This window comes from Streptomyces sp. NPDC093598 (assembly GCF_044764825.1).
Lineage (GTDB): Bacteria > Actinomycetota > Actinomycetes > Streptomycetales > Streptomycetaceae > Streptomyces.
The window spans coordinates 115,344-230,266 of the sequence record NZ_JBIWIV010000011.1 but is presented as its reverse complement, the minus strand read 5'-3'; the positions used below and the strand labels follow the sequence as shown (position 1 = coordinate 230,266).

97 protein-coding genes, 2 pseudogenes and 1 riboswitch (2 of these 100 cut by a window edge) are annotated in these 114,923 nt (G+C 71.4%); of the genes and pseudogenes, 62 read left to right on the top strand and 37 right to left on the bottom strand.

What is annotated here, in order from left to right; genetic code table 11:
* The 6 genes from rimO to ACIRDU_RS28095 all read left to right on the top strand — a co-directional run.
* Nucleotides 1-1,404, top strand: the 3' portion of a protein-coding gene (gene rimO / locus ACIRDU_RS28120) for a 30S ribosomal protein S12 methylthiotransferase RimO (protein WP_403584218.1). Its footprint begins 96 nt before the window's first position; the window shows 1,404 of its 1,500 coding nt (coding positions 97-1,500); the start codon falls outside the window, past its left edge; its stop codon occupies nt 1,402-1,404.
* A complete protein-coding gene (pgsA, locus tag ACIRDU_RS28115; RefSeq protein ID WP_403584215.1) occupies nt 1,401-2,342 on the top strand; it encodes a CDP-diacylglycerol--glycerol-3-phosphate 3-phosphatidyltransferase in 942 nt (313 codons plus the stop codon). Before rimO ends, pgsA begins: the two co-directional genes overlap by 4 nt.
* A complete protein-coding gene (locus tag ACIRDU_RS28110; RefSeq protein ID WP_403584213.1) occupies nt 2,339-2,884 on the top strand; it encodes a CinA family protein in 546 nt (181 codons plus the stop codon). The genes pgsA and ACIRDU_RS28110 overlap by 4 nt, the downstream gene beginning before the upstream one ends.
* A 109-nt stretch (nt 2,885-2,993) precedes the next feature.
* A complete protein-coding gene (locus tag ACIRDU_RS28105) occupies nt 2,994-3,374 on the top strand; it encodes a helix-turn-helix domain-containing protein (protein WP_003993396.1) in 381 nt (126 codons plus the stop codon).
* A gap of 207 nt (nt 3,375-3,581) precedes the next feature.
* Nucleotides 3,582-4,052: a Dps family protein gene (locus tag ACIRDU_RS28100; RefSeq protein WP_403584210.1), complete on the top strand. Its 471-nt coding sequence runs from the start codon at nt 3,582-3,584 to the stop codon at nt 4,050-4,052.
* Nucleotides 4,053-4,238: 186 nt separating this feature from the next.
* Nucleotides 4,239-4,511 carry a hypothetical protein gene (locus ACIRDU_RS28095; RefSeq protein WP_403584208.1) on the top strand — a complete coding sequence of 91 codons (273 nt, stop codon included), beginning with the start codon at nt 4,239-4,241 and terminating at the stop codon, nt 4,509-4,511.
* Nucleotides 4,512-4,641: 130 nt separating this feature from the next.
* Here ACIRDU_RS28095 and ACIRDU_RS28090 read toward each other — a convergent pair whose 3' ends face one another.
* Genes ACIRDU_RS28090 through ACIRDU_RS28080 form a run of 3 tightly spaced genes read right to left on the bottom strand, consistent with a single transcriptional unit; the run spans nt 4,642 to nt 11,243 of the window.
* Complete coding sequence (locus tag ACIRDU_RS28090) at nt 4,642-5,406, bottom strand: SDR family NAD(P)-dependent oxidoreductase (protein ID WP_403584206.1); 765 nt, start codon at nt 5,404-5,406, stop codon at nt 4,642-4,644.
* Between the two features lie 32 nt (nt 5,407-5,438).
* Nucleotides 5,439-6,269 carry an Fpg/Nei family DNA glycosylase gene (locus tag ACIRDU_RS28085; protein ID WP_403584203.1) on the bottom strand — a complete coding sequence of 277 codons (831 nt, stop codon included), beginning with the start codon at nt 6,267-6,269 and terminating at the stop codon, nt 5,439-5,441.
* Between the two features lie 57 nt (nt 6,270-6,326).
* Nucleotides 6,327-11,243, bottom strand: coding sequence for an ATP-dependent helicase (locus tag ACIRDU_RS28080; protein ID WP_403584201.1), 4,917 nt, complete (start codon nt 11,241-11,243; stop codon nt 6,327-6,329).
* A 144-nt stretch (nt 11,244-11,387) separates the two neighbouring features.
* Here ACIRDU_RS28080 and ACIRDU_RS28075 point away from each other — a divergent pair, with 144 nt between their 5' ends.
* The 3 genes from ACIRDU_RS28075 to ACIRDU_RS28065 are packed head-to-tail and all read left to right on the top strand — an operon-like array spanning nt 11,388 to nt 13,272.
* Nucleotides 11,388-12,218, top strand: coding sequence for an AraC family transcriptional regulator (locus ACIRDU_RS28075; RefSeq protein WP_403584198.1), 831 nt, complete (start codon nt 11,388-11,390; stop codon nt 12,216-12,218).
* 23 nt (nt 12,219-12,241) lie between these two features.
* The gene (locus tag ACIRDU_RS28070) at nt 12,242-12,964 is read left to right on the top strand and encodes an AzlC family ABC transporter permease (protein ID WP_403584195.1); all 723 of its coding nucleotides are present in this window, start codon (nt 12,242-12,244) and stop codon (nt 12,962-12,964) included.
* Entirely contained in the window at nt 12,961-13,272 is a 312-nt protein-coding gene (locus tag ACIRDU_RS28065; RefSeq protein ID WP_403584193.1) for an AzlD domain-containing protein, read from the top strand. The genes ACIRDU_RS28070 and ACIRDU_RS28065 overlap by 4 nt, the downstream gene beginning before the upstream one ends.
* Here the strand turns inward: ACIRDU_RS28065 and ACIRDU_RS28060 are convergent, their stop codons facing one another.
* A complete protein-coding gene (locus ACIRDU_RS28060) occupies nt 13,273-14,217 on the bottom strand; it encodes a hypothetical protein (protein ID WP_403584190.1) in 945 nt (314 codons plus the stop codon).
* Between the two features lie 79 nt (nt 14,218-14,296).
* On the opposite strand from ACIRDU_RS28060, the gene ACIRDU_RS28055 reads away from it, so the two are divergent.
* Together ACIRDU_RS28055 and ACIRDU_RS28050 are read left to right on the top strand one after the other, a co-directional pair.
* Nucleotides 14,297-14,491 carry a DUF3046 domain-containing protein gene (locus ACIRDU_RS28055; RefSeq protein ID WP_403584188.1) on the top strand — a complete coding sequence of 65 codons (195 nt, stop codon included), beginning with the start codon at nt 14,297-14,299 and terminating at the stop codon, nt 14,489-14,491.
* Nucleotides 14,492-14,570: 79 nt separating this feature from the next.
* Complete coding sequence (locus tag ACIRDU_RS28050; protein WP_403584185.1) at nt 14,571-15,836, top strand: AI-2E family transporter; 1,266 nt, start codon at nt 14,571-14,573, stop codon at nt 15,834-15,836.
* A 19-nt stretch (nt 15,837-15,855) separates the two neighbouring features.
* On the opposite strand, the gene ACIRDU_RS28045 is transcribed toward ACIRDU_RS28050, so the two are convergent.
* The gene (locus ACIRDU_RS28045; protein WP_403584183.1) at nt 15,856-16,410 is read right to left on the bottom strand and encodes a hypothetical protein; all 555 of its coding nucleotides are present in this window, start codon (nt 16,408-16,410) and stop codon (nt 15,856-15,858) included.
* 293 nt (nt 16,411-16,703) lie between these two features.
* On the opposite strand from ACIRDU_RS28045, the gene recA reads away from it, so the two are divergent.
* Genes recA through ACIRDU_RS28030 form a run of 3 tightly spaced genes read left to right on the top strand, consistent with a single transcriptional unit; the run spans nt 16,704 to nt 19,144 of the window.
* Nucleotides 16,704-17,828, top strand: coding sequence for a recombinase RecA (recA, locus tag ACIRDU_RS28040; RefSeq protein ID WP_403584181.1), 1,125 nt, complete (start codon nt 16,704-16,706; stop codon nt 17,826-17,828).
* Nucleotides 17,829-17,831: 3 nt separating this feature from the next.
* Nucleotides 17,832-18,644 (top strand): recombination regulator RecX, encoded by an 813-nt coding sequence (gene recX / locus ACIRDU_RS28035; protein ID WP_403584179.1) that lies wholly within the window; start codon nt 17,832-17,834, stop codon nt 18,642-18,644.
* Nucleotides 18,645-18,703: 59 nt separating this feature from the next.
* The gene (locus ACIRDU_RS28030; protein ID WP_403584176.1) at nt 18,704-19,144 is read left to right on the top strand and encodes a GNAT family N-acetyltransferase; all 441 of its coding nucleotides are present in this window, start codon (nt 18,704-18,706) and stop codon (nt 19,142-19,144) included.
* Between the two features lie 14 nt (nt 19,145-19,158).
* Here ACIRDU_RS28030 and ACIRDU_RS28025 read toward each other — a convergent pair whose 3' ends face one another.
* The 8 genes from ACIRDU_RS28025 to ACIRDU_RS27990 form a co-directional block, all read right to left on the bottom strand.
* Complete coding sequence (locus ACIRDU_RS28025) at nt 19,159-19,578, bottom strand: rhodanese-like domain-containing protein (protein WP_403584174.1); 420 nt, start codon at nt 19,576-19,578, stop codon at nt 19,159-19,161.
* Nucleotides 19,575-20,111 (bottom strand): cysteine dioxygenase, encoded by a 537-nt coding sequence (locus ACIRDU_RS28020; protein ID WP_403584171.1) that lies wholly within the window; start codon nt 20,109-20,111, stop codon nt 19,575-19,577. The genes ACIRDU_RS28025 and ACIRDU_RS28020 overlap by 4 nt, the downstream gene beginning before the upstream one ends.
* A 98-nt stretch (nt 20,112-20,209) precedes the next feature.
* Nucleotides 20,210-20,281 carry a putative leader peptide gene (locus ACIRDU_RS28015; protein ID WP_310851512.1) on the bottom strand — a complete coding sequence of 24 codons (72 nt, stop codon included), beginning with the start codon at nt 20,279-20,281 and terminating at the stop codon, nt 20,210-20,212.
* A 109-nt stretch (nt 20,282-20,390) separates the two neighbouring features.
* Nucleotides 20,391-21,998, bottom strand: a complete 1,608-nt coding sequence (locus ACIRDU_RS28010) for an FAD-dependent monooxygenase (protein ID WP_403584169.1) — start codon at nt 21,996-21,998, stop codon at nt 20,391-20,393.
* A gap of 282 nt (nt 21,999-22,280) precedes the next feature.
* On the bottom strand, nt 22,281-23,189 hold the full coding sequence (locus ACIRDU_RS28005) for an amino acid ABC transporter permease (RefSeq protein ID WP_403584167.1): 909 nt from the start codon (nt 23,187-23,189) through the stop codon (nt 22,281-22,283).
* Nucleotides 23,186-23,863: an amino acid ABC transporter permease gene (locus ACIRDU_RS28000; RefSeq protein WP_403584165.1), complete on the bottom strand. Its 678-nt coding sequence runs from the start codon at nt 23,861-23,863 to the stop codon at nt 23,186-23,188. The genes ACIRDU_RS28005 and ACIRDU_RS28000 overlap by 4 nt, the downstream gene beginning before the upstream one ends.
* A gap of 132 nt (nt 23,864-23,995) precedes the next feature.
* Entirely contained in the window at nt 23,996-24,841 is an 846-nt protein-coding gene (locus tag ACIRDU_RS27995) for a glutamate ABC transporter substrate-binding protein (RefSeq protein ID WP_403584163.1), read from the bottom strand.
* A gap of 75 nt (nt 24,842-24,916) precedes the next feature.
* Nucleotides 24,917-25,693, bottom strand: coding sequence for an amino acid ABC transporter ATP-binding protein (locus ACIRDU_RS27990; protein ID WP_403584160.1), 777 nt, complete (start codon nt 25,691-25,693; stop codon nt 24,917-24,919).
* Between the two features lie 290 nt (nt 25,694-25,983).
* Between ACIRDU_RS27990 and ACIRDU_RS27985 the strand changes: the two genes are divergently transcribed.
* On the top strand, nt 25,984-26,670 hold the full coding sequence (locus ACIRDU_RS27985) for a response regulator transcription factor (protein WP_306930534.1): 687 nt from the start codon (nt 25,984-25,986) through the stop codon (nt 26,668-26,670).
* Between the two features lie 9 nt (nt 26,671-26,679).
* Nucleotides 26,680-28,086: an ATP-binding protein gene (locus tag ACIRDU_RS27980; RefSeq protein WP_403584157.1), complete on the top strand. Its 1,407-nt coding sequence runs from the start codon at nt 26,680-26,682 to the stop codon at nt 28,084-28,086.
* Nucleotides 28,087-28,115: 29 nt separating this feature from the next.
* On the opposite strand, the gene ACIRDU_RS27975 is transcribed toward ACIRDU_RS27980, so the two are convergent.
* Nucleotides 28,116-29,117 carry a TAXI family TRAP transporter solute-binding subunit gene (locus ACIRDU_RS27975; protein ID WP_403584154.1) on the bottom strand — a complete coding sequence of 334 codons (1,002 nt, stop codon included), beginning with the start codon at nt 29,115-29,117 and terminating at the stop codon, nt 28,116-28,118.
* A 96-nt stretch (nt 29,118-29,213) separates the two neighbouring features.
* On the opposite strand from ACIRDU_RS27975, the gene ACIRDU_RS27970 reads away from it, so the two are divergent.
* On the top strand, nt 29,214-29,621 hold the full coding sequence (locus tag ACIRDU_RS27970) for a MazG nucleotide pyrophosphohydrolase domain-containing protein (protein ID WP_104781302.1): 408 nt from the start codon (nt 29,214-29,216) through the stop codon (nt 29,619-29,621).
* A gap of 346 nt (nt 29,622-29,967) precedes the next feature.
* On the opposite strand, the gene ACIRDU_RS27965 is transcribed toward ACIRDU_RS27970, so the two are convergent.
* Together ACIRDU_RS27965 and ACIRDU_RS27960 are read right to left on the bottom strand one after the other, a co-directional pair.
* On the bottom strand, nt 29,968-31,185 hold the full coding sequence (locus ACIRDU_RS27965; RefSeq protein ID WP_403584150.1) for a cation:proton antiporter: 1,218 nt from the start codon (nt 31,183-31,185) through the stop codon (nt 29,968-29,970).
* A gap of 4 nt (nt 31,186-31,189) precedes the next feature.
* Nucleotides 31,190-31,675: a cation:proton antiporter regulatory subunit gene (locus ACIRDU_RS27960; protein WP_403584148.1), complete on the bottom strand. Its 486-nt coding sequence runs from the start codon at nt 31,673-31,675 to the stop codon at nt 31,190-31,192.
* 205 nt (nt 31,676-31,880) lie between these two features.
* Here ACIRDU_RS27960 and ACIRDU_RS27955 point away from each other — a divergent pair, with 205 nt between their 5' ends.
* The 4 genes from ACIRDU_RS27955 (at nt 31,881) to ACIRDU_RS27940 (ending at nt 35,846) form a co-directional block, all read left to right on the top strand.
* The gene (locus ACIRDU_RS27955; protein WP_403584147.1) at nt 31,881-32,846 is read left to right on the top strand and encodes a sensor histidine kinase; all 966 of its coding nucleotides are present in this window, start codon (nt 31,881-31,883) and stop codon (nt 32,844-32,846) included.
* Nucleotides 32,846-33,499, top strand: coding sequence for a response regulator (locus tag ACIRDU_RS27950; RefSeq protein WP_403584145.1), 654 nt, complete (start codon nt 32,846-32,848; stop codon nt 33,497-33,499). The genes ACIRDU_RS27955 and ACIRDU_RS27950 overlap by 1 nt, the downstream gene beginning before the upstream one ends.
* Nucleotides 33,500-33,563: 64 nt before the next feature.
* Nucleotides 33,564-35,078, top strand: coding sequence for a tRNA (N6-isopentenyl adenosine(37)-C2)-methylthiotransferase MiaB (gene miaB / locus ACIRDU_RS27945; protein WP_403584143.1), 1,515 nt, complete (start codon nt 33,564-33,566; stop codon nt 35,076-35,078).
* Between the two features lie 54 nt (nt 35,079-35,132).
* A complete protein-coding gene (locus tag ACIRDU_RS27940) occupies nt 35,133-35,846 on the top strand; it encodes a class III extradiol dioxygenase subunit B-like domain-containing protein (RefSeq protein WP_403584142.1) in 714 nt (237 codons plus the stop codon).
* A 176-nt stretch (nt 35,847-36,022) separates the two neighbouring features.
* On the opposite strand, the gene ACIRDU_RS27935 is transcribed toward ACIRDU_RS27940, so the two are convergent.
* Nucleotides 36,023-36,346 carry an antitoxin gene (locus tag ACIRDU_RS27935; protein ID WP_403584140.1) on the bottom strand — a complete coding sequence of 108 codons (324 nt, stop codon included), beginning with the start codon at nt 36,344-36,346 and terminating at the stop codon, nt 36,023-36,025.
* A gap of 26 nt (nt 36,347-36,372) precedes the next feature.
* Nucleotides 36,373-36,642 carry a hypothetical protein gene (locus ACIRDU_RS27930; protein ID WP_403584138.1) on the bottom strand — a complete coding sequence of 90 codons (270 nt, stop codon included), beginning with the start codon at nt 36,640-36,642 and terminating at the stop codon, nt 36,373-36,375.
* 182 nt (nt 36,643-36,824) lie between these two features.
* On the opposite strand from ACIRDU_RS27930, the gene miaA reads away from it, so the two are divergent.
* From miaA to hflX, 6 genes are all read left to right on the top strand, one after another.
* Complete coding sequence (miaA, locus tag ACIRDU_RS27925; RefSeq protein ID WP_403584135.1) at nt 36,825-37,763, top strand: tRNA (adenosine(37)-N6)-dimethylallyltransferase MiaA; 939 nt, start codon at nt 36,825-36,827, stop codon at nt 37,761-37,763.
* 108 nt (nt 37,764-37,871) lie between these two features.
* Complete coding sequence (locus ACIRDU_RS27920; protein WP_403584247.1) at nt 37,872-38,384, top strand: hypothetical protein; 513 nt, start codon at nt 37,872-37,874, stop codon at nt 38,382-38,384.
* Nucleotides 38,385-38,458: 74 nt separating this feature from the next.
* The gene (dapF, locus tag ACIRDU_RS27915; RefSeq protein ID WP_403584132.1) at nt 38,459-39,331 is read left to right on the top strand and encodes a diaminopimelate epimerase; all 873 of its coding nucleotides are present in this window, start codon (nt 38,459-38,461) and stop codon (nt 39,329-39,331) included.
* A gap of 322 nt (nt 39,332-39,653) precedes the next feature.
* Nucleotides 39,654-41,822, top strand: a complete 2,169-nt coding sequence (locus ACIRDU_RS27910; protein ID WP_403584130.1) for a RelA/SpoT family protein — start codon at nt 39,654-39,656, stop codon at nt 41,820-41,822.
* A gap of 117 nt (nt 41,823-41,939) precedes the next feature.
* Nucleotides 41,940-43,466, top strand: coding sequence for a M1 family metallopeptidase (locus ACIRDU_RS27905; RefSeq protein ID WP_403584128.1), 1,527 nt, complete (start codon nt 41,940-41,942; stop codon nt 43,464-43,466).
* Between the two features lie 126 nt (nt 43,467-43,592).
* On the top strand, nt 43,593-45,086 hold the full coding sequence (gene hflX / locus ACIRDU_RS27900; protein ID WP_403584126.1) for a GTPase HflX: 1,494 nt from the start codon (nt 43,593-43,595) through the stop codon (nt 45,084-45,086).
* A gap of 80 nt (nt 45,087-45,166) precedes the next feature.
* Here the strand turns inward: hflX and ACIRDU_RS27895 are convergent, their stop codons facing one another.
* Together ACIRDU_RS27895 and ACIRDU_RS27890 are read right to left on the bottom strand one after the other, a co-directional pair.
* Nucleotides 45,167-46,369, bottom strand: coding sequence for a trypsin-like serine peptidase (locus tag ACIRDU_RS27895; protein ID WP_403584124.1), 1,203 nt, complete (start codon nt 46,367-46,369; stop codon nt 45,167-45,169).
* Nucleotides 46,370-46,666: 297 nt separating this feature from the next.
* Entirely contained in the window at nt 46,667-47,890 is a 1,224-nt protein-coding gene (locus tag ACIRDU_RS27890) for a trypsin-like serine peptidase (RefSeq protein WP_403584121.1), read from the bottom strand.
* Nucleotides 47,891-48,220: 330 nt separating this feature from the next.
* On the opposite strand from ACIRDU_RS27890, the gene ACIRDU_RS27885 reads away from it, so the two are divergent.
* The 4 genes from ACIRDU_RS27885 to ACIRDU_RS27870 all read left to right on the top strand — a co-directional run bounded on the left by ACIRDU_RS27885 (nt 48,221) and on the right by ACIRDU_RS27870 (nt 55,290).
* Nucleotides 48,221-49,681 carry an aminotransferase class III-fold pyridoxal phosphate-dependent enzyme gene (locus ACIRDU_RS27885; protein WP_403584119.1) on the top strand — a complete coding sequence of 487 codons (1,461 nt, stop codon included), beginning with the start codon at nt 48,221-48,223 and terminating at the stop codon, nt 49,679-49,681.
* 220 nt (nt 49,682-49,901) lie between these two features.
* Nucleotides 49,902-51,920 (top strand): IucA/IucC family protein, encoded by a 2,019-nt coding sequence (locus tag ACIRDU_RS27880; RefSeq protein WP_403584116.1) that lies wholly within the window; start codon nt 49,902-49,904, stop codon nt 51,918-51,920.
* A 138-nt stretch (nt 51,921-52,058) separates the two neighbouring features.
* Complete coding sequence (locus ACIRDU_RS27875; RefSeq protein WP_403584245.1) at nt 52,059-53,093, top strand: GNAT family N-acetyltransferase; 1,035 nt, start codon at nt 52,059-52,061, stop codon at nt 53,091-53,093.
* Between the two features lie 220 nt (nt 53,094-53,313).
* Entirely contained in the window at nt 53,314-55,290 is a 1,977-nt protein-coding gene (locus ACIRDU_RS27870) for an ATP-dependent DNA helicase (protein WP_403584114.1), read from the top strand.
* A gap of 175 nt (nt 55,291-55,465) precedes the next feature.
* Here the strand turns inward: ACIRDU_RS27870 and lexA are convergent, their stop codons facing one another.
* Nucleotides 55,466-56,245, bottom strand: a complete 780-nt coding sequence (gene lexA / locus ACIRDU_RS27865) for a transcriptional repressor LexA (RefSeq protein ID WP_030845416.1) — start codon at nt 56,243-56,245, stop codon at nt 55,466-55,468.
* 619 nt (nt 56,246-56,864) lie between these two features.
* Between lexA and nrdR the strand changes: the two genes are divergently transcribed.
* Entirely contained in the window at nt 56,865-57,425 is a 561-nt protein-coding gene (gene nrdR / locus ACIRDU_RS27860; RefSeq protein WP_403584112.1) for a transcriptional regulator NrdR, read from the top strand.
* 163 nt (nt 57,426-57,588) lie between these two features.
* The gene (locus ACIRDU_RS27855) at nt 57,589-60,480 is read left to right on the top strand and encodes a vitamin B12-dependent ribonucleotide reductase (RefSeq protein ID WP_403584110.1); all 2,892 of its coding nucleotides are present in this window, start codon (nt 57,589-57,591) and stop codon (nt 60,478-60,480) included.
* Nucleotides 60,481-60,563: 83 nt separating this feature from the next.
* Here ACIRDU_RS27855 and ACIRDU_RS27850 read toward each other — a convergent pair whose 3' ends face one another.
* Nucleotides 60,564-61,097 carry a TerD family protein gene (locus ACIRDU_RS27850; RefSeq protein WP_403584243.1) on the bottom strand — a complete coding sequence of 178 codons (534 nt, stop codon included), beginning with the start codon at nt 61,095-61,097 and terminating at the stop codon, nt 60,564-60,566.
* Nucleotides 61,098-61,251: 154 nt separating this feature from the next.
* On the opposite strand from ACIRDU_RS27850, the gene ACIRDU_RS27845 reads away from it, so the two are divergent.
* The 3 genes from ACIRDU_RS27845 (at nt 61,252) to ACIRDU_RS27835 (ending at nt 63,642) form a co-directional block, all read left to right on the top strand.
* Nucleotides 61,252-61,857: a YdbC family protein gene (locus ACIRDU_RS27845; protein WP_184850723.1), complete on the top strand. Its 606-nt coding sequence runs from the start codon at nt 61,252-61,254 to the stop codon at nt 61,855-61,857.
* 207 nt (nt 61,858-62,064) lie between these two features.
* Complete coding sequence (locus ACIRDU_RS27840; RefSeq protein ID WP_403584107.1) at nt 62,065-62,724, top strand: histidine phosphatase family protein; 660 nt, start codon at nt 62,065-62,067, stop codon at nt 62,722-62,724.
* Between the two features lie 12 nt (nt 62,725-62,736).
* A complete protein-coding gene (locus ACIRDU_RS27835) occupies nt 62,737-63,642 on the top strand; it encodes an ADP-ribosylglycohydrolase family protein (protein ID WP_403584104.1) in 906 nt (301 codons plus the stop codon).
* Between the two features lie 345 nt (nt 63,643-63,987).
* On the opposite strand, the gene ACIRDU_RS27830 is transcribed toward ACIRDU_RS27835, so the two are convergent.
* A complete protein-coding gene (locus ACIRDU_RS27830; protein ID WP_403584101.1) occupies nt 63,988-65,535 on the bottom strand; it encodes an MFS transporter in 1,548 nt (515 codons plus the stop codon).
* Between the two features lie 188 nt (nt 65,536-65,723).
* Between ACIRDU_RS27830 and ACIRDU_RS27825 the strand changes: the two genes are divergently transcribed.
* The 3 genes from ACIRDU_RS27825 to ACIRDU_RS27815 all read left to right on the top strand — a co-directional run bounded on the left by ACIRDU_RS27825 (nt 65,724) and on the right by ACIRDU_RS27815 (nt 67,893).
* Nucleotides 65,724-66,344, top strand: a complete 621-nt coding sequence (locus tag ACIRDU_RS27825) for a TetR/AcrR family transcriptional regulator (protein ID WP_403584240.1) — start codon at nt 65,724-65,726, stop codon at nt 66,342-66,344.
* Between the two features lie 149 nt (nt 66,345-66,493).
* The gene (locus ACIRDU_RS27820; RefSeq protein WP_403584099.1) at nt 66,494-67,195 is read left to right on the top strand and encodes a ribonuclease HII; all 702 of its coding nucleotides are present in this window, start codon (nt 66,494-66,496) and stop codon (nt 67,193-67,195) included.
* Nucleotides 67,196-67,263: 68 nt separating this feature from the next.
* Nucleotides 67,264-67,893: a hypothetical protein gene (locus ACIRDU_RS27815; RefSeq protein ID WP_403584096.1), complete on the top strand. Its 630-nt coding sequence runs from the start codon at nt 67,264-67,266 to the stop codon at nt 67,891-67,893.
* A gap of 290 nt (nt 67,894-68,183) precedes the next feature.
* On the opposite strand, the gene ACIRDU_RS27810 is transcribed toward ACIRDU_RS27815, so the two are convergent.
* Entirely contained in the window at nt 68,184-68,795 is a 612-nt protein-coding gene (locus tag ACIRDU_RS27810) for a hypothetical protein (RefSeq protein ID WP_403584094.1), read from the bottom strand.
* A 313-nt stretch (nt 68,796-69,108) separates the two neighbouring features.
* Nucleotides 69,109-71,274, bottom strand: coding sequence for a RecQ family ATP-dependent DNA helicase (locus ACIRDU_RS27805; protein WP_403584092.1), 2,166 nt, complete (start codon nt 71,272-71,274; stop codon nt 69,109-69,111).
* 151 nt (nt 71,275-71,425) lie between these two features.
* On the opposite strand from ACIRDU_RS27805, the gene ACIRDU_RS27800 reads away from it, so the two are divergent.
* From ACIRDU_RS27800 to ACIRDU_RS27770, 7 genes are all read left to right on the top strand, one after another.
* A complete protein-coding gene (locus ACIRDU_RS27800) occupies nt 71,426-73,240 on the top strand; it encodes a DUF4192 family protein (protein WP_403584089.1) in 1,815 nt (604 codons plus the stop codon).
* Between the two features lie 668 nt (nt 73,241-73,908).
* Entirely contained in the window at nt 73,909-75,777 is a 1,869-nt protein-coding gene (locus ACIRDU_RS27795) for a glycogen debranching N-terminal domain-containing protein (RefSeq protein ID WP_403584087.1), read from the top strand.
* 130 nt (nt 75,778-75,907) lie between these two features.
* Nucleotides 75,908-76,666 carry an NUDIX domain-containing protein gene (locus tag ACIRDU_RS27790; RefSeq protein WP_031116901.1) on the top strand — a complete coding sequence of 253 codons (759 nt, stop codon included), beginning with the start codon at nt 75,908-75,910 and terminating at the stop codon, nt 76,664-76,666.
* A 128-nt stretch (nt 76,667-76,794) separates the two neighbouring features.
* A complete protein-coding gene (locus ACIRDU_RS27785) occupies nt 76,795-78,873 on the top strand; it encodes an ATP-binding cassette domain-containing protein (RefSeq protein WP_403584084.1) in 2,079 nt (692 codons plus the stop codon).
* 161 nt (nt 78,874-79,034) lie between these two features.
* The gene (locus ACIRDU_RS27780) at nt 79,035-79,922 is read left to right on the top strand and encodes a FadR/GntR family transcriptional regulator (protein ID WP_403584082.1); all 888 of its coding nucleotides are present in this window, start codon (nt 79,035-79,037) and stop codon (nt 79,920-79,922) included.
* A gap of 426 nt (nt 79,923-80,348) precedes the next feature.
* Nucleotides 80,349-81,890 (top strand): RNA polymerase sigma factor, encoded by a 1,542-nt coding sequence (locus ACIRDU_RS27775; RefSeq protein ID WP_403584079.1) that lies wholly within the window; start codon nt 80,349-80,351, stop codon nt 81,888-81,890.
* A gap of 136 nt (nt 81,891-82,026) precedes the next feature.
* The gene (locus ACIRDU_RS27770; protein WP_403584077.1) at nt 82,027-82,875 is read left to right on the top strand and encodes a serine protease; all 849 of its coding nucleotides are present in this window, start codon (nt 82,027-82,029) and stop codon (nt 82,873-82,875) included.
* 120 nt (nt 82,876-82,995) lie between these two features.
* Here the strand turns inward: ACIRDU_RS27770 and ACIRDU_RS27765 are convergent, their stop codons facing one another.
* Nucleotides 82,996-83,229: a hypothetical protein gene (locus ACIRDU_RS27765; protein ID WP_403584074.1), complete on the bottom strand. Its 234-nt coding sequence runs from the start codon at nt 83,227-83,229 to the stop codon at nt 82,996-82,998.
* A gap of 441 nt (nt 83,230-83,670) precedes the next feature.
* On the opposite strand from ACIRDU_RS27765, the gene ACIRDU_RS27760 reads away from it, so the two are divergent.
* The 4 genes and pseudogenes from ACIRDU_RS27760 (at nt 83,671) to ACIRDU_RS27745 (ending at nt 88,697) form a co-directional block, all read left to right on the top strand.
* Nucleotides 83,671-85,794 (top strand): type IIA DNA topoisomerase subunit B, encoded by a 2,124-nt coding sequence (locus ACIRDU_RS27760; protein WP_403584072.1) that lies wholly within the window; start codon nt 83,671-83,673, stop codon nt 85,792-85,794.
* 508 nt (nt 85,795-86,302) lie between these two features.
* Nucleotides 86,303-86,479 (top strand): annotated as a pseudogene (locus ACIRDU_RS27755) (response regulator transcription factor); the annotation flags it as partial.
* Between the two features lie 68 nt (nt 86,480-86,547).
* Nucleotides 86,548-87,108 carry a DUF485 domain-containing protein gene (locus tag ACIRDU_RS27750; protein ID WP_403584069.1) on the top strand — a complete coding sequence of 187 codons (561 nt, stop codon included), beginning with the start codon at nt 86,548-86,550 and terminating at the stop codon, nt 87,106-87,108.
* A complete protein-coding gene (locus ACIRDU_RS27745; protein ID WP_403584067.1) occupies nt 87,105-88,697 on the top strand; it encodes a cation acetate symporter in 1,593 nt (530 codons plus the stop codon). The genes ACIRDU_RS27750 and ACIRDU_RS27745 overlap by 4 nt, the downstream gene beginning before the upstream one ends.
* A 73-nt stretch (nt 88,698-88,770) precedes the next feature.
* Here ACIRDU_RS27745 and ACIRDU_RS27740 read toward each other — a convergent pair whose 3' ends face one another.
* The 3 genes from ACIRDU_RS27740 to ACIRDU_RS27730 form a co-directional block, all read right to left on the bottom strand.
* The gene (locus tag ACIRDU_RS27740; RefSeq protein ID WP_403584064.1) at nt 88,771-89,451 is read right to left on the bottom strand and encodes a response regulator; all 681 of its coding nucleotides are present in this window, start codon (nt 89,449-89,451) and stop codon (nt 88,771-88,773) included.
* Complete coding sequence (locus ACIRDU_RS27735) at nt 89,451-91,124, bottom strand: ATP-binding protein (RefSeq protein WP_403584062.1); 1,674 nt, start codon at nt 91,122-91,124, stop codon at nt 89,451-89,453. Before ACIRDU_RS27735 ends, ACIRDU_RS27740 begins: the two co-directional genes overlap by 1 nt.
* Before the next feature lie 146 nt (nt 91,125-91,270).
* Nucleotides 91,271-92,215 (bottom strand): sucrase ferredoxin, encoded by a 945-nt coding sequence (locus ACIRDU_RS27730; RefSeq protein WP_403584060.1) that lies wholly within the window; start codon nt 92,213-92,215, stop codon nt 91,271-91,273.
* A gap of 48 nt (nt 92,216-92,263) precedes the next feature.
* Here ACIRDU_RS27730 and ACIRDU_RS27725 point away from each other — a divergent pair.
* A pseudogene (locus ACIRDU_RS27725) lies at nt 92,264-92,406 on the top strand (citrate/2-methylcitrate synthase); the annotation flags it as partial.
* 240 nt (nt 92,407-92,646) lie between these two features.
* On the opposite strand, the gene ACIRDU_RS27720 reads toward ACIRDU_RS27725, so the two are convergent.
* A complete protein-coding gene (locus ACIRDU_RS27720) occupies nt 92,647-92,886 on the bottom strand; it encodes a hypothetical protein (RefSeq protein ID WP_403584058.1) in 240 nt (79 codons plus the stop codon).
* A 263-nt stretch (nt 92,887-93,149) separates the two neighbouring features.
* Nucleotides 93,150-93,707 carry a DUF6082 family protein gene (locus ACIRDU_RS27715; RefSeq protein WP_403584056.1) on the bottom strand — a complete coding sequence of 186 codons (558 nt, stop codon included), beginning with the start codon at nt 93,705-93,707 and terminating at the stop codon, nt 93,150-93,152.
* Between the two features lie 321 nt (nt 93,708-94,028).
* Here ACIRDU_RS27715 and ACIRDU_RS27710 point away from each other — a divergent pair, with 321 nt between their 5' ends.
* Nucleotides 94,029-95,162, top strand: coding sequence for a CobW family GTP-binding protein (locus tag ACIRDU_RS27710; RefSeq protein ID WP_403584053.1), 1,134 nt, complete (start codon nt 94,029-94,031; stop codon nt 95,160-95,162).
* Here the strand turns inward: ACIRDU_RS27710 and ACIRDU_RS27705 are convergent.
* Nucleotides 95,159-97,615, bottom strand: coding sequence for a DNA topoisomerase (ATP-hydrolyzing) subunit A (locus tag ACIRDU_RS27705; RefSeq protein WP_403584050.1), 2,457 nt, complete (start codon nt 97,613-97,615; stop codon nt 95,159-95,161). The two genes, ACIRDU_RS27710 and ACIRDU_RS27705, sit on opposite strands and share 4 nt — an antisense overlap.
* 340 nt (nt 97,616-97,955) lie before the next feature.
* On the opposite strand from ACIRDU_RS27705, the gene ACIRDU_RS27700 reads away from it, so the two are divergent.
* From ACIRDU_RS27700 to ACIRDU_RS27685, 4 genes are all read left to right on the top strand, one after another.
* Nucleotides 97,956-99,326 (top strand): M16 family metallopeptidase, encoded by a 1,371-nt coding sequence (locus ACIRDU_RS27700; protein ID WP_403584048.1) that lies wholly within the window; start codon nt 97,956-97,958, stop codon nt 99,324-99,326.
* Entirely contained in the window at nt 99,323-100,711 is a 1,389-nt protein-coding gene (locus ACIRDU_RS27695; RefSeq protein ID WP_403584046.1) for a M16 family metallopeptidase, read from the top strand. Before ACIRDU_RS27700 ends, ACIRDU_RS27695 begins: the two co-directional genes overlap by 4 nt.
* A gap of 190 nt (nt 100,712-100,901) precedes the next feature.
* Nucleotides 100,902-101,066: riboswitch (cyclic di-AMP (ydaO/yuaA leader) on the top strand.
* Between the two features lie 12 nt (nt 101,067-101,078).
* The gene (locus ACIRDU_RS27690; RefSeq protein ID WP_403584043.1) at nt 101,079-101,867 is read left to right on the top strand and encodes a M23 family metallopeptidase; all 789 of its coding nucleotides are present in this window, start codon (nt 101,079-101,081) and stop codon (nt 101,865-101,867) included.
* 186 nt (nt 101,868-102,053) lie between these two features.
* Complete coding sequence (locus tag ACIRDU_RS27685; RefSeq protein WP_403584041.1) at nt 102,054-102,749, top strand: GntR family transcriptional regulator; 696 nt, start codon at nt 102,054-102,056, stop codon at nt 102,747-102,749.
* 161 nt (nt 102,750-102,910) lie between these two features.
* On the opposite strand, the gene ACIRDU_RS27680 is transcribed toward ACIRDU_RS27685, so the two are convergent.
* Nucleotides 102,911-103,192: an HPr family phosphocarrier protein gene (locus ACIRDU_RS27680; RefSeq protein ID WP_003993478.1), complete on the bottom strand. Its 282-nt coding sequence runs from the start codon at nt 103,190-103,192 to the stop codon at nt 102,911-102,913.
* Between the two features lie 178 nt (nt 103,193-103,370).
* On the opposite strand from ACIRDU_RS27680, the gene ACIRDU_RS27675 reads away from it, so the two are divergent.
* Genes ACIRDU_RS27675 through ACIRDU_RS27660 form a run of 4 tightly spaced genes read left to right on the top strand, consistent with a single transcriptional unit; the run spans nt 103,371 to nt 108,743 of the window.
* Nucleotides 103,371-106,211: a GNAT family N-acetyltransferase gene (locus tag ACIRDU_RS27675; RefSeq protein ID WP_403584038.1), complete on the top strand. Its 2,841-nt coding sequence runs from the start codon at nt 103,371-103,373 to the stop codon at nt 106,209-106,211.
* A 51-nt stretch (nt 106,212-106,262) separates the two neighbouring features.
* Nucleotides 106,263-106,850, top strand: a complete 588-nt coding sequence (locus tag ACIRDU_RS27670) for a DUF5998 family protein (protein ID WP_283972847.1) — start codon at nt 106,263-106,265, stop codon at nt 106,848-106,850.
* The gene (locus ACIRDU_RS27665) at nt 106,850-108,046 is read left to right on the top strand and encodes an alkaline phosphatase family protein (RefSeq protein WP_403584034.1); all 1,197 of its coding nucleotides are present in this window, start codon (nt 106,850-106,852) and stop codon (nt 108,044-108,046) included. Before ACIRDU_RS27670 ends, ACIRDU_RS27665 begins: the two co-directional genes overlap by 1 nt.
* Before the next feature lie 46 nt (nt 108,047-108,092).
* Nucleotides 108,093-108,743, top strand: coding sequence for a thymidine kinase (locus ACIRDU_RS27660; RefSeq protein WP_403584032.1), 651 nt, complete (start codon nt 108,093-108,095; stop codon nt 108,741-108,743).
* A gap of 19 nt (nt 108,744-108,762) precedes the next feature.
* On the opposite strand, the gene ACIRDU_RS27655 is transcribed toward ACIRDU_RS27660, so the two are convergent.
* Nucleotides 108,763-109,566, bottom strand: a complete 804-nt coding sequence (locus tag ACIRDU_RS27655) for a VOC family protein (protein WP_403584029.1) — start codon at nt 109,564-109,566, stop codon at nt 108,763-108,765.
* A gap of 251 nt (nt 109,567-109,817) precedes the next feature.
* Here ACIRDU_RS27655 and ACIRDU_RS27650 point away from each other — a divergent pair, with 251 nt between their 5' ends.
* Complete coding sequence (locus tag ACIRDU_RS27650; protein ID WP_403584026.1) at nt 109,818-110,669, top strand: sulfurtransferase; 852 nt, start codon at nt 109,818-109,820, stop codon at nt 110,667-110,669.
* A 63-nt stretch (nt 110,670-110,732) separates the two neighbouring features.
* Here the strand turns inward: ACIRDU_RS27650 and sepH are convergent, their stop codons facing one another.
* Nucleotides 110,733-111,767 (bottom strand): septation protein SepH, encoded by a 1,035-nt coding sequence (gene sepH, locus ACIRDU_RS27645; RefSeq protein WP_403584024.1) that lies wholly within the window; start codon nt 111,765-111,767, stop codon nt 110,733-110,735.
* Between the two features lie 460 nt (nt 111,768-112,227).
* On the opposite strand from sepH, the gene ACIRDU_RS27640 reads away from it, so the two are divergent.
* Complete coding sequence (locus tag ACIRDU_RS27640; protein WP_403584021.1) at nt 112,228-112,590, top strand: hypothetical protein; 363 nt, start codon at nt 112,228-112,230, stop codon at nt 112,588-112,590.
* Nucleotides 112,591-112,622: 32 nt separating this feature from the next.
* On the opposite strand, the gene ACIRDU_RS27635 is transcribed toward ACIRDU_RS27640, so the two are convergent.
* Both ACIRDU_RS27635 and ACIRDU_RS27630 read right to left on the bottom strand, forming a co-directional pair.
* Nucleotides 112,623-113,942 (bottom strand): D-arabinono-1,4-lactone oxidase, encoded by a 1,320-nt coding sequence (locus ACIRDU_RS27635; protein WP_403584018.1) that lies wholly within the window; start codon nt 113,940-113,942, stop codon nt 112,623-112,625.
* On the bottom strand, nt 113,902-114,923 hold the 3' portion of the coding sequence (locus ACIRDU_RS27630) for an MFS transporter (RefSeq protein ID WP_403584016.1). 217 nt of this gene lie beyond the right edge of the window; only the last 1,022 of its 1,239 coding nucleotides appear in the window; its start codon lies beyond the right edge, outside the window; its stop codon occupies nt 113,902-113,904. The genes ACIRDU_RS27635 and ACIRDU_RS27630 overlap by 41 nt, the downstream gene beginning before the upstream one ends.

The following is a 114,923-nucleotide window of genomic DNA, read 5'->3' as shown; positions in this document are numbered from 1 at the left end:
TGGCAGCTCGTGGAGGACGCCGAGGACGCCGACGTCGCCGTCGTGAACACCTGCGGCTTCGTCGAGGCCGCCAAGAAGGACTCCGTCGACGCCCTCCTGGAGGCCAACGACCTCAAGGGGCACGGCAGAACCCAGGCCGTCGTGGCGGTGGGCTGCATGGCCGAGCGGTACGGCAAGGAACTCGCCGAGGCCCTCCCCGAAGCCGACGGCGTGCTCGGCTTCGACGACTACTCGGACATCTCGGACCGCCTCCAGACCATCCTCAACGGCGGCATCCACGCCTCGCACACCCCGCGCGACCGGCGCAAGCTGCTGCCGATCAGCCCGGCGGAGCGCCAGGAGTCGGCGGCCGAGGTCGCACTGCCCGGACACGGCCCGGCCGAGCCCACCGTCGCGCCGGCGGATCTTCCCGAGGGCCTCGCCCCGGCTTCCGGACCGCGCGCACCCCTGCGCCGCCGCCTGGACGGCTCCCCGGTCGCCTCCGTGAAGCTGGCCTCCGGCTGCGACCGGCGCTGCTCCTTCTGCGCCATCCCGTCCTTCCGCGGCTCCTTCATCTCCCGCCGCCCGAGCGACGTGCTGAACGAGACGCGCTGGCTGGCCGAGCAGGGCGTGAAGGAGATCATGCTGGTCTCCGAGAACAACACCTCCTACGGCAAGGACCTGGGCGACATCCGGCTGCTGGAGTCGCTGCTGCCCGAGCTCGCCGAGGTCGACGGCATCGAGCGCGTGCGCGTCAGCTACCTCCAGCCCGCCGAGATGCGGCCCGGCCTCATCGACGTGCTGACCTCGACCCCGAAGGTTGCGCCCTACTTCGACCTGTCCTTCCAGCACTCCGCGCCCGGTGTGCTGCGCGCGATGCGCCGTTTCGGCGACACCGACCGGTTCCTGGAGCTGCTCGACACCATCCGCAGCAAGGCGCCCGAGGCCGGTGTGCGCTCCAACTTCATCGTCGGCTTCCCCGGCGAGAGCGAGGCCGACCTCGCCGAGCTGGAGCGGTTCCTGAACGGCGCGCGGCTGGACGCCATCGGCGTCTTCGGCTACTCCGACGAGGAGGGCACCGAGGCGGCGACCTACGAGAACAAGCTCGACGAGGACGTCGTCGCCGAGCGGCTGGCCCACATCTCGCGCCTGGCCGAGGAACTCGTCTCGCAGCGCGCCGAGGAGCGCGTCGGCCAGACGGTCCACGTGCTCGTCGAGTCCGTCGACGACGAGGGCGTGTACGGCCGTGCGGAGCACCAGGCGCCCGAGACGGACGGCCAGGTGCTGCTCACGAGCGGCGCGGGGCTGAGCAGCGGCCGTATGGTCGAGGCGAAGGTGGTCGGTACGGAGGGTGTCGACCTGGTGGCCGAGCCGCTGCAGGGCTCGCTCGCGTCGCCTGCGTGGAGTGAGGAGGCGGGCAGATGACCGGTGTCCCGGCATCCGCGGCGGGAGGCCCCTCCGGCGCGAGGAGGGCAGCGGCCGGAGCGGGCGCTCCGGCTTCCGCGGCGGCTGCGGCCGCAGCGGCCCCGGGCATTCCGGGGGCTGTGGCCGGGCGTGCGGCCGCGCGGTCTGCCGATGGCGGGGCGCCCGGTGCGGGGCCCGGTTCGCCGTCCGACGTGGATCACGGCGGGGCTGCCGGGGCTGCCGGGGCGGTGCCCGGCGCAGGTGCCGGTGAGACGGTTCGTGGTGAGGACACCGGCGTCGACACCGGCGACGACGCTCCGGGCGAAGGGAAGACCCCGCGAGGCGGGAAGATCGCTGCCGCGGCCGTCAACCAGGCCAGCGTCTGGAACGTCGCCAACCTCCTGACCATGCTCCGGCTGGTCCTCGTACCGGCCTTCGTCGCGCTGATGCTCGCCGACGGCGGCTACGACCCGGCGTGGCGGTCCCTCGCCTGGGCGGCCTTCGCCATCGCCATGATCACCGACCTGTTCGACGGTCACCTGGCGCGCACCTACAACCTGGTCACGGACTTCGGGAAGATCGCCGACCCCATCGCCGACAAGGCGATCATGGGGGCGGCGCTGATCTGTCTGTCCGCGCTCGGCGACCTGCCGTGGTGGGTGACCGGCGTCATCCTCGGCCGGGAACTCGGCGTCACCCTGCTGCGTTTCCTGGTCATCCGGTACGGCGTCATCCCCGCCAGCCGCGGAGGCAAGCTGAAGACCCTCACCCAGGGCGTGGCCGTGGGCATGTACGTGCTGGCGCTGACGGGGTGGCTGGCCACCCTGAGGTGGTGGGTGATGGCCGCGGCGGTCGTGCTGACCGTGGTGACCGGGCTCGACTATGTGAAACAGGCCATTGTGCTGCGCAGGCAGGGAATCGCCGAGCGCAAGGCCGCGTTGGAGGAGAAGGAAGCGTGAGTTCCACGGCCACCGACGTGGTGCGACTACTCACGGTGAAGGGCGAGACGCTCGCCGTGGCGGAGTCGCTGACCGGTGGCCTCGTAGCGGCGGACCTCACATCGGTTCCCGGGGCCTCCAAGGTCTTCCGGGGCTCGGTCACCGCCTATGCCACCGAACTGAAGCAGGAACTGCTCGGTGTCGACGCCGCCCTGCTGGCGGCGCGCGGAGCGGTGGATCCGCAGGTCGCGGCCCAGATGGCGGTCGGCGTACGCAAGGCGCTCGGCACCGACTGGGGCATCGCGACCACCGGTGTCGCGGGACCCGATCCGCAGGACGGGCAGGTCGTCGGCACGGTCTTCGTCGCCGTGGACGGACCGGCCGGAGCCGATTCCGGTTCTGCCGGCGGCGGAAAAGTGGAGGCTCTGCGGTTGAACGGCGACCGCGAGGAAATTCGTAGAGAGAGTGTACGGAGCGTACTCGCACTGCTCCTGAAGGAGCTTGCGTGCGAACAGACTGGGAATGAGCGGGCACAGGATACGGAACGGAACGGGGGGTTTTGATGTTTGCAGCCCTGAGTGAACACGACATCGCTCCCCGCACGGCCGCGGCGCAAGGCGGTACGGTGGGGCGTAATGGATGCGGCTACGCGGTCCGAGGAGGGAGCCACCGATGATTCTGCTCCGTCGCCTGCTGGGTGACGTGCTGCGTCGGCAGCGCCAGCGCCAGGGCCGTACTCTGCGCGAAGTCTCCTCGTCCGCCCGAGTCTCACTCGGCTATCTCTCCGAGGTGGAGCGGGGGCAGAAGGAGGCTTCCTCCGAGCTGCTCTCCGCCATCTGCGACGCGCTGGACGTACGGATGTCCGAGCTCATGCGGGAAGTGAGCGACGAGCTCGCCCTCGCCGAGCTGGCCCAGTCTGCTGCGGCCACCCCCAGCGAGCCTGTTCCCACGCCGGTTCGCCCGATGCTGGGTTCCGTCTCGGTGACCGGTGTGCCACCGGAACGGGTGACCATCAAGGCGCCTGCCGAAGCGGTGGACGTCGTCGCCGCGTGAGGCTCTGCGCTCACACGGCATGACAGAGGCCCCGGCCGGGCCTCTCCGGCAGATCCGGAGGGGTGCCGCCCGGGGTTTTCGCTTGCCGGGGGCCGACTGACGCCGTGTGCTGCCCATCCATGCCGTGTCTGATGTGTGTGCGTTTGCCGGTGAGGCGTGCGGCGGTCATCGTTGAGGGGATGGCGGGGGCAGTCCTCGGAGGTGCGGATGTACGTCGTGAAGAGCCCGTTGTCGGACGCGAACCTGAAGACCGTGTCCGAGGCGCTGCAAGGAGCCCTCGTCGACCTGGTGGACCTCGCCCTGGTGGCGAAGCAGATCCACTGGAACGTGGTGGGGCCGCGCTTCCGTTCCGTGCATCTCCAGCTCGACGAGGTCGTCGACACCGCGCGGAAGTACTCCGACACCGTGGCCGAGCGTGCCGCGGCCCTCGGGATCTCACCCGACGGACGTGCCGCGACTGTGGCCGTCGGCAGCGGGATCGGGGTGACCCCCGAAGGGTGGGTCGACGACACGACCGCCGTGGGCACACTCGTCGAGGCGCTGGGTGCGGTGATCGCGCGGATGCGGGAGCGGGTCGAGACCACCGGTGAGCCGGATCCCGTGAGCCAGGACATTTTCATCGGGATCACGGCGGACCTGGAGAAGCATCACTGGATGTTCCAGGCCGAGAACGGGTGACGGAGAGCGCGGGAGCGGCTGACGGGCCGGGCTGGGGTACGCCACCGCTCGGCGCGGAGAGTCGCGTGACGTGGCTGGTGTGCGCGTGCGCGGCGTGAGTGGGGTGCGCGGTGCGCTCGTGTGCCCTCGGTGCGCCCTGTCCGCGGGCCCTGGCGGCTCCATAGCGTCGGGCTGGAGGGTGCGGCCATGGCGGGCATAGCGCGCCGGGGGAGCCGGCACTGGGGGGTCCGCGGAGCCGCGTTCGGGCTGGGGGCGCTGTGGTGGTGGGCCGTACTGCGGCTGGTTGCCGTGCCCGAGGCGGGGGCGCTGGAGGCGGCGGTGGCCGCCGGGGGGTGGGGGTTGAGCGTGTTGCCCGTGCATTGCGTGCCCAAGCGGCGGGCGCGTGGGGTGGTGGGGGCGGGTCGGTGGCGGAGGGCTTGGGAGGCGGGGAGTCGGGGGGTGGCGGGGCGGAGGCGGTGAGGGCTGGGGGCGGTGTCTTGTGCGGGGGCTGCGGCCTTCGGGCGGGCTTCTGGAGGGTGAGGAGGGGGCGCGGTCAGAAGGGCCAGAGGTCGAGGCCTTTCTTCCAGGTCGTCGACGGGCGGCGCCCGGGTCACCACGGCATCGCCACACCCCCGTTCGGGCGGAGGATCTGGCCCGTCGTGAAGGCCGAGGCGTCGGAGGCCAGGTGGAGGACCGCGTGGGCGATGTCCTCCGGCTCGCCGACCCGGCCCAGGGGTGACATGCGAGCCATGACGGACTCCGTGTGCGCCTGGCACCCACTGTCGTGGCGGTCGGTCATGGGCGTACGGATCCAGCCCGGGGCGACCGCGTTGACGCGGATGCCGTACCGGCCGACCTCCGTCGCGAGGGTCTTCGTCAGCTGGACCACCGCGGCCTTGGCCGCGCCGTAGCAGAGCAGCCCGGGGCCGCCCGTGTCGACGGCGCCCGAAGCCATGGTGACGATGCTGCCCCGGGTGCCGTGGGCGATCATCAGCTGGGCCGCCTCCTGGCAGGCGTACAGCGCCCCCTTGAAGTTGACGTTCAGCACCCGGTCGAGGTCCTCGTCCCGGGTCTCCAGCACGGGACTGCGGTGCATGATCCCCGCGATCGCGGCCAGGGCGTCCAGGCGTTCACAGGAGGTCAGGGCCTGCCTCAGCCGGGCCCGGTCGGTGACGTCGAGGGTGTGGGTGCGGGCCGTGCCGCCGCGGTCCTTGATCAGGGTCGCCGTCTCGTGCAGGCCCTCGGTGTCGCGGTCCGCGCAGTGCACGGTCGCGCCCGCCTCGGCGAGCAGAAGGGCCGAGGCGCGGCCGATGCCGCTCGCGGCGCCGGTGACGAACGCGGTGCGGCCGGTGAGGTCGTACGCCGTGACGGGCATACAGGGAACGTACGAGCGTTTCTGACGGGTCGTCAATTGGTGCGGCTGTGCCGCCGGGTGGGGGAAGCGGCCGGGGCGGGGCCCGGCTGGCAGTGGGGGCACCAGTAGGTGGGGCGTTCGCGGGAGCCGTCGCCCTGGTCGGCGACGCGGATCGAGGTGCGGCAGCGCAGGCAGGGGCGGGGCGCTCGGCCGTAGACGAAGAGGTCCTGGCCGCGGCGGCCCGTCGTGCTGCGGATCGGGCGGTCGCGGTTGGCCTCCAGCAGCTTCTTGGCGAGCCCGGGCAACTTGGCGGCGCGGTCGGCTGGCAGGTCGCCCGCGGGGAGCCAGGGCGTGACGCCGAGCAGGAAGCAGAGCTCGCTCTTGTACACATTGCCGATGCCGGCCAGGTTGCGCTGGTCGAGCAGGGCCTCGCCGAGTTCGCGGGCGGGATCCTGGAGAACGTTGGCGAGGGCCCGGCCGGGGTCCCAGTCCGGGCCGAGGAGGTCGGGGCCGAGGTGGCCGACCGCGCGGTGCTCGTCGCTGGTGCGCAGGAGTTCCAGGACGGGGAGGCGGTAGCCGACGGCCGTGCGGTCGGTGTTGCCGAGGATCGCGCGGATCTGGTGGCCGGGGCCGCCGGTCCAGCGCTGGCCGTTCCCGTACACCTTCCAGGAGCCGTCCATCCGCAGATGCGAGTGCAGGGTCAGGCCGCCTTCGATGCGGGTGAGGAGGTGCTTGCCGCGCGGGGTGACGTCCCAGACCGTGCGGCCCGTGAGGTCGGCCGTGGCGAAGCGCGGCACCCTGAGGTCGCTGCGGGTCAGCACCTTGCCCGCGAGGGCGGCATGCAGCCGCCTCGCGGTCTGCCAGACCGTGTCACCTTCGGGCATGGGTCAAGGGTGGCACGAAGGCCGCCTGCTCGGCCGGAGCGCCTGCATGGTCGGCGGTCATGCGCGCAGGCGCAGTCCTCGGGGCGTCGCGATGAAGCCCGCTCCTTCCAGGAGTGTGCCGATGGGGGAGGTCAGGGCCTGGGCGCCGTTGACGCGCTCCACCGTGACCGTGCCGAGCGAACCCGCGCGGGCAGCGGAGGCGAGGGCCTCCGCGGCGCTGCGCAGGCGGGGGTCGTCGGCGGGACCGCCGTCCGGGTCGGCGGTCCAGGCCAGCAATGTCTTGCCGCCGCGCTCCATGTAGAGCGTCAGTTCCCCGTCGACGAGCACCACCAGGGAGCCCGCCTTGCGGCCGGGCTTGTGCCCGGCGCCGGTCGGGGGTTCGGGCCAGGCCAGGGCGGCGCCGTACGCGTTCGCCGGATCGGCGGCGGCTAGGACGACGGCCCGGGAGGCGCCGTCGGGGCGGCCACGACGGCCCGGGAACCCCTGGTCGTACGCCGCGCGCCCGCCGTTATGCCAGGGCGGAGCGGCCTGCGGGGCGTAGTCGCGGGGCGAGACCCACTCGCCCGGGGACGGCTTGGGGACGTCGTAGGGAGAGCCCAGATCGGCGAAGCCGTCGGGGCCGGGGTCGTCGGTGTGGTCGTGGGAGGGGGCGGAGTCGTTGAATTCCGCGAAGTCGTGGGCGGGGAACGGGTCGGGTTCGGAGCCGGGCGGCGGGCCGGGCAGGTCCTCACCGCGGTCGCGGGCGTTGGACACCGCACGCAGACGGTCCACCGCGCCGTCCATCGCGAACTGTGCGGCGCCGAGACCCTCCACCACGTAGCCCCGGCGGGCCTGGCCGCTCTCCTCGAAGACGGACAGGACACGGTACGTCGCCGAGAAGCCGCCCTCGACGCCCTCCGCCGAGACCGCGCCCCGGGTGACCACGCCGTGCCGGTCGAGGAGGGTGCGGGCGAGGGCGTGGGCCCGCACCGTGGGGTCCGGCTCGTGGGCCGGGAGCAGGGACCAGCGGCCGGCGACCGTCGGCGGGCCGGAGCGGGAGGCGGTGCGGGCCGCTGCCGTCAGGGAGCCGTAGCGGCCGCGCGGGATGGCGCGCTTGGCGCGGTGGGCCGTGGAGCCGGCGGTACGGCCCGAGCCGAGCAGGGAGCGCAGGGGGGTGAGCGTGTCGTTCGTCAGGCGGCCGGACCAGGCCAGGTCCCACAGGGTGTCGGCCAGTTGGGGATCGGTGGCCTCGGGGTGGGTGGTGGCGCGGACCTGGTCGGCGATCTGGCGGAAGAACAGGCCGTAGCCGCCGGAGAGGGTGTCCAGGACGGACTGGTGCAGGGCGGTCAGCTCCAGGGGATGCGGAGGCGGCAGGAGCAGGGGGGCCGCGTCCGCCAGGTAGAGGGAGACCCAGCCGTCCTTGCCGGGGAGGGAGCCCGCCCCGGCCCAGACGACCTCTCCGGCGGCGGTCAGCTCGTCCAGCATCGCCGGGGTGTAGTTCACGACCCGGGAGGGCAGGACCAGCTTCTCCAGGGCGGAGGCGGGAACGGACGCGCCCTGGACCTGCTCGATGGCGCGGACCAGGCCGTCGACGCCGCGCAGGGAGTGCCCCTTGCCGATGTGCTGCCACTGTGGGAGGAACTGGGCGAGCGCGGCCGGGGGCACCGGCTCCAGTTCGTGCCGCAGCGCGGCCAGGGAGCGGCGGCGCAGCCGGCGCAGCACGGCCGCGTCGCACCACTCCTGGCCGATGCCGGCCGGGTGGAACTCGCCCTGGACGACCCGGCCCGCCGCGGCGAGCCGCTGGAGGGCGCCCTCGGTGACGGCGACGCCCAGGCCGAAGCGGGCGGCAGCCGTGGCCGAGGTGAAGGGGCCGTGGGTGCGGGCGTAGCGGGCGAGGAGATCGCCGAGCGGGTCCTTGACGGGCTCCGTGAAGGCTTCCGGGACGCCGACCGGGAGGGCGGTGCCCAGCGCGTCGCGCAGGCGGCCCGCGTCCTCGATCGCCGCCCAGTGGTCCTTGCCTGCGATCCGGACCCGGATGGCTCGGCGGGTGCCCGCCAGCTCTTGGGCCCATTGCGGTTCGGCGCCCCGCTCGGCCAGTTCCGCGTGCGTGACCGGGCCGAGGAGGCGGAGGAGGTCAGCGACGCCCTCGGCGTCCTTGACGCGCCGGTCCTCGGTGCGCCACTGCAGCTCCTGCTCCAGCGCGTCCAGCACCTCGGCGTCGAGCAGCTCACGCAGCTCCGCCTGACCCAGCAGCTCGGCCAGCAGCCGCGAGTCCAGCGACAGGGCGGCGGCGCGGTGCTCGGCCAGCGGGGAGTCGCCCTCGTACAGGAACTGGGCGACGTAGCCGAAGAGGAGGGAGCGAGCGAAGGGGGACGGCTCGGGAGTGGTGACCTCCACCAGGCGGACCTTGCGGGACTCCAGGTCGCCCATCAGCTCGACGAGCCCGGGCACGTCGAAGACGTCCTGGAGGCACTCGCGGACCGCCTCCAGGACGATCGGGAACGAGCCGAACTCGCTCGCCACCTGCAACAGCTGGGAGGCGCGCTGTCGCTGCTGCCACAGCGGCGTGCGCTTGCCCGGGTTGCGGCGGGGCAGCAGCAGCGCGCGGGCGGCGCACTCGCGGAATCGGGAGGCGAACAGCGCCGAGCTGCCCACCTGGTCGGTGACGACCTGGTCGACCTCGCCCTTGTCGAAGACGACGTCGGCGGCACCCACCGGAGCCTGCTCGGCGTCGTACTCCCGGCCCGTCTTCACCGGTTCCTGGTCCAGCAGGTCCAGGCCCATGAGGTCGGCGTCCGGCAGGCGCAGCACGATCCCGTCGTCGGCATGCATGACCTGCGCGTCCATGCCGTACCGCTCGGAGAGCTTGGCGCCGAGCGCGAGCGCCCAGGGGGCGTGCACCTGGGCGCCGAAGGGGGAGTGCACGACCACCCGCCAGTCGCCGAGCTCGTCACGGAAGCGCTCCACGACGATCGTCCGGTCGTCCGGGATGTGGCCGCAGGCCTCGCGCTGCTCGTCCAGGTACGACAGCACGTTGTCCGCCGCCCAGGCGTCCAGGCCGGCGGCGACGAGGCGCAGACGGGCGTCGTCCTTGGGCAGCGAGCCGACCTCGCGCAGGAACGCGCCCACCGCCCGGCCCAGTTCCAGCGGGCGGCCCAGCTGGTCGCCCTTCCAGAAGGGCAGCCGGCCCGGTACGCCCGGAGCCGGGGAGACCAGGACGCGGTCGCGGGTGATGTCCTCGATGCGCCACGAGCTCGTCCCCAGCGTGAAGACGTCCCCGACGCGGGATTCGTAGACCATCTCCTCGTCGAGCTCGCCGACCCGGCCGCCGCCCTTCTTGGGGTCGGCGCCCGCGAGGAAGACGCCGAACAGGCCGCGGTCGGGGATCGTGCCCCCGGAGGTGACGGCGAGGCGCTGTGCGCCCGGGCGGCCGGTGATCTCACCGGTGACCCGGTCCCACACCACGCGCGGGCGCAGCTCCGCGAACGCGTCGGACGGGTAGCGGCCCGCCAGCATGTCGAGGACCGCCGTGAAGGCCGACTCGGGCAGTGAGGCGAACGGGGCGGCCCGGCGGACGGCGGCGAGGAGGTCGTCGAACTGCCATGTGTCCAGGGCCGTCATGGCGACCACCTGCTGGGCCAGGACGTCCAAGGGGTTGGCGGGCACCTTGAGGGACTCGATGGAGCCGGTGCGCATGCGCTCGGTGACCACCGCCGCCTGCACGAGGTCGCCGCGGTACTTCGGGAAGACCACCCCGGTGGAGACCGCGCCCACCTGGTGCCCCGCCCGGCCGACACGCTGCAGGCCGGAAGCGACGGACGGGGGCGACTCCACCTGCACGACCAGGTCCACCGCCCCCATGTCGATGCCCAGTTCGAGGCTGGACGTGGCCACGACCGCGGGCAGACGCCCCGCCTTGAGGTCCTCCTCGACCAGGGCACGCTGCTCCTTGGACACCGAGCCGTGATGGGCCCGGGCGATGACCTGGGGCGCGCCCTGGGCCGCTCCCGAGCCGCCCATCAGCTCGGCGGGGGAGTGGTGCTCGCCGAGGGTCTCACCGGTGGCCCGCTCGTACGCGATCTCGTTCAGGCGGTTGCAGAGGCGCTCCGCGAGGCGGCGGGAGTTCGCGAAGACGATCGTGGAACGGTGGGACTGGACGAGATCGGCGATCCGCTCCTCCACATGCGGCCAGATGGACGGGCGCTCGGCGCCCTCCTGGCCGTCCGCCACCGGGGAGCCGCCCAGCTCGCCCAGGTCCTCGACCGGGACGACCACGGACAGGTCGAACTCCTTGCCCGACTCCGGCTGGACGATCTCCACCTTGCGGCGCGGCGAGAGGAACCGGGCCACCTCGTCCACCGGCCGGACCGTCGCGGAGAGGCCGATGCGGCGGGCAGGCTTCGGGAGGAGGTCGTCCAGCCGCTCCAGGGAGAGCGCGAGATGGGCGCCGCGCTTGGTGCCAGCGACCGCGTGCACCTCGTCGAGGATCACCGTTTCCACGCCCGCCAGCGCGTCGCGCGTGGCCGATGTGAGCATCAGGAACAGCGATTCCGGGGTCGTGATCAGGATGTCCGGCGGGCGGGTGGACAGGGCGCGGCGCTCGGCGGCGGGGGTGTCGCCCGAGCGGATGCCCACCTTGACCTCGGGCTCGGGCAGGCCGAGGCGTACGGACTCCTGGCGGATGCCGGTCAGCGGGCTGCGCAGGTTGCGCTCGACGTCCACCGCCAAGGCCTTCAGGGGGGAGACGTACAGGACGCGGCAGCGCTTCTTCGGGTCGGCGGGGGGAGGCGCCGAGGCCAGCTGGTCCAGAGCGGCCAGGAACGCCGCCAGCGTCTTGCCGGAGCCGGTGGGGGCGACGACCAGCACGTCCGAGCCCTCGTGGATGGCCTGCCACGCACCGGCCTGGGCCGTGGTGGGCGCGGAGAAGGCACCCGTGAACCAGGCGCGGGTCGCGGGTGAGAAGCCGTCCAGGGCTCGGCGTGCATCGCTGGGCATGCGTCCATCGTGCACCCCGGCACTGACATCGGGGCCTCGCTGCCTCGTGGCCTGCCGTTCCGCCGCGGTGTGGCGGCCTGCGGTGCGTCGCGGTGTGGCGGCCTGCGGTGCGTCGCGTCGTCCGTCGCCGCGGACAATGGTCGTATGAGCGAGCGTGCGCGGCATTGGCAGTACGACGAGCTGCCCGGGGTCGATCTGCTGCGGGCGCGGTATGTGCGCAAGACGTTCGTGCGGCACACGCACGAGAACTTCGTGATCGCCGCCATCGCGGACGGGGTGGAAATCTTCCACCACGGCGGGGGCGATCAGTACGCGGGCGCCGGGGCTCTCGCACTGGTGAATCCCGATACGCCGCACACCGGGCGGGCCGGGGTGCCCGAAGGGTGGCGCTACGGGGCCGTGTACCCGCCGGTCGACGTGGTGGCGGAGATCGCTGCCGAGACGACGGCGCTGCGGGGGACGCCGGGATTCGCCAGCCCGGTGGTGGACGATCCGTACGCCGCCGGTCTGGTGCACCAGGTGCTGCGGGCCGCCGACGAGGGCAACGCCCTGGCCGCGGACACGCTGCTGCGGGTCGCCGTGACCAGGTTGCTGCGCCTGAACGGCGGGCCCGTGCCGCGGCGGGAGGTGCGGACGGCGGGAGCCCGGATCGCGGCACGCGCGCGTGGTGTGCTGGAAGAGCGGATGGCACGGCCGCCGACGCTGGAACAGCTTGCGGCCGGCCTCGGTACCAGCCCGTTCGCCCTGCTGCGGGCCTTCCGGGACGTCTACGGGATGCCGCCGCACGCGTGGCTCACGGACGCGCGGGTACGGCGCGCGCGGCGGCTGCTGGACACCGGGACGACGCCCTCCGAGGTCGCCGTCGCCGTCGGGTTCACCGACCAGCCGCACCTCAACCGGCACTTCAGCCGGATCGTGGGCGTGCCTCCGGGGGCGTACCAGCGAGAGCGCAAGAACGTACAAGACCTGCGGTAGCCGCTGCCCGTAGCGTGCGGGGCGTGGCAGATCGGACAGCTTTCGAAGACGCGGGCATCGGTGGGAAGGCGGACGGGGCCGTCGTACGCGACGCCCTGGGGGTCGGGGTGGCCGTGGGGCTGTCCGGGTTCGCCTTCGGCGTGACCTCGGCCGGCAGCGGACTCACGCTGCTCCAGACGTGCGCGCTCAGCCTCCTGGTGTTCACCGGGGCGTCCCAGTTCGCCCTGGTCGGGGCCCTCGCAGCCGGAGGCGGCCCGTTCACCGCCGCCGCCGGGGCCTTCTTCCTGGGCGTACGGAACGCCTTCTACGGCCTGCGTCTGTCCCAGTTGCTCGCCCTCCCGCGCGCGGTGCGGCCGTTCGCCGCCCAGTGGGTGATCGACGAGACGGCCGCCGTCGCGCTCGCCCAGCCCACCCGGCGCGCCGCACGGCTCGGATTCGTCGTGACCGGGCTGAGCCTCTACATCCTGTGGAACCTCACCACGCTGCTCGGCGCCATGGGCGCCGAGGCCATCGGGGACACCGAGGCGTGGGGCCTGGACGCCGCCGGGCCCGCGGTGTTCCTGGCCCTGCTCGCGCCGATGCTGAAGAGCGGAACCGAGCGGGCCGTCGCCGGGCTCGCCGTGCTGCTGGGGCTCGGACTGCTGCCCTTGCTGCCCGCCGGGGTGCCGGTGCTGCTGGCCGCGCTGGCGGCGCCGGTCGTGCTGTGGGCGGACGGCCGCCGCCAGAGGCAGGGGGACGGGCGGTGAACATCTGGATCGCGATCGGGGTGACCGTCCTCGGGTGCTACGCCGTCAAACTGGCCGGGCTCCTGGTGCCCGCAGGGGCCCTGGAGCGGCCCGTCGTCAAACGTCTGGCCGCGTTGTTGCCCGTCGCGCTGCTGGCGGCCCTCACCGCCCAGCAGACCTTCGCCGACGGGCAGACGCTGGTACTGGACGCGCGGGCCGCCGGCCTCGCCGCCGCGGCCGTGGCGCTGGTGCTGCGCGCCCCGTTCCTGCTCGTCGTCGCAGCGGCCGTGCTCGTGACCGCGGGGGTGCGGGCCATGGGCGCGGGATGATCAGTCGATGGTGCGGCCGTACGCCCTGAGCACGCGCAGGGCCTCGATCGTCACCGCCGGGCGGGCCTCCAGGGCGGGTGCCGGGGCCCAGTGGCGCCACCGGACGGGCCAGCCGCCGTCCTCCTGCTGCTGGGCCGCGAGGTGGTCCAGGGAGCGGGCCATCTCGTCGTCCGTGAACCACGCGCGCGCGAGCGACCGCGGGGTCCGCGCGTAGTCGTACGGGAAGTGGTGCTCGCCCGGGGCGTAACCGGGGGAGACCGGATACGTGTCCAGGTCGGCGGGGTCCAGGGCCGCGAGGCGGTGTTCGCGGACCAGGCGGCCGAGACGGCCGGCGGCCGCCTCCGCCCGCGGGCGGTCCGGGGCGGAGTCCAGGAAGGCCACGGCGGCCTCGATCTCGTACGGATGTGACTTCTCCAGGGACTCGACCGCCTGCCAGCAGAAGTCCGTGGCACGGAACAGCCAGGCGTGCCACACCTCGTTGCGGTGCAGCAGCCCCACCACCGGCCCGGTGGCCAGGAGGTCGCTGGGCGGATCGTCCACCACCGGCACGAAGGGGGCCGTGGGGTAGCCGCGCTGGCTGGGGTGGATCGCGGGGAGGGCGCCGTCCGCCGTGGAGACCGACGTCAGGTAGCGGCAGATGCGTTCCACGCGCTGGCCGGCGCAGCGTCCGACGGCGTCCAGGACGCGCAGGGCGTGCGCGGTGTGCAGCGGCTGGCTGACCGGGCCGCGCAGATCCGGCTCCAGCGCGTGGCCGTACCCGCCGTCCTCGTTGCGGTAGGCGTCGAGGGCGGTCTCCACCGGGTCGGCGGCGCCGCCCCGGAAGGCGTGTGCGAAGCGGTGCTGCTCGAGCACGCGCGCGGTGAGCCAGACGAAGCGCTCCGCGCGCGTGACGGGACTGTGCCGCGGGGGCGTCGGGGGGAGAGCGGAAGCTCCTGTTTCGGCCATGGGTCAGACCGTAGGGCGCGCGGAGGCGCCGGCAGGCGGTCCCGGCTCAGGCCCACCCCAGGGGCGGGATAATGAAGTCATGCGGTTGACGGTCTTCTGGCAGCGAATGGCGGAGCACTTCGGTCCTGGCTACGCCGAAACCTTCGCGCGCGACCACGTGATGTCGGAACTGGGCGGGCGCACGGTGCACGGAGCGCTGGAGGCCGGCTGGGACGCCAAGGAGGTATGGCAGGTGGTCTGCACGGTGATGGACGTGCCCGCAGAGAGGCGCTGACACCTGCCGGGATCGCCGGACGGTCACGAAGATCGCAGGCGGGCAGACGGCTGTCGGCGGCGTGGGCGAGACTTGGACCGTGGCACCCACTGACGACACCGGGCAGGCAGCCCAGCAGCCCCCAGCTTCCGGTACGACGCCGCCCGTCCGGCCCCCGGTCGACGGGGCCGGGGCGAACGGCCGCATGCCGCGCTGGCTGCCGCGCGCCATGGTGCTCGCGCTCGCCCTCGTCGCCGTGTTCCAGCTGGGCAGCTGGGCCTTCCACCAGCTCACCGGACTGCTGATCAACATCCTCATCGCGTTCTTCCTGGCGCTCGCCATCGAGCCCGCGGTGAGCTGGATGGCCTCGCGCGGCATGCGCCGAGGGCTAGCCGCGTTCGTCGTCTTCATCGGCGTGATGATCGTGTCGGCCGGGTTCGTCACCCTGCTGGGTTCCGTCCTCGCGGACCAGATCATCAAGCTGATCGAGGGCTTCCCCGCGTACCTCGACTCCGTCATCAACTGGATCAACACCCACTTCAAGACCGACCTGAAGCGCGTCGACATCCAGGAGGGCCTGCTGCGCTCCGACTGGCTGCGCAACTACGTCCAGAACAGCGCCACCGGCGTCCTGGACGTGTCCGCCCAGGTCATCGGGGGCCTCTTCCAACTGCTCACGATCGCCCTGTTCTCGTTCTACTTCGCCGCGGACGGCCCGCGGCTGCGCCGCGCGATCTGCTCGGTCCTGCCCCCCGCCCGCCAGGCCGAGGTGCTGCGCGCGTGGGAGATCGCCGTCAACAAGACCGGCGGCTACATCTACTCCCGTGGCCTGATGGCGCTGATCTCCGGAGTGTCCCACTTCGTCCTGCTCCAGGCACTGGACGTGCCCTACGCGCCCGTGCTCGCCGTGTGGGTGGGCCTGGTGTCGCAGTTCATCCCCACCATCGGCACCTATCTCGCGGGCGCCCTGCCCATGCTGATCGCGTTCACGGTGGATCCCTGGTACGCGCTGTGGGTGCTGGTCTTCGTCGTCATCTACCAGCAGTTCGAGAACTACGTGCTCCAGCCCAAGCTGACCGCCAAGACCGTCGACATCCACCCCGCCGTCGCCTTCGGCTCGGTCATCGCCGGCACCGCCCTCCTCGGCGCCGTCGGCGCGCTGATCGCCATCCCCGCGATCGCCACGCTCCAGGCCTTCCTGATGGCGTACGTGAAGCGTTACGACGTCACGGACGACCCCCGGGTGCACGGCCACCGCCGACGGGGAGAGGGGCCGGGTCTCCTGACGCGCGCGCGAGGGTTGTGGGCGCGGCAGCCCGGGACGGAGCGGCCCGGAGACGGGGGCTCCGGGAAGAGCTCCTCCTGAGACCGGAGCCGCCCGGCTCCTACGGCGTCGCTGCCTGCAAGAGGCTCACCCGCTCGTCGGGTGGGATGAGCCCGTCCGGCAGCGTCCGGTCGTCCAGCAGACCGCGCACCAGTTCGGCATGCTCGGAGAACACGGCCCGGCATCGTGCGCGCTCCGGGTGCTCGCGGTCGCTGCCCAGGAACCGGATCGCCCGCTCACTGCCTCCGTCGACCGGGTGCGAGAGCTCCGCGACGACGAGCAGGACCTCGACCAGCCCGGTCCGCACCGGCACCGCCGGATCGGCGGCGAGGCGGAGCAGGAAGGGCAGAGCCGCCGGCATGGCCGGGCCCAGTGTGAAGACACCGTCCATCAGGACGTTGCAGAGCACCCGCTCGGCCTCGCAAGCCGCGGCCGGATCGAGCAGGCCGCGCAGGAGGGCCGGGACCCCGGCGGGGCACCCGGCGAAGTCTGCCCAGGTGATGTCGTCGCAGCCGCGCAGCGCGGGGTGATCCCGGCCGTACCGCGGTGCCTGGGGGAACTCCTGGAGGAACCGTGCGACGGCGGCTTCCTTGCCCGCGGCGGTGATCCGGCACATCCGTCTCTCCCCCTTGAGTGCGCGCACCTGCCGTGCAGAGGGGACGGTACTCCGGCAAGACCACCCGACACGGAACAGGGTGCGCGGTGCAGCGTGGTGCGCTTGACACAAAAATCGAACATACATTCTCATGGGGGCACCGGCGAGGCTCAACGAAGGGCATTTCGACGTACTTTGGGTAGAGAAGTGCCCGAGTTATCCACAGGCCGGACGTGCGTCGGGGCGCATTGTCAGTGGCAGGCGTTAGCGTCTTTGACGTGAAGCGATCGACTCAAGCAAATCGGGTGGAACCCATGGCAGGAACCGACCGCGAGAAGGCCCTGGATGCCGCGCTCGCACAGATTGAACGGCAATTCGGCAAGGGCGCGGTCATGCGCATGGGCGACCGGACCAACGAGCCCATCGAGGTCATCTCGACCGGCTCCACCGCCCTGGACGTGGCTCTCGGCGTGGGCGGCCTGCCCCGCGGCCGCGTCGTGGAGATCTACGGACCGGAATCCTCCGGTAAGACCACCCTGACCCTGCACGCGGTGGCGAACGCGCAGAAGGCCGGCGGCCAGGTCGCCTTCGTCGACGCGGAGCACGCACTCGACCCCGAGTACGCGAAGAAGCTCGGCGTCGACATCGACAACCTCATCCTCTCCCAGCCGGACAACGGCGAGCAGGCCCTGGAGATCGTGGACATGCTGGTCCGCTCCGGCGCCCTCGACCTCATCGTCATCGACTCCGTCGCCGCGCTCGTCCCGCGCGCGGAGATCGAGGGCGAGATGGGTGACAGCCACGTCGGTCTGCAGGCCCGTCTGATGAGCCAGGCCCTGCGGAAGATCACCAGCGCGCTCAACCAGTCCAAGACCACCGCGATCTTCATCAACCAGCTCCGCGAGAAGATCGGCGTGATGTTCGGCTCCCCCGAGACCACGACCGGTGGCCGGGCGCTGAAGTTCTACGCCTCGGTGCGCATCGACATCCGCCGCATCGAGACCCTGAAGGACGGCACGGAGGCGGTCGGCAACCGCACCCGCTGCAAGGTCGTCAAGAACAAGGTCGCGCCGCCCTTCAAGCAGGCCGAGTTCGACATCCTCTACGGCCACGGCATCAGCCGCGAGGGCGGCCTGATCGACATGGGCGTGGAGCACGGCTTCGTCCGCAAGGCCGGCGCCTGGTACACGTACGAGGGCGACCAGCTCGGCCAGGGCAAGGAGAACGCGCGCAACTTCCTGAAGGACAACCCCGACCTGGCCAACGAGATCGAGAAGAAGATCAAGGAAAAGCTGGGCGTCGGCGTGCGTCCCGAGGAGCCGGCCGCCGAACCGGGCACGGACGCCGCGGTCTCCGCACCGGCCGACGCGGCGCCTGCGGTCTCCGCCCCCGCACCGGCGAAGACCGCCAAGTCCAAGGCCGCCGCAGCCAAGAGCTGACCCGTGACACGGCGAACCGACTGGGCGGAGTACGAGTACGCCGCCTCCGGTGTCCCCCGGGGGAGGGACACCGGAGGCGACACGGACTCAGCCATGGACGGAGAGGACGGCCACGGGCACACGCCACCCGAGGGCGACCGGCAGTACGGGGACGACACCCGGCCGCCCGGGGGCGGCTCAGCCAGAGGCGGCTCGCGTGACGGTGGGCCGCGGGGCGGGCGTGGTCGTCGTCGGCGTGGCTTCGGTGAGGCGACGGCTGATGCCCAGGACGGAGGTGCCCTCTCCTCGTCGAGGGCCGAGCAGGAGGCACCTCCAGGGGACCCGGTCGAGCGGGCTCGGGCGATCTGCCTGCGCCTGCTCACCGGGACCCCGCGAACCCGTAAGCAACTCGCCGACGCCCTGCACAAGCGGCAGATCCCGGACGACGCCGCCGAGGAGGTGCTGTCGCGGTTCGAAGAGGTCGGCCTCATCAACGACAGCGCTTTCGCGGACGCCTGGGTGGAGTCCCGCCACCACGGCAGAGGACTGGCCCGGCGTGCGCTCGCCCGGGAGCTGCGGACCAAGGGTGTCGACTCCACGCTGATCGACGAGGCCGTCTCCCAGCTCGACTCCGAGCAGGAGGAGGCGACCGCGCGTGAGCTCGTCGCGCGCAAGCTCCGCTCCACCCGCGGACTCGAGCGCGACAAACGACTCCGCCGCCTCGCGGGCATGCTCGCCCGCAAGGGCTACCCCGAGGGCATGGCCCTGCGGGTCGTCCGGCAGGCGCTGGAGGAGGAAGGGGAGGACACGGAGTTTCTGGGGGACGAGGGATTCTGAGAGCGTGTGGCTGACGGGCTGAGGTCTGAAGGCGGCCGTGGCCGTCCTAGGCTCGGCGGATGAAGATCAAGGTACGGTCAGCGGCTGAGGCGGACGTGTCAGCGTTGCTGGCTCTGTACAGCGAGTTGAACCCGGACGATGCGCCATTGCCTCAGGCGTCCGCAGATGCCATCTGGGCGGCCATATCCAGGCAGCAGGGACGCACCGTCCTGGTGGCCGATGCCGGCGGCACCTTGGCCGGAACGGCGGATTGCATCGTCGTGCCGAACCTCACGCGCGGGGGGAGGGCCATCCTGTTCGTGGAGAACGTTGTGGTCGCCGGCTCGTTCCAGCGGCGCGGTGTCGGCCGTCAGCTTATGGAGGCTGCTGTTCGGCTGGGTGAGTCGGCGGGCTGCTACAAAGTCCAGCTGCTGGCGGCGGACGATGAATACGTCCACACCTTCTACAGAGCGTGCGGTTTCCGATCCCTGGCAGAGGGCTTCCGCCGCTACATCCCATAGAAGCCCTCCCGCTCTCACTCCACCGGCAACCCCGCCCGCCGCCAAGCCTGGAACCCCCCGACCAGGTCCGTGGCCCGGTGCAGGCCCAGTCGGTGCAAGGACTGCACGGCCAGGCTGGACGCGTAGCCCTCGTTGCAGATCACGACGATGCGCAGGGCGTGACTCGTCGCCTCGGGGAGCCGGTGGCTGCCCTGGGGGTCGAGGCGCCATTCCAGTTCGTTGCGCTCGACGACCAGGGCGCCGGGGATGAGGCCGTCCCGTTCGCGCAGAGCGGCGTAGCGGATGTCGACCAGCAGCGCGTCGCCTGTCCGGGCGGCCGCGTACGCCTCCTGCGGTTCGATCCGCTGGTAGCCCGCCCGGACGCGCTCCAGCAACTCGTCGATGCCGACGGGCGGTTGAGGGTCGTGGCTCGCCGGTTCGGGTGCGGTGCTCACTGCCAGTCCTCCGGTCGCTCCACCTGCTCGAGTCGCAGGATCGGACCGCTGCGGCTGTAGCGGCGGATCCGCGGCAGGGGCGGGTAGTAGGCGTGGACGGAGATCGCGTGCCGTTCGGTGGACTCGTTGAGCACCTCGTGGACGTGGTGCCGGCCGAACGTGCGGCCCTGGCCGGCCCGCAGCCGGCGTTCACGGTCCACGTCCTCGGTGAGTTCCAGGGTCTTCCAGCCGTCGGTGGGCAGCCGCGCGGCGAGCGAGTTCTCCTTGAGCTCGCCCGACGCGGTCAGGAAGGCGCCGATGGAGTCGGCGTGGTCGTGCCAGCCGGTGCCCGTGCCGGGCGGCCAGCCGATCATCCAGGCCTCACTGCCGCCGGGCCCCTCCAGCCGCACCCAGGTACGGCCCTCCGGGTCGAGCGGCAGGGAGTCGATCAGCTGCGTGTCGGCGGCCGTGCGCCGGACGAAGTCGTAGAGGTCGGCCTGGGTGGGAGCCGAACCGGTGGAGACAGAGGGGGGCACAGAAGGGGATACAGACACGGGTGCCGTCCTGAAGGTCCTGATGAGGGTTCGCGAGCAAGGCGCGGCAGCCGGCAGACAGAGCGCGGCGCGCGCACAGAAGGAAGGGACATGCGAAGTCAGCAGGACGGACGACACACGCAGCCCGCATAACGGAGAAGGTCCATATGGACCCTCCGCCACAGGCGCACACAGGTGTCGGTCACGCACCGGAGTACACCATGACCGCCCGGGCGGGTCAACTCACTGTCACCATGCGGACGCACCGTGACAGTGAGCACATCGTCCCGGAGGCGGACGTCAGCGTGAGCCGGCTGCGGCACCGGCCTCTGCCTGCGCTTTCACCGGTCCGCCCACCGTGGCCTCCGCCGCCGCGTACAGGTCGGCCGGGCGCACTCCGCCCAGCGCGGCGACGAGGTGCCCGTCGGGGCGCACCAGAAGCACCGTGTGCGCGGCCGCGCCCGGATAGCTCTCGGCGACGAGCAGCTCGGCGGGGTGCGGCAGTGCCGTGACCGCCGCCGAGAGCTGCGGCATGATGCCGGCGCTCACCCAGTGCCTGCGCTCCCAGACGCCCGTGCCCGGCGCGATCAGCACCACGAGCAGCGCGCCGCGGCCGAGCCGGTCCCGCAGCCGTACGAAGGTGCCGTCCTCCGCGGTGACCCGTACGTCGGTGACCGGTGCTCCGAGGGGTGTGTCGACCGGCACCTCTCCTTCGAGGTGTGGGGGAGCGAGCGGCGAGTCGGCGTAGGTCCCCGGCGCGCCGAGTTGGCCCTGCCCCAGGTGACCCTCCGTGAGGAGGGCGTCGTGGCCACGGGACGAGCCGGGGACGACGGAGCGCAGCCCTCCACCGCCGCGCAACAGCGGCAGTGCCTGGTCGGCGGCGCGGAGCCGGGCGGCGACGACCGCCCGCCGTTCCGTCTGGTAGCTGTCGAGGAGCGCCTCGTGCGGACCGTGGTGCCAGGCCAGGGCCAGTTTCCAGGCGAGGTTGTCGGCGTCCCGCAGGCCTTCGTCCAGCCCGTGCGTACCCAGCGCGCCGAGCAGATGGGCGGCGTCCCCGGCGAGGAAGACGCGGTCTGCGCGCCAGCGCCGGGCCAGTCGGTGGTGGACGGTGTGGACACCGGTGTCCAGCAGCTCGTACGGCGGGGTCGTGCCGCCCGCCCAGCCGGCCAGGGTCTCCCGGATGCGGGTGAGCAGCAGTTCGGGTGTGACCAGGTCCTTGCCGGGCGGCAGGAGCCAGTCCAGGCGCCAGACGCCGTCCGGCAGCGGGCGCGCGGTGACCTCACCGGCCGAGGATCCGGACATGCGCCAGGGCGGCAGGCGGTGCAGCAACGCCTCGTCGTGCCAGGGCAGTTCCGTACGCAGCGCGGCGACGGCGTGACGTTCCACCGCCGTACGGCCCGGGAAGCGGATGTCCTGGAGCTTGCGCACCGTCGAGCGGGGACCGTCGCAGCCGACCAGGTAACTGCCGCGCCACCAGGTGCCCTTGGGGCCGCGGGTGTGGGCCGTCACGCCCGAGGACTCCTGTTCGAGGCCGTCGAGGCGGCTCTCCACCGCGACCTTGACGAGCCGTTCATCCGAGAGGGCCGCGCGCAGGGCGTCGGTGAGGACGTGCTGGGCGATGTGCAGGGGAGCGGGTTCGGTGCCGTCGAAGACGATCTCGCGCATCACCTGCTTGCGCCGCATCGACCGCCATCCGGCCCAGCGCGCACCGGCTCCGGCGAGGGGCACGCCGGTCAGCCGTTCCATCAGAGCGGCGGTGTCCTCGCGCAGGACGACGGTGCGCGCCGCACGAGGTTCGTCCTTGCCCGGGCCCTCGTCGAGGACGACGCAGGGTACCTCCTGACGTGCCAGTGCGAGGGCGAGCGTGAGCCCGACGGGCCCCGCTCCGACGATGATCACCGGGTCCACGGCGCGGCGCCCCCTGCCCGCGGTGGTGTCCTGAGAGACGTCGGTGAACAGGAAGTTGGAGCAGGGTGCACGATCACAGAACGTATGCAACCTATTGCCGGTGCTTGCGTCAAGTGACCGGCGGCCGGTGGCGATCACGCCGCCGCACCAAGGGTAGCCGGGCGACACGCTCGTCACTTGATGGGGTGTCAGGGTTGCTCGAAGCCAGGTGGCTCATGGCTCGGCATGACTGTGGCCCGCCGGATTCCCCGGCGGGCCACAGTAGCAGCGGTTGGCGGGCCGTCAGATCGAGCCGCCGGCACCGGTGCCGTAGGTGCCGCCCACCTCGGCCGCGTTCACGTCGTCGACCTTGTCGGCACCGAGAACAGCACCCGTGCTGCGCTTGCTGCGACGCAGCTTGCGCTCCAGCCAGGAGGCGAAAGACGTGAGGATGAAGTTCAGCACGATGAAGATGACCGCCACCACGATGAAGCTGGGGATGACGTTCGCGTAGTTGGCTGCGAGGGTGCTGCGCGTGTTGAGCAACTCGGTGAATCCGAGCATCACGCCGCCCAGCGCGGTGTCCTTCACGATGACGACCAACTGGCTGACGATGGCCGGAAGCATGGCGGTGACCGCCTGCGGCAGCAGGATGCTGCTCATCGTCTGGCCCTTGCGCAGGCCGATCGCCATGGCGGCTTCCGACTGCCCCTTGGGCAGGGAGAGGATGCCCGCGCGGACGATCTCGGCGAGGACCGACGCGTTATAGAGCACCAGGCCGGTGACGACCGCGTACAAGGGCCGCTCATCGCTGGGGATGCCCGTGGAGCGGACGTAGAACTCGTTGGCGAACAGCATCAGCAGGAGCACCGGGATGGCCCGGAAGAACTCGACCACCGCGCCGGCCGGGATGCGCACCCAGCGGTGGTCGGACATGCGTGCGATGCCGAGGACGGCGCCCAGCGGGAGGGCGATGACCATGGAGAGGGCTGCGGCCTTCAGGGTGTCGGCCAGGCCCGGCAGCAGGTACGTCGTCCAGGCCTCGGAGGTGGTAAACGGCTCCCACAGGGACCACTTCAGCTGGCCCTTGTCGTCCAGCGTCTGCCAGACCCACCACAGCAGCAGGGCGAGCAGGACGAAGAAGACCACAGAGAGGAGCACGTTGCGCCGCCTGGCCCGCGGGCCAGGGGCGTCGTAGAGGACGGACGTCATCGCTTCACCGCCAGTCGCTTGCTCAGCCAGCCGAGGATCAGGCCCGTGGGCAGGGTCAATACCACGAAACCGAAGGCGAAGATCGCGCCGATGAGCACTGTCTGAGCCTCGTTCTCGATCATTTCCTTCATCAGGAGGGCTGCCTCCGCCACGCCGATCGCAGCCGCCACGGTCGTGTTCTTGGTCAGTGCGATCAGCACGTTGGCCAACGGCCCGATGACCGAGCGGAACGCCTGGGGCAACACGATGAGCCGCAGGACCTGGCTGAAACTCAGCCCGATGGCACGGGCCGCCTCCGCCTGGCCGACAGGCACTGTGTTGATGCCGGACCGGATCGCCTCGCAGACGAAGGCGGCGGTGTAGGCGACCAGACCGAGGACCGCCAGGCGGAACGCCTTGGCCTCGAAGTCGTCGGGGGCGCCCATGGTCACGCCGAAGATGTTGGCGAGGCCGAGCGACGTGAAGACGATGATGACCGTGAGGGGGATGTTCCGGACGATGTTCACATAGGCGGTGCCGAACCCGCGCATCAGCGGAACCGGGCTGACCCGCATGGCCGCCAGCAGAGTGCCCCAGATCAGCGATCCGATGGCCGAGAGGACGGTGAGCTGCACCGTGACCCAGAAGGCACCCAGCAGGGTCGGGTCGTCATAGTCAGATAGAAAGTCGAACACGATCTCCCGCGCTTCCGGGTGTGTGGCTTGGGCAGCGGACGTGCCGCGCCGCCGCCGGATCAGGGAGAGGCGGCGGCGCGCCTGCGGATCCCCGCTGTGATCGCGGGGATCCTGCGTCGGCGGAGTCCCGCGTTACTGGACGATCTGGCCGATCTTCGGGGCCGGCTCGTTCTTGTAGTTGGCCGGACCGAAGTTGTCCTTGACGGCCTTGTCCCAGGCGCCGTCGCTGACCATCTTCTCCAGCGCGTCGTTGATCTTGTTCACGGTCGCGGTGTCGCCCTTCTTCACACCGATGCCGTAGTTCTCGTTGCTCAGCTTGAGCCCGGTGAGCTTGAACTGCCCCTTGTACTGATCCTGTGCCGCGAAGCCTGCGAGGATCGCGTCATCCGTGGTCAGGGCGTCGAGCTGGTCGCTCTGCAGACCCGCGATGCACTCCGAGTAACCGCCGAGCTGCTGGAGCTGGGCCTTCGGCGCGATCTCGTCCTTGACGTTCTGAGCCGAGGTGGAGCCGGTCACCGAGCACAGCTTCTTGCCGTTGAGGTCGGTGCCCTCCTTGATGTCGGAGTCGGCCTTCACCAGCAGGTCCTGGTGGGCCAGCAGGTACGGGCCGGCGAAGTCGACCTTCTGCTTGCGCTCATCCGTGATCGAGTATGTGGCCGCGATCATCTTCACGTCACCGCGGGCCAGCGCGTTCTCACGGTCGGCGCTCTTGGTCTCGACCCACTCGATCTGGTCGGGCTCGTAACCCAGTTCCTTGGCCACGTACGTCGCCACGTCCACGTCGAAGCCGGAGAAGGAACCGTCGGGCTCCTTCAGGCCCAGACCGGGCTGGTCGTACTTGATGCCGATCTTGATCTTGTCGCCGCCGCCGGAGCCGGAGCCGTTGGAGTCACCGCCGTCGTCGCCACCGCAGGCGGTGGCGGTCAGGGCGAGGACGAGAGCGGTGGCGGCCGCGGCGGAGACCTTGCGGAGCTTCATTGGGAACATCCTTTGCCGTGAAGAGAAAACCGTCGTTGCGGGTGACGCGGATCGTTGCGGGCGCGACCCGCGCCGTCAGTGGTGCAGGATCTTCGACAGGAAGTCCTTGGCACGATCGCTGCGCGGATTGCTGAAGAACTGGTCGGGCGCAGCCTCCTCGACGATTCGGCCGTCCGCCATGAACACCACGCGGTTTGCAGCCGATCGTGCGAAACCCATCTCATGGGTGACGACGATCATGGTCATGCCGTCGCGGGCGAGCTGCTGCATGACCTCCAGCACCTCGTTGATCATCTCGGGGTCGAGCGCGGAGGTCGGCTCGTCGAAGAGCATCACCTTCGGCTCCATGGCCAGCGCCCGCGCGATCGCGACGCGCTGCTGCTGGCCGCCGGAGAGCTGTGCCGGGTACTTGTCGGCCTGCGCGCCCACGCCGACCCGGTCGAGCAGGGCACGGGCCCGCTCCTCGGCCGCCTGCTTGTCCTTCTTGCGGACCTTGATCTGGCCGAGCATGACGTTCTCGAGCACGGTCTTGTGCGCGAAGAGGTTGAAGGACTGGAAGACCATTCCGACGTCGGCGCGCAGCTTCGCCAGTGCCTTGCCCTCGGCGGGCAGCGGCTTGCCGTCGATCGTGATCGTGCCGGAGTCGGTCGTCTCCAGGCGGTTGATGGTGCGGCACAGGGTGGACTTGCCGGACCCGGAGGGCCCGATGACCACGACGACTTCACCGCGGGCGATCGTCAGGTCGATGTCCTGGAGTACGTGCAACGCGCCGAAGTGCTTGTTGACGCTCTTCAGGACGACCAGTTCTCCGGTCGCGGCCACATCTTCCTTGGCCACCGATACTTCGGTCATCGCTCTCAGGCTCCGTCCTCCTCGGTTTCGGAGGACAGTAGTGACCCTCTACGACCTGCGTCATTACATCTGAGGGGAATCTGAGCATCACGATCCGATAGCAATCGGACACGTGTCGTAGCACTTGGGAGCGCCGCTCATACCAGCCGGGTAACGGAAGCGGTCCGCAACCGGAACCCTCTTGACGCCGTCCTCATCCATCAGCGTGACTGCACAGGGTGCACGCGCGCGCGTGCACGCGTTTTTGTACACATTCAGATCGTACGGCCAGTGAACCGAAGGGGGCCCACGTGAGACTGCTGCTCGTCGAGGACGACAACCACGTCGCCGCCGCCCTGTCGGCGGTACTGGCGCGGCACGGGTTCGACGTCACGCACGCGCGCAGCGGTGAGGAGGCCCTTCAGGCACTCGTCCCCGAGAGCGACTGCTTCGGCGTCGTCCTCCTCGACCTCGGCCTGCCCGACCAGGACGGATACGAGGTCTGCGGCAAGATCCGCAAGCGCACCAGCACCCCGGTGATCATGGTCACCGCCCGCTCCGACGTGCGCTCCCGTATCCACGGCCTCAACCTGGGCGCCGACGACTACGTGGTGAAGCCCTACGACACCGGGGAGCTGCTCGCCCGTATCCACGCCGTGAGCCGGCGCACCTCCCACGAGGACACCTCCAGCGGCATCGAGACCGAGCTGCGGCTCGGCCCGGTGCACATCGAGCTGCCCACGCGCCGGGTCAGTGTGGACGGGTCCGTGATCCAGCTGACCCGCAAGGAGTTCGACCTGCTGGCCCTGCTCGCGCAGCGGCCCGGAGTGGTCTTCCGCCGGGAGCAGATCATCAGCGAGGTGTGGCGGACCAGCTGGGAGGGGACCGGACGCACGCTGGAGGTGCATGTCGCGTCCCTGCGCGCCAAGCTGCGCATGCCGGCCCTCATCGAGACCGTCCGCGGAGTCGGTTACCGGCTCGTCGCGCCTGCCGGATAGCGTCGCCGGGTGCGCACTCGTCTGCTCCCGCTGCTCATCGTCCTGATGGCGGCCGTACTGCTCGCGCTCGGCGTCCCGCTCGCCGTGAGCCTCGCCGGCGCGCAGCAGCAGAAGGTCGTCGTCGACCGGATCGACGACACGGCGCGCTTCGCCGCACTCGCCCAGTTCGTCACCGACTCGCCCGACGGCACCGCCGACGCGTTCGAGAACGAGCGCCTGGCCACCCTCAGCAGCGAACTGACCAGCTACTACGAGGTCTACGGCATCCGGTCCGGGGTCTTCTACCGCAGCGGCAGTGCCATGGCCCAAGCCCCGGCCAGGTGGTCGCTGCCGAAGGAGGGCGAGGTACGGGACGCCTTCGCCGAGGCGCTGCTCAGCCGCCGCAGCCACGACCCCAAGCAGGTGTGGCCCTGGCAGCGCCGCAACCTCGTGGTCGCCTCGCCGGTCATCCGGGACGGCGATGTCGTCGCGGTCGTCGTCACCGACTCGCCCACCGGGCAGCTGCGCTCACGCACGCTGCACGGCTGGCTGGTCATCGGCGCGGGCGAGTTCGCCGCGATGCTGCTGGCCGTCGGCGCCGCCCTGCGGCTGACCGGCTGGGTGCTCAAACCCGTACGGGTCCTGGACGCCACCACCCACGACATCGCCACAGGGCGGCTCAAGTCGCGGGTCGCCGCCGCCGGCGGGCCGCCGGAACTCAGGCGCCTGGCCCGGTCGTTCAACGAGATGGCGGACAACGTCGAGGACGTGCTGGAGCAGCAGCGCGCCTTCGTCGCCGACGCCTCGCACCAGCTGCGCAACCCCCTCGCGGCGCTGCTGCTGCGCATCGAGCTGCTCTCCTTCGAGCTGCCCGAGGGCAACAAGGAGATCGCCTCGGTCCAGGCCGAGGGCAAGCGCCTCGCGCAGGTCCTGGACGACCTGCTCGACCTGGCGCTGGCCGAGCACACCGAGGCGGATCTGCGGATCACCGACATCGGCGAGCTGGCCGCCGAACGCCTCGCGGCCTGGGCCCCGACCGCCGAGGCCAAGGGTGTGCGCCTGGTGGGGGACTGCCCGCCGACGACCGCGTGGGCCGACCCGGTCGCGCTGTCCAGCGCGCTGGACGCGGTCATCGACAACGCGGTGAAGTTCACGCCGGGGGACCAGACCGTCGAGGTGACGGTCGCCTCCCAGGGCGGCATCTCCACGGTCGTCGTCACCGACCAGGGCCCGGGGCTCACCGACGAGGAGCTGGCCCGCGTAGGCGACCGCTTCTGGCGCAGCGGCCGGCATCAGAACGTCAAGGGCTCGGGCCTCGGCCTGTCCATCTCGAGGGCGCTGCTCGCGGCGGGCGGCGGTTCGATCGCGTTCGACCGTCACGAGCCGCACGGGCTGAAGGTGACGGTGGCGGTGCCGCGGTCGGCGCCGACGGCCTGACGGACGGCGGCTGCGGGAAGGTTCGGGCGCTACGGCTTGACCGACTGGTAGTAGCGCTGGGCGCCGACGTGCAGTTGCAGCGGGTCGGTGTAGATCGCCGTGCGGACGTCGACCAGCTGGGCGGAGTGGACGGTCGCCCCGATGAAGTCCCGGCTGTCGAGCACCGTACGGGTCAGCCATTCGGTGAGCCGCGGATCCATGTCGCTGCGGGTGAGCAGCAGGTTGGACACCGCGAGGGTCGGCACGGGGTCGCCGCGCTGGATGCTGGGGTAGGCCGACTCCGGCATCTTGGTGGCGCGGTAGTAGCGCGTGGCGCCGCCCTGGTCGTGCAGTTTGGCCACGAGCGTGGCGTCGATCGGCACGAACCGGAAGGCCGAGGCCGATTTCTTGGCCAGCCGGCTGAGTCCGTCCGTGGGCAGTCCGCCCGACCAGAAGAACGCGTCGAGGCCGTGCCCCAGCCGCCTGGGTCCCGTGTCGATGCCGTCCGACGACGGCTTGATGTCCTTCTCCGGGTCGATGCCGGCGGCCTTGAGCACGCCGTTCGCTATCAGCCGTACGCCGGAGTCGGGCAGCCCTATGGCCACGCGCTTGCCCCGCAGGTCCGCGACGGAGTGGATGTCCGAGTTCGGCGGTACGACGAGCTGGACGTAGTCGTCGTACAGGCGCGCGAGGCCGCGCAGCCGGTCGGCGCCCGGGGCGTTGTCGAGCTTGTACGTGGCGACCGCGTCGGCCGCGGCGATCGCGAAGTCGGCCTTTCCGGTCGCCACGTCGGCGACGTTCTCCTGCGAGCCGGCGCTGGTCAGCAGCCGCACCTTCAGGTCGGGCATGTCCTTGTCGATCTCGGTGCGCAGCAGTTCGCCGTACTCGTGGTACACCCCCGCGCGGGTGCCCGTACTGAAGGTGATGGTCCCGCTCGGCGGCTCCTCGGCCCAGGGGCGCAGCCACCACAGCAGCAGGCCGAGGACCACGAGGGCGGCGGCGCCGCCCTGCAGGGCCCGGCTCCTGCCGATACGGGGGAACGTCCTGGACATGCGGGCGATCCTGCCAGCCGGGGTGCCCCTCTGACCAGGCAGGGGTCACAGGAGGAGGGCGGGGGAGTGTCAATGGCCGCCAGTACAGTCGCCCCCATGAGCTCTTCGCCCGCCGACCTGGTCCGTGAATTCCACCGCGCTTTCGGCCTGGACGCCCGCAGTACGCCGACGGAGGTCTCCCCGGAACTCGCGGCCCACCGCGGCGAACTCCTCGCGGAGGAGGCCGCGGAGGTCGCCGAGGTGTCGGTGCGGGGCCCGCTCGACCGGCTCGCCCATGAACTGGCCGACGTGGTCTACGTCGCGTACGGCACCGCCCTCGTGCACGGCATCGACCTCGACGCGGTGCTCGCCGAGATCCACCGCTCCAACATGACGAAGATCGGCCCCGACGGCTCGGTCTCGCGCCGGGAGGACGGCAAGGTCCTCAAGGGCGAGCACTACGAGGCACCGGACGTGCCCGGGGTGCTGCGCAGGCAGGGGTGGGTGCCGGGCGGGGGCGCCTGACCCGGGGCGTCCCAAGGGTTACGTGCCGGGTCGCCCGGGCCCGGGCCGTCCGGTTCGGCCGGGGGTCCCGCTCTGGGTCGCCCGGTCCCGAGCCGTCCGTTCCCAGCCCGGGGATCACGCTCCGGGCCACCGGCCCCGGACGCCGGCCCGGCCCATGGGTCACGTGCCGGGTCGCCCGGTCCCGAGCCCTCCGGCCCAGCGCGGGAGTGACGTGCAGGACCGCCCGGACTCGGCCACCCGGACCGGCCGGGGGGAGGGGCACGTGTCGGATCGACGGGCTTGGGCCGCCGGTCCGACACGGAGTCGCCCCGAGCCACCCGGACCCAACCGCCCGGCCCACACCTCCTCAGTCGGCGACCGGTGCCTCCGCCTCCGTCGCCCGCGGCGCGGGCTCCGGGTGGTGGGGCTCGCGGCGGCGGGCCCACCAGGTCGCCACCGGCTCGGTGTAGCGCGCGGTGAGCGGGCCCAGGACCACAAGGATCAGGACGTATGCCGTGGCCAGGGGGCCGAGGGACGGTTCGATGCCGGCCGAGACCGCCAGGCCGGCGATGACGATCGAGAACTCGCCGCGGGCCACGAGCGCACCGCCCGCCCTCCAGCGGCCCTTGACGGAGATCCCGGCCCGCCGGGCCGCCCAGTACCCGGTGGCGATCTTCGTCAGCGCGGTGAGGACGGCCAGTCCGAGGGCGGGCAGCAGAACGGGCGGGATGCTCGACGGGTCGGTGTGCAGGCCGAAGAAGACGAAGAAGACCGCCGCGAACAGGTCACGCAAGGGGCTCAGCAGGGTGTGCGCACCCTCGGCGACCTCCCCCGAGAGCGCGATGCCCACCAGAAAGGCACCCACCGCCGCCGACACCTGGAGCTGCTGCGCGACACCCGCCACCAGGATCGTCAGACCCAGCACGACCAGCAGCAGCTTCTCCGGGTCGTCACTGGAGACGAATCGCGAGATGAGCCTGCCGTAGCGCACCGCCAGGAACAGCACGAGCCCGGCCGCGCCCAGCGCGATCGCCAGGGTCACGCTCCCGGCCATCAGCCCGGCTCCCGCCACCAGCGCCGTGACGATGGGCAGGTACACCGCCATCGCCAGGTCCTCCAGCACCAGCACGCTGAGGATCACCGGCGTCTCCCGGTTGCCGACCCGCCCCAGATCGCCCAGCACCTTGGCGATCACGCCGGACGACGAGATCCAGGTGACACCGGCCAGTACGACGGCGGCCACCGGACCCCAGCCGAGCAGCAGCGCCACGGCCGCCCCGGGCAGCGCGTTCAGGGCGCAGTCGACCAGCCCGGACGGGTAGTGGGTCTTGAGGTTGGAGACCAGATCGCTCGCCGTGTACTCCAGGCCCAGCATCAACAGCAGCAGGATGACGCCGATCTCCGCGCCCGTGGCGACGAACTCCTCGCTCGCGCCCAGCGGCAGCAGACCGCCCTCACCGAAGGCCAGACCGGCCAGGAGGTACAGGGGTATCGGGGAGAGCCGGAACCGGGCGGCGAACCGGCCGAGCAGGCCGAGGCCGAGAATGATGGAACCGAACTCGATGAGCAGAACCGCGGAGTGCAACGGCTCACTCCCGCCCGAGTATGGTCGCGGCCGCGTCGACGCCCTCACGGGTCCCGACGACGATCAGCGTGTCACCGCCGGCCAGCCGGAAGTCAGGGGCGGGCGACGGGATGGCCTCGGCCCGGCGCAGCACGGCCACCACCGACGCGCCCGTCTCCGTCCGCATCCGCATGTCGCCCAGCACCCGCCCGTTCCAGCGTGAGGTCGCGGCCACCTCGATCCGCTCGGCGACCAGCCCCAGATCCGTGGTGTACAGCAGGCTCGGGCTGTGGTGGGACGGCTTCAGCGCGTCGATCAGCGAACCCGCCTCCGAACTGGTCAGCCGCAGGGAGTGCGCGCAGGAGTCGGGGTCGTCGGACCGGTACACGTTCACCGTGCGCGTGCCGTCGCGGTGCGCCACCACCGACAGATGGCGGTGTTCCCGGGTCTCCAGGTCGTACTGGACCCCGATCCCCGGTAGCGGCGTCGCCCTCAGGCGCGGAGCTGACACGTTGCTTCCCCTTGTTCGTCTGGTGTGCGTACTTCGTCGGCCCGATGGGCGGTGCCGATCATCGGACGGGTCAAGTCCGCATGCTCCCATCCGGCCGTACGGTGACGACATGGGTGTCGTGACGGATATACGCAGCGGCCGGTCGCCGGAGAGGGTGGAGGGGGCGGTGCACTGCGCGAAGGCGGGAAGGAGCGGATCCAGAAGCGTGTCGTTGTTCTGGCGGATCTTCTCGCTCAACGCCGCCGGCCTGGTCGTGGCCACGGCGTTGCTGCTCGGCCCGGTCACCGTGTCCACCCCTGTCCTCGCGGGCGAGGCCCTCGTCCTGCTCGGCGGCCTGGTGCTGCTGCTCGCCGGCAACGCGCTCGTGCTGCGGTTCGGCCTGGTGCCCCTGCAACGGCTGGACCGGGCCATGACCACGGCGGACCTGCTGCGTCCGGGCTCCCGGCCCGTGGTCGCGGGACCTGCGGAGACGGCCGGGCTGATCACGACGTACAACACGATGCTCGACCGGCTGGAGGCCGAGCGGGCCGCGGGTGCCGCCCGGGCGCTGTCCGCACAGGAGAGCGAACGGCACCGGATCGCCCGGGAGCTCCACGACGAGGTCGGGCAGACGCTGACCGCCGTCCTCCTCCAGCTCAAGCGCGTCGCGGACCGGGCGCCCGAGGACCTTCGCGAGGAGGTGGGCCAGGCGCAGGAGGCGACCCGGGCCGGCCTGGACGAGATCCGCCGGATCGCCCGCCGCCTGCGCCCCGGTGTCCTGGAGGAGCTGGGGCTGGCCAGCGCCCTGCGCTCGCTCGCCGGCGAGTTCACGACCCACGGGCTGACCGTGCGCCATCACGTCACCGGCGAGCTCCCCGCCCTGACCCCCGAATCCGAACTCGTCGTCTACCGGGTCGCCCAGGAGGGCCTGACCAACACCGCCCGGCACGCCGCCGCCGACCGTGCCGAACTCCGCCTCCAGCCGGTTCCCGGCGGCGTCGAACTCCTCGTACGCGACAACGGCACCGGCCTCGGCGCTGCCCCCGAAGGCTCCGGCATCACGGGCATGCGCGAACGCGCGCTGCTGATCGGGGCCGCGCTGAGCCTGGAACCGGCCCCGGGCGGAGGCACCGTTGTACGGCTGCGCGTACCGGTGACATCGCACGTACCAGCGACGGAAGGACTCCGCTGATGTCCACCCCGATCCGCGTGCTGCTCGCCGACGACCACACCCTCGTGCGCCGGGGCGTGCGCCTCATCCTGGACGGGGAACCGGACCTGACGGTCGTCGCCGAGGCCGGAGACGGCGCCGAGGCCGTCGCCCGCGCCCGGGAGACCGCCGTGGACCTGGCGGTCCTGGACGTGGCCATGCCCCGGATGACCGGCCTCCAGGCGGCCCGCGAACTCTCCCGCCGACTGCCCGATCTGCACATCCTGATCCTGACGATGTACGACAACGAGGAGTACTTCTTCGAGGCGCTCAGGGCCGGTGCCAGCGGCTACGTCCTGAAGTCCGTCGCCGACCGCGACCTGGTCGAGGCCTGCCGGGCCGCCGTGCGCGACGAGCCGTTCATCTACCCGGGTGCCGAACGCGCCCTCGTCCGCTCCTACCTGGAGCGGCTGCACCGGGGCGACGGCCTGCCGGAACGGGCCATCACCGAACGCGAGGAGGAGATCCTCAAGCTGGTCGCCGAGGGCCACACCTCGAAGGAGATCGGCGAACTCCTCTTCATCAGCGCCAAGACCGTCGAACGCCACCGCGCCAACCTCCTCCAGAAGCTCGGCATGCGCGACCGCCTGGAGCTGACCCGGTACGCGATCAGGGCCGGACTCATCGAGCCCTGAGCCCGGCGCAGGGGTTGTCCACAGGCGGCCGAGTCACTTCCGGCGACCGCCTACCCTTGTCCCCATGAGCAGCATCGACCGGAGCCAGTCAGTGGGCGGCACGCGCACGTACGAGGTACGCACCTACGGGTGCCAGATGAACGTCCACGACTCCGAGCGATTGTCCGGACTTCTGGAGGACGCGGGCTACGTCCGCGCCCCCGAGGGCGCCGACGAGGCGGACGTCGTCGTCTTCAACACCTGCGCGGTGCGTGAGAACGCCGACAACAAGCTGTACGGCAACCTCGGCCACCTCGCCCCGAAGAAGGCGAGCCGCCCCGGCATGCAGATCGCCGTCGGCGGCTGCCTCGCGCAGAAGGACCGCGACACCATCGTGAAGAGGGCGCCCTGGGTGGACGTCGTCTTCGGCACGCACAACATCGGCAAGCTGCCCGTTCTGCTGGAGCGCGCCCGCGTCCAGGACGAGGCGCAGGTCGAGATCGCCGAGTCGCTGGAGGCGTTCCCCTCGACGCTGCCCACCCGCCGCGAGAGCGCGTACGCGGCCTGGGTCTCCATCTCCGTCGGCTGCAACAACACCTGCACGTTCTGCATCGTCCCGGCCCTGCGCGGCAAGGAGAAGGACCGCCGCCCCGGCGACATCCTCGCCGAGATCGAGGCCCTGGTCGCCGAGGGCGTCTCCGAGATCACACTGCTCGGGCAGAACGTCAACGCGTACGGCTCCGACATCGGCGACCGCGAGGCCTTCAGCAAGCTGCTGCGCGCCTGCGGGAAGATCGACGGCCTGGAGCGCGTCCGCTTCACCTCCCCGCACCCGCGGGACTTCACCGACGACGTCATCGCCGCCATGGCCGAGACGCCGAACGTGATGCCGCAGCTGCACATGCCGCTCCAGTCCGGCTCGGACCCGGTCCTGAAGGCGATGCGCCGCTCCTACCGCCAGGAGCGCTTCCTGGGGATCATCGAGAAGGTCCGCGCCGCCATCCCGCACGCCGCGATCAGCACCGACATCATCGTGGGCTTCCCCGGCGAGACCGAGGAAGACTTCGAGCAGACGCTGCACGTGGTGCGCGAGGCCCGCTTCGCACAGGCCTTCACCTTCCAGTACTCCAAGCGCCCCGGCACCCCGGCCGCCGAGATGGACGGCCAGATCCCCAAGAAGGTCGTCCAGGAACGCTACGAGCGGCTCGTCGCCCTCCAGGAGGAGATCTCCTGGGAGGAGAACAAGAAGCAGGTCGGCCGCACCCTGGAGCTGATGGTCGCCGAGGGCGAGGGCCGCAAGGACGACACCACCCACCGCCTGTCCGGCCGCGCCCCCGACAACCGCCTCGTCCACTTCACCAAGCCGGACCAGGAGGTCCGCCCCGGTGACGTGGTCACGGTCGAGATCACCTACGCCGCCCCGCACCACCTCCTCGCCGAGGGCCCCGTGCTGGCCGTGCGCCGTACGCGCGCGGGCGACGCCTGGGAGAAGCGGAACGCTGCCGAGAAGGCCAAACCCGTCGGTGTGATGCTGGGCCTGCCGAAGATCGGCGCCCCCGAGCCGCTGCCGGCCGTGGCGAGCGGCTGCGGCTGCGACTGAACCGGGCCGCCGCCTGTGCGGTAGCAGCGGTTCCTGAGAGTTACCCTGCCGATCATGCTTGTCGCCGCCGCTGTCTGCCCCTGCCCGCCCCTCCTGGTCCCCCAGGTCGCGGCGGGCGCCGCCCCGGAACTGGATGCCGCACGGGCCGCCTGCACGGACGCGCTGGGCGTGCTCGCCGCTGCCCGGCCCGGCCGGCTCGTGGTCGTCGGCCCGGTGGGCGGCGCCGGGCCCGCGACGTACCCGGAGGGCACCCTCGGGTCCTTCCGGGGCTACGGCGTCGACCTGGACGTACGGCTCGGAGCGGCCGAGGGCATGGACACGGACCCGCGACTGCCGTACTCGCTGACGGTGGCCGCCTGGCTGCTGGAGCGGACCGGGTGGTCCGACGCCCCGGTCGAGGGACTCGGGGTGGGGGAGTCGTACCCGCCCGAGCTGTGCACGCGGACCGGGAGGGACATCGCCGCCCGGGACGAGCGAGTGGCCCTGCTGCTGATGGGTGATGCCAGCGCCTGCCGGACGCTCAAGGCCCCGGGCTATCTGGACGAACGGGCGGCGCCCTTCGACGCGGAGGTCGCGCGGGCGCTCGGCGCGGCGGACGTCACCGCACTCACCACGCTGGACGCCGGGCTGGCGCACGAACTGAAGGCGTCCGGCCGGGCCCCGTGGCAGGTGCTGGCGGGCGCGGCCGAGGGGGCGGACCTCGGCGGATCGCTGCTGTACGAGGACGCGCCGTACGGCGTGGGATACGTCGTGGCCGCCTGGTCGTAGGCGGGGCGCAGGGCGCGGGCGAAAGGCGGAAGGGCGAGGGAAACGGCGGACGGCCGGGAGCCCTGTGGCTCCGCGGCCGTCCGCCGATGTGCCTTTCCGTGTGCCGACGCGCGCTCAGGCCCTGCTGTGCTCCTGCGCGCCCAGAACCTTCTGCACCCTTCTGCGCCGACGCGCGCTCAGGAAGTGGGCGGTGGTGCCTCCGGCGGCGGGGTGCCGCCCGCGGTCGGCGGTGGAGTCGTGCCGCTCGCGCCGGGTGGCGTTGTCGTGCCGCCCGTGCCCGGTTCGCCGTCGTCCTTGTGTGCGAGCCGCTCCATGGCGTACTTGGCCCGGCCCGTCCCCGTCTGGATCTTGCCGCTGTACTTGCCCTTGGTCCTCTTGTCGACGGCCTGCGCGGCCTTGTCGAGACCGTGGTGGATCTTGCCCTCGTGCCGCTGTGCGAGGTCCGAGACCTTGCCCTTGGCCGGGCCCAGCTTGGCTTTCACGTTGTCCAGGAGACCCATGGCTCACCTTCCCTCGCGCGGGGCGGTCACGTACGGGCGCCCTCGCCGGCCTCGTTGTCGGCCGCCTTGTCGGTGGACTGCTGCTTGGGGATGTCGACGCCCTCGGACTCGGTGACCTCCGCGGTGGCCTCGGCAGCCGGCTCGGCCGCTTCCCCGGCTCCGTCGCCGCCCTTCGCCTCCGCGGTCTCGGCCGCCTCCGTCTCGGGCTCGGCCTTCACCGAGTCGGTCTGAGCCTTGGCCGCAGGCGTCTCCGCCGTGGCCTTCGACCGCCGGAGAAGTCGTGCAAAAACGCCCATATCCACTCCATACGTTACTCGTGCGGACGAAATCCCGCGTTGCCCGGTGCGTCAGTTTGCGCGGCCCGGGCCACCGCCTCTGCGATCCGGCGGCAGGAACCTCGCAACGGGCAACGACCCCGCGGCCGTGGCGTCACGTAACTCGTTCGAGACCAGGGCCGGAGGTTTGCGAGACTGGGCCGGTGAGCAGTGCACCCCCCGCCCCCCGCGTCATCGCCGTCGTCGGTCCCACCGCGGCCGGAAAGTCCGATCTGGGCGTCTTCCTGGCCCAGCGTCTCGGCGGCGAGGTCGTCAACGCCGACTCCATGCAGCTCTACCGAGGGATGGACATCGGCACCGCCAAGCTGACGCCCGAGGAGCGCGGCGGCATCCCCCACCACCTGCTGGACATCTGGGACGTGACCGTCACGGCCTCCGTCGCCGAGTACCAGCGTCTGGCCCGTGAGCGCATCGAGGCGCTGCTCGCCGAGGGCCGCTGGCCGATCCTGGTCGGCGGCTCCGGGCTGTATGTGCGCGGCGCCGTCGACAACCTGGAGTTCCCCGGCACCGACCCCGAGGTCCGCGCCCGCCTGGAGGAGGAACTCACGCTGCGCGGCTCGGGCGCGCTGCACGCCCGTCTGTCCGCCGCCGATCCCGAGGCCGCTCGCGCGATCCTGCCGAGCAACGGCCGCCGGGTCGTCCGCGCCCTGGAGGTGATCGAGATCACCGGCAGGCCCTTCACGGCCAACCTCCCCGGCCACGACTCGGTGTACGACACCCTCCAGATCGGGGTCGACGTGGCCCGCCCCGAGCTCGACGAGCGCATCGCGCGCCGGGTCGACCGGATGTGGGACGCCGGCCTCGTGGACGAGGTGCGCGCACTCGAAGCGCAGGGGTTGCGTGAAGGGCGTACGGCCTCGCGCGCGCTCGGCTACCAGCAGGTGCTCGCGGCGCTCGCCGGGGAGTGCACCTTTGAGGAAGCGCGGACCGAGACCGTCCGTGCCACCAAGCGCTTCGCGCGCCGCCAGGATTCATGGTTCAGGCGCGATCCGCGGGTGCACTGGTTGAGTGGGGCAGCGGCCGATCTCACAGAACTTCCGCAGCTCGCGCTGTCCTTGGTCGAACGACCGGTTACAGCCTGATCACGTCATGGCATCGGGACGCCCAGGCCGTCATCCGGTCCTTCGGCGGCGTGCCATCATCGAGCTTCGATCGACCGAGTTGAGTCCTAGTTGGGAGGGCGCGTGGCGATGGAGGCCGGCCCTCGCGACACCGCACGAAGCACCGATCACATCACCGCCGAGCGGGATGGGACCGGACCCGAGGACGCACCCGAGCAGGAGGCGGACCACCTCAGCTCCGACGGGCCCGACGAGACGCAGGGCGTGACGGACGACGGCCCCGAACCCGGCGAGATGTTCGCCGACGAGGTCGAGGTCGAGCTGCGCCCGCAGCGCCGGCTCCGCATATGGCAGCTGGCGCCCATCGTGAGCCTCGCGGCACTCGGCTCCCTGATGTTCGCGTTCCCGCTCGCCTTCGACTTCGGCGACAGCGGGGCCGTCATCGCCATGCTCGGCCTGCTGATCTGCTCCTGCGCGGCCGGCTGGGGCATGATGGCCGCCCGCCGCGTCGGCTACACCTGGCCGGGTCTGCCTGCCAAGGGCTCCTGCCGCCGGCCCGACTGGCGGGTCGTCCTCGCGTATGCCCTGGTCGTGGCCCTCGTGGTGGTCCTCGCCGTGTGGCGTGTGGCGCGGCTGCGCTGATCGCCGTACGGGCGCCCGAGGCTCGGTCGCGGGCACGCCGTCGCGCTGTCGTAGGCACCCCTTACGATCGAGGCATGAGCACGCGGATCGCCTTCCTCAAGGGGCACGGAACCGAGAACGACTTCGTGATCGTCCCGGACCCCGAGAACGCCATCGACCTGCCCCCGGCCGCCGTCGCCACCCTGTGCGACCGGCGTGCGGGCATCGGCGGTGACGGGCTGCTGCACGTCGTGCGGTCCGCCGCGCACCCGGAGGCGAAGGGCATGGCGGCCGAGGCGGAGTGGTTCATGGACTACCGCAACGGCGACGGCTCGATCGCGGAAATGTGCGGCAACGGCGTGCGGGTGTTCGCACGCTACCTCCAGCGCGCCGGTCACGTGACCGAGGGAGACCTCGCGGTCGCCACGCGCGGGGGCGTGAAGACCGTGCACATCGCCAAGGACGGTGATGTGACCGTCGGCATGGGCAGGGCGGTCCTCCCCGACGGCGACGTCACGGTGAGCGTCGGCGGGCGCAGCTGGCCCGCGCGGAACGTCAACATGGGCAACCCGCACGCGGTGGCCTTCGTGGACGACCTGGCGCACGCCGGCGACCTCCGCTCCCCGCCGCCCGTCAGCCCGGCCGCCGCCTACCCGGACGGTGTGAACGTCGAGTTCGTGGTCGACCGCGCCCCCGCACACGTCGCGCTGCGCGTGCACGAGCGCGGCGCCGGTGAGACCCGCTCGTGCGGCACGGGCGCGTGCGCGGTCGCCGTGGCCGCCGCCCGCCGCGACGGCGCCGACCCGACGGTCACCGGCACCCCCACGACGTACACGGTGGACCTGCCCGGCGGCACCCTGGTGATCACCGAGCGGCCCGACGGCGAGATCGAGATGACGGGCCCGGCCGTGATCGTGGCCGAGGGCGAGATCGACGCGGACTGGCTGAAGGCTGCCACGTCCGCATGAGCGGCGGCGCTCCGGCCGCGGCGCCGATCGGGGGCGGGCCGTCCTGAAACACCCGCGCTCTTGGCCACCCGGCCCGAAAACACCGTTGCCATCCGGCCACTTGGCGGGAATCACGCCGTAGAGGCCGTGGTGTGCGGGGGTACAAACCTCACATTCATCCCTCGAATGGGTGATCAGTTTCACGCTCGGCGAGAGGCGGTCAGTCGGGCGTGGTGGGCTCGGTAGCATCAAGCACCGGCCCGGACGGGGGATCGAAGCCGCCCCCTGAGCCGTGTCCGCTCTGGGGCACCCCGTCCGCCGGTTGACGCAGCCGGAGGTGCCCATGAGTGCGGAGGCCACGAATTCCGTGACCCCAGGCCCGATGCCGGGCGCGGTGTCAGGACCGGTGACGCCGACAGCCCCCCGCAGAAAGGCCCGCCCCCGGATCGACCTGCGCCGCCTCGGCCGCGCGGCTCTGCTCGGCCCCGCCGCCCGGGGCCGGCTGCCCGACGCCATCAGCCATGTCGTCGAGGCCCACCGTGCCCACCACCCCGACGCGGACCTCGAACCCCTGCGCCGCGCCTACGTCCTGGCCGAGTCCTCGCACCGCGGCCAGATGCGCAAGAGCGGCGAGCCGTACATCACGCACCCGCTCGCCGTGACCCTGATCCTCGCCGAACTCGGCGCAGAGACCACGACGTTGACCGCGTCCCTGCTGCACGACACCGTCGAGGACACGGACGTGACGCTCGACCAGGTCCGCGACCAGTTCGGCGAGGAGGTCCGCTACCTCGTCGACGGCGTCACCAAACTGGAGAAGGTCGACTACGGCGCCGCCGCCGAGCCCGAGACCTTCCGCAAGATGCTCGTCGCCACCGGCAACGACGTCCGCGTCATGTCGATCAAACTCGCGGACCGGCTGCACAACATGCGCACTCTCGGCGTCATGCGCCCCGAGAAACAGGAGCGCATCGCCAAGGTGACACGTGACGTGCTCATCCCGCTCGCCGAACGGCTCGGCGTCCAGGCGCTCAAGACCGAACTGGAAGACCTGGTCTTCGCGATCCTGCATCCCGAGGAGTACGCGGCTACCCGGGAGTTGATCGTCCGCAACGCGGCCCGCACGGACGACCCGCTCGCCGAGGTCGCCGACGAGGTACGCGGCGTGCTGCGCGAGGCGGACATCCCGGCCGAAGTCCTCATCCGGCCACGCCACTTCGTCTCGGTGCACCGCGTCTCCCGCAAACGCGGCCGGCTCCGCGGCTCCGACTTCGGCCGCGTCCTGGTGCTGGTGAACGAGGACGCCGACTGTTACGGCGTCCTGGGCGAACTGCACACCTGCATGACGCCGGTGGTCTCGGAGTTCAAGGACTTCATCGCCGTACCCAAGTTCAACCTCTACCAGTCGCTGCACACGGCCGTGGCGCGCGAGGACGGCCAGGTCGTCGAGGTCCTCGTCCGCACGCACCAGATGCACAAGGTCGCCGAGGCCGGCGTCGTCGCCCTCGGCAACCCGTACGCGCCGGCCCCCGACGACCCGGCCGACGGCGAGCGCGTGGACCCCACCCGCCCGGGCTGGCTCTCCCGGCTCCTCGACTGGCAGGAGGCGGCACCCGACCCCGACCACTTCTGGTCGACCCTGCGGGAGGACCTCGCCCAGGACCGCGAGATCACCGTCTTCCGGCCCGACGGCGGCACCCTCGGCCTGCCCGAGGGGGCGACCTGTGTGGACGCCGCGTACGCGCAGTACGGCGAGGACGCCCACGCCTGCATCGGTGCCCGGGTGAACGGCCGCCTGGCGACGCTGAGCACCGTCCTGAAGGACGGTGACACCGTCCAGCTGCTCATGGACCAGGACGCGGCGTCGGAGCCCTCCCGGGAGTGGCTGGAGCACGCACACACGCCCGCGGCCCGGATCGCCATCCAGCGGTGGCTGGCCGCCCATCCGGCGCAGGCCGAGGCCCAGCGGACCGAGACCCGGGAGAACCGGCAGGCCGAGGAGCGTGCGGCGGCTCCCCGTCCCGCCACAGCCGACGCACCCGAGCCGGACGGACCGGCCCGGGGCAACGTCCTCACCGACCGGCCCGGCGCGGCCGTCCGCCTCGCCGGCTGTTGCACCCCCGTACCGCCCGACGAGATCACCGGTTTCGCCGTACGCGGGGGAGCGGTCACCGTGCACCGTGCCGAGTGCGCCGCGGTGGCCCGGATGAGGAACGGGGGGCGTACGGAGGTCGGCGTGCGCTGGGGCGAGGCCGCCGAGTGCCGGGTCACGCTGGTCGCCGAATCGTTCGTCCGTCCCCATCTGCTCGCGGACCTCACCGAGGCCATGGCCCTCGAAGGCGCCGAGATCGTCTCCGCGACCGTCGAACCCCCGACCCAGCAGCAGGTCCGCCACACCTATACCGTGCAGCTCCCTGACGCGGCCCACCTGCCGGCCCTGATGCGCTCGATGCGCAACGTGGCGGGGGTGTACGACGTGAGCCGGAACCAGCCGCAGACACAGGGCGGCTGAGCCGGTCCGGCCCCCGCCATCCGAGAGCGGCTACCGGCCCAGAGCACCGTCCCCGGTTCGGGTGGGCCGGACGCGTGTCGCCCCCGTCGCGCACGCCCGCGCTGATAGCCGTGGGGCATGATCACCACCCCCCACAGCCACGCCCCCCGCCCGCGCCGTCGGAGAACGGCGGTGGCGCTGCTCGCCTCGGCCGTCTCCGTCTGCCTCGTCTCGGCGAGCGCCCCCGTCGTTCCGCTCGGCGTCGGCGACCGGCTCTTCCCGTACCTGGGCAACCCCGGCTACGACGTGGCGTCGTACGACCTCTCCTTCACCTACCCCGGCAGCAACAGCGAGCCGCTGCGGGCCGTCACCACCATCGACGCCTGGACGACCGCCGACCTGGACCGCGTCAACCTGGACTTCGCCCACGGCACGGTCGAATCGGTCGAGGTCGACGACGCCCCCGCGGAGTTCCGCACCGCCGGCGAAGACCTGGTGATCACACCCGAGCACTCCGTGCCGGACGGCAACTGGATGCGGATCACCGTGCGGCACACCAGTGACCCCCTGCCGCCCAAGGGCCGCGAGGGCGGCTGGGTGCGCACCGCGGACGGCCTCGCCATGGCCAACCAGGCCGACGCCGCCCACCTGGTGTTCCCCTGCAACGACCACCCCTCCGACAAGGCGGTGTTCACGATCAGGGTCACCGCCCCCGATGGCCACACAGCCGTCGCCAACGGCCTGCCCACCGGTGTGAGCAGGTCCGGCGGGTCGACCACGTGGACGTACCGCACACGGCATCCCATGGCCACCGAGCTCGCACAGGTCTCCATCGGCCGCTCCACGGTGCTGCGCCGCACCGGCCCGCACGGGCTGCCCGTACGGGACGTCGTCCCGACCGAGCACCGCAAGGCGCTGGAGCCCTGGCTGGAGAAGACCCCCGGCCAGATCGCCTGGATGGAGGGCAAGCTCGGCCGCTACCCCTTCGAGACGTACGGCCTGCTCATGGCCGACGCCTCCACCGGCTTCGAACTCGAGACCCAGACGCTCTCCCTCTTCGAACGGAAGCTCTTCACCGAGCCCGGCCACCCGAAGTGGTACGTCGAGTCGATCATGGTCCACGAACTCGCTCACCAGTGGTTCGGCGACAGCGTCAGTCCCCGCACCTGGTCCGACCTGTGGCTCAACGAGGGATACGCCACCTGGTACGAGGCGCTCTACGCCGAGAAGCAGGGCGGCAAGCCGATGCGGGACCGGATGAAGGCCGCGTACGGCGCTTCCGACGGCTGGCGGGCGGTCGGCGGCCCGCCCGGCGCCCCCAAGGCCCCCGAGCCGGGCAACAAGACCGGCATCTTCCGGCACAACGTGTACGACGGCGCCGCGCTCGTCCTGTACGCCCTCCGCCAGGAGATCGGCCACGCGGCCTTCGAGCGCCTGGCACGCGCCTGGGTCAGCCGCCACCGGGACGGCACGGCGGCGACGAAGGACTTCGTCCGGCTCGCCGCCGAGGTCTCCGGGCGCGACCTGGACGGCTTCTTCCAGGACTGGCTGTACGGCGAGCAGACCCCGCCGATGCCGGGGCACCCGGACTGGAAGCGGCAGGCGCCCGCACAGCCGCAGGCCTCGGCGAAGCAGGCCGCGCCGGCACAGACGCCCGCCCGATAACACGGTGACGAGACGCCCCGTGCCGTGCGACCATCTTCAGGTCGGCGCGGTACGGAGCGCCGGGAATCTCCCGGACCGCCCGTGCGTTGCAGACAGAGAACGGCTTCCCATCTACGTAAGGATCCAATGACCTCCTCTTCTTCCTTTTCCCAGGACACCAAGCGCTTCGCGCACAGCCACCCCGAGGGTCTTCGGGCCGATGCCCTGATGGAAGAGGACGTCGCCTGGAGCCACGAGATCGACGGAGAGCGGGACGGCGACCAGTTCGACCGCTCCGACCGCGCGGCCCTGCGCCGTGTGGTGGGCCTCTCCACCGAGCTCGAGGACGTCACCGAGGTCGAGTACCGCCAGCTCCGCCTGGAGCGGGTCGTCCTCGTCGGTGTCTGGACCTCGGGAACCGTGCAGGACGCGGAGAACTCCCTCGCGGAGCTCGCCGCCCTCGCGGAGACGGCCGGCGCGCTGGTGCTCGACGGTGTCACCCAGCGCCGCGACAAGCCCGACGCGGCCACCTACATCGGCTCCGGCAAGGCCGAGGAGCTGCGCGACATCGTCATCGAGACGGGCGCGGACACCGTCATCTGCGACGGTGAGCTCAGCCCGGGCCAGCTGATCCACCTCGAGGACGTCGTCAAGGTCAAGGTCATCGACCGGACGGCCCTGATCCTGGACATCTTCGCCCAGCACGCCAAGTCCCGAGAGGGCAAGGCGCAGGTCGCACTCGCGCAGATGCAGTACATGCTGCCGCGACTGCGCGGTTGGGGTCAGTCGCTGTCCCGGCAGATGGGCGGCGGCAAGGGCGGCGGCCTCGCCACCCGTGGTCCCGGTGAGACCAAGATCGAGACGGACCGGCGCCGGATCCGCGAGAAGATGGCGAAGATGCGCCGGGAGATCGCGGAGATGAAGACCGGCCGCGAGATCAAGCGCCAGGAGCGCAAGCGCCACAAGGTGCCGTCCGTGGCCATCGCGGGCTACACCAACGCCGGCAAGTCGTCGCTGCTCAACCGCCTCACAGGCGCGGGTGTGCTGGTCGAGAACGCCCTGTTCGCGACTCTCGACCCGACCGTGCGCCGGGCCGAGACCCCGAGCGGACGGCTGTACACGCTGGCCGACACGGTCGGGTTTGTACGCCATCTGCCCCACCACCTGGTCGAGGCGTTCCGTTCCACGATGGAGGAGGTCGGCGAGTCCGACCTGATCCTGCACGTGGTGGACGGTTCACACCCGTTCCCGGAGGAGCAGCTGGCCGCCGTGCGCGAGGTGGTCCGGGATGTCGGCGCCACCGACGTGCCCGAGATCGTCGTGATCAACAAGGCCGACGCGGCCGACCCGCTGACGCTCCAGCGGCTGCTGCGCGTCGAGAAGCGGTCCATCGCCGTCTCGGCCCGCACCGGCCAGGGCATCGAGGAGCTGCTCGCGCTCATCGACAACGAGCTGCCGCGTCCGTCGGTCGAGATCGAGGCGCTCGTGCCGTACACGCACGGCAAACTGGTCGCCCGTGCCCACGACGAGGGCGAGGTGATCTCCGAGGAGCACACCCCGGAGGGCACCCTGCTCAAGCTGCGGGTGCACGAGGAGCTGGCGGCGGAGCTCACGCCGTATGTTCCGGCGCCGGCGCTCTGAGCTTTTCCTGAGCGCCGTCCCGCCCGACGCGAGAAGGCCCGCCCCCTGTGGCCAGGGGGCGGGCCTTCAGCATGTGCGGGTCACTGACCGCCGTAGGTCCTGCTCATGTTCTGATAGAGCGCCTCGGCGTCCCGGCCCAGTTGCGGACCGGCCAGCCAGGTGTTGTCGGCCGGGCCGATCGAGGTGTTGGAGACCAGCACCGACTTGCCGTTCAGGACCCGGAACCAGCCGCCGCCGGAAGAACCGCCCGTCATGTCGCAGCCGATGCGGTACATCGTCGGCAGGCTCGGGCTGAGCGAGAACCGGCCGGGGATGTCGATGCACTTGAACATCTTCTCGCCGTTGTAGGGCGGTGCGGCCGGGTAATCCCAGGCGCCCATGTTGGCGGCCTCGGCGGCGGACGGGGCGGAGAAGTCGACGTCCAGCGCGGTGCCGACCGTCTCCTCCAGCGACTTGGCGCCCCGCTCCGGCTTCACGTGCAGCACGGCGTAGTCGTACGCGGCTCCGTCACCGCCGGTCTCAGAACCGCCCTGGATCCACTGGTTCGAGGTCGAGGCCCAGTTCGCCCACCAGTTGCCGTACGGGGCGATCTCCGCCGGGTTCGCGTTGCTCAGCTCCGCCTCGGACTTGCCGAGGTCGTTGTAGGCCGGGACGAAGACGATGTTGCGGTACCAGCCGCCCTTGCCACCGGCGTGCACGCAGTGACCCGCAGTCCACACCAGGTTCGACTTGCCCGGGTGGTTGACGTCCTTGACGACCGTGCCGGAGCAGACGGCCGGGCCGTCGGGGGAGTCGAAGAAGACCTTGCCGACCGGCGCCGCGTTGCGGTGGTACGGCGTCTTCTCGGCCTGCGCCCGGACGGGTGCCGGGTCCGGGTCGCTGACGCCCTGGCCGGCCGACGCGTCCTTCGTCGTGACCGTCTTGTCGGCCTCCTCGGCGGACCGCATCCGCTCCGGCTTCCACAGGCCCGCGATCACCGGGTTGACGAAGTCCTTGGCGTCACTGAGCCACTTGTCCCTGTCCCAGTCCTTCCAGCCGCCGTCCTTCCAGCGGTCGACGTCGATCCCGTGCTCCTTGAGCTTGCCCGCGAGGTCCGCCGGGATCTTGACCTTGCCGCCGCCGTCCGCGGCGGCCTGGGATGAGGTGGCGTCGGGCTTGTCGCTCGCCGAGTCGGCCGAGCCGCCACAGGCGGTCGCGGTGAGCGCCAGGGCGGCGACGAGCCCGGAGGCGGCGAGGACGGTGCGCCGCCCGCGCCTCGGCGCGGGCGTACGTGTGGAACGCATGGTGCTATGCCCCCGTTGGTGCGTATCAGTGTGGTGCTGGTGCTGGTGCTGGTGCTGGTGCTGGTGCCGGTGGCCGACGCCGGTGGTCGGCGCTGCGTGTGCATGACATGGGCGCGGCGCGTGTGTCTCCGCGCGACTCCCCACTATGCCCGCGGAGTTGAGGGCGTCCCGGGGTGGGGCGGTGAAGGTTTCCGAGAGCCCCCGGGCCGGATGTCATCAGCCCGGGGGCGCTGGTGCGCCGGTCGCACCGGCTGCTCGGGGTGTGGCACCCCGCCGAGGGCGCGGGTCAGCCGGCCGTCACCGACCGGCGAACTTCTTGCTGACCGAGTCGTACACGCCCTTGGCCGCATCGCCCAGACGAGGTCCGGCCAGCCAACCCGACGTGACCGGGCCGATCGAGGTGTTGGACACCAGCGCCGGCTTGCCGTCCGCACCGGTCGCCACCCAGCCACCACCGGACGAACCTCCGGTCATGGTGCAGCCGATGCGATACATCGTCGGATCCGACGCGGTGACCGACAGCCGCCCGGGCCGGTCCTGGCACCGGTACAGCTTCTGCCCGTCGTAAGGCGGTGCGGCCGGGTAGCCGATCGCCGTGACGCTCTTCACCTGCGGCACCGGGGGCGCCTTGAAATCGACCGGCAGCGCCGAACCGACTATCTCCTCCAGCGACTTGCCGCCGCTGCCCTTCTCCGGCGTCACATGGATGACCGCGAAGTCGTACGGGGCGCCGTCGCCACCCGTCGAACCGCCCTGCTCGATCCACTGGTCCGAGGTCTGCGCCCAGTCGCCCCACCAGACACCGTAGGGAGCGACGTCCTCGCGGGTGGCGTTCTCCAGCGCCTCCACCGGCTCGCCGTCGTCGTTGTACGACGGCACGAACGCGATGTTGCGGTACCAGCCGCCCTTCTTGCCCGCGTGCACACAGTGGCCCGCCGTCCACACCAGGTTGGACTTGCCCGGGTGCGCCGGATCCTTCACCACGGTCGCCGAGCAGACGGCCGAGCCTTCGGGGGAGTCGAAGAACACCTTCCCGGCCGTAGGGGCGCTGGCGTGGTACGACGGCGGCACGGCCTGCGCCTGGACCGGCTCGGGCGTCGAGTCGGTCACGCCCTGGTCACCGGAGAGGTCGCTGTCGTCGACACTCTGGTCGGGCTCCTCGGCCTCCCGCATGCGGTCCGGGTTCCAGAGCCCCTCGATGATCGGGTTGATGTACTCGTTGGCCTCGCGCAGCCAGTCGTCCCGGTCCCAGTTCTTCCAGGCGCCGTTCTTCCACTTGTCGATGTCGATCCCGTGCTCGCGGAGCCGGTCCCTGATGTCGGCCGGGATCCTGAGCTTGCCGTCGTCGGAGGCCGTGGCGGAGGCGGAGGCCTCACCGCCGGCCGTGGCGTCACCCGACTCGCAGGCGGTGGCGGTCAGCGCGAGCGCCGAGGCGAGGGCCACGGCGGCCAGCGCGGGGGAGTTCCTGCGGTGCGGCCTCTCCTCTCGGCGGGCGGCGGACGTTGGTCGAGTGGGTCGCATGATCTGACTCCCCCTGTACGGAACGAACGTGGACGAACCGGTGCCTGTGCCCCGATATCCGCCTGTCTCGCGGGGAATTGGGGCCGCCTCACGGTGTCCGGGAACGGCACCACACACTATGCGGCGGCTGTGGGGGCGGTCCGACGGATCCGCAACAGTTCCGTTACGGAAAGGATCTTGAGGCAACCCGTAACCCAGTGAGTGATCCGGTGTTGGTAGCGGTGGGGGGCCTGCTGCCTGTGCGCGGTCCTCTGTGCCCGTGCCCAGTAGGAGGTCAGGGAAGCCGTGGCGGAATCCACCCATGGGGGTTGTGCGTCAGAGGAGGCCGCTGTGGGGCGTACGCAGGTGAAATCCCCCGGTGGGGCTGTCGACGACACGACCCCCACGGCGCGCCCGGCGCAGGAGGGAATCCTCCGCCGCCAAGCCGCACGCGAATCCGCCGCCCGGACCTACGCCCGAGCCCTCCCGATCGTGCCGGTACGGGCCCGAGGACTGACCATCGAGGGCGCGGACGGCCGCCGCTATCTGGACTGTCTCTCCGGCGCCGGCGCACTCGCCCTCGGCCACAACCACCCGGTCGTCCTGGAGGCCATCCGCAAGGTCCTCGACTCCGGCGCGCCCCTGAACGCCCTCGACCTTGCGACACCCGTCAAGGACGCCTTCCTCACCGAACTGTTCCGCACCCTGCCGCCGGGCCTCGCCGACCGGGCGCGCGTGCGCTTCTGCGGACCGGCGGCCGACGAAGCCGTCGAGACCGCCTCCGCGCTGGTCCGCGCGGCGACCGGGCGGAACGGTCTCCTGGCGTTCACCGGCGCCGGTCGCGGAAGGACCACCCGGCTTCGCGAAGACGCGTCCGCCCACCACAACCACGTGTGGGCCACCCGGCTTCCCTATCCGCAGGACTACCGCTGCCCCTTCGGCGTCGGGGGCGAGCACGGGGCCGACCTCGCCGCCCGCTGGGCCGAGTCCCTCCTCGACGACCCCGGGTCCGGAGTGCCGCTGCCCGCCGGGATGATCATCAAGGCCGTGCAGGGCGAGGGTGGGGTGATCCCCGCGCCGGACACCTGGCTGCGACGCATGCGACAGCTCACGGCCGACCGGTCCATCCCCCTGATCGCCGACGAGATCGAGACGGGCGTGGGCCGGACGGGCGCCTTCTGGGCGGTGGAGCACAGCGGCGTGACCCCCGACGTGATGGTCCTCTCCAAGGCCATCGGCGGCAGCCTGCCGCTGGCCGTAGTGGTCCACCGCGACGACCTCGACACCGGGGAAACCGGCACCCCCGCAGGCACGTTTCCCGGCAACCAGCTCGCCATGGCCGCCGGCACGGCGACCCTCGCCCACGTCCGCGAGAACGCCCTCGCCGAGCGCGCGGCGAGGCTGGGGGCGCGCATGCTGCATCAACTCCACGCGTTGGTTCCCGAGTTCGCGTGCGTGGGGGACGTGCGGGGGAAGGGGCTGATGATCGGGGTCGAGCTGGTGGATCCAGAGGGGGAGCCGGGCCTGCCGGAGGCTCCTGGGGCTGAAGGGGGCGGCGGGGAGACGTCGGTGATGCCGGGCATCGGACACCGGCCCTCTCCCGCCGCACCCGAACTTGCGGCTGCGATCCAGCAGGAGTGCCTGCGGCGCGGCCTCATCGTCGGACTCGGCGGCCGACACGCGAGCGTCGTACAACTGCTGCCTCCCTTGACCATCACCGATGAACAAGCGGCCGCCGTACTGGACCGCCTGGCCGACGCGGTCCGAGCAGTGGCTCGGTGCCGCGGTGATGGCACGGCAGCCGCACCGTGACACGGCGTGCTTCCACGGCGTGGGAGTCCACGCCGTGAGCCTGCGCGCCTGACCGCGTGCGCGCCGAGCCATCCGCCCGCCGGCCCCGCCTTCCCGCCGGGCACGCCGGACGCCATGAGCCTGCACGCCGCGCATCTTCGCCCCCCAAGAGCCGCCGAGTGACTCCTCGGCACGCATCTCCCACCCGCACGATCCGGAACCACCCCGTGAGGTACCTGCCTTGAACGCCGCCCCCCACCCCGACGACCTCGCACCGACGCCGGGGCAAGGTTCCGTTGGCGCCTGGACACCGGGAGCGCCACCGCGCCCGGGGGTCCCTCGTCCGCGGCCGTCGGCGCAACCGGCCGCAGGGCCGCGCGAAGGCCATGGCATCGACCCCATGGAACATGCCGACCCCCACACCGTCGCCCAGACGGCCGCCGTGGAGAACCTGCTCCGCTGCTGGGCTCGTGAGACCGATCAGCCCGCCCCAGCCGACGGCGTCCTGCGCATTCCCCTTCCCGCCAGCGGCACGGCCCTCCTGGCCCCGGTCCGGTACTGGTCCTCGACGGGCTGGCACCGCTTCGGCCCTCCTCGTCTGGCCGATGCTCCCGAGGACGCCCCGCCGGCCGACGCCGTCACGGTTGCCGCCCTGCTCGCCAGGGAGACATCCGCAGACGGCTCTCGCATCAGCCCCGCCCTCTACTCCGGCCCCGCTTCCGACTCCGGCCCCACGGGCGCCTCCGCCTCCCTCGGCGCCGAGGTCAGTGACGGCGTGGAGCTCGTCGCGGCTGTTGCCGACTCCCTCCGACGTGTCGCCTGCTTCATCACCGACCGCCGGGAACGCCCGGCCGACGGACCCGATCTCTTCCTGTCCGCGGAACAGGCACTCCTCCTAGGGCATCCCCTGCACCCGGCCCCGAAGAGCCGCGAGGGTCTTTCCGAGGCCGAAGCGCTCCTGTATTCGCCCGAGTCTCGCGGGTCCTTCCCTCTCCACTGGATGGCTGTCGCTCCCTCCGTCCTCGCCACCGACTCCTCCTGGACCGAACGCGGCCGTCCAGTCGCCGCGCCCCGGCTCACTGCCCGCCTGGCCGGGACCGGGGCCGGGGCCGGACCGGCCCTGCCGGACGGGTACGCCCTGCTGCCCCTGCACCCCTGGCAGGCCCACGTGGTCCGGCACCGCCCGGAGACCGCTGCCCTGCTCGACAGCGGACTGCTCCGCGACCTCGGCACCTACGGAGCTCCCTGGCACCCCACCTCCTCTGTACGAACCGTCTACCGCACCCTTGCCCCCGCGATGCTCAAGTTGTCGCTGGGCCTGCGTATCACCAACTCCCGTCGCGAGAACCTCCGCAAGGAGCTTCACCGCGGCGTCGAGGTCCACCGCTTGCTCCGCAGCGGCCTCGCGCGGCAGTGGCGGGCCGCGCACCCGGACTTCGACATCGTTCGGGACCCGGCCTGGCTCGCCGTCGACACCCCGGGCGGCGACCCGGTGCCCGGACTGGACGTGGTGATCCGACACAACCCGTTCGGCCCCTCGGACGACGTCTCCTGGGTCGCCGGTCTCGTCGCGCCGCGTCCGTACTCCCCGACCACGCCGGAGGACATTCCGGGGAGTCCGGGAAGGCCCGGCCCGGCCCTGTGGTCCCGGCTGGCCGAGGTCGTCACCCGTCTCGCCCGCCGTACCGGCCGTCCCCGCGGCGCCGTCGCCGCCGAGTGGTTCCTGCGCTACCTCGAGCACGCCGTGCGACCCGTCCTGTGGCTGGACGGTGAGGCCGGCATCGCGCTGGAAGCGCACCAGCAGAACACCCTGCTTCTGCTGGACTCCGACGGCTGGCCCACCGGCGGCCGCTACCGCGACAACCAGGGTTACTACTTCCGCGAGTCCCGGCGCGCGGACCTCGACGCCCGGCTGCCCGGCATCGGAGAGCGGAGCGACACGTTCGTCTGTGACGAGGTCACCGACGAGCGGCTCGTGTACTACCTGGCGGTCAACAACGTGTTCGGCCTGATCGGGGCCTTCGGCTCCCAGGGGCTGGCCGACGAGCGGCTGTTGCTCGCGGCCTTCCGCCGCTTCCTCGGGAACATCGCCTCGGATCCGGCCCGCCTGCGCACGTCGCTGCCCGCCCGGCTGCTCGACTCACCCGTCCTGCGTTGCAAGGCCAACCTGCTGACCCGTCTGCACGGACTCGACGAACTCGTCGGCCCGGTCGACACCCAGTCCGTCTACGTCACCATCGGCAACCCCCTGCACTCCTGATCACTCTGATCGTCCGCCTGACCACAACTGACCTGTTCATTTGAGGACATGCCACATCACCCTTTCTGAGAGGAGCGTTCGGTGCCTCCCGCCGACCCGATCGCCGAGACCGGTATCGCCGTCCCTGTCATGGCCGACGTGGCCTCGGGTGCCGGGTCCCGCGTCGACTCGGAAGCCAGGCCAGATGTCGAATCCGACGCTGATCCCGGTGCCGGTGCCGGGGCCGGTGCCGGTGCCGGTGCCGAGTCCGGTGCCCGCGTAGGTGATTTCGCCGATACCGAGTCCCGCGCCTGCCCCCGTGACCTCGCCGGTGCCGACGGTTTCGGCCGCGTCGACTCCCGCAGCAGGACCGATGACGATCCCGGCGCGAGGTCCGGCGAGCGCGGCAGGGCGAGCGGGCACAGCGAGGACACCATGGACCTGCGGCTCCCGGACGAGCTCATCGCCCTCGCTGGGGAGGCCCCGCCCCTCGGCCCCGCGGCCCGGAGACGGGACCAGGGCGCGGAGCAGCCCTCCGTCTCCATCGCCGCGGCCTTTGACCCGTCCCAAGCCTCCTTCGTCCCGTGTCACCAAGACCGAGACGAAGACCGAGACGAAGACCAAGACCTCCTCGACCACGTCGCCGGCTGGGGGCCGGCCGATACTCCAGCGGGCGTGTTCCACCTCGTCCCCGCGCGCATCGAACGCGACCTCCCGCTCATCAGCCGCTGGATGAACGACCCCGCAGCGGCGGCCTTCTGGGAGCTGGCCGGACCCCAGGACGTGATCGCGGACCACCTACGGGCTCAGCTCGCCGGTGACGGGCGCAGCGTGCCATGTGTCGGCGTGCTGGACGGAGCGCCGATGAGCTACTGGGAGATCTACCGGGCGGATCTGGACCCTGTGGCCCGTCACTACCCCGCCCGGCCTCATGACACGGGAGTCCACCTTCTGGTCGGCGGGGTCGCCGACCGGGGACGCGGCCTCGGCGGTCTGCTGCTCCGTGCCGTCGCCGATCTCGTTCTCGCGCAGCGACCCTCCTGCGCACGCGTCATCGCGGAACCCGACATTCGCAACACCCCCTCCATCGCCGCTTTCCTGACCGCCGGCTTCCGGTTCTTTGCCGAGGTCGACCTGCCCGCCAAGCGGGCCGCCCTCATGGTCAGAGACCGGCCCCTCCGGCACCTGCTGTAGCGCTGTGTGACCGCGCCATCACTCATTGAACGCGGCTCGCGCCGCCGCAGTTCCCACCCGCCGCGAAAAATCTCCCGGACGGCTCCGCCGCGACTTCACTCACGCAGCCGCCGGCCCAGCCACCGCCCCGCCCCGTCGAGGAGCCCAAGGTCTTGATCCCGTCCCCCGCCTCCGCCTTGATCGCCCGTTTGTCAGTGCAGGGTCGTAGGGTGGTCGCGCTATGACGAAGCCCTCACTCCCCGAACTCCTGCACGCTGCCGTCACTGCCGTCGGCGGTACGGAGCGCCCCGGTCAGGTGGCCATGGCCGAAGCCGTCGAGGAAGCGATCGACGACGGCTCCCACCTGCTGGTCCAGGCCGGCACCGGCACCGGCAAGTCGCTGGGCTATCTGGTGCCCGCCCTCGCGCACGGGGAGCGAGTCGTCGTCGCGACGGCCACCCTGGCCCTGCAGCGCCAGCTGGTGGAACGCGACCTGCCGAGAACGGTCGAGTCGCTGCACCCCCTGCTGCGCCGCCGCCCGGAGTTCGCGATGCTCAAGGGCCGGTCGAACTACCTGTGCCTGCACCGGCTGCACGAGGGTGTCCCGCAGGACGAGGAGGAGGGCCTCTTCGACCAGTTCGAGGCCGCCGCGCCCACCAGCAAGCTGGGCCAGGACCTGCTGCGGGTGCGCGACTGGGCCGACGAGACCGAGACCGGCGACCGTGACGACCTCACGCCCGGCATCTCGGACCGCGCCTGGGCCCAGGTGTCGGTGTCGTCCAGGGAGTGCCTGGGCGCCTCGAAGTGCGCGTACGGCGCGGAGTGCTTCGCCGAGATGGCCCGCGAGCGGGCCAAGCTCGCCGAGGTCGTCGTCACCAACCACGCGCTGCTCGCGATCGACGCCATCGAGGGCGCCCCGGTCCTCCCGCAGCATGAGGTGCTGATCGTCGACGAGGCCCACGAACTGGTCTCCCGGGTCACCGGAGTCGCCACCGGCGAACTCACCCCCGGCCAGGTCAACCGCGCGGTGCGCCGAGCCGCGAAACTCGTCAACGAGAAGGCCGCCGACCAGCTCCAGACCGCCGCCGAGGGTTTTGAACGGCTGATGGAGCTGGCGCTGCCGGGTCGTCTGGAGGAGATCCCCGAGGACCTCGGGTACGCCCTCATGGCGCTGCGCGATGCCTGCCGCACGGTCATCTCCGCGATCGGCGCCACCCGCGACAAGTCCGTCCAGGACGAAGACGCCGTCCGCAAGCAGGCCCTCGCCTCCGTGGAGAACGTGCACGACGTGGCGGAGCGGATCACCAACGGCTCCGAGTGGGACGTGGTCTGGTACGAGCGCCACGACCGCTTCGGTGCCTCCCTGCGCGTCGCCCCCATGTCCGTCTCCGGGCTGCTGCGGGAGAAGCTCTTCGCGGACCGCTCCGTGGTCCTGACCTCCGCGACGCTGAAGCTGGGCGGCGACTTCAACGGCGTAGGCGCCTCCCTGGGCCTCGCCCCGGAGGGCACCGAGGGCGACGACGTCCCGAAGTGGAAGGGCATCGACGTCGGCTCGCCCTTCGACTACCGCAAGCAGGGCATCCTCTACGTCGCCAAGCACCTGGCGCGCCCCGCGCGGGACGGCGATCGCGCCGACATGCTCGACGAGCTCACCGAGCTGATCCAGGCGGCGGGCGGCCGCACCCTCGGCCTGTTCTCCTCGATGAGGGGCGCCCAGCTGGCCGCCGAGGAACTGCGTTCCCGGATTCCCGAGTTCCCGATCCTCCTCCAAGGCGAGGAGACGCTCGGCGAGCTCATCAAGAACTTCTCGGCCGACCCGAAGACCTGCCTCTTCGGCACCCTGTCGCTCTGGCAGGGCGTGGACGTCCCGGGACCCAGCTGCCAGCTGGTCGTCATGGACAAGATCCCTTTCCCGCGCCCGGACGACCCCCTCATGAGCGCCCGCCAGAAGGCCGTCGAGGACGCGGGCGGCAACGGCTTCATGGCGGTGGCCGCCACCCACGCCGCGCTCCTCATGGCGCAGGGCGCCGGCCGTCTCGTCAGGGCGTCGGGTGACCGTGGTGTGGTCGCCGTCCTGGACCAGCGTCTGGCGACGGCCCGGTACGGCGGCTATCTGAAGGCGTCTCTGCCCGACTTCTGGTTCACGACGGACGGCAACCAGGTGCGGAAGTCGCTGGCGGCGATCGACGCGGCGGCCAGGCAGACGGAAGGCGGATGAGCCGCCGGGTGGTGTGTGGCGCGGGGCACGCACCACCCCTCACGTGCATGAGCCGTGAGGCGCAGTGGTCGGGCTGACGGCTCCGGGACAGCGCAGGGCCCCGGAACCGGCGCAGGGGTTCCGGGGCCCGGTCAGAGGGCGGCCTCGCGGGGCCGACCGACGCGGTGCGCGCTGATCAGACGCGCCGCAGTACGGCCACCACCTTGCCGAGGATGGTGGCGTCGTCGCCGGGGATCGGCTCGTATGCCGCGTTGTGCGGCAGCAGCCAGACGTGCCCGTCCTCGCGCTTGAAGCGCTTGACGGTGGCTTCGCCGTCGAGCATCGCGGCGACGATGTCGCCGTTCTCGGCGACGGGCTGGCGGCGCACCGTGACCCAGTCGCCGTCGCAGATCGCGGCCTCGATCATCGAGTCACCGACGACCTTGAGGACGAACAGCTCACCGTCGCCGACGAGCTGGCGGGGGAGAGGGAAGACGTCCTCGACGGACTCCTCGGCGAGGATCGGGCCACCGGCGGCGATCCGGCCGACCAGCGGCACGTACGACGCGGCCGGCTTGCCCGCGGTGTCCGTGGGCTGCACCGAGGCGGCCTGGTCGGAACCGCGCACCTCGTAGGCGCGCGGACGGTGCGGATCGCGGCGCAGGAAGCCCTTGCGCTCCAGTGCCATCAGCTGGTGTGCGACGGAGGAGGTGCTGGAGAGGCCGACGGCCTGACCGATCTCCCGCATCGACGGCGGGTAGCCACGTCGCTGCACCGAGTCCCTGATGACCTCGATCACGCGGCGCTGGCGATCGGTGAGTCCGGAGCTGTCCGCCCGGATGCCCGGAGGTCGGCCCGGCAGGGAGCGCTTGTGCCCCTCAGGGTTCGTGGCTTCGTTCATCGCATGCACCGGCTCCAGTCGGCCCTGGGAGCGGTCCTGGGCAGTGATGGCGGCACTGTCTGCGGTGGTGGTCACGTCGGCCCCTCTCGATGGTCTCCCTGCTGGACAACGGTAGTTGCTTTCGAAAGGTTGCGCCAAACACACGTTCGAGTGAAAAATCGCGAATCACCGGACGCGATCATGTGTCCGGGTGTATTGGCGTCCGCGCCACCTGGCGGGCAAAAGGGTTCATTGCTGTACTCTTCACCGCCGGGGTGATCACCTCGTGGACTGGTGCCCCAGTCTGCCATCCGGCATTCCCCTGCCTTGGGACCAGCCGTCATCTGCGCCGGAGTCCCACGTCCCCTCCCCGCGGCGCCCACGGTATCTCCGCATGTGCCGCGGCGATACGGCTGTGCGGAAACGGAGGCGGGCATGTCCCGCGGGAAGCCGTCGGCAGCCGCACCCCCGGGTGCGCGGGACCGTGCGGCTCGGCCTGCCACATGTCACCTGCGCCTATGTGTGCGACGCGCGGGAACGGCGTGGATGTATGAGCCAATCCCCACATCTAGTGGTTGGATTGCAGCAGCAGCCCAGAAGTTGTGGTCCCCCGGGTCTTGAGGCCCATGGTCATCGCCTATGCTTGGGGCTGCTTCGTGGGGCGCAAGAGGCCCGGCGAGGTTATTGAGTCTGCTGTGAGGAGGGTTGGGAGTTCATGCACTGCCCCTTCTGCAGGCACCCCGACAGTCGTGTCGTCGACAGCCGTACGACCGACGACGGCACATCGATCCGCCGGCGCCGCCAGTGCCCTGACTGCTCCCGTCGTTTCACGACCGTGGAGACGTGCTCGCTCATGGTGGTGAAGCGGTCCGGAGTCACCGAGCCCTTCAGCCGTACGAAGATCATCAATGGTGTACGCAAGGCGTGCCAGGGACGGCCCGTCACCGAGGACGCGCTCGCTCAGCTCGGCCAGCGGGTCGAGGAGGCGGTGCGGGCCACGGGCAGCGCCGAGCTGACCACCCACGATGTGGGGCTGGCCATACTCGGCCCGTTGCAGGAGCTCGATCTCGTCGCCTACCTGCGCTTCGCCTCCGTCTACCGGGCGTTCGACTCGCTCGACGACTTCGAGGCGGCCGTCGAGGAACTCAGGGCGCAGACAGGACAACCGGACGCGGACGACGGAGACCGCGAGAGCGCGGCTGCGGGGAGCCAGGAAGACCACCGCGGGCCCGGAGGGGCGGAACACGTCCCCGAGCCCGCAGGCGCCGCCGACTGACAGGTGGGCCGGACCCGGAAGGCAGCTCCGGGCCCGGCCGGGCGGCGGCGATGAGAAGACCGTTGCGGGCGATGCGAGTGGGTGCCCGCAACACCAGACAGAACACCGTGCCACGGGAACAACGGGGCACTTCAGGGCGTTTTCGCCCGTACAGGGAGGCGGCATGACAGAGACGGCGAGCGGTCCGGCACGGAGTTCCCGCGCCAAGAGCGCCAAGGCGAGCAAGGGCCTGCGTGTCGAGCGTATCCACACCACCCCTGGGGTCCACCCCTATGACGAGGTGGCCTGGGAGCGCCGTGACGTCGTCATGACCAACTGGCGCGACGGCTCGGTCAACTTCGAGCAGCGTGGCGTCGAGTTCCCCGACTTCTGGTCGGTGAACGCGGTCAACATCGTCACCAGCAAGTACTTCCGGGGTGCCGTGGGCACCCCGCAGCGTGAGACCAGCCTCAAGCAGCTGATCGACCGCATCGTGAAGACGTATCGGAAGGCCGGGGAGGACCACAAGTACTTCGCCTCGCCCGCCGATGCCGAGATCTTCGAGCACGAGCTGGCGTACGCCCTCCTGCACCAGATCTTCAGCTTCAACAGCCCTGTCTGGTTCAACGTCGGCACCAAGCAGCCCCAGCAGGTCTCCGCCTGTTTCATCCTGTCCGTCGACGACTCCATGGAGTCGATCCTCGACTGGTACAAGGAAGAGGGCATGATCTTCAAGGGCGGCTCCGGCGCCGGCCTGAACCTCTCCCGGATCCGCTCCTCCAAGGAGCTGCTGTCCTCCGGTGGCAACGCCTCCGGCCCGGTCTCCTTCATGCGCGGCGCCGACGCCTCCGCAGGAACGATCAAGTCCGGTGGCGCCACCCGCCGCGCCGCCAAGATGGTCGTCCTCGATGTGGATCACCCGGACATCGAGGACTTCATCGAGACCAAGGTCAAGGAAGAGGAGAAGATCCGCGTCCTGCGCGACGCGGGCTTCGACATGGACCTGGGCGGCGACGACATCACGTCCGTCCAGTACCAGAACGCCAACAACTCGGTCCGCGTCAACGACGAGTTCATGAAGGCGGTCGACCAGGGCGGCCAGTTCGGGCTGCGCGGCCGGATGACCGGCGAGGTCATCGAGGAGGTCGACGCCAAGGCGCTCTTCCGCAAGATCGCCGAAGCCGCCTGGGCCTGCGCCGACCCCGGCATCCAGTACGACGACACCATCAACAACTGGCACACCTGCCCCGAGTCCGGCCGGATCACCGCGTCGAACCCGTGCAGCGAGTACATGCACCTGGACAACACGTCCTGCAACCTGGCCTCGCTGAACCTGATGAAGTTCCTGAAGGACGACGGCAAGGGCAACCAGTCCTTCGAGGCCGAGCGCTTCCAGAAGGTCGTCGAGCTGGTCATCACCGCGATGGACATCTCGATCTGCTTCGCCGACTTCCCGACCCAGAAGATCGGTGAGAACACGCGCGCGTTCCGCCAGCTCGGCATCGGTTACGCCAACCTCGGCGCCCTGCTGATGGCCACCGGCCACGCCTACGACTCCGACGGCGGCCGCGCCCTCGCCGGCGCCATCACCTCCCTGATGACGGGCACGGCGTACCGGCGCTCCGCCGAACTCGCCTCGGTCGTCGGCCCGTACGACGGCTACGCCCGCAACGCCGACGCCCACAAGCGCGTCATGCAGCAGCACTCGGACGCCAACGACAAGGCCGTCCGCATGGACGACCTGGACACCCCGGTGTGGGCCGCCGCCAGCGAGGCCTGGGGCGACGTGCTGCGCATGGGTGAGAAGAACGGTTTCCGTAACTCCCAGGCGTCCGTGCTCGCCCCGACCGGCACCATCGGCCTGGCGATGTCCTGCGACACCACCGGTGTGGAGCCCGACCTCGCGCTGGTCAAGTTCAAGAAGCTGGTCGGCGGCGGCTCGATGCAGATCGTCAACGGCACCGTCCCGCAGGCCCTGCGCCGCCTCGGCTACCTCGAGGAGCAGATCGAGGCGGTCGTCGCCCACATCGCCGAGAACGGCAACGTGATCGACGCCCCCGGTCTCAAGCCCGAGCACTACGAGGTGTTCGACTGCGCCATGGGCGAGCGGGCCATCTCCCCGATGGGCCACGTCCGCATGATGGCCGCGATCCAGCCGTGGATCTCCGGCGCCATCTCCAAGACGGTCAACATGCCGGAGACGGCGACCGTCGAGGAGGTCGAGGAGATCTACTTCGAGGCCTGGAAGCTGGGCGTCAAGGCGCTCGCGATCTACCGTGACAACTGCAAGGTCGGCCAGCCCCTCTCCGCCAAGACCAAGGAGAAGGAGAAGGCCGAGATCACGGAGAAGACCGAGGAGACGATCCGTACCGCGGTCGAGAAGGTCGTCGAGTACCGCCCGGTCCGCAAGCGCCTCCCGAAGGGACGTCCCGGCATCACCACGTCCTTCACCGTCGGCGGCGCCGAGGGCTACATGACCGCCAACTCCTACCCGGACGACGGTCTCGGTGAGGTCTTCCTCAAGATGTCCAAGCAGGGCTCGACCCTCGCGGGCATGATGGACGCCTTCTCCATCGCGGTCTCCGTCGGCCTCCAGTACGGCGTGCCGCTGGAGACGTACGTCTCGAAGTTCACCAACATGCGCTTCGAGCCGGCCGGTATGACGGACGATCCGGACGTGCGGATGGCGCAGTCGATCGTCGACTACATCTTCCGCCGCCTGGCGCTGGACTTCCTGCCCTTCGAGACGCGCTCCGCGCTCGGCATCCACTCCGCCGAGGAGCGTCAGCGTCACCTGGAGACCGGGTCTTACGAGCCGTCCGACGACGAGGTCGACGTCGAGGGTCTGGCCCAGTCGGCGCCGCGCGCCCAGGAGCTGAAGGCCGTTTCCGCTCCGAAGGCCGAGGAGGCGGCCAAGCCCGCCCCGCAGCAGGCCCACACCAGTGCCGAACTGGTGGAGATGCAGCTGGGCATCCAGGCCGACGCCCCGCTGTGCTTCTCCTGCGGTACGAAGATGCAGCGCGCCGGTTCCTGCTACATCTGCGAGGGCTGCGGCTCGACCAGCGGCTGCAGCTGACGCCGAGCGCCTGAGCCGATGACGGAGGGGCACCGCCTGCGGGCGGTGCCCCTCTCGTCGTACCTGCCTCGTCGGCGGCGAGGTCAGGGTCGCTGGGCCGCACCCATCGTCCTGGTGAAGTCCACCGGGTCGCCCTCGAAGCCACGGAGGCCGGGGCGGAAGCCCCAGGGGCCGGAGCCGTCCCGGGTGAACTCGGCGACCGTCGCCGCCGTCGCCCCCAGGACACCGCCGAAGTCGTCCTCCGCCAGGACGGTGTACCCCTCGCGGATACGCAGTCCGGGGTTGCTCACGCTGACGAAGGTGCGCTCCGCCGGGCGCTGCTGTATGACGACACCGACGACCACGCGCGCGTACCGGACGTCGAGCCGGTCGAGTTCCAGCGTCATGACTTCGTCGTAGCCGAAGCCCTGGCCGTCCTTGCTGTCCCGGTTGAGCGTGATGGTGCCGTCGGGGGAGCGGCTGTCGAAGTGCACCACGTACGCGGGATCGCCGTGCGGATCGTCCGCCGGGTAGGTGGCCGCGACCAGGTCCAGATCGGTGGACGGCTGCCCCGCCGGGCTGGGATCCCACCGCACCGCGATCTCGACCTTGCGAAGCCCCTTGTTGAGCCCGTCCACCAGCATCCCCTTCTCCGTACCGACCCGCCCGTCGGCCCAACTGCCGGGCCCTCATGACTGTTTGTCCATCCTGCCACGCGCGTGGGTGCGCGCGTGGGCGAGCGGTACAGCCGAGAGTGACCGGCGCCACGCTCCGTGGCCTTACCATGGCGCGGTGCTGGTCAAGTGGATTCGCTGCACCGTGGTGGACCGCCGCGGTTTCGAGCGGGGGCAGCGGAAGTGGGCGGGGCTTCTGGGGGAGCCGGGGTTTCGCGGGCAGGGGGGTGGCTGGAGCCGGGGGCGGCCGGACGTGGCACACATCTTCGCGTTCTGGGAGAGCCGCGCCTTCTACGACTCCTTCATGGCACGGTCCCACGACCGGCTCGCCTCGGCCCAGGCGGGCACGTTCAAGGACGCACAGGTCAGGCTCTTCGACTACCGCTTCGACGTGAAGACCGGCTTCGAACCGCGCTTCACGGACGCCGACCTGCTGCGCGTGGCGCTCTGCCGCATCCACGAGGAGCGGGCAGAGCACTTCGTGCTGATGCAGGAGAAGGTCTGGAACCCGGCGATGGCCGGTTCGCCCGGCATGGTGCGTGGCCTGTTCGGTGAGGCGCCCGGGAACGAGTTCCTGGTGCTGTCGATGTGGCGGTCGGCCGCCGAGCACGGCAAGTACCGCACCGAACGCGTGGAGCGGCTCGCCCTGAGGGCTCAGACCGAGGCCGACGTGGCGGCGCTCACCGGGGACGTCGTGGACATGGAGTCGAGCTGGACGGTCTGACTCCGCGCGGCGCCGACGGGTGCCCGGGTGCCATGGATCCGGCCGCTCCGACTCCGAGCAGGCCCGGACGGAGTGGTTCCGGACGGAGTGGTTTCGGTCGGACAAACGTGCGACTGGTGTGACCTGTGGTGCAGGATTCGTGTGACCTGCGCTGTACGGGTGCGGTGGGAGTGCTCGACGAGCCCTCACCCGATCTAGGGTCTTGGCATGGCACGACCACGGCGCATCGTCCTTGTCCGGCACGGCGAGTCAACGGGCAATGTTGATGACTCCGTCTACGAGCGTGAACCCGACCACGCCCTGGCGCTGACCGAGCGCGGCCGGCGGCAGGCGGAGGCGACGGGCGGGCAGCTGCGCGAGCTCTTCGGCGACGAGCGCGTCAGCGTGTACGTCTCCCCGTACCGCCGTACGCACGAGACCCTGCGCGCGTTCCACCTCGACGCCGGACTCATACGGGTGCGTGAGGAACCCCGGCTGCGGGAGCAGGACTGGGGCAACTGGCAGGACCGGGACGAGGTCCGCCTCCAGAAGGCCTACCGGGACGCGTACGGCCACTTCTTCTACCGTTTCGCCCAGGGCGAGTCAGGCGCCGACGTCTACGACCGGGTCGGCGGGTTTCTGGAGAGCCTGTTCCGCAGTTTCGAGGACCCCGACCACCCGCCGAACGTCCTCATCGTGACCCACGGTCTGGCCATGCGGCTGTTCTGCATGCGGTGGTTCCACTGGACGGTCGCGGAGTTCGAGTCGCTGTCGAACCCGGGGAACGGCGAGGTGCGGATGCTCGTTCTGGGGGACGACGGCAAGTACACGCTTGACCGGCCTTTCGACCGCTGGCGAGATCCCGAGCCGTACGGGATCACCGGATAGAGTGGCAGGGCGATGACCGCTGATTCCTCCCCCGACATGCGCCTGGACCGCGCACTGGCCTGCCTGCGCGGACTGTCCGTCGGGGACGCGCTGGGCTCCCAGTACTTCGTACCGGTGAACTACCCGCTGCTGAAGCGCCGCGAGGTGCCGTCCGGGCCGTGGCAGTGGACGGACGACACGGAGATGGCCGGCTCGGTCGTCGCCGTCCTGGCCGCCCATCACCGCATCGACCAGGACGCCCTGGTCCAGTCCTTCGCCGAGCACCACGACTTCGACCGGGGGTACGGCCCCGCGGTCAACCGTCTGCTGCGGCTCGTCCGGGAGGGTGGCGACTGGCGGGAACTGGCCGCCGCGCTCTTCAAGGGGCAGGGGTCCTGGGGCAACGGCGCGGCGATGCGGATCGCCCCGCTGGGCGCCTGGTACGCGGACGATCCGGAGCAGGCCACCCACCAGGCGGAGATCTCGGCCTACACCACCCATCAGCACCGCGAGGCCGTCGTCGGGGCCATGGCCGTCGCCGCGGCCGCCGCGTTCGCCGCCGCCCCCGATGGACCGCCCGGCGCCGAAGCCCTGCTCGACGGAGTCATCGACCTGGTGCCCAAGAGCGCCGTGGGCGCGGGCTTGCGCCGGGCCCGGGACATGCTCGACTACGGCGACCCGGGCACGGTCGCGGCGGTTCTGGGGTGCGGGCGGCGGACGACCGCCCACGACACCGTGCCCTTCGCCCTCTGGTCGGCCGCCAGAAGCCTCGGCGACTACGAGCGGGCGTTCTGGACGACCGCTCAGGTCGGCGGGGACGTCGACACCACATGCGCCATCGTCGGCGGCGTGATCGCCTCGGGGAAGGCGGGGGCGCCGCCCGCCGAGTGGGTCGAGCGAACCGAAACGCTTCCGGAGTGGGTGCCCACGTCGGCCTGACGGCCGGAGCTCTCCACTCTTCGGAACTCTCCGTGCATGCTGGGAACTCTCTGTGACTGACCGCTCGTTGTCCTGATATCCGCTGTGCGAGCCGGCAGGCCGCGCACAAGCCGGAGACAAGGGGGTGTGGTCATGGAGGTCCTGCTCACTGTGCTGATCCGCTGGTGGGACGCTGTCGCGCGTCGTGCGGGTCGCGTGTGGGGGGCCGGAGCGCCGCCCCTGCAGTCTGTCCCCCGATTGCGCCCCGGCCAGCGGCCGCCCGTCGCGAACCGGCCCGACAACCGCCGACGGGGCCGTGTCGCACCCGCCTGCGGGCCGCCGGAGCCGGTTCGCGGTGCTCTTGCGTCAGCCGAGCCCCGGTCCGGCCGAGCCGAACAGTGCCTCCAGGTCGCTCTTGCGGACCCGGATCACCAACCAGGCCGTGGCCAGGGCGAGGACGGCCATCGCGGCGGCCGGGATGAAAGCCGTCGATATGCCCTGGGCCAGCACCTCGTGCCCCCAAGGCGCGGGCAGCTGCTGCGTCCTGGCGAACTCCGCCTTCTGCTCCGCGGATCCGTCGGCCGTGAACCGCGGAAGCTGTTTCTCCGCCTCGTCCTTGGTCGCCGTGCCGAAAACCGTCGTCAGGATGGACAGCCCCAGCGATCCGCCGACCTGCTGTGTCGTGTTGAGCAGCCCGGACGCGGCGCCCGCCTCATGCGGAGCGACCCCGGAGACGGCGGTGAGGGTCAGCGTCACGAAATTCAGTCCCATACCGAAGCCGAACACCAGCATCGGGCCGAGGACCCCGCCGACGTACGAGCTGTCCGAGCTGATCAGCGCCTGCCAGGCCAGTCCGATCATCGCCAGCGCGGAGCCCACGAGCATGAAGGGCTTGGGGCCCAGCACCGGCAGGAACCGCTGCGACAACCCCGCGCCGAGCGCGATCACGACCGTCACCGGCAGAAAGGCGAGCCCTGCTTCGATCGGGCTGTACCCCAGCACGTTCTGCACGAACAGCACGATGTAGAAGAACATGCCGAACATCGCCGCGGCCAGGCTCAGCATGATCACGTACGTGCCCGAGCGGTTGCGGTCGGCGAACATCCGCAGCGGGGTGATCGGCTCCTTGGCCCGGGACTCGATGATTCCGAAGGCCAGCAGCAGCACCACCGCGGCGACGAAGGACCCGATGGTGAGGCTGTCCCGCCATCCCTCGTCCGCAGCCCGGATGAAGCCGTAGACAAGGGACGCCATACCCGCGGTCGAGGTCACCGCACCCGCGATGTCGAAGCGACCGGTGTGCCGCTCGGACTCGCTGATGTAGAGCGGAGTGAGCACGGCTATCAGCACGCCGATCGGCACGTTCACGAAGAGCACCCAGCGCCAGTCGAGCCACTCGGTGAGCATGCCGCCCGCGAGCAGGCCGATGGCACCACCGCCCGCGGAGACCGCGGCGAAGACGCCGAAGGCCCGATTGCGTTCCGGGCCCTCGGGGAACGTGGTGGTGATGAGCGCCAGCGAGGTGGGCGAGGCGATCGCGCCTCCCACGCCCTGCAGCACCCGAGCGGCCAGCAACTGCCAGGGTTCCTGGGCCAGCCCGCCGAGCAGCGAGGCGAAGGTGAACAACAGGATGCCGGTCATGAAGACCCTGCGCCGGCCGAGGATGTCACCGGCGCGGCCGCCGAGGAGCAGCAGGCCGCCGAAGGTGAGTGTGTAGGAGCTGACGACCCAGGTGAGGTCGGTGGTGCTGAACTCGAGCGCGTCTTGAATGTGCGGGAGGGCGATGTTCACAATCGTCGCGTCGAGCACCACCATGAGTTGGCAGGCCGCGATGACGGTGAGCGCGATGCCGGGGCGTCCCTCCCGGCGGGCCGCACCTGGCTTTCGATCTTTGAGCAACGGAGAGGTTGTCACTGTGGGTCCCCCACGAGTCTGTTAGTGAACGCTTGCGTTCACTGCCGCGTCAACGGTAGTGAGTCCGCCTCAGTGAACGCAAGCGTTCACTTACGGCGTCGCCGTTCGGCACGTCCCCCTGTGTGGCCGTCCGGCACGTCCCCCCATCCCCGGAACGCCCGCTTCCTCTGCTCGTTGGAGAGAGTCCGATGGTTACCCCCAGCTGGGCGGATGCCCCCGCTCAGACGGCCGCCCGCCGCCGCGGCGCGGTACTCGAACGCGCGATCCTCGAGGCCGCGCTGGATCAACTCAGCACGGTCGGCTGGAGCGGCCTGACGATGGAGGGTGTCGCCGCCGGTGCGCAGACCGGTAAGGCGGCGGTCTATCGGCGCTGGCCGTCCAAGGAGGATCTGGTCGCCGACGCCCTGCGCGCCGGGCTGCCGCAGTTCGACGCGACCCCGGACGAAGGAAGCGTGCGCGAGGACCTCTTGGTGCTGTGTCTGCGGGCTCGCGACGCCATGTTCTCCCGCCCGGGTTCGGCGCTTCGCTCGGTGATTCACGAATGCGACACGGCGCAGGCCGAGCGCTTCCACGGCGTGATCTTCGAGGGGGTCGTGGAACCCACCATGAAGATGCTGCGGGAGGTCATCGAACGCGGGATCAAGCGAGGTGAGGTGCGCCCCGAGGCCGCGAACGGCTATGTCTTCGACGCCATACCGGCGATGATGATGTACCGCTCCAAGATGTGCGGCTGTGAATGGCAGGATCATGAAGTCGAGGAACTGATCGACCAGTTGATGGTTCCGCTGCTGCGGTCCGGCGGTGCCTGACGCTCGGGACGAGGGTGTCTGACGCTCGGGCCGAGGGTGCTTGGCGCTTCGCTGGAACGGTGCCCGGCGAGGGTGCGTCAAGGCCACGAAGTCGCCGGTGCGGGCCGGGGTGTCGCGGGCGGTTCCGGGCGGCGTAATCTAGGGGCGCCATGCCGTACGAACCGCCTACTCACACCGTCGAGCGCTCCCTTCGAGCCACGACCGGAGCGAAGATCGTTGCAGGTGTCGACGAGGTGGGGCGCGGCGCTTGGGCCGGTCCCGTCACGGTCTGCGCGGCGATCACCGGGCTCCGCCGACCGCCCGAAGGACTCACGGACTCGAAGCTGCTCACCATCAAGCGACGCACCGCCCTCGCAGAGGAACTGCGGACATGGGTGACGTCGTTCGCCCTGGGGCATGCCTCCCCACAGGAGATAGACGCCCTGGGGATGACGGCCGCGCTGCGGCTCGCGGCGGGGCGTGCGCTGGACGCCCTCCCGGTCCGTCCCGACGCGGTCATCCTCGACGGCAAGCACGACTACCTGGGTGCGCCGTGGCGGGTTCGTACGGTGATCAAGGGTGACCAGTCCTGCGTGGCAGTCGCCGCGGCCTCGGTGATCGCCAAGGTTCAGCGCGACAAAATGATGGCCGAACTGGGTATCGACCATGCAGACTTCGGTTTTGCGGACAACGCCGGGTATCCATCCCCCGTGCACAAGGCCGCACTGGCGGAGCGGGGCCCCACCCCCTACCACCGGTTGTCGTGGGCGTATCTTGATGCGCTGCCCCAGTGGCGGCACCTCAAGAAGGCCCGCAGCTGGGCGGAAGAAGGCGTTCCGGAGATCGAGGGCCAGCTCGGCTTCGATTTCTGACGGTTTCGCTCGCACACAAGTGCCACCCGCCGACGCGGGTCGTACCAACGTTTGATAAATATCAACCCATGCCTCTCATTCCCGAGGAGCCTCAGATTCACGAGAGCGCCCAGGGTCCCCGCGCCACTCCGGCCAGTGGCCGCACCGCGCCGACCCCCCGTCCCGTACCCGGCCCCCGTCCCGCGGCTCCGTCGCGTCCCGGTCGTCCCGGCCCTCTCCGGCCGGCGCCGCCGGTGCAACGCACGTCGCGCGATGTGGCCACCAAGCCCGCTCCGTCGGGTCCCGCAGCCGGTGCCGCCGCTCCGGTCACCCCGCAGATCCAGCTGGTTCCGGCCTCCGTGGAAGGCGCGCTCGACGCAGCCGAGGAGGCCGTGGACCTGCTGCTGGACTCCGGTCGTGCACCCGGCGACGTCCTGGTGATCACGACCGGGGAACAGCACCCGTGGGCCGCCCACGAGCTGTCCTTCGGTGAAGCCTCCTACTGGGCCCAGCACGACGCCGGCGACGACGTCTTCTACACGGACGCCGGTATCGCGGCCCGCGCCGCCTCGCGTCCGGTGGTCGTGGTCGCGGTCAACGGCGGTCCCGAGGCCGCAGCCGTGAGCGCCCTGTCCCTGGCCCACTCCCGGGCCGGCGCCCTGCTGATCGTCTGCGGTGACCCGCAGCGGATCAACTCGGTGCTGGGCGCGGGCGTCTGAGTCGGTGCCGTAGCGCCCGGCAGGGCGCTGGGGTGGGCACTTCAGGACCCGTTGCCGCGGCTCCGCACGGCGGGCGGTTCATCCTGCCCGGAGGGCGGGACAGCGGCTGCGCGGGCGCCTCGCGCGGTCCGGACGAGCGCTTCCGTGGCGTCGCGGACCGCCGTGCCTGCGGATCGGCCGAGGCAATGCTCGGAGTGCTCGTTCCGGCTGCCCGCCCAGGGATCGTGGTGTGCCGTGTGCTGCTTGACGGTTGCGGTCCCGGGACCCTTGGGGAACGGTCTGTCCGCAACTCAGCGTGCCGCAGCTGCGCGGCGCAATACCTCGGAGGCGCCGCCGGTGCGCGGTATGGGTGGCGGTGTCTCCGACGTGGCGAACGGCTCCGGCGCCGAGGCGGAATGAGGTCGGCGTCCGCCGCGCCCCTCACCGAGGACCTGCCAGCCGTCACGGGTCAGCGTGATGTACGCCCCGCAGCGCAGCCCGTGCAGGGTGCACGCGTCGCGCAGTCCCCACATCCACGCGCCGTCCTCCTCGGTCCAACGCGCGTCGCCGTCACGGCAGTAGAGGAGCACCGCGGTGCGTACCGGCGTGCGGCGCCGCAGATCGTGCGGGATGACCCGGCGCAACTGCGCGAGCAGCGCGTTGCGGAACATCCAGCCGTCGGCCGGTGCCGAACGGCGCACGAACGAGGCGCTCGCGCGCAGCCGCTCGTCCGGGTCGAGCACGGCCACGACTGCGGTCGCCGGCTGCGGGTGGTGCCGGGCGTGCAGTCCGCTGACGATCTCGCGGGGATTGCGCAGGAGTGGGATCCCGGCGGCGGCCCATTCCGCGGGTTCGAGCAAGCGGTTGGCGGAAGCGGCGGACGTCGACGCCGCTGCCGAGGCCGGAGCGAATCCGAAGGTCACGGTCCTCCCTTCGGCTACGCGCCCACACTGCGGGCGGGGTCGGATTCCTGGGAGCGCGCACCGCAGCGAAGCCCTGCCGGAGCGGCGGACGAGCCGTGCGGGAGCGGACTTCAATTCTTCCTGTCGAACTTGAATGCGGCAACGAGCAATTGAGGCAGCCGACCGTTATCAGATGATGCGCGGCTAATATCCCCGCCGTGTGTGTCGCCGCACCACCCATGGGGCGTTCGAGCACGACACGTTCGTACGTCATGGGGGTGCCCGGAGTCCAGAGGTGTGCGCCGGGGCAGTCGCCCCGCCCCCACACCTGCCGTCAGCTCTGTACGGCCAGTACGAGCGGCAACACCCCTTGCGCTCCGGAGCGTCGGAGCATGCGGGCCGCGACCGCGAGGGTCCAGCCGGTCTCCGTGTAGTCGTCCACCAGGAGGACCGGGCCCTGGGCCTCGGCGAGGGCCGCCGCGAGGGCGGGTGGCACGGTCAGGGCCCCGTCCAGTGCCTTCAGGCGCTGGGCGCTGTTGCTCCGGGAGCCCGGGTAGGCGTCGCCCGCGTATTCGACGGCGCCCAGCAGCGGCAACCGGCCGATCTCCGCGATGCGCGCCCCCAGGGAGTTGATCAGCTGCGGTCGCGTGCGTGAGGCGACGGTGACGACTCCGACCGGGCGCGGCTGGGCCTCCGGTGCTCCCGGGGCCCAGCCGCCGGGGCCTCTGGCCCAGTCGGCCAGCACGTCCACCACGGCCTTCGCCACGTCGTCCGGTACTGGCCCGTCGGGGGCCTGGGGCGAGAGCATGGGCCGCAGCCGGTTGCCCCAGCCGATGTCCGACAGCCGCCCCAGCGCGCGCCCCGGCGCGGCTTGTTCGCCGGCCGGGATGCGTCCCTTGAGGTCTACTCCGATCGCCGGCAGCCCCGTCGGCCACATCCGCCGGGGCTCCACCTCGACACCTGCCCGGCCCAGGTCCACGCGCGCGGCGTCGAGCGCCTCCTCGGACGTGTCGGCGGCGAAGCGGGGACCGGCGCAGTTGTCGCAGCGACCGCACGGCTTGGCGGCCTCGTCGTCCAGCTGGCGCTGCAGGAATTCCATGCGGCAGTCGGTCGTCGACGCGTAAGCGCGCATGGCCTGCTGCTCGGTCTCCCGCTGACGCGCCACCCACGCGTACCGCTCGGCGTCGTAGGACCATGGCTGCCCGGTCGCGATCCAGCCGCCCTTGACCCGTTTGACCGCCCCGTCCACGTCCAGAACCTTGAGCATGGTCTCGAGGCGGGAGCGGCGCAGCTCCACCAATGGCTCCAGGGCGGGCAACGACAGGGGCTTCTCCGCGTGCGCGAGGATGTCGAGCGTGCGGCGCACCAGGTCTTCCGAGGGGAAGGCGAGCGACGCGAAGTACTTCCAGATCGCCTCGTCCTCCTTGCCCGGGAGCAGGAGCACCTCGGCATGCTCCACACCGCGTCCCGCGCGGCCCACCTGCTGGTAGTAGGCGATGGGGGAGGAGGGCGAGCCCAGGTGCACCACGAAGCCCAGATCGGGCTTGTCGAAGCCCATGCCGAGCGCGGAGGTGGCGACGAGTGCCTTCACCTTGTTGGCGAGCAGGTCCTCCTCCGCCTGCTGACGGTCGGCGTTCTCCGTCTTGCCCGTGTACGACGCGACCGTGTGCCCACGCTGCCGGAGGAAGGCGGTGACCTCTTCGGCGGCGGCCACGGTGAGCGTGTAGATGATTCCGGACCCCGGCAGTTCGTCGAGGTGCTCGGCCAGCCAGGCCATCCGGTGCGCGGCATCCGACAGCCGCAGCACGCTCAGGCTCAGGCTGTCCCGGTCCAGCGGGCCCCGCAGCACGAGGGCGTCCGAGCTGCCGCCGGTGCCGAGCTGTTCCGCGACGTCGGCCGTCACGCGAGCGTTGGCCGTGGCGGTGGTCGCGAGCACCGGCACACCGGGCGGGAGATCGGCGAGCATCGTCCGCAGCCGGCGGTAGTCCGGCCGGAAGTCGTGACCCCAGTCGGAGATGCAGTGCGCCTCGTCCACCACCAGGAGCCCGGTGGCGGCTGCGAGCCGGGGGAGCACCTGATCCCGGAAATCCGGGTTGTTGAGTCGTTCGGGACTCACCAGCAGGACGTCCACCTCGCCCGCGGCGATCTCGTCTTGGACGGCGTCCCACTCCTCGGTGTTGGAAGAGTTGATGGTCCGGGCGTGGATGCCCGCCCGAGCCGCCGCCTCGACCTGGTTCCGCATGAGCGCGAGAAGCGGGGACACGATCACGGTCGGACCGCTTCCCCGTGCCCGCAGCAGCGAGGTCGCCACGAAGTACACCGCGGACTTGCCCCACCCCGTGCGCTGGACGACCAGGGCACGGCGTCTGTCGGCGACCAGCGCCTCGATCGCCCGCCACTGGTCCTCGCGCAGCCGGGCCTCTCCCGACACGTCCCCGACGAGACGGGTGAGGACGGCGTCGGCCGCCGCCCGGAGTTCCGCGTTGCTCGTGTGCTCCATGCGTTCCATACAACAGGACGGCACTGACATCCGTGGCGACGCATCGAGAGCCGGGGACGCGCCGGGCCTTCCTGGCGTGAGGTGACGTGTTCCTGATCGGACTTATCCACAGGGTCAAGCGGAGGATTGGGTTCCGCGAGATCGTCTTCGCATGACGAACCACAGCGAAACGACCGGATCCCCTGAGAACGGTGACATCACCGGGCCCGAGGCGCAGGGCGGGACCGGGCCCGAGGCGCAGGGCGGGCACCATCGCGGTGCGCAGGAGAGCAAGGCGAGCAAAGCGTCCGGGCCGCACACGCCCGGCCCCGCGTACGACACTCACGGCGGCGAGCACCAGGTCACGCTGCGCACTCCGGCCGAACTGGCCGACGCCCTGCCGTATCTGCTCGGGTACCGCCCCGAGGACAGCATCGTCCTGGTCGCCCTGCACGACAAGGACGGACGCGGGCGGTTCGGAGGCCGGGCCCGGCTCGGTATCCCCGCGAACGCGGACGACTGGCCTTCCGCAGCCCGGCAACTGTCCCAGGGCCTCGTGACGGGCAGCGAGCGCCGAGGAGCCCGGCCCGAGTCGATGGTCGCCTTCCTGTGCCAGGAACCGGAGGAGGGCCAGACCGGTCGGCAGGTGATGGAGCGCCTGAGGCCCCTGGCCCAGAGGCTGCGTGTCGAGTGCGGTTCGCTGGACGTGGTGGTGGTCGAGGCGCTGTGCATCTCGGAGGGTCGCTACTGGTCGTACTGCTGTGACAACGAGGCGTGCTGCTCCCCCGAGGGAGCCGCCATGGGCCTGCCCGGCACCTCCGTGCTGGCCGCAGCAGCCACCTACGCCGGTATCCAGGTACGCGGCACACTACGGGAGCTCCGGGCCCGGCTGCTGCCCTGGGAGAACGCCGCCGCCCTCGAACAGGAGGCCGCCCTGGACACCGCCAGCATGGCGCTGGTGCCGAAGATCCTGGACGACGCTGGCCGCGCCGCCGTGGCCGACGAGACACTGGACCTGGCCGGGAGGATCCTGGACCGCTTCGCCGAGGCACAACCTGTCTCCGGCATGCTCCTGGCGGATCTCCGAGACGACGAACTGCTCGGGCGGGACGAGGCCGCCCGGCTGATCCTCGGCCTTCAGGACCGAGCGACCCGCGACCGGGCGGCCGAGTGGATGGAGGGCGACGAAGCCGCACACGCCCTTCGCCTCTGGCGGACACTGGCACGCCGCTGCGTCGGCCCCTACCGCGAACATGCCGCCGCGCCGCTCACTCTCGCCGGCTGGGTCGCCTGGTCCACCGGCGACGAACTGGAGGCCCGGGAAGCCCTCGCCATGGCCTTGGGCGCCGATCCCGACTACCTCTTCGCCCGCCTCCTGCACCAGGCCTGCAATGAGGGCCTCGACCCGGAGTCGATCCGCAGCTGCCTGCGCGCGGAGCGCAAAGGCCGTGGGCACGCGGTGACCGATCTCTTGGAAACGAAGGCGGACAGCGCCGATTCCGCCGGACGCGGGACAACCGCGGCGCCCGAGTTCAAAACGAGCGACGTGCCCGCACGGGCAGTGGTGCCGACCGAGTCCGAGCCACGCGGCGAACTCTCGCCGGAAGTGGCGCCACAGACCGAGTCCGAGCCGGGCGACAAGCCCGCATCGGCAGCGGTGCCGTCCCGCCGCCGCTCCCGTCCCGCCGGCGCTTCCGGCGCAGCCTCCAGCCGTACCGGCGCAGCCTCCAGCCGTACCGGTGCGGACGGCCGTGACCTGGGCGCACGGAGTCCTCGTCGGCGCACATCGGCGAGCACGACGCGCCCTGCCGGTACTACCGACACCGGTACGGGCCCGGGCCGTGCGACCACGGCGGATGCCGCACGGTCCGGCAGCGTGCACACGAGCCGCACGCGTGCGCGTACGTCGAAGAAGGCGGCCACGCCCTGCCGCGACGGGGGCCAGGAAGGCGTGCAGCCGAGCCACGGCGCGGGCGACGGGGAGTGAGCCTCCGCCGGGCGGTCTCGAGGGGGCCGGGCCACGGGCGTGACTCGGAGGACGCTCACGCCGTTCACCTGAGTGGCGAAACGGCTGGACAGGCCGTGACGCCGCACCGCCCCTGCCCCGCCGCTGCCCTCCGACACCGGCGCCGAACCCGATCGAGGCGCACAGAGCGCAGAGGAAGCCTTCCCATGCAACAGCCGACTCCGCCCTCCGCTGCCGACGACCACCGCCCCCAAGGCGGGCCCCCGCCGCCCCTCGGGGCGGGTCTCGCCCCGCCCGGGGCAAGGGCGACGCCGGCGGGGGACCAGGCCGCCCCTCCGCGACCAGCGACACGGGTCGACGGTTACGGGCCGAGATTCCCCGGCAGCCCGGCTGACGCCTTCTCCCCCGCCGGCCCGGACGCCCGCCCGCCTTGGTCACCGGGCCCGCGCCGATCGTCTCCTCGATGGGCGGGCCAGAGTCGTCACCCCGGCGCGGGTTCGGGATACGGATCGGCCTCGGCGCCCTTCGCTCCGGGGCGGACTCCGTCATCCACCGGGCACCCGTCTCCGCCCTCTACGCGGGGCGCCACGATTCCCGGACTGCGCTGGTCCGCCGACTTGCCGCCCGCGCACGCCGTGATGATCTGTGTCGCCCTTCCCGGCCTCGCCATCTCAACCGAGGCAGGGCAGATGACCGGCCGTGGCCTGGAGGGCTTCTACCGTGGCGGCCGGCGCGTGCTCTCCCGGTGCGAGATCCGCGTGGCCGGACGAGAACCCCTCGCGGTGCAGGCCCGGATGGCCTCGGCCGACCGTGCCAGGTTCGTGGGCACGCTCCGCACGTCCCCGCAGACGGGCCCGGACCCGGACGTGATCGTGGAACGCAACCGTTTCGCGGACGGTACGGAGCGGATCACCCTGCACAGCGCGGTTCCCCGTCCGCTTCGCCTGCCGGTCGAGCTCGTCCTGGCCACGGACCTGGCCGACCTCGGGGCGATCGCCTCCGGCAACGCGGGGCCCGAACTCTCCGCCACCGTCCACGGCTCCGGCCTGCGCTGGTCCTGCGCCACCGGCAACACGAGTGTCGCAGCCGAACCGCCTCCCGCGGACGCCGTGGCCTCGGCCGGACTGCTGCGATGGGAGCTCGACCTGCCACCCGGCGGCAGCAGAACCGTGGAACTGCGGGTTCGGTCGGACGGCGCGGGGCCCCTGCGAGCGGTGGGCCGGGCGGCGACCAGCCCTCTCGCCGCCGCGTGCGCGGAGGGCGACGACCCCAGAGTCCCCGCCCTCCTGCGGACCAGCATCGAGGACCTCCAAGCACTCCTCCTGCGTGACTCCGCGAACCCCGCCGACACCCACCTCGCGGCTGGGGCACCCTGGCGCTGTGGCCTGGCCCCCGCCGAAGCGCTCGTCGCCGCCCGGATGGTGCTGCCGCTCGGCACCGGCCTCGCCGCAGGAACCCTGCGGATCCTCGCCCGGACCCAGCTCACCGGCCCCGGAGCGCAGGCCGGAATGATCCCCGGCCCCAGACGGGACGCCGGGCCGCACCTACCGCCGCACTGCACCGCGACGGAGGCCACGCTGCTCTTCCCCGCCCTGCTCGCCGAGGCCCGCCGCTGGGGCCTCCCCGAGCAGGAGACGGAAGCACTGCTGCCCGCAGCCGAGCGCTGTCTGGATTGGCTGCGCAACACCGTGGGCGACGGCACGTACCTGCGCGACCCGAACCCGGGCGGACTCGTCCGTTGCGAGACACAGGCCCACGCCCACCGCGCCGCCCTGCTCGGTGCCGACCTGCTCGACGCCTGCGGCCGGACAGGGGGAGCGGCGCTCCGGCAGTGGGCGCAGTCCCTGCGGACCGCGTTCCGCAAGGACTTCTGGGTCGAGGACCGCGGGGGCGGCCGGCCCGCGGCAGCCCGTGCCCAGGACGGCAGCGTGGTGCCTCACCTGGGCGCGGCCGCCGTGCACCTCCTCGACACGGGCCTGCTGGGCGGCGGCGAGTTGGCGCCCGGTCTGCTCGACAAGGTCCGGACCGAGAATCTCGCCCGGCTGCTCGGCAGCCCGGTCATGGACTCGGGGTGGGGCCTGCGCGGACTGGGCGCGAAGGAGCCGGGCTTCAATCCGTTCGGCCACCGCGCCGGAGCCGTACGGATCCAGGAGACGGCGCTCGCCGTCGCGGGCCTGGCCGCCGCCGGCTACGAGAAGGAGGCGAGCTCACTGCTGCGCGGCGTGATCGCGGCCGCCGAGACCTTCACCCACCGGCTGCCCGAGATGTACGCGGGCGAGCAGCGCATGGAAGGGAGCGCTCCGCTCCCGCATCCGGCGGCCTGCCGCCCCGCGGCCACAGCGGCGGCCGGTGGAGTTCTGCTGCTGACCACCCTCGTCGGCATCCGTCCCGACGCCCCGGCCGGGACGGTCACGCTGCGCCCCGTGCGCGGCGCCCCCCTCGGAGAAGTCGGCTTCACGGGATTGCGCGTGGCAGGCGCCCCGTTCTCCGTGCGGGTCAGCCGCCTGGGGCTCGCCATGGTCGAGGAGGCGGCCGACGGACTGCAACTGGGTGTGTGACCTGCGACAATGTGCCACTTCAGGGCCAAGCGGACAGCCAGTGGAGCCCATGCCGGACCGAAGTGGATCAGTAGGCGAACGGACCGGCGAAGGGAGTGTTTATCGTCAAGCAGACGACTATGATCGCCGCATGCCCTACGACCCGTCAGCGTTTCCGCCCTTCGCCGTCACCGTGGACCTGGTCGTGCTGACCGTGCGCCGCCATGCCCTGTGTGCGCTGGCGGTACGCAGGGGCGAACCGCCGTTCCAGGGGCGTTGGGCGCTGCCCGGCGGCTTCGTACGGGCTGACGAAGACCTGGCACAGGCGGCGGCACGCGAGCTGGCCGAGGAGACCGGACTGCGCGTCCACGACCCGTCCGTCCCGGCCCAGGACAACGGCGCGCATCTGGAGCAGCTCGCCACCTACGGCGACCCCAAGCGGGACCCCAGGATGCGGGTCGTCAGCGTCGCCCATCTCGCCCTGGCCCCCGACCTGCCGGCACCCAGGGCAGGCGGAGACGCCAGCAACGCGCGCTGGGCTCCGGTCGAGGAGCTGTTGCAGCAGGGCGGTTACGGGCGGGACGCCGAGCCGGTCGCGCCGCTCGCCTTCGACCACGCCCAGATCCTGGCGGACGGAGTGGAGCGCGCCCGCTCCAAGATCGAGTACTCGTCGCTGGCCACCGCCTTCTGCCCGCCCGAGTTCACCGTCGGGGAACTGCGCCGGGTCTACGAGGCGGTGTGGGGCGTGGCGCTGGACCCGCGCAACTTCCACCGCAAGGTCACCGGTACACCCGGCTTCCTCGTTCCCACGGGTGGGACGACCACGCGCCAGGGCGGGCGTCCGGCCCAGCTCTTCCGTGCCGGTGGCGCGACGCTGCTCAATCCCCCGATGCTGCGCCCCGAGGTGTGACCAGCGGACCGGGCGCGGGCGGCGGCACGGACATCGGCCGCCCGCAGCCCGGCCGCGGGTGGCGGTCCTGTCCGAGGCGGGCCTAGTGATGCCCGAAAAACCGGACATAGCACGCTATCTTGCTGTGAGTGATCCAGGCCTTCGGACTGACCAGCAACCCCCGCAAAGAGCATCCGCCCGCAGTCGACGACGTCTCCTTCGAGGCGCGGGCGGGCCGCATCACCGCGCTGCTCGGAGCGCCGGGCGCCGGCAAGACGACGGTTCTCAGACTCATGCTCGAACTCCAACAGGGTCGCGGCATCACTCACTTCCGGGGCCGCCCCCTGCACCGCATCGCCCATCCCTCGCGCGAGGTCGGCGTACTGCTGGGCGATGTGCCCGGGCATCCCGCCCGCACGGTCCGCGGTCATCTGCGCATGCTGTGCGCCGCCGCGGGGGTCCCGGTGCGGCGTGCCGACGAAGTCCTCGAGGCGGTGGGGCTCGTGAGCCTGCGCGAGGAACGCCTCGGCACCCTCTCCCGTGGCATGGACCGCCGCCTCGGCCTGGCCTGCGTCCTCCTGGCCGACCCGCACACCCTCGTCCTCGACGACCCGGACGACGGGCTCTGCGCGCGTGAGAGCACCTGGTTGCACGGCATGTTGCGCGCCCACGCCGCCCAGGGCGGCACCGTCCTGTTCACCACGGCCGACCCCAAGGGGGCCGCGCGTACCGCCGACCGCGTCGTCACCCTGGAACAGGGCAGGATCGTGGCCGACCAGGAGGCCGTGGAGTTTTCCCGCACCCGCCTCCGCCCCCGAGTCGCCGTACGCAGCCCGCACGCGGCCCGTCTGGCAGCTCTCCTGGCCAAGCAGGCCCGCACCTCGCAGCGCTCCGTCGAAGTCGTCCGAGAGGGCGGCAACCGCCTTTCCGTGTACGGCGGTACCTGCGCGGACATCGGCGAGATCGCGTTCCGTCACGGCATCGTCGTACACCAACTCGCCGACGAGATCGGAGACATGGGGCCCGGTGCAGTCATCGCTCAGGCCAGTGGGCCGCTTGACCGAAGCCCCGTCGAGCCAGGCCACACCCCTCACACGCACCGGACGGCCCTCGAGCCCCGGCCCGGAGAACCGGCACCGTCTCTCGACCCGTCGAGGCCGGCCGTAACAGACCCCGCGGCGCCCCTCACGACCGAGCCGCGACCCCCGCTCGAGCCGCGATCTCTTTCGAACGCACCGGAGCCGGTCACAGACGAGCCCTCGCCTTCCTTCGGGCAACCGCTACCCGTCGCCGAGCCGCACGGGCTCCTGAACGCCTCCCCGAGCATCGGCTCTGACAACGCTCCTCCGGCGGCGACCACACCTTCCTCACTCCGAGCGCCGCACCCCGACGGCACCCGCACGGCTCGCACGCTCGACGCACTGCCCCCTCTGCCACCCCCCATCTCCGTCCGCCCCGCCCCCAGCCCTCTCCGCCCTCTCCGTTACGAGATCCGCCGTGCCGCCGGGATCGGCACCGGGTTCCTGACCGGGGCCGTCGTGCTCGTCGTGTCCGCAGTGACCGCCGTCGTGCTCGCACGCATCGGACATACTCCGCAGCCGCGCCTGCTGGCCGCGTGGCCGCAGGAGCTGCCCCTGCCGCCCGCGGCGCTCGGCGCGGGACTGCTCGGCGCGCTGGCCTTCGGCGACGAGTTCCGCCACCCCGCTCTGGCTGCGGACCGCGGCACCGTGCCCCGCCGGCTGGGGCTGCTGGCCGCCAAACTGCTCGTCTCCTCGGCCACCGCGCTGGTGCTGGCCGTCCTCACCGTCGGCTGCGACGCCGAAGTGCTCTATCTCGTCTACGGACGGGAGCTCGCCCAGGTTCCCGCCGACTGGTTCACCCTGAGTGTGAGTTGGATGGGGCTCGTGATCGGCTGCGCCTGGGCGGGCGTACTGGCCGCAGGTGTCTTCCGGTCCACCACGGCCGGGCTCGCCGCTGTGGCCGCCGTCCCCCTCCTCGTGGTGCCCGTCGTGCACCAGCTCGTGGACGGGCCGTCCGTGCGAACCGCGGCCGGACTTCCGATGAGACTGCGGGAGGCCCTCCTGCCGCGATGGCCCTTCGGGGGAGAGCACTACCTGGAGGCCGCCTTCGAGGTGATCTCCCAACCGGTGGGCGGGGCACTGACGTTGTCGCTGACCGCGCTGCTCTGCGCGTATCTCCTCACCACCCTGCGCAGCAGACTCCGGTGACGACTGTCCGTAACCCTTAGTCCGGCCATGCGCACAACTCCCCGCAGAGCGCCCATTTCTTTCCGATAAGGCGTCAATTGCGACGGGGTGAGCGATCACCCTTTCGTGTGCTTTTCACCAAAGACCTCAAGGGAGTTGGAGACGACGCCGACAAAGGATGCGTGAGTACCCTTGCGCACACCATGATGACCGCCGCCCGCTCCGCTGACTCCGGCCTCACGAGCCCGGGCGAACTCGACCGCTACCCGTACGCCGAGGCGCCCGCCGTCGACCGCGTCGGGATCCCTGCCTGGGAGGGTGCGGACCCCGATCTGGGCCGTGTGGGCCGACGTGCCGCGGGCAGCCGCGGACGCGGGCTGCACGGCCAGCTCGTCCAGCAGTTGGGTCAGATGATCGTCTCCGGCGACCTGGGTGCCGACCGCCCGCTGGTGCCCGAGGAGATCGGCCAGCGTTTCGAGGTCTCCCGCACCGTCGTCCGCGAGTCGCTGCGCGTCCTGGAGGCCAAGGGCCTGGTGAGTGCCCGCCCGAACGTCGGCACACGTGTGCGCCCCGTCAGTGACTGGAACCTCCTCGACCCGGACATCATCGAGTGGCGGGCCTTCGGGCCGCAGCGCGACGACCAGCGCCGCGAGCTGAGCGAGCTGCGGTGGACGATCGAGCCGCTCGCCGCCCGCCTCGCCGCCGGGCACGGGCGCGAGGACGTCCAGCAGCGCCTCGCGGACATGGTCGAGATCATGGGGCACGCGATGGCCCAGGGTGATGCCCTCACCTTCTCCCGCGCCGATTCCGAGTTCCACTCGCTGCTGATCCAGGTCGCGGGCAACCGCATGCTGGAGCACCTCTCCGGAATCGTGTCCGCGGCTCTTCAGGTCTCGGGCGGCCCGGTCGCGGGCTGTGACCGGCCGAACGAGGCGTCGCTGGCGCATCACGGCCGCATCTGTGAGGCCCTCGCCACCGGTGACGGGGCGGCGGCCGAGGCGGCCATGCGCCAGCTCCTCATGGTCCACCCCGGGGTGGAACGGGTCGTGCCCGCCCCGCGCGAGCACTGAACCCGTTCCGCGGGCGGCGCGGCCGGGTGTGCCACCCCCCTCCTGTGGCAGTGCCTGATCGGTGATCCGCCTCCCGTCGGACCCCGTGGGATCCTGGTGATCCTGCGGGGTCCGACGGCGCGAAGGGGCCGGGGCCCGGCGGGACGGCCGGGTCGCCGCCGCATGTGACCCCTCCTGCCCGGGTCTGACCGTTTTCGTTCGCTTACGGGGTGTGACTCGGGCCACGCGGATTGGGCGTAACGCTGGCGGCACGAACGCGATGACCTAAGAGGTGACAGCCGCGGAGGGAATACGGACGCCGTTCACGGCGCTGTGCATCTTCCCGGCCCCCGCCCGCGCCGTCGGCCCATCCCCAAGCCGGTGGTCGGCTCCTGTCCACTGTGGACGGGGCCGGAAGCCGTTTTCCAACGTTCCGAGAGGTTGTTCGTGTCGGCCAGCACATCCCGTACGCTCCCGCCGGAGATCGCCGAGTCCGTCTCTGTCATGGCGCTCATTGAGCGGGGAAAGGCTGAGGGGCAGATCGCCGGCGATGACGTGCGTCGGGCCTTCGAAGCTGACCAGATTCCGGCCACTCAGTGGAAGAACGTACTGCGCAGCCTCAACCAGATCCTCGAGGAAGAGGGTGTGACGCTGATGGTCAGTGCCGCAGAGCCCAAGCGCACCCGAAAGAGCGTCGCAGCGAAGAGTCCCGCCAAGCGCACCGCCACCAAGACGGTCGCGGCCAAGGCGGTGACCACCCGGAAGGCCACCGCCACCGCCACGCCGGCGGCGCCCGCCGCCGAGCCCGCCGTCGACGACGAGGCACCCGCCAAGAAGGCGGCTGCCAAGAAGACGACCGCCAAGAAGGCGGCCGTGAAGAAGACCGTCGCGAAGAAGACGGCGGCCAAGAAGACCAGCGCCAAGAAGGACGACGCCGAGATCCTCGAGGAGGAGGTGCTCGAGGAGGCAGCCCCCGGCAAGGCCGGTGAGGAGCCCGAGGGCACCGCCGAGAACGCGGGCTTCGTACTCTCCGACGAGGACGAGGACGACGCGCCCGCGCAGCAGGTCGCCGCCGCCGGAGCCACCGCCGACCCGGTCAAGGACTACCTCAAGCAGATCGGCAAGGTCCCGCTGCTCAACGCCGAGCAGGAGGTCGAGCTCGCCAAGCGCATCGAGGCCGGTCTGTTCGCCGAGGACAAGCTGGCCAACGCCGACAAGCTCGCCCCCAAGCTCAAGCGCGAGCTGGAGATCATCGCCGAGGACGGCCGCCGCGCCAAGAACCACCTCCTGGAGGCCAACCTCCGTCTGGTGGTCTCCCTGGCCAAGCGCTACACCGGCCGCGGCATGCTGTTCCTGGACCTCATTCAGGAGGGCAACCTCGGTCTGATCCGCGCGGTCGAGAAGTTCGACTACACCAAGGGCTACAAGTTCTCCACGTACGCCACCTGGTGGATCCGGCAGGCGATCACCCGCGCCATGGCCGACCAGGCCCGCACCATCCGTATCCCGGTGCACATGGTCGAGGTCATCAACAAGCTCGCGCGTGTGCAGCGCCAGATGCTCCAGGACCTGGGCCGCGAGCCCACCCCGGAGGAGCTGGCCAAGGAGCTCGACATGACCCCTGAGAAGGTCATCGAGGTCCAGAAGTACGGCCGCGAGCCCATCTCGCTGCACACCCCGCTGGGCGAGGACGGCGACAGCGAGTTCGGTGACCTCATCGAGGACTCCGAGGCGGTCGTCCCGGCCGACGCGGTCAGCTTCACGCTCCTCCAGGAGCAGCTGCACTCCGTCCTGGACACCCTGTCCGAGCGCGAGGCGGGCGTCGTCTCGATGCGCTTCGGCCTCACCGACGGTCAGCCGAAGACCCTCGACGAGATCGGCAAGGTCTACGGCGTCACGCGTGAGCGGATCCGCCAGATCGAGTCCAAGACCATGTCGAAGCTGCGTCACCCGTCCCGTTCGCAGGTTCTGCGCGACTACCTCGACTAGAGACGGTCGTACGACGCGAAGGCCCGGTCCCCGATGGGAGACCGGGCCTTCGCGGTGCCGCACCGCCGCGGGTGCGGGGTCCCGCGGGGTGAATCACTCTGGGTGTTCCACGGACACCACGGAGTGAGGAGTGTGCATGCGTCGCCGACTGAAACGAGCTCTGGTCCTGGCGCTGGGGCTGGCAGCCGCGGTACCCGCCATATCAGTGGGCTCCAGCGCCCCTGTGGCCGCCGACAGCGTGGTCATAGGTGGTTCTCCCGTCGATGCGTCCCAGAGCCCGTGGACAGTGGCTCTGTCCAGTCGTGACCGGTTCGGGGGTACGCGCGCGGGGCAGTTCTGCGGCGGCGCGGTGGTCGGCCGCACCGCCGTACTCACCGCGGCCCACTGCCTGGACGAGGACGTCCTCGGCGTGCCGCTGGGGCGGGTACGGGACCTGAAGGTCATAGCGGGCCGCACAGACCTGCTCTCGGGCCGCGGCGGCCAGGAGATCGCCGTACGCCGCACCTGGGTGAACCCGGCCTACGACGTTGTCAGCAACGCCGGGGACTTCGCCGTGCTCAACCTGGCCGAACCGCTCCCCGGCGACTCGGTCATCACCATGGCGGCGGCCGGTGACCCCGCGTACACGGCGGGCGGGACCGCGACGGTGTACGGGTGGGGTGACATCTCGGGCACCGGCGAGTACTCGAGCAGTCTGCGGGCGGCACGTGTGCGCGTGCTCTCCGATGCTTTGTGCGAGGAAGCGTATCCGGGCGGTGCCGACGGCACCTACGACGCCACGAGCATGCTGTGCGCCGGGGAGACCGAGGGGGGCCGGGACGCCTGCCAGGGCGACAGCGGGGGGCCGCTGGTGGCGCAGGGGCGGTTGATCGGGCTCGTGTCCTGGGGGATCGGCTGCGGTCGGGCGGACAGCCCCGGGGTGTACACGCGCGTATCCCACATCGTGCGGACACTCGGATGGACACGGATGTCGGAACGTATGTGAGGCGTCCGGCGGAGTCTGGGCCGGCTTGGGGGACGAGGACGGGCGGTTGCCTCTGGTGACCAGAGGCAACCGCCCGTTCACCGGCCTGTGCCGGGCTGGCTCGTCGTCGGACGCGAGGTGTCAGCGCTCTTCTTCGGAGGCGTCGTTCGCGGGAACGGACGTGAGCCGCTCCGTCTCGTCCTGTATCTCAGCGGCGATCTTCTTGAGTTCCGGCTCGAACTTGCGGCCGTGATGGGCGCAGAAGAGCAGTTCGCCGCCGCTGACCAGGACGACGCGCAGGTACGCCTGGGCACCGCAGCGGTCGCAGCGATCAGCGGCCGTCAGCGGGCTCGCGGGGGTCAGAACAGTAGTCACGTCGCCTCTTCTCTAGCTCGACGAGCTGTCGTACCAGGGTCAACATCCAACCAGCCCCAAACGTTCCCGCTCGTGGCTTTTCCTCGAAAGAATCTTTGCGAGGCGGCTGTCTGCTGCCGGTTGGCGGCGAATGTGCCGTATTGCGTGTCTATGTGTCTTACGGGGCTTCGCGTTATATCGGTGGTCGGTCCGCCCGGCTGGGTTGCCGGTTGTTCATGAGGACGTGCCCGGAGCCTAAATGGTTCATGCCTGGAAGGGAACGTGATGTGTACTTCACTCCATCGAGGGATCGAACGTACATGCGAGTCTGGACTAGGGTGAGTTTCCGACGAGGGTGGCGTTACAACGGCTCTACCAGGCCTCGGTACCCTCTCACCGGTGACTGAAGCCGCGCCCTTACCCATGAGGGCCCCATCTGAAATTCAGCGAGGAGCGAACCGCGTGACCGCCGAGACGTCCGTGCCGTCCACAGCTCTGCTGGCAGGAGCTGACCGGGACGGTTCCAACTACACCGCGCGGCACCTGCTCGTCCTCGAGGGGCTCGAGGCCGTACGCAAGCGCCCGGGTATGTACATCGGGTCGACCGACAGCCGTGGCTTGATGCACTGCGTCTGGGAGATCATCGACAACTCGGTCGACGAGGCCCTGGGCGGGTACTGCGACCACATCGAGGTGATCCTCCAGGACGACGGCTCGGTCGAGGTCCGGGACAACGGCCGGGGCATCCCGATCGACGTCGAGCCCAAGACCGGCCTCTCCGGTGTCGAGGTCGTCATGACCAAGCTGCACGCCGGCGGCAAGTTCGGCGGCGGCTCGTACGCCGCCTCCGGCGGCCTGCACGGCGTCGGCGCCTCCGTGGTGAACGCCCTGTCCGCCCGGCTGGACGTCGAGGTGGACCGCGGCGGGCACACCCACGCGATCAGCTTCCGGCGCGGAGTCCCGGGCGCCTTCGCCGGGAACGGCGCGGAGGCCGCGTTCGAGGCCAAGAGCGGTCTGCGCAAGGCCAAGAAGATCCCGAAGACCCGCACCGGCACCCGCGTGCGGTACTGGGCCGATCGCCAGATCTTCCTCAAGGACGCCAAGCTCAACCTGGAGACGCTGCACCAACGCGCCCGCCAGACGGCGTTCCTGGTGCCCGGTCTGACCATCGTGGTGCGCGACGAGTACGGGCTCGGCGAGGGCGGCAGCAAGGGCGAGGAGTCCTTCCGCTTCGACGGCGGAATCAGTGAGTTCTGCGAGTACCTGGCCAACGACAAGCCGGTCTGCGACGTCCTCCGCTTCTCCGGGCAGGGCACCTTCAAGGAGACGGTCCCCGTCCTGGACGACCACGGTCAGATGACGCCCACCGAGGTCACCCGCGAGCTCGGGGTCGACGTCGCGCTGCGTTGGGGGACGGGCTACGACACGACGCTTCGGTCGTTCGTCAACATCATCGCCACGCCCAAGGGCGGCACCCACGTCGCGGGCTTCGAGCAGGCCGTCGCCAAGACGATGAACGAGGTGCTGCGCGCCAAGAAGCTCCTGCGCGTCGCCGAGGACGACATCGTCAAGGACGACGCCCTGGAGGGCCTGACCGCGGTCGTCACCGTGCGCCTCGCCGAGCCGCAGTTCGAAGGCCAGACCAAGGAGGTCCTCGGGACCTCGGCGGCCCGCCGCATCGTGAACAACGTGGTCACGAAGGAACTCAAGGCGTTCCTCACGTCCACGAAGCGGGACGCCGCTCAGCAGGCGCGTGTCGTCATGGAGAAGGCCGTCGCAGCGGCCCGCACGCGTATCGCCGCCCGGCAGCACAAGGACGCGCAGCGCCGCAAGACGGCCCTGGAGTCCTCCTCGCTGCCGGCCAAGCTCGCCGACTGCCGCAGTGACGACGTCGATCGCAGCGAGCTGTTCATCGTCGAGGGTGACTCCGCGCTCGGCACGGCGAAGCTCGCCCGGAACTCCGAGTTCCAGGCGCTGCTGCCGATCCGAGGCAAGATCCTCAACGTCCAGAAGTCTTCCGTGACGGACATGCTGAAGAACGCCGAATGCGGCGCGATCATCCAGGTCATAGGAGCCGGCTCGGGCCGGACCTTCGACATCGACACCGCCCGGTACGGCAAGATCATCATGATGACCGACGCCGATGTCGACGGCTCGCACATCCGCACCCTGCTGCTGACGCTGTTCCACCGCTACATGCGGCCCATGGTCGAGGCAGGCCGGGTCTTCGCGGCGGTGCCGCCGCTGCACCGCATCGAGATCGTCCAGCCGAAGAAGGGCCAGGACAAGTACGTCTACACGTACTCGGACCGCGAACTGCGCGACACGCTCATGGAGTTCCAGAGCAAGGGCATCCGCTACAAGGACTCGATCCAGCGCTACAAGGGTCTTGGTGAGATGGACGCCGACCAGCTGGCCGAGACGACGATGGACCCGCGCCATCGCACCCTGCGCCGGATCAACCTGTCCGACCTGGAGGCCGCCGAGCAGGTCTTCGATCTGCTGATGGGCAACGACGTGGCGCCGCGCAAGGAGTTCATCTCCAACTCGGCGGCGACGCTGGACCGGTCGCGGATCGACGCGTAGCCGCCGCACCCGGCTGCCGCCGGACACGGCCGGGGTGTGTGGTGCCCCGGCCGGTGCCCGCAGTGGTCCGGCATGCAGGAGGCGCCGGGAGATCGTCCCGGCCGTGCCGAGATGTCTCCACCCCTGGGTGGAGAGACGCACGGTCGGGGATCCACCCATGATCCACCCGGGCTCCGATCCCTTGACCTGGCGGATTCCGTAGCGTCGAAGACGTCGGCGGCACCCGCTGCCGGCATCCCTTCTCGCTCACGGAGGCGTGATGGCGTCGCGGGCGGGCTTCTCGCCGCACTTCTCGCCAAAGAGTTCTTCCGGACCCACTCCGGCACCGGCTGTGGCCGTCGCCGGCGTCGTTCGCGCTGCTTCAGGGCATCGCCGTCGCTGCCCATGCCTCGGGGTTCTCGGTGGCGGCCCTCGTGATGTGGTGCGGGTGCGCAGTGCCGTGCTGGGGCGGCTACCACCGGCGGTCGCTCTCATCGCGGCGGGTGTGGCCTTCGGTTCGTACGGGCCCCTGGTCCTCATCGCCGAGGGAGCTCAGCAACCCCGAGATCGCCCGAAGGCTTCATGTCTCCACCGCCACCGTGAAGACCCACATCAACAACCTCTTCACCAAGACGGGGATCAAGGACCTGCGCAGGCGGCGCGTTACGCCTATGGGAAGGGACTTGTGCGGCCACCAGCGGGTTAGTCACCTGATGGGGTGAAGAGCGAGGGGAAGAAGAGTCGGGGATCTTCCCGTTCTGTCCATCCTTGGGCATGCAGCCAAGCAAGGGCCGTCCCCCCGGCGGCGGGGCCGGCCAGGAGAGTCGGGTCGATCCTCTCGACGGGCATGCCCAGGTCCCGGCCGAGGAGGCCGGACAGCTGAGGTACGAGGATCCCTGGTACGACGCCCTCGCCTCCGGCTGGGGCGAGTCGGCCGATGCCGGAGTCCCCGCCCCGGTGGTGGTTCCGCCCGCACGTTCGGAGGGCGGGACGGGGCCCGCGGCGGCCGATGTGTACCTGGAGGTGCAGCGCAGTGCGGCCTTTCAGGAGGTGCGGAGGCGGTACCGGAGGTTCGTGGTGCCGGCGTTCGCGGCCTTCTTCGCCTGGTACGTGGGCTACATCGTGGCTGCCACGACAGCGCCGGAGCTGATGGCGCGGCCCGTGGCGGGAGCGTTGAACGTGGCGATGGTCGCGGGGCTCGGGCAGTTCCTGTCCACGTTCCTGCTCACCTGGGCGTACGCACGCCACGCGCGACTGCGCAGGGACCGGGCGGCGCTCGAACTGCGCTGGGACACACAGGAACTGACGCGTGGCGTGAACGGTGGTAGGTCGTGACGGGGGAACACCAGACGCTGGCGCTGCTGCTCTTCAGCGCGTTCGTCGCGGTCACGCTGGGGATCACGACATGGGTCAGCCGCAACCGGCGTGGCTCGGCGGAGGAGTTCTACGCGGGCGGGCGGCTCTTCTCGCCCATGGAGAATGGTTTTGCCATCGCCGGCGACTACATGTCGGCCGCCTCCTTCCTGGGCGTCACCGGACTCATCGCGCTGTTCGGCTACGACGGGCTGCTGTATGTCGTCGGGTTCCTCGTGGCGTGGCTGGTGGTGCTGTTCCTGGTCGCGGAACTGGTGCGCAACTGCGGCCGGTTCACGCTCGCCGACGTCGTGGCGGCGCGGATGAGGGAGCGGCCGGTACGGATCGCGGCGGGAACCTCCTCGGTCACCGTGTCCGTTCTGTATCTGGTGGCGCAGATGGTCGGCGCGGGCAGTCTGGTGGCGTTGCTGCTCGGGGGTACGAGCGACGCGGCGCGGGACTGGACCGTCATCGGTGTGGGCGCGCTCATGGTGATCTATGTGTCCATGGGAGGGATGAGGGCGACCACATGGATCCAGATCGTCAAGGCCGTCCTGCTGCTCGGCGGCACCATCGCGCTGACGGTGCTCGTCCTGGTGCGCTTCCACGGCGACCTGGACCGGCTGCTGCTCACGGCCGCCGAGCGCAGCGGGCACGGGAAGGCGTTTCTGGCGCCGGGGCTGAAGTACGGCGGGGACTGGACCGCCCGCTTCGACTTCATCAGTCTGGGGCTGGCTCTGGTGCTGGGTACAGCGGGGCTGCCGCACATCCTGTCCCGCTTCTACACCGTGCCCACCGCGCGCGCCGCCCGCCGCTCGGTCGTGTGGGCCGTCGGCCTCATCGGCGGCTTCTACCTCATGACGATCGTGCTCGGGTTCGGCGCGGCCGCCATCCTGGGACCGGACGCCGTACGCGGGTCGAACGCGGCCGGGAACACGGCGGTTCCGCTGTTGGCGCTCGATCTGGGCGGTGGTGCGGGATCCACCGGGGGGACGGTTCTCTTCGCGATCGTCGCCGCGGTCGCCTTCGCCACGATCCTCGCCGTGGTCGCCGGCATCACCCTCGCATCCTCGGCGTCCGTGGCCCACGACCTCTACGCGTCCCTGCGGCGCCGGGGCGGGACGCCCCGCAGCGAGGTGGCCGTGGCCCGTGTCGCGGCCGTCGGCGTAGGCGTGGTGGCGATCGCGCTCGGTCTGCTGGCGCGGGATCTCAATGTGGCGTTCCTGGTCGGCCTGGCCTTCGCCGTCGCCGCTTCGGCGAACCTGCCGGTGCTGCTCTACTCCCTGTTCTGGCGCGGCTTCACCACGCGGGGCGCCGTGTGGGCCGTCTACGGCGGCCTGGTCCCGGCCGTGGTGCTCGTGGTGCTGTCCCCGGTCGTCTCGGGCAGTCCCGACTCGCTCTTCCCGGGCATCGACCTCCAGTACTTCCCGCTGCAGAACCCTGGCCTGGTCTCGATCCCCCTCGGCTTCCTCGCCGGCTGGCTGGGCACCGTCACTTCGACGGAGGTCCCGGACGAGGCCAGGCACGCGGAGACCGAGGTGCGGTCGCTGACCGGGGCGGGAGCGGCGTAGACCCGCTGTCTTCACTGCCACGACCAGGACGGCAACCGTCACCGAGGTCGTGGAGAAGCCAGCAGCGGACGCGCTAACCGCGGGTCGCCCACACGTAACGGTGTTCCGGGCGGCCCGCGTCGCCGTACTTGAGGGTCAGTACGGCCCGCCCCGTGCGTTCCAGGAGCTTCAGATAGCGCTGGGCGGTCTGGCGGCTCACCCCGGTGCGTTCGGCGATCTCCTGGGCGGACAGGGGCCCGTCCGCGTTCATCAGGGACCGCCGGACCAGCTCCGCGGTGGTGGGGGAGTGGCCCTTGGGCAGGTTGGGCTCCGAGGACGCCGACAGGGCCCCGAAGATGCGGTCCACCTCGGCCTGTTCGGCTTCCCCGCCGCCGTCGAGGGTGCGGCGCAGCTCCGCGTAGGCCTCCAGCTTGGCGCGCAGGCCGGCGAAGGCGAACGGCTTGACCAGGTACTGCAGTGCGCCGTGCCGCATCGCCGCCCGCACGGTGGAGACGTCCCGGGCCGCCGTCACCATGATCACGTCGGCCTGGTGGCCGCGCCGCCGCATCTCCTGGACGACCGCCAGCCCTGTCGCGTCCGGCAGGTAGTGGTCCAGGAGCACCAGGTCCAGCCGGGGCAGCGTCTCCAGTCGGTGCAGCGCTTCCGCGGCGCTGTGGGCCTCCCCGGCCACATGGAAGCCCGGAACCTTCTCGACGTAGGCGGCATTGACCCGCGCGACCCTCGTGTCGTCGTCCACGACCAGCACCTCGATCATCACGACTCCTCCTCGGCGGTCTGCGGGGCTGACGGCACGGTCAGTGTGGCCGGTTCGGGGCCCGGCTCGGCCAGCGCCTCGGGAAGGACGACGGTGAACTCCGCGCCCCCGCCGTGCGCCTCACCGACGGTCGCGGTGCCACCCTGCCGCTCGGCCAGCCTGCGCACCAGGGAGAGCCCGATACCCCGCTCCCGGTGGGCCGGCGGCTTCTTCGTGGACCATCCCGTGGTGAAGATCAACTCCCGGTGCTCCGGCGGGATCCCCGGCCCCGTGTCGCGCACCCTGAGGATCGCCGTACGCCCCTCGGCGCGCAGTTCGACCTCCACGCGCGCGTGCGGCTTGCCGGCGACGGCGTCGAGGGCGTTGTCCACCAGATTCCCCACGACCGTGACGAGCCCCTGCGGGTCGACCAGCCGGTCGGGCAGCCGGGTCCGGTCCGACACCCACAGGGCGACGCCCCGCTCGGCGGCGACGGTCGCCTTGCCGACCAGGAGGGCGGCGAGCAGCGGGTCCTCGATCCGCTCGGTGACCTGTTCCGCGGTGGCCCGGTGATCGCCGACCACCTCGCCGACGAACTCGACGGCGTCGTCGAACATCTCCAGTTCCAGCAGGCCCAGAAGCGTGTGCATACGGTTGGCGTGCTCGTGGTCCTGCGCCCGCAGGGCGTCGATCAGGCCGCGGGTGGAGTCCAGCTCGCGGCCCAGCTGCTCCAGCTCGGTCCGGTCGCGCAGGGTGGCCACCGCGCCGCCGTCGTCGGTGGGCATGCGGTTGGCGACCAGCACCCGCTGGCCACGCACGGTGAGCAGATCCGTGCCCGTGACACGTCCGGCCAGCACATCGGCCGTACGGCCCGCGCCGAGCGCGTCGTCGGGCGTACGGCCCACCACCGTCTCCCCGAGGCCCAGCAGGCGCTGTGCCTCGTCGTTCACGAGGCGGATGCGGCCGGTGCGGTCCAGGGCGACGACGCCCTCCCGGATGCCGTGCAGCATCGCCTCGCGTTCCGACAGGAGTGCCGCGATGTCCGAGAAGGCCAGGTCCCGGGTCTGTCGGTGGACCCGGCGGGAGATGAGCCACGCGGCCAGCGCTCCCACGGCCAGGGCGCCGCCGGCGTACGCGAGGAGCCCCGGGATCGCGTGGATCAGCCGGGCCCGGACACTGTCGTAGGCGATGCCGACCGAGACCGCGCCGACGACCGTGCCGTCGCTGTCGCGCAACGGCACCTTGCCCCGGGCGGAGCGCCCCAGGGTGCCGCTGTCGATCTCCATGACCTCCTTGCCCGCCAGGGCCTGGCCGGGGTCGGTCGAGACGATGCCGCCGATCTGCTTCGGGTCCGTGTGCGACCAGCGCACGCCCCGCCAGTCCATCACCACGACGTACTCGGCCTTGGTGGCCTTACGGATCCGCTCCGCCTCCTTCTGCACCGGGCCGTTCGGCGACGGAGGCGTGTCCCTCACCTCTGCCGCGAGCCCGGGCTGCTGGGCGGTGGTCTGCGCGATCGCGAGCGCGCGGCGCATCGCCTGGTCGTCCAGCTGGTTGCTGAGGGGGGCGAGGAACAGCCCGGTCGCGAGGACGGCGACTCCCGCGGCGATCGCCACCTGCATCAGCAGCACCTGCGAGAACACCCGCCGGGGCAGGCCGAGGCGCAGGCGGCGTGCGGGGGGAGTGGGGCTCATACCCCAGACGGTACGTGCGGCCGGACGGCTGCCGTAGACGGGTGTGGCGTGGATCTCCAGATCAAGTGTGCAGATCGATGTGCACAGAGGCAGCATCAACGTCTGGAGCAGCGGCATCGATGCTTTGGGGCATCCATGCCGGACGGTCAGCCGGCCAGCGCCGTCGCCAGCCTCATCTCGCGCACCGCCACCACGTCCATCCGCGCGGGTGAACCGAGGACGGACGCCCCGCAGCTCTCCGGACGAGGTGGCAGCGCCGCTCCCTGGGCCACGTCGACCAGCCAGCGGCGTCCGTCGGTGTGGGCGACGGTCACCTCCCAGCGCCGGGCCGCGCCGACGGTCCGGACGACGCTCAGCGCCTCGGCGGCGAACTCGCCGGTCCTGGTGCGCACGGCCAGCTCGGCCGCCTGACCGGGTCGCTCCCAGGCCGAGTTGCCCCGGCAGCCCTCCACGACGATCCGTCCCTCCCGCGCGCCGTGCAGGACCTCCTTGAGGGAGTGCGCCTCGGCCCGGCCGTACGCGTATCCGTACGGCAGTACGAGCACCGTCGGGGAGAAGCGGTGACCACCCAGATGGGTGACCTCCCAGACGCCCTCGACTCCGGATGTCGCCAGCTCGGCCGCGAGAGGCCGGCCGAGGAGGGCGCAGCAGCGGTCGCGCTTGCCGTTGGTGCAGACGAGGGCGAGCGGATCACCGTCGTGGGGCCGCCCGCCGAGCAGCGCGTCGAACGTGTGGTGGTCGCCCCGGCCGAGTGCGGCGAAGTCGAGATCGAGCAGCCGTGCGGGGTCCGAGGTCGACGCACTGTGCAGCCACACGTTTCCCGGGACGGCATGGGCCGCGTACACCCGGCGTGTGGCGGGCATACGGCGGTCTGCGTGGCGCCCTGGGCGGCGGATGAGCGCGATCCGTACGCCCGTGTCCTTCGCGGCCGCTTCCAGGGCACGTCCCAGTGCGGGGTCCAGGTGGCTCGAAGTGAGCGCCTTGGCACCCCACGGACCGGGCTGTTCCAGCAACAGCCAGGTCCTCGCGGTGGCCGCGGTTCCCGAAACGGGCTCGTCGAAGTTCCGGGAGACGCTTGAGCACGTACTCACAGAGGTGAGCCTAACCTGACTTCGGTCGCGGCGACTTTCGGCCCCGCCCTGCTCTACTCCGGCAGTGGTCGCTTCTACCGCTACCGCGGTAGTCGGCCGTCGACCTTGTGCGGACCCGCGGCTTCGAGGACGTCTGGCATCTGCTCGTGCACGGCGAACTGCCAGACTCCGGGCAGAGCACGGCCTTCGCATGCGTACGGCATTGTCGCTGCTCGGCGCGGCGAAGGACCGCCGGGCGGGGTGTGGGCTGGAGCGTCGACATCCTGGAGCAGGCGGAGGGCGCGAAGATCATCAGGCCGGTGGCGCGGTGTGGGGCCGGAGGCGTCGGCGCATGTGCCCGCGTGAGCGAAGGCGTCGGAGGGGTACGAGAGGCCCGGCACCGGAAGGTGCTGGGCCTCTGACGTCCGGCCCGATGAGTGACCGTGGCGGGATCAGGCGTCGGGGATGTCGGCCTTGGCGTCGATGAGGGTCCTGCGGGACACGACGACGATGCGCTCGTAGTCCGCCCTGCTCGCATCGGCGGGGAGCTTTCCGTCGAGTTCTTCGGTGAGGTCCGTGCCGATCACAGCGAACCTGCCGTCGGACAGCTCGAAGACATCGGGGCAATTGGCACCAGTCGTACTGCCCCGGGCGCTGGGAGGGGTGCCGATCCGACGGATGATGTGGCTCACTGTTCTTGCGTTCCTTCTGATCTCGAGGCGTGGTGCGCACTGCGCCTGCGGTGCGATGCGGCCCTGTGGGGCCGCGGCCTCGACAACCGGGCGGCGTGGAGCGGCGGTTCGGCGGTGGTCGACCCGGTTCGCGGGATGCGCAGTAGTCAACCTTGTTGGCACCTGGGGAAACGCGCCGGTTTATGGGTTCGTTACCGCCCAGCCGTGTGATGCGTTCCGGAGAGTGATCCGCGAGGTACGGCGCTTACCGCCGAGGCGTGGAACTACTCGCCCGGCGGATCCCCGACCACCCACCACTCGTCGATGTCCGCCTCCTCCAGCTGCACGAGAAGATCGTCGACCATGCGTCCGAGCCCGGCCTCGTCGGAGGTGTCGACGAGGGTCGCCCGGTGCGGACGGGTGGCGTACCAGTACTCCCGGAAGAGGGGGTTCTGCAGCATGCTCCGGGCGAAGCCGAAGAACTCCTCCTTGGTGACGTTGCCCATGCGGTAGTAGCACAGGGCGTTGGTGTAGAGGGCGTTGGCGAAGAGGAACTGGCGCTGCTTCCCGGGGGAGACGGTGCCGTCGTAGGCGTCGAGCACCTCGGCCAGCTCCGGGTCGTCCATCGCCTTGCTCAGCAACTCCCAGTGCAGACGCTGCTGGTGCGCGAAGTTGGTCCGGCGCTGCGACTGCGCGGCCTCCTCCAGGTGCTCGATCCGGGCGCGCAACGCATGGAACGCGGGCCATTGCAGGGCCAGGGCGACGGCGGCACCCGCCGCCAGGCCCATACCTGCCGAGGCGGTGGCCCTCAGTCCTCGAAACCCAATTTTCTGTGTGGCCATGTCAACCCCCGGTTCAGGCGGCCGTCCGCCGGTCGTCGGGGTGCGGGTCGACTGGAGGGGACCGGCGAGCGATGGGCGGCGCTTGCCGTCTCCCAGAGTGCCGAGCGGCTCTGATCGGCGGGGAGGCGGAGAGGAGGCGCACGGAGGGAAGCGAGGGTCGCACAAACCGGCGCCATGCCCAACGTCTGCCCCGCGAGTGGTGCTAACAATCGTTCACTTCGGCGTGGATCTCACGGCTCGTATCCTGGGGCGGCATCCCCATTTCCCACGTGTGCCGGGAACGCGAGCCGGTGCACGCGTCGGCGCGAGAGAGGTCGCACGGTGAGTCAGCCGAGTCCGAAACCGCAGCAGATCCCGGTCGTCGTCCTGGCCGGCTTCCTCGGCTCGGGAAAGACCACCCTGCTCAATCACCTCCTGCACCGCAGTGGTGGCAGCCGAATCGGCGCCATCGTCAACGACTTCGGGGCGATCGAGATCGACGCGATGGCGGTGGCGGGATCGCTCGGCGACTCGACGGTCTCCCTCGGCAACGGCTGCCTGTGCTGTGCCGTCGACGCGAGCGAACTGGACCAGTACCTGGAGCGGCTCGCGGAGCCCTCCCTCGGCATCGACGTCATCGTCATCGAGGCCAGCGGTCTCGCCGAGCCGCAGGAACTCGTGCGGATGCTGCTCGCCAGCGAGCATCCGGGGGTCGTGTACGGCGGGCTCGTCGAGGTCGTCGACGCCGCCGAGTTCGACGACACCCGGGCCAGGCACCCCGAGATCGACCGGCATCTCGCGCTGGCCGACCTCGTGGTGGTCAACAAGCTCGACCGGGCGGCGGACGGCGAACGCGTCCTCGGGCTGGTGCGGTCCCTCGTCGACCACGCCGCCGTCGTCCCGGCCTCCTACGGGCGGATCGACCCGGAATTCCTCTTCGACTGCCGGCCGAGCGAGGAGCGCATCGGGCAGCTGTCCTTCGACGACCTGCCCCACGACGACGACCCCGATGAGAGCGACGCCTGCGACAGTGACCACGACGAAGGCCACCACGACGACAACCCGCACCCACGCGCTTCGGACGACCACACCGGACACCTGCACGCCGCCTACGACAGCCTGTCGTTCGTCTCCCCGGACCCCCTCGACCCGCGCCGCCTGATGGCGTTCCTCGACAGCCGGCCCGAGGGGCTGTACCGGATCAAGGGCTACGTCGACTTCGGGCCGTACGACGTCCGCAACCGCTACGCCGTCCATGCCGTCGGGCGGTTCCTGCGCTTCTACCCCGAGCCCTGGCCGGCCGGCGGCGAACGCCTCACCCAGCTGGTCCTCATCGGCTCCGGGATCGACGTTCCCGCCCTCGGCAAGGAGCTGGAGGCGTGCAGGAGCGAGGCCCCACACGCCGACGAGCACGGCATGTGGGGCGTCCTGCGGTACGTACGCGGTCCCGGAGAGGATCTCGCCGATCCGGCCTAGACCGGCCCGGCCACCACCGACACCGTCTTCGCCAGGGACACACCCGAGCCGTCGCGGCGCGGGTCGATGTCCGGGAGCGCCGCCGGGGTGCCGTTCTTCTGCGCGGCGAGAGCCGGGACGGGGCCCGCCCAGGCCAGGGACAGGCAGTCCTCGCCCTTCAGGAACCGCTGACAGCGGACGCCGCCGGTGGCGCGGCCCTTGCGCGGATACTGGTCGAACGGCGTCAGCTTGGCCGTGGTCTGGACGGAGTCGTCCAGCGTGCCCCGGGAGCCCGCGACGGTGAAGACGACGGCGTCCACGGCCGGGTCCACCGCCGTGAAGGAGATGACCTTCGCACCCTCGGCGAGCTTGATGCCGGCCACACCGCCGGCCGGGCGGCCCTGCGGGCGGACCTGGGACGCCTGGAAGCGCAGCAACTGCGCGTCGTCGGTGATGAAGACCAGGTCCTCCTCACCGGTGCGCAGCTCGACCGCGCCGACGATCCGGTCACCCTCCTTGAGGGTGATCACCTCGAGCTCTTCCTTGTTGGCCGGATAGTCCGGCACCACGCGCTTGACGACGCCCTGTGCCGTGCCGAGCGCCAGGCCCGGCGACGACTCGTCGAGCGTGGTCAGGCAGACCACCGTCTCGTCGTCCTCCAGGGAGACGAACTCCGCCAGCGGGGCGCCTCCCGCGAGGTTCGGCGCCGACAGCGTCTCCGGGAGCTGGGGCAGGTCGATCACGTTCAGTCGCAGCAGCCGGCCCGCCGAGGTGACCGCACCCACCTCACCGCGGGCGGTGGCCGGCACCGCCGAGACGATCACGTCGTGCTTCACACGCTTGGCACCGGCGTCCTCCGCGAACGGCTCCCCGTTCGCCGTACGGGCCAGCAGGCCCGTGGAGGACAGCAGCACCCGGCACGGGTCGTCGGCCACCTGAAGCGGCACGGTCGAGACCGGGGCACCGCCCGACTCCAGCAGGACCGTACGCCGGTCGGTGCCGAACTTCTTGGCGACCGTGGCCAGTTCGGAGGAGACCAGCTTGCGCAGCTCCGCGTCCGAGTCGAGGATGCGGGTCAGCTCCTCGATCTCCGCGTTGAGGCGGTCCTTCTCCGACTCCAGCTCGATGCGGTCGTACTTGGTCAGACGGCGCAGCGGTGTGTCGAGGATGTACTGCGTCTGCACCTCGCTCAGCGAGAACTGCTCCATCAGGCGCTGCTTGGCCTGCGCGGAGTTCTCGCTGGAGCGGATCAGGCGGATGACCTCGTCGATGTCCAGCAGGGCCGTCAGCAGGCCCTCGACCAGGTGCAGCCGGTCGCGCTTCTTGCCGCGGCGGAACTCCGAACGCCGCCGCACGACGTTGAAGCGGTGGTCGAGATAGACCTCCAGGAGCTCCTTGAGGCCCAGCGTGAGCGGCTGGCCGTCGACCAAGGCCACGTTGTTGATGCCGAAGGACTCCTCCATCGGCGTCAGCTTGTAGAGCTGCTCCAGGACCGCCTCCGGCACGAAGCCGTTCTTGATCTCGATGACCAGGCGCAGGCCGTGCGCGCGGTCGGTGAGGTCCTTGACGTCGGCGATGCCCTGGATCTTCTTCGAACCGACCAGGTCCTTGATCTTGGCGATGACCTTCTCGGGGCCGACCGTGAACGGCAGCTCCGTGACGACGAGACCCTTGCGGCGGGCCGTCACGGGCTCCACCGACACCGTCGCGCGGATCTTGAACGTGCCGCGCCCGGACTCGTACGCGTCCCGGATGCCGGACAGACCGACGATGCGGCCGCCGGTGGGCAGGTCGGGGCCCGGGACGTGCTTCATCAGGGCGTCGAGATCCGCGTTCGGGTACCTGATCAGGTGGCGGGCGGCGGCGATGACCTCGCGCAGGTTGTGCGGCGCCATGTTCGTGGCCATGCCGACCGCGATGCCCGAGGCGCCGTTGACCAGCAGGTTGGGGAAGGCGGCGGGCAGGGCCACCGGCTCCTGCTCCTGGCCGTCGTAGTTGGGGTTGAAGTCGACGGTGTCCTCGTCGATCGACTCCGTCATCAGGCTCGTGGCCTCGGCCATCCGGCACTCGGTGTACCGCATGGCGGCCGGCGGGTCGTCGTTGCCCAGCGAGCCGAAGTTGCCGTGGCCGTCGACCAGGGGGACCCGCATCGAGAAGGGCTGGGCCATGCGCACGAGGGCGTCGTAGATCGACGCGTCGCCGTGCGGGTGCAGCTTGCCCATCACCTCGCCGACGACACGGGCGCACTTGACGTACCCGCGCTCGGGGCGCAGCCCCATCTCGCTCATCTGGTAGACGATGCGGCGGTGCACCGGCTTGAGGCCGTCGCGTGCGTCCGGCAGGGCGCGGGAGTAGATGACCGAGTACGCGTACTCGAGGAAGGAGCCCTGCATCTCGTCGACGACGTCGATATCGAGGATCCGCTCCTCGTACGAGTCGTCGGGCGGCGGGGTCTTCGTGCTGCGGCGGGCCATCGCTGCCGGCTCCTCCTGTTACTGGTCGCTCGCCTACGGGGTGTTCACGTCCGTCACGAGACGTCGACCGTGCTCAGCCCTTCGGGCCTCCGCGCGCTCGCCCTCTCGTCACCGACCGCCCCTGCGGCTCGCTCATGTTGCTGCGATCCGGATCTGACGCCGACCATTGTGGACCGCCGCACTGACAACCGGGACCAGGGCCCGGTTCAGGACGCCTCTCGCGCTGTCGGGCCCAGGTCGCCGCCGGGAACTTCACCAGGGCCTCGCACGCTTGCATACAGTGGCAGGACCGGCAGGAATCCGCGGTCTGAACAACCGCTCAGCGATCGAAGGGACGTACATGCCCATGGGTCACACGGCCACAGCCCAGGCAGGCTCCGGGGGCCTGACAGCGACCGAGCACCGCCTGGCCAACGGCCTGCGCGTGGTGCTCTCCGAGGACCACCTGACCCCGGTCGCGGCGGTGTGCCTCTGGTACGACGTCGGCTCACGCCACGAAGTCAAGGGGCGTACCGGCCTGGCTCACCTTTTCGAGCACTTGATGTTCCAGGGTTCCGCCCAGGTCAAGGGCAACGGCCACTTCGAGTTCGTCCAGGGTGCGGGCGGCTCGCTGAACGGCACGACCAGCTTCGAGCGGACCAACTACTTCGAGACCATGCCCGCCCACCAGCTGGAGCTCGCCCTCTGGCTGGAGGCCGACCGCATGGGCTCCCTGCTGGCCGCGCTCGACGACGAGTCGATGGAGAACCAGCGCGACGTCGTCAAGAACGAGCGCCGCCAGCGCTACGACAACGTGCCGTACGGCACCGCCTTCGAGAAGCTGACGGCCCTCGCCTACCCGGAGGGCCACCCCTACCACCACACCCCGATCGGCTCCATGGCCGACCTGGACGCGGCGACCCTGGAGGACGCGCGCGCGTTCTTCCGCACCTACTACGCGCCGAACAACGCCGTGCTCTCCGTGGTCGGCGACATCGACCCGGAGCAGACCCTCGCCTGGGTGGAGAAGTACTTCGGTTCCATCCCCGGTCACGACGGCAAGCCCGCCCCGCGCGACGGCTCGCTGCCGGAGACCATCGGCGAGCAGCTGCGCGAGGTCGTCGAGGAGGAGGTCCCGGCGCGCGCCCTGATGGCCGCCTACCGGCTGCCGCACGACGGCACGCGCGCGTGCGACGCGGCCGACCTGGCCCTCACCGTCCTCGGCGGCGGCGAGTCCTCCCGCCTCTACAACCGGCTCGTGCGGCGCGACCGTACGGCCGTGGCGGCCGGCTTCGGCCTGCTGCGGCTCGCCGGTGCGCCCTCCCTGGGGTGGCTGGACGTGAAGACGTCCGGTGACGTGGAGGTCCCGGTCATCGAGACCGCCATCGACGAGGAGCTCGCCCGGTTCGCCGAGGAGGGCCCCACGGCCGAGGAGATGGAGCGCGCCCAGGCACAGCTGGAGCGCGAGTGGCTGGACCGGCTCGGCACGGTCGCGGGCCGCGCCGACGAACTGTGCCGGTACGCCGTGCTGTTCGGCGACCCGCAGCTCGCCCTGACCGCCGTCCACCGTGTGCTGGAGATCACGGCGGAGGAGGTCCAGGAGGTCGCCAAGGCCCGCCTGCGGCCCGACAACCGCGCGGTGCTCGTCTACGAGCCCGTCGCCGACGAGACCGACGACGCCGAGGACATCGCAGCCGCGGCCACCGACGAGAACGAGGAGGCGGCCAAGTGACCGAGCTCGCCACGATGGACTTCCACCCCCGGCCGCAGGCGGGTGACGCCCGGCCCTGGGCCTTCCCGGCCCCCGACCGCGGCACGCTCGACAACGGCCTGACGGTGCTGCGCTGCCACCGCCCCGGCCAGCAGGTCGTCGCCGTGGAGGTGCTGCTGGACGCCCCCCTGGACGCCGAGCCGGCCGGCCTCGACGGCGTGGCCACGATCATGGCCCGGGCCTTCTCCGAGGGCACCGACAAGCACTCCGCCGAGGAGTTCGCCGCCGAGCTGGAGCGCGCCGGCGCCACCCTCGACGCGCATGCCGACCACCCCGGCGTCCGGCTCAGCCTGGAGGTGCCGGCCTCCCGGCTCGCCAAGGGACTGGGCCTGATCGCCGACGCCCTGAGGGCGCCCGCGTTCGCCGACAGCGAGGTCGAGCGGCTGGTCCGCAACCGCCTCGACGAGATCCCGCACGAGCTGGCCAACCCCTCCCGTCGCGCCGCCAAGGAGCTCTCCAAGGAGCTGTTCCCGGCAAGCTCGCGCATGTCGCGGCCCCGGCAGGGCACCGAGGAGACGGTCGCCGCGATCGACTCCGCGGCCGTACGCGGCTTCTACGAGAAGCACGTCCGCCCCGCCACGGCCACCGCCGTGGTCGTCGGTGACCTCACCGGCATCGACCTCGACGCCCTGCTCGGGGACACGCTGGGCGCCTGGACGGGCTCCTCGGCCGAGCCGCGCCCGGTGCCGCCGGTGACCGCCGACGACACCGGCCGGGTCGTTATCGTGGACCGCCCGGGCGCGGTCCAGACGCAGCTGCTGATCGGCCGGATCGGCCCGGACCGGCACGACCGTGTGTGGCCCGCGCAGGTGCTCGGCACGTACTGCCTCGGCGGCACCCTCACCTCCCGCCTGGACCGCGTCCTGCGCGAGGAGAAGGGCTACACCTACGGCGTGCGGGCTTTCGGCCAGGTCCTCAGGTCCGCCCCGGACGGCACGGGTGCCGCGATGCTCGCCATCAGCGGTTCCGTCGACACGCCCAACACCGGCCCCGCGCTGGAGGACCTCTGGACGGTGCTGCGCACCCTCGCCGCCGAAGGCCTGACCGACGCCGAGCGGGACGTCGCCGTGCAGAACCTGGTCGGCGTGGCGCCGCTCAAGTACGAGACGGCGGCGGCCGTCGCGAGCACGCTGGCCGACCAGGTCGAGCAGCACCTGCCCGACGACTACCAGGCCGCCCTGTACCGGCAGCTCGCCGCCACCGGCACCGTGGAGGCCACCGCGGCGGCCGTGAGCGCCTTCCCGGTCGACCGTCTGGTGACCGTCCTCGTCGGTGACGCGGCGCAGATCAAGGCGCCGGTGGAGGCCCTCGGCATCGGCGAAGTCACCGTCGTCGCCGCCGAGTAGCGGCACGCGCGTAGGGGCCCTGGTTGTCTTCCAAGGCACCAGGGCCCCTTTATGCCCGAATTGGTACGGAGGTTGCCTGTCTGCCCTGTGGGATGCGCTACAAAAGCCGGGATCCGTTTGGGAATTGAAAGTGGTGCCGCTTAGCGTCATCCGGGCTGTTCGTCAGGCAGTGCGCCGCACCCGCGGCACCGGACAGTCATCGCCGAGTCCCCGTACGGCGCGAGCCAGGGGAGCCGGGGACCCACCGCAGTCCCTGGGGTGAATCGGACGCCCGCGCGAGCCGCGAGGGAGTCCGTAGGAGACCTTCCTGCTCCGAACCCGTCAGCTAACCCGGTAGGCGAGAGGGAAGGAAAGGACCAGCCACTACATGGCGTTCACTCGCGCCACCGGGAAGCACCGTCGTCCCAGCAGGATCCAGCGCGGCACCGCCCGCGCGGCGGGCGTCGCGGCCCTCGCCACCACCGGCGTGATCGGCACCGTGGCGGCCCCCGCGGCCTTCGCCGCCGAGCCCAGCCCCGAGCAGACCGGCCTCACCCCGGTCGTCACCATGGGCGACACCGTGGCCCAGCAGATCGACGCCCAGGCCATCGCGCAGCAGCAGGCCGCCGACGAGGCCGCCGCCAAGCGGAAGGCCGAGGAGGCCGCGCGCAAGCGGGCCGCCGAGTTGGCCGAGAGGGCCAAGGAAGCGGCCGAGAAGGCCCGCGAGGCCAAGGAGCGCGCCGCCCGCGAGGCCGAGCGCAAGCGCCTCAACGCCTACGTGGCCCCGATCTCCGGCTCGTACGTCTCCACCGGCTACAAGGCCAGCAGCGGCCTGTGGTCCTCCGGCAGCCACACCGGTGTCGACTTCCACGCGGCCACCGGCACCTCCGTCCACGCGGTCGGCGCGGGCACCGTCGTCGAGGCCGGCTGGGGCGGCTCGTACGGCAACCAGATCGTGATCAAGATGAACGACGGGACGTACACCCAGTACGGCCACCTGTCCTCCGTCGGCGTCTCGGTGGGCCAGCAGGTCACCCCCGGCCAGCAGATCGGCCTGTCCGGCGCGACCGGCAACGTCACGGGGCCGCACCTGCACTTCGAGGCCCGCACGAGCCCCGAGTACGGCTCGGACATCGACCCGGTCGCCTACCTCCGCTCGCACGGCGTGAACGTCTGACCGACACCTCTCGGCGTCTCCGAAGCCCCGGCTCACCGAGCCGGGGCTTTCGCGTTTACGGCGGCGCGCTGTCCAAAAAATATCCATGGATTCCCGCCTGCCGTCGGAAATTCCGGCTCATTGCAATAGAGTCACGGAACACGCGCCGCTCGCCGGCGTTTCACGGGGATTAAGCGGAGGTCGGTCATGCGTATTCCCGCGCACTCGGTGTGCACGGCCATCCGGGACGACATCGTCGCCGGTGTCCACGCGCGCGGCAGCCGGCTCACCGAGGAACTCCTCGCGCGCCGCTACGGCGTCTCGCGGGTCCCCGTCCGGGAGGCGCTGCGCACCCTGGAGGCCGAGGGCTTCGTGGTGACCCGGCGGCACGCGGGCGCGTGCGTGGCCGAACCCACCGAGCAGGAGGCCGCCGACCTGCTGGAGATGCGCATGCTGCTGGAGCCGCTGGGCGCCGCCCGCGCCGCCCAGCGCCGCACCGAAGCGCATCTGAAGGTCCTGCGCGGCCTGGTCCGGCTGGGCCAGGACCGGGCCCGCCGGGGCAACAGCGACGATCTGCGCTCCCTGGGCGGCTGGTTCCACGAGACGCTCGCCCAGGCCTCCGGCAGTCCCGCGCTGACCTCGATGCTCACCCAGCTCCGCCACAAGATCGCCTGGATGTACGCCGTGGAGGCGCCGCTCAGTCCGGTGGAGTCCTGGACCGAGCACGGCGCGATCGTGGACGCGGTGGCGCGCGGGGACGCCGAGCGCGCGCGGGCGGTCACGGCGCTGCACACCGAGCGCGCGACGGGCGCGCACCGCCTGCGCCTCGGCTCCGCCGGGGAGCGCGCCGACCGTGTGAGGAACTCGCAACATCCCGTAAACACGGCGAGCCTGCGGCATTAACACGGCAGCCGTATACAAAGAGAGCAGTAAATTCCCGGGGGCCTATTTCCGCTGCCCGAAATCGAGGAATTCCCAGCCTCTACCGTCCGGGAATGGCGAAGGGCCCGCCCAATGAATTCGGACGAGCCCTTCGTTGTGCGCCGGATCAGGCGCTCGGGAAATCAGACGGTCTCGGGCAGTTCCTCGAGACCCTCGGAGACCAGCTTGGCCAGCCGGTCCAGGGCGGCGTCCGCGCCCTCGGCGTCGGAGGCGAGGACGATCTCCTCGCCGCCCTGGGCGCCGAGGCCCAGGACGGCCAGCATCGAGGCCGCGTTGACGGGGTTGCCGTCTGCCTTGGCGATCGTCACCGGGACGCCTGCGGCCGTGGCGGCTCGGACGAAGATGGAGGCGGGGCGGGCGTGGAGACCCTCGGCCCAGCCGACGTTGACGCGGCGCTCAGCCATGTGTTGCTGCCCTTCGGTGTTCAGGGTTGTCTAGACCAGTTTCCCATATCGTGAAGCTGCGCCGGGAGCGGTCTCGAAGACCGCCCCGGGGTGCCGTCGGATCGCGGCCTCGACCCGACTGACGCCCACCACAGACTGCCTCGCGCCACTGTCGGACGCTAGCCGTACTCTGGGGCCCATGCAGACCTCGCCGGACCGGCACGAGTATCCCGCCCACTGGGAAGCCGACGTGGTGCTGCGCGACGGGGGTACCGCGCGCATCCGGCCCATCACCGTTGATGACGCCGATCGCCTGGTCAGCTTCTACGAGCAGGTCTCCGACGAGTCGAAGTACTACCGCTTCTTCGCGCCGTACCCTCGCCTGTCCGCCAAGGACGTCCACCGCTTCACGCACCACGACTTTGTGGACCGGGTGGGACTCGCGGCCACCGTCGGCGGCGAGTTCATCGCCACCGTACGCTACGACCGGATCGGCGCGGACGGAACGCCCGCGTCCGCACCCGCCGACGAGGCCGAGGTCGCCTTCCTCGTGCAGGACGCCCACCAGGGCCGCGGAGTCGCCTCCGCCCTGCTCGAACACATCGGCGCCGTCGCCCGCGAGCGCGGCATCCGCCGGTTCGCCGCAGAGGTGCTGCCCGCCAACACCAAGATGATCAAGGTGTTCACGGACGCCGGCTACACCCAGAAGCGCAGCTTCGAGGACGGCGTCGTCCGTCTGGAGTTCGACCTCGAACCCACCGACCGCTCCCTCGCCGTGCAGTACGCGCGCGAACAGCGGGCCGAGGCGCGTTCCGTGCAGCGGCTGCTCGCGCCCGGCTCGGTCGCCGTCATCGGGGCCGGCCGCGCACCCGGCGGTGTGGGCCGCAGCGTCCTCGGCAACATCCGGGACGCCGGGTACAACGGCCGCCTCTACGCGGTGAACAAAGCCCTCCCCGAGGGGCAGCAGGAGCTCGAGGGGGTGCCCGCCCACCGCTCGGTGCGGGACATCGACGGCCCGGTCGACCTCGCCGTCGTCGCCGTACCGGCCGAGCACGTCCCCGAGGTCGTCACCGAGTGCGGCGAACACGGCGTACAGGGGCTGGTCGTGGTCTCCGCCGGGTACGCCGAGAGCGGCCCCGAGGGGCGCGAACGCCAGCGCGCACTCGTACGGCACGCGCGTACGTACGGCATGCGGATCATCGGGCCGAACGCCTTCGGCATCATCAACACCTCCCCCCGGGTACGGCTCAACGCCTCCCTCGCCCCCGAGGTGCCGCGCCCGGGCCGGATCGGTCTGTTCGCCCAGTCCGGCGCCATCGGCATCGCCCTGCTCTCCCGGCTGCACCGGCGCGGTGGCGGCGTCACGGGCGTGACCGGCGTCTCCACCTTCGTCTCCTCCGGCAACCGCGCCGACGTCTCCGGCAACGATGTCCTGCAGTACTGGTACGAGGACCCCGACACCGACGTCGTCCTCATGTACCTGGAGTCCATCGGCAACCCCCGCAAGTTCACCCGCCTCGCTCGCCGCACCGCCGCCGCCAAGCCCCTGGTCGTCGTCCAGGGCGCCCGGCACGGTGCCGCTCCCCAGGGGCACGCCGTGCGGGCGACCCGGCTGCCGCACGCGACCGTCTCGGCGCTGCTGCGGCAGGCCGGAGTCATCAGGGTCGACACCATCACCGAGCTGGTGGACGCGGGCCTGCTGCTCGCCCGCCAGCCCCTGCCCGCCGGGCCCAGGGTGGCGATCCTGGGCAACTCCGAGTCGCTCGGCCTGCTCACGTACGACGCGTGCCTGGCCGAGGGCCTGCGACCGCACCCCCCGCAGGACCTGACCACCGCCGCCTCCGCGGCGGACTTCCACGCGGCCCTGTCCCGGGCACTGGCCGACGACCGGTGCGACGCGGTCGTCGTCACCGCGATACCGGCGGTGGGTGAGGGCTCGGTCGGGGACGCCGCCCTCGCGCAGGCCCTGCGCTCGGCCTCGGCCGCGGCCCCGGCCAAGCCGGTCCTGGTGGTCCACGTGGAGCTCGGCGGCCTGGCGGAGGCCCTGTCGGCGGCGGCCAGCACGGCACCGCAGGCCGCAGCGGACAACGCTCCCCCCAACGCCCCGCGCCCGGCATCCACCGGGCAACGACCCCCAGCCCCGGAGGTGCAAGGCCCCGCGGAGGCCTCCGAGGACGCCCACCTCATCCCCGCCTACCCCGCCGCCGAGCGGGCCGTCCGCGCCCTCGGCCAGGCCGTCGCCTACGCGCAGTGGCGGCGCGACGCCGTCGACCCCGGCAAGGTGCCCGAGTACGAGGACATCGACGAGAAGGGCGCCGCCGGGCTGATCGACGGCCTGCTCGCGCGCGGGCAGGGGCTCACGCTCGGCGCGGACGACACCTGCGACCTCCTCGGCCACTACGGCGTCCAGGTCCACCGCGCCCTGCCCGCCCCGACCCCCGACGCCGCCGTAGAAGCAGCCCGTGCGCTCGGCTACCCCGTGGCCCTCAAGGCCACCGCCCCGCACCTCAGGCACCGCGCCGACCTGGGCGGCGTCCGCCTCGACCTCGCGGACGAGGACCAACTGCGCCGGTCGTACGCCGAGTTGACCGAGCTGTTCGGCGCGCCGGAGGAGCTGCGGCCGGTGGTGCAGCGGATGGCGCCGCGCGGCGTCGACGTCGTCGTACGGGCCGTCATCGACCCCGCGGCCGGGGCCGTGCTCTCCTTCGGGCTCGCCGGGGCCGCCTCCCAGCTGCTCGGGGACACCGCGCACCGGCTGATCCCGGTCACCGACCGGGAGGCGACCTCGCTGGTGCGTTCGATCCGCACCGCCCCCCTGCTGTTCGGCTGGCGCGGCTCCGCACCGGCCGACACCCGCGCCCTGGAGGAGCTGCTGCTGCGGGTGTCCCGGCTGGTCGACGACCATCCTGAGGTCGTCGCGGTCACCCTGGAGCCGGTCGTCGTCGCCTCGCACGGCCTGAGCGTCCTGGGTGCCTCCGTCCGCCTCGCGCCCCCGCCCGCCCGCGACGACCTCGGCCCGCGAACGCTCCCCGCGTACTGACTGGGGGCGAGCTGTCCCTCGCAGTCAGTGGTCCCCCGTAGGATGGGCGTCATGGCCAAGACCAGTACGACGACCCAGGGGCTGCGGGCGGCGATCGAGCGCAGCGGCTACTACCCGGCCCTCGTGGCCGAGGCGGTGGAGGCCGCCGTGGGCGGCGAGCCCATCCGGTCGTACCTGGTCCACCAGGAGACGACGTTCGACCAGAACGAGGTGCGGCGGCACGTGACGGTGCTCGTCCTCACCGACAACCGCTTCATCGTCAGCCACACCGACGAGCAGGCCGCCGACAGCACCTCCCCGACGCCGTACGCCACGACGTCCACGGAGTCCGTGAAGATCGGCCGCATCTCCTCGATCGTGGTCAGCCGTGTGGTAGCCAACCCGGAGTCGTACAAGCCGGGCACCCTGCCCCGCGAGGTCGTCCTCACCATCGGCTGGGGCGCCGTCTCCCGCATCGACCTGGAGCCGGCCGCCTGCGGCGACCCCAACTGCGAGGCCGACCACGGCTACACCGGCAACTCGACGGCGGACGACCTCAGCCTGCGCGTCAGCGAGGCCGGGGACGGACCGGAGACCGTGCGCGAGGCGCTCGCCTTCGCGCAGGCCCTCTCCGAGGCGACCGCGGACACCACCCGCTGATGGCACAGCCCAAGATGGTCTGGGACGACCACCCCGAACCGCTCACCGTCGCCTCCGCACCGGTCCCGGAGTACGGCAGCGGATCGCTCGCCGACCTCCTGCCCACCCTGGCCGCAGGCCTGGGCGTACCGGGCATGGGCGCCACGATCACCGAGCTGACCCCCGCCGACCGGAACTGCGTGTTCCTGATCGACGGCCTCGGCTGGGAGCAGCTGAAGGCGCATCCCGAGGACGCCCCCTTCATGACGTCCCTGCTCGCCACCTCGCGGGGCGGCACCGGGCGTCCGCTCACCGCCGGCTATCCGGCGACCACGGCGACCTCCCTCGCCTCTGTCGGCACCGGCCTGCCGCCCGGCGCGCACGGCCTGCCCGGCTACACCGTGCGCAACCCCGACACCGGCGCGCTGATGAACCAGCTGCGCTGGCAGCCGTGGACCCCGCCCGGCCCCTGGCAGCCGTACCCCACCGTCTTCCAGCTGGCGCACGCGGCCGGAGTGCACGCCGCGCAGGTGTCGTCCCCTACCTTCGAGAACACCCCCCTGACCAAGGTCGCGCTCAGTGGCGGAACGTTCCTGGGGCGGCTGACCGGCGAGGACCGTATGGACCTGGCGGCCGAGCAACTGGCCGCGGGCGACCGCTCCCTGGTGTACACGTACTTCGCCGAGGTCGACGGCGCCGGTCACCGCTACGGCGTCGACTCCGACACCTGGCGCGGCCAGCTCATGTACGCCGACCGCCTGGTCCAGCGCCTGGCCGAGCAACTGCCGCCGCGCAGCGCCCTCTACATCACCGCCGACCACGGCATGATCGACGTGCCCTTCGACGAGCAGCACCGCATCGACTTCGACGAGGACTGGGAGCTCAGCGCCGGAGTCGCCCTGCTCGGCGGCGAGGGCCGCGCCCGCCACGTCTACGCGGTGCCCGGCGCCGCGAACGACGTCCTGACCTGCTGGCGCGAGGTGCTCGGCGAGCAGTTCTGGGTCGCCTCACGCGACGAGGCCATCGCGGCGGGCTGGTTCGGCCCACGGATCGACGAACGGGTGTACGGCCGGATCGGTGACGTGGTCGCCGCCGCGCGTGACGACGTCCTGCTCATCGCCTCCGAGCGGGAGCCGAAGGAGTCGGCGATGGTCGGCAACCACGGTTCCATGACACCCGCCGAGCAGCTGGTCCCCCTGCTCGAAGTACGCTCCTGAAACAGCCCCACCCCGACCTTCCACGCCGAAAGGTGCTCAACTTTCCATGCCCGAGCTGGTGTTCTTCTGCGGAACGATGGACTGCGGGAAGTCGACGCTGGCTCTCCAGATCGAGCACAACCGCTCGGCGCGCGGCCTGCAAGGCATGATCTTCTCGCGCGACGACCGCGCCGGCGAGGGCAAGCTGTCCTCGCGCCTGGGCCTGGTCACGGACGCGGTGGAGGTCGGGGACGGGCAGGACCTCTACGGCCACCTCGTCGACCACCTCTCGCAGGGCGGCCGGGCCGACTACGTGATCGCCGACGAGGCGCAGTTCCTCGCGCCGGAGCAGATCGACCAACTCGCGCGTGTGGTCGACGACCTGAGCCTCGACGTCTACGCCTTCGGCATCACGACCGACTTCCGCTCCAAGCTGTTCCCCGGTTCGCAGCGGCTGGTGGAACTGGCCGACCGGGTCGAGGTGCTCCAGGTCGAGGCGTTGTGCTGGTGCGGAGCCCGCGCCACGCACAACGCCCGCACGATAGGCGGGGTGATGGTCGTCGAGGGTGCCCAAGTGGTCGTCGGCGACGTCACCCACTCCGCCGACGAGGTCGGTTACGAGGTCCTGTGCCGCCGTCACCACCGCCGCCGGATGACCGCGGCGACGGCCCACGCGGCGGCCCTGTCCCCGGACGTGCTGCCGGTGACGTCCGCCTGAGCCGCGGCTCGCCGGGCCGTCAGCTCGGCCGTTCAAGCAGCGCGAACCGCGCCCCCTCCGGATCCGCCACCCTCGCCACCCGCCCGTAGGGGGTGTCGTGCACCGGCTCGAGGACGTGCCCGCCCAGGTGGACGAGATGGTCCGCGGCGTCGTCGACGTCGGCGACCTGGAAGTACGTGACCCAGTGCGCTCCCCGGTCGCGGGGCAGGGCGCGCCCGAGGCCGTGGATGCCGGCGACGGGCCCGCCGCCGAGGTGCAGGGTCACGTAGTCGGAGTCGGCGGACACCACCGGCTCCTCCTCGTAGCCGAACACCGTTCGGTAGAACTTGGCGACGTTCGCCGACTCGAAGGTCAGCAGCTCGTTCCAGGCGGGTGTGCCGGGAACGCCCGAGACGGCGGTGCCGAAGTGCGCGGCGGCCTGCCAGATGCCGAAGACCGCGCCCGACGGGTCGGAGCCGATCGCCAGGCGGCCGGCGTAGCCGGCGTCGAGCGGGCCCACGCCGATCGTGCCGCCACGGCTGCGAACCGTCTCGGCCGTCAGATCCACGTTCTCCGAGGCGAAGTAGGGCGTCCACGCGATGGGCAGATGGCGGTCCGGCGGCAGCCGGCCGATGCCGGCCACCTCGCGCCCGTCGAGCAGCGCGCGCACATACGGGCCGAGTTGCTGGGGGCCCGGCTGGAACTCCCAGCCGAACAGCGCTCCGTAGAACTCCTCGGTCGCGGCCGGGCCGTGCACCATCAGGCTCACCCAGCAGGGCGTGCCGGGCGTGTGCCGAGCGGGCGCTTCGCCGTTCGGGCCGGCGGCCCCCGGTGCGTCGGTCATTGTCACTCTCTTCTCGGCCTCGCGGTGGCCGTGCTCTCCGCAGCCCTCGTGGGGCCCGTCCTGCGGGGCGACCCTCGCCCGGGAGGATGCCCGATATGGGGGCGCTGTCCCTTGCGGCGCGCTTGTCGGCACGTGTCGCTCAGCTGTACAGCATGTGCTTGTTCCTGTACCCCGCGTGATCGTCCCGCTCCGGCCGAGCAGAGTAGCCGGACACGGACGGCTCGGCCACCCCGTGCGCGAGGATGGGGACCATGAACGCCATCATCTCCGCATCCGACCTCGCGAGGGATCTCGCGGGCGCCCACCCGCCGGTCCTGCTCGACGTCCGCTGGCAGCTCACCGCGGCCAAGGCGGCCGGCGAGCCGCCGTTCGACGGCCGGGCCGAGTACGAGGCAGGGCACCTCCCCGGGGCCGTCTACGTCGACCTGGACCGGGAGTTGGCCGCCGCGCCGGGCCAGGGCGGCCGGCATCCGCTGCCGGACCTCGCGCACTTCGGTGCCGCGATGCGCCGGGCGGGCGTGTCGTCCGGGACGCCGGTGGTCGTCTACGACGGCGGCCAGGGGTGGGCGGCGGCCCGGGCGTGGTGGCTGCTGCGCTGGACGGGTCACCCGGACGTGCGGGTCCTCGACGGCGGGTTGCCGTCCTGGGAGGGGCCGTTGGACAAGTCCGTGCCGGCTCCGCCGGAGGGCGACTTCGTGCCCGAGCCGGGTTCGACCGGACTGCTCGACGCCGACGCCGCCGCGGCGCTGGCGCGGTCAGGGGTGCTGCTGGACGCGCGGGCGGGGGAGCGCTACCGGGGTGAGGTGGAGCCGATCGACCCGGTGGCCGGGCACATCCCGGGCGCGGTGTCGGCGCCCACCACGGAGAACGTGGGGGCCGACGGGCGCTTCCTCCCCGCCGGGGAACTGCGGGCCCGGTTCAAGGGACTCGGCGTGACCGAGGGTTCGCGGGTCGGCGTGTACTGCGGGTCGGGGGTCTCCGCCGCCCACGAGGTCCTGGCGCTGGCGGCCGCCGGCCTTCCGGCCGAGCTGTACGTGGGGTCGTGGTCGGAGTGGTCCTCGGACCCGGACCGGCCGGTCGCCGTCGGGCCGGACCCGCAGTGATCCGACGTGAGGAGAGGGCCGCGCCCGGAAGGCGCGGCTCTCGTCGTCCAGCGGCCGGCCCGGCTACTCCTGCTTCTTGCGCCGCGTCCCGAACACGATCTCGTCCCAGCTCGGGACGGCCGCTCTGCGGCCCGGGCGCACGCCGTCCGCCTCGGCCTGGCGGTCGGTGGCACCGATGAGCCGGTCGCGGTGGCTTCCCACGGATCGCGGCATGAGGACGTCCGCGTAGGCGGAACCGGCCGAGGCCGCGGGAGCAGGGGGCTCCTCCTCCTCGACCTCGGCGACGACGGGCTCCTCCTCGGGCTCCGCCGGGGGGAGTTCCGGGACCACGAGGTCGCCGCGGAAGCTCGGCACCGCCTCCAGCAGGCTGGTCAGGGAGTCCCGCTCGCCCGTGGTCTCCTCGACCGGTTCGGACGCCTGCGCGGGCAGGCTGGGCCGCTCGCGCTCGGGGCGGTCCAGCGGTCTGTCGCGCGGCAGCCGCGCGATCCGGGGGACGAACGGGAAGCTGGGCTCGGGCGCGGCCAGATCGTCGGACTCGCCGATCAGGGAGCGCGCCTCGTCGTCGACGGCCTGGACGAGCCGCCGGGGCGGGTCGTACGTCCAGCTCGCCGAGTGCGGCTCGCCCGCGACCCGGTAGACCAGCAGGACCTCCCACGTGCCGTCGTCACGACGCCACGAGTCCCACTGGACGGTGTCCTTGTCGGCGCCGCGCAGCAGCAGCCGCTCCTGCACGGCCTCGCCCAGCGGTGGACCGGAGTTCTCGCCGGGGCGGCGAACCGGGGTCTTGCGGGCCCGCTCGGCCATGAAGGCGCGCTCGGCGAGCACGGGGCCCTCGAAGCGGCGCACCCGGTCGACGGGGATGCCGGCCATCTGCGCGACCTCTTCCGCGGTCGCGCCCGCACGTATACGCGCCTGGATGTCGCGGGGGCGGAGGTGGCTCTCCACCTCGATCTCGATCTGGCCGAGGCGGGGACGGTCACCGCGCACGGCGGCGCGCAGGCGTTCGTCGATCGGAAGCGTGTACTCCGTAGAGTCGGCAGCCTTCAGCACCAGCCGTGTGCCGTCATTCGAGACGGCCACGACACGCAGTTCGGGCATGGGGACCTCCCGGGTGGTGCCTGCCGACGTCACGTGCGTCGCTGCTTCCGCTAGTCGAGTGTGGCCTGCCCGGGTGCAGCCTGCCACAACCTTGCCGAGTTGCCCGGCGTGTCGGGCGCTGGCCCTGGATCGCCGTTATGGCACGGTTACCTATTCGCAACGCTAAGTGACGAACTCTGTCACCCTGTGCAACTAGCCCCCTCCCGGCGGTCCTTGAAGGCCCTGTACACCCTGACGGGAGACCGGACCCAGGGCTCGCAACAGTACTCCATTTGGGCCACGTGCGTGGATTGGCGCGCCGTCCAACTTCTTGCAAGGGGTGGGACTTGGCCGCCCCTTGCCCCCATTCCGCGATCTTGAACGTGGGGAACTTCACGTAATCACCGGAATCGGAGCCAAAGGGTCTCGGTCACACGTCCACTTCGCACTTCGGGGTGTACGGCACGAGGACGGCACGGCGGTGGCCGCCGGAGCGGCGGCCGGCTCCGCGGCCGGGCCCGCCGGGCAAGCCCCTCCGGCGCCTGGCGAGTTCACCGAGGGCACCGTCCACCGCGCGCGGGCCGGACGCTGGAAGCGGCCGGTGCTCGCGGCGGCCGTCGTCCTCGGCGTGACAATGGCCGGAATCATCACCTACGAGCCGGCCTCGGGCCACACCCTCGGCGGCGGCCGCAGCACCAGCCCTGACGCCCCTACGGCCGTCCCGTCCGGCGTCGGCGCACCGCAGGGCGAGACCACCGCGCCCTCCAGCGGTGACAGCGCGACAGCGGCGACAGCGGCGGTACGGCGCCCGGCCCCGCCCGACGCCGGGCGCCACCGGGAGTGAGGGCGCCGGGAACACCACCCCCAGCGCGTCGCCTACGCCCCCAGCACCCTTCGCAAGTAGTCGTTCTGGAACCGCCGGTCAGGATCCAGGCGATCCCGCAGCGCCGTGAACTCGCCGAAGCGCGGATACACCCGGGAGAAGTACTCGGCGTCCCGTGTGTGGATCTTGCCCCAGTGCGGACGGCCCTCGTGGGCGGTGAAGATGCGTTCGGCCGCCGTGAAGTACCGCTGGTAGGGCGTGCCCTGGAACATGTGGACGGCGATGTACGCGCTGTCCCGGCCGGAGGCGGTCGACAGCGTGATGTCGTCGGCGGGGGCGGTGCGCACCTCGACGGGGAAGCTCACCCGGAGGCCGGAGCGGTCGACCATCGCCTTCAGCTCACGCAGCGTCTCGACCACGGCCGCGCGCGGAACGGCGTACTCCATCTCCACGAAGCGCACCCGGCGCGGGGACGTGAAGACCTTGTAAGGGATGTCCGTGTACGTGCGCGCGGACAGGGCCTTGCTGGAGATCTGCGCGATCGCGGGGATCGTGGCGGGCACCGCGCGGCCGACCCAGTTGGCCACCTGGAAGACGCCGTTGGAGAGGAACTCGTCCTCGAACCAGCTCTTGAGCTGCGGCACGGGCTTCTCCGGGCCCGCGCTGCGGTTGTTGCGCTTGGTGTTGGTGCTGCCGGTGTGCGGGAACCAGTAGAACTCGAAGTGCTCGTTCTCGGCCCAGAGTTCCTCGAAGTCCGCCAGGACCTTGTCGAACGGCATCGGCTCCTCGCGGGCCGTGAGCAGGAACACCGGTTCTACGGCGAAGGTGATCGCGGTGACGATGCCCAGCGCGCCGAGGCCGATGCGGGCCGCCGCGAAAATCTCCGGGTTCTCCTTCTCGGAGCAGCCGAGGACCGAGCCGTCGGCGGTGACCAGCTCCAGGCCCTTGATCTGGGCGGCGATCGACCCGGAGTCGCGGCCCGTGCCGTGCGTGCCGGTGCTGGTGGCCCCGGAGACCGTCTGCTCCATGATGTCGCCCATGTTCGTGAGCGACAGACCCTCCCGCGCGAGGGCCATGTTCAACCTCTTGAGCGGAGTGCCGGCCTCCACCGTGACCGTCATGTTCTCGCGGTCGATGCCGCGGATGCCGGTCAACAGGTGAGGACGGATCAACACACCGTCCGTCGCGGCTATGGACGTGAAGGAGTGTCCGGCGCCGACGGCCTTCACCTTCAGACCGTCCTCGGCGGCCCGCCGCACGGCGGCGGCCAGCTCGTCGACGGAGGCCGGGGTGACCTCCCGCGCGGGACGTGCCGAGACGTTGCCGCCCCAGTTACGCCACGTGCCGTTCTTTCCGTTCGCTGTGCTGCTCAACGGAGCCTCCCCGACCCGGTGCCGGTCGCTTGAGCCGGCGGAACCCGAGGAAACCCACCGCGACCGCGACGGCCCCGGACACCGCCGGAACCCCGTACCCCGCACGCGCCCCGGCCGCGTCGATCACCCAGCCGGCCGCGGAGGAGCCGAGTGCGACTCCCACCGCGAGCCCGGTGCTCACCCAGGTCATTCCTTCGGTGAGCTGCGCGCGTGGTACGTGCTCTTCGATGAGGGACATGGTCGTGATCATCGTGGGAGCGATGGACAGACCCGCAACGAACAGCGCCACGGCCAGAAACGGCAAGTTTCCGACCAGTAGGAGGGGGATCATACTCACGGCCATGGCACATACGCCCAGCAGCCACCGACGTTCCGGCGCCCCGGCGAAGTGCAGCAGCCCGAAGACCATGCCCGCCACACAGGAACCCGCCGCGTACACCGCGAGGACGACGCTCGCCGCGGCCTTGTGGCCCTCCTCGTCGGCGAAGGCCACGGTGACCACGTCGACCGCCCCGAAGATCGCCCCGGTGGCGACGAAGGTGGCCACCAGGACCTGAAGGCCCGGCGCACGCAGCGCACTGCCGCCGCCCTTCCGCTCACGCGGGTGCGGCTCGGGCTCGGTGGCGCGCTGCGCCGTCAGCCAGAACACGCCGACGGCCAGGAAGCAGGCGGCGAGCAGCGGGCCGGCCTCCGGGAACCAGGCCGTGGACAGGCCGATGGAGATGATGGGCCCGAAGATGAAGCACACCTCGTCCACCACGGACTCGAAGGAGTACGCGGTGTGCAGTTGCTTGGTGCCCCGGTACAGCGCCGCCCAGCGGGCCCGGATCATCGCGCCGACGCTCGGCACGCACCCGATGCCGGCGCAGGCCACGAACAGCACCCAGTCCGGCCATCCGTAGTGCGCGGCGAACAGCAGGACAACCGCCGCCGTGAGCGAGATCAGGGTGGCCGGCCGCAGCACCCGCCGCTGCCCGTACT

Excerpts from the sequence above, each read along its gene's own strand:
- pgsA (WP_403584215.1), top strand. The coding sequence starts at position 1,401 with ATGACCGGTGTCCCGGCATCCGCGGCGGGAGGCCCCTCCGGCGCGAGG.
- ACIRDU_RS28105 (WP_003993396.1), top strand. The coding sequence starts at position 2,994 with ATGATTCTGCTCCGTCGCCTGCTGGGTGACGTGCTGCGTCGGCAGCGC.
- ACIRDU_RS28100 (WP_403584210.1), top strand. The coding sequence starts at position 3,582 with ATGTACGTCGTGAAGAGCCCGTTGTCGGACGCGAACCTGAAGACCGTG.
- ACIRDU_RS28095 (WP_403584208.1), top strand. The coding sequence starts at position 4,239 with ATGGCGGGCATAGCGCGCCGGGGGAGCCGGCACTGGGGGGTCCGCGGA.
- ACIRDU_RS28090 (WP_403584206.1), bottom strand. The coding sequence starts at position 5,406 with ATGCCCGTCACGGCGTACGACCTCACCGGCCGCACCGCGTTCGTCACC.
- ACIRDU_RS28085 (WP_403584203.1), bottom strand. The coding sequence starts at position 6,269 with ATGCCCGAAGGTGACACGGTCTGGCAGACCGCGAGGCGGCTGCATGCC.
- ACIRDU_RS28080 (WP_403584201.1), bottom strand. The coding sequence starts at position 11,243 with ATGCCCAGCGATGCACGCCGAGCCCTGGACGGCTTCTCACCCGCGACC.
- ACIRDU_RS28075 (WP_403584198.1), top strand. The coding sequence starts at position 11,388 with ATGAGCGAGCGTGCGCGGCATTGGCAGTACGACGAGCTGCCCGGGGTC.
- ACIRDU_RS28060 (WP_403584190.1), bottom strand. The coding sequence starts at position 14,217 with ATGGCCGAAACAGGAGCTTCCGCTCTCCCCCCGACGCCCCCGCGGCAC.
- ACIRDU_RS28055 (WP_403584188.1), top strand. The coding sequence starts at position 14,297 with ATGCGGTTGACGGTCTTCTGGCAGCGAATGGCGGAGCACTTCGGTCCT.
- ACIRDU_RS28045 (WP_403584183.1), bottom strand. The coding sequence starts at position 16,410 with ATGTGCCGGATCACCGCCGCGGGCAAGGAAGCCGCCGTCGCACGGTTC.
- recA (WP_403584181.1), top strand. The coding sequence starts at position 16,704 with ATGGCAGGAACCGACCGCGAGAAGGCCCTGGATGCCGCGCTCGCACAG.
- ACIRDU_RS28030 (WP_403584176.1), top strand. The coding sequence starts at position 18,704 with ATGAAGATCAAGGTACGGTCAGCGGCTGAGGCGGACGTGTCAGCGTTG.
- ACIRDU_RS28005 (WP_403584167.1), bottom strand. The coding sequence starts at position 23,189 with ATGACGTCCGTCCTCTACGACGCCCCTGGCCCGCGGGCCAGGCGGCGC.
- ACIRDU_RS27995 (WP_403584163.1), bottom strand. The coding sequence starts at position 24,841 with ATGAAGCTCCGCAAGGTCTCCGCCGCGGCCGCCACCGCTCTCGTCCTC.
- ACIRDU_RS27990 (WP_403584160.1), bottom strand. The coding sequence starts at position 25,693 with ATGACCGAAGTATCGGTGGCCAAGGAAGATGTGGCCGCGACCGGAGAA.
- ACIRDU_RS27975 (WP_403584154.1), bottom strand. The coding sequence starts at position 29,117 with ATGTCCAGGACGTTCCCCCGTATCGGCAGGAGCCGGGCCCTGCAGGGC.
- ACIRDU_RS27970 (WP_104781302.1), top strand. The coding sequence starts at position 29,214 with ATGAGCTCTTCGCCCGCCGACCTGGTCCGTGAATTCCACCGCGCTTTC.
- ACIRDU_RS27950 (WP_403584145.1), top strand. The coding sequence starts at position 32,846 with ATGTCCACCCCGATCCGCGTGCTGCTCGCCGACGACCACACCCTCGTG.
- miaB (WP_403584143.1), top strand. The coding sequence starts at position 33,564 with ATGAGCAGCATCGACCGGAGCCAGTCAGTGGGCGGCACGCGCACGTAC.
- ACIRDU_RS27940 (WP_403584142.1), top strand. The coding sequence starts at position 35,133 with ATGCTTGTCGCCGCCGCTGTCTGCCCCTGCCCGCCCCTCCTGGTCCCC.
- ACIRDU_RS27935 (WP_403584140.1), bottom strand. The coding sequence starts at position 36,346 with ATGGGTCTCCTGGACAACGTGAAAGCCAAGCTGGGCCCGGCCAAGGGC.
- ACIRDU_RS27930 (WP_403584138.1), bottom strand. The coding sequence starts at position 36,642 with ATGGGCGTTTTTGCACGACTTCTCCGGCGGTCGAAGGCCACGGCGGAG.
- ACIRDU_RS27920 (WP_403584247.1), top strand. The coding sequence starts at position 37,872 with ATGGAGGCCGGCCCTCGCGACACCGCACGAAGCACCGATCACATCACC.
- dapF (WP_403584132.1), top strand. The coding sequence starts at position 38,459 with ATGAGCACGCGGATCGCCTTCCTCAAGGGGCACGGAACCGAGAACGAC.
- ACIRDU_RS27910 (WP_403584130.1), top strand. The coding sequence starts at position 39,654 with ATGAGTGCGGAGGCCACGAATTCCGTGACCCCAGGCCCGATGCCGGGC.
- ACIRDU_RS27905 (WP_403584128.1), top strand. The coding sequence starts at position 41,940 with ATGATCACCACCCCCCACAGCCACGCCCCCCGCCCGCGCCGTCGGAGA.
- hflX (WP_403584126.1), top strand. The coding sequence starts at position 43,593 with ATGACCTCCTCTTCTTCCTTTTCCCAGGACACCAAGCGCTTCGCGCAC.
- ACIRDU_RS27895 (WP_403584124.1), bottom strand. The coding sequence starts at position 46,369 with ATGCGTTCCACACGTACGCCCGCGCCGAGGCGCGGGCGGCGCACCGTC.
- ACIRDU_RS27890 (WP_403584121.1), bottom strand. The coding sequence starts at position 47,890 with ATGCGACCCACTCGACCAACGTCCGCCGCCCGCCGAGAGGAGAGGCCG.
- ACIRDU_RS27870 (WP_403584114.1), top strand. The coding sequence starts at position 53,314 with ATGACGAAGCCCTCACTCCCCGAACTCCTGCACGCTGCCGTCACTGCC.
- nrdR (WP_403584112.1), top strand. The coding sequence starts at position 56,865 with ATGCACTGCCCCTTCTGCAGGCACCCCGACAGTCGTGTCGTCGACAGC.
- ACIRDU_RS27855 (WP_403584110.1), top strand. The coding sequence starts at position 57,589 with ATGACAGAGACGGCGAGCGGTCCGGCACGGAGTTCCCGCGCCAAGAGC.
- ACIRDU_RS27840 (WP_403584107.1), top strand. The coding sequence starts at position 62,065 with ATGGCACGACCACGGCGCATCGTCCTTGTCCGGCACGGCGAGTCAACG.
- ACIRDU_RS27835 (WP_403584104.1), top strand. The coding sequence starts at position 62,737 with ATGACCGCTGATTCCTCCCCCGACATGCGCCTGGACCGCGCACTGGCC.
- ACIRDU_RS27825 (WP_403584240.1), top strand. The coding sequence starts at position 65,724 with ATGGTTACCCCCAGCTGGGCGGATGCCCCCGCTCAGACGGCCGCCCGC.
- ACIRDU_RS27820 (WP_403584099.1), top strand. The coding sequence starts at position 66,494 with ATGCCGTACGAACCGCCTACTCACACCGTCGAGCGCTCCCTTCGAGCC.
- ACIRDU_RS27815 (WP_403584096.1), top strand. The coding sequence starts at position 67,264 with ATGCCTCTCATTCCCGAGGAGCCTCAGATTCACGAGAGCGCCCAGGGT.
- ACIRDU_RS27805 (WP_403584092.1), bottom strand. The coding sequence starts at position 71,274 with ATGGAGCACACGAGCAACGCGGAACTCCGGGCGGCGGCCGACGCCGTC.
- ACIRDU_RS27800 (WP_403584089.1), top strand. The coding sequence starts at position 71,426 with ATGACGAACCACAGCGAAACGACCGGATCCCCTGAGAACGGTGACATC.
- ACIRDU_RS27795 (WP_403584087.1), top strand. The coding sequence starts at position 73,909 with ATGACCGGCCGTGGCCTGGAGGGCTTCTACCGTGGCGGCCGGCGCGTG.
- ACIRDU_RS27790 (WP_031116901.1), top strand. The coding sequence starts at position 75,908 with ATGCCCTACGACCCGTCAGCGTTTCCGCCCTTCGCCGTCACCGTGGAC.
- ACIRDU_RS27770 (WP_403584077.1), top strand. The coding sequence starts at position 82,027 with ATGCGTCGCCGACTGAAACGAGCTCTGGTCCTGGCGCTGGGGCTGGCA.
- ACIRDU_RS27750 (WP_403584069.1), top strand. The coding sequence starts at position 86,548 with ATGCAGCCAAGCAAGGGCCGTCCCCCCGGCGGCGGGGCCGGCCAGGAG.
- ACIRDU_RS27740 (WP_403584064.1), bottom strand. The coding sequence starts at position 89,451 with ATGATCGAGGTGCTGGTCGTGGACGACGACACGAGGGTCGCGCGGGTC.
- ACIRDU_RS27735 (WP_403584062.1), bottom strand. The coding sequence starts at position 91,124 with ATGAGCCCCACTCCCCCCGCACGCCGCCTGCGCCTCGGCCTGCCCCGG.
- ACIRDU_RS27715 (WP_403584056.1), bottom strand. The coding sequence starts at position 93,707 with ATGGCCACACAGAAAATTGGGTTTCGAGGACTGAGGGCCACCGCCTCG.
- ACIRDU_RS27705 (WP_403584050.1), bottom strand. The coding sequence starts at position 97,615 with ATGGCCCGCCGCAGCACGAAGACCCCGCCGCCCGACGACTCGTACGAG.
- ACIRDU_RS27700 (WP_403584048.1), top strand. The coding sequence starts at position 97,956 with ATGCCCATGGGTCACACGGCCACAGCCCAGGCAGGCTCCGGGGGCCTG.
- ACIRDU_RS27690 (WP_403584043.1), top strand. The coding sequence starts at position 101,079 with ATGGCGTTCACTCGCGCCACCGGGAAGCACCGTCGTCCCAGCAGGATC.
- ACIRDU_RS27685 (WP_403584041.1), top strand. The coding sequence starts at position 102,054 with ATGCGTATTCCCGCGCACTCGGTGTGCACGGCCATCCGGGACGACATC.
- ACIRDU_RS27680 (WP_003993478.1), bottom strand. The coding sequence starts at position 103,192 with ATGGCTGAGCGCCGCGTCAACGTCGGCTGGGCCGAGGGTCTCCACGCC.
- ACIRDU_RS27675 (WP_403584038.1), top strand. The coding sequence starts at position 103,371 with ATGCAGACCTCGCCGGACCGGCACGAGTATCCCGCCCACTGGGAAGCC.
- ACIRDU_RS27670 (WP_283972847.1), top strand. The coding sequence starts at position 106,263 with ATGGCCAAGACCAGTACGACGACCCAGGGGCTGCGGGCGGCGATCGAG.
- ACIRDU_RS27665 (WP_403584034.1), top strand. The coding sequence starts at position 106,850 with ATGGCACAGCCCAAGATGGTCTGGGACGACCACCCCGAACCGCTCACC.
- ACIRDU_RS27660 (WP_403584032.1), top strand. The coding sequence starts at position 108,093 with ATGCCCGAGCTGGTGTTCTTCTGCGGAACGATGGACTGCGGGAAGTCG.
- ACIRDU_RS27655 (WP_403584029.1), bottom strand. The coding sequence starts at position 109,566 with ATGACCGACGCACCGGGGGCCGCCGGCCCGAACGGCGAAGCGCCCGCT.
- ACIRDU_RS27650 (WP_403584026.1), top strand. The coding sequence starts at position 109,818 with ATGAACGCCATCATCTCCGCATCCGACCTCGCGAGGGATCTCGCGGGC.
- sepH (WP_403584024.1), bottom strand. The coding sequence starts at position 111,767 with ATGCCCGAACTGCGTGTCGTGGCCGTCTCGAATGACGGCACACGGCTG.